Origin of the sequence: Faecalibacterium sp. 9 (genome assembly GCF_048320955.1) — a bacterium.
Lineage (GTDB): Bacteria > Bacillota > Clostridia > Oscillospirales > Ruminococcaceae > Faecalibacterium > Faecalibacterium wellingii.
Genome location: NZ_JBLWGB010000001.1, coordinates 1,133,499 through 1,247,348, shown reverse-complemented (window position 1 = coordinate 1,247,348; position 113,850 = coordinate 1,133,499). Strand labels below are relative to the sequence as shown.

The 113,850-nt window shown below is 58.6% G+C and carries 103 protein-coding genes, 2 tRNA genes, 2 riboswitches and 1 other annotated feature (2 of these 108 running past the window's edge); of the genes, 36 read left to right on the top strand and 69 right to left on the bottom strand.

The window, feature by feature from the left end; genetic code table 11:
* From ACKXF9_RS05920 to ACKXF9_RS05910, 3 genes are all read right to left on the bottom strand, one after another.
* Nucleotides 1–778 carry the 5' portion of a DUF6017 domain-containing protein gene (locus ACKXF9_RS05920; protein ID WP_120020528.1) on the bottom strand. Its footprint begins 101 nt before the window's first position, so 778 of the gene's 879 nt are visible here — the first part of the coding sequence; its start codon is at nt 776–778; its stop codon lies off the left edge, out of view.
* A 129-nt stretch (nt 779–907) separates the two neighbouring features.
* Nucleotides 908–1,141, bottom strand: a complete 234-nt coding sequence (locus tag ACKXF9_RS05915) for a helix-turn-helix domain-containing protein (RefSeq protein ID WP_418265573.1) — start codon at nt 1,139–1,141, stop codon at nt 908–910.
* A gap of 381 nt (nt 1,142–1,522) precedes the next feature.
* Nucleotides 1,523–2,368 carry a MurR/RpiR family transcriptional regulator gene (locus tag ACKXF9_RS05910; RefSeq protein WP_339395337.1) on the bottom strand — a complete coding sequence of 282 codons (846 nt, stop codon included), beginning with the start codon at nt 2,366–2,368 and terminating at the stop codon, nt 1,523–1,525.
* Between the two features lie 475 nt (nt 2,369–2,843).
* On the opposite strand from ACKXF9_RS05910, the gene ACKXF9_RS05905 reads away from it, so the two are divergent.
* The 10 genes from ACKXF9_RS05905 to ACKXF9_RS05860 all read left to right on the top strand — a co-directional run bounded on the left by ACKXF9_RS05905 (nt 2,844) and on the right by ACKXF9_RS05860 (nt 11,481).
* Complete coding sequence (locus ACKXF9_RS05905) at nt 2,844–4,193, top strand: ABC transporter substrate-binding protein (protein WP_339395338.1); 1,350 nt, start codon at nt 2,844–2,846, stop codon at nt 4,191–4,193.
* A 121-nt stretch (nt 4,194–4,314) separates the two neighbouring features.
* Nucleotides 4,315–5,238, top strand: coding sequence for a carbohydrate ABC transporter permease (locus tag ACKXF9_RS05900; RefSeq protein ID WP_005944588.1), 924 nt, complete (start codon nt 4,315–4,317; stop codon nt 5,236–5,238).
* Nucleotides 5,239–5,253: 15 nt separating this feature from the next.
* Nucleotides 5,254–6,228, top strand: a complete 975-nt coding sequence (locus ACKXF9_RS05895) for a carbohydrate ABC transporter permease (RefSeq protein WP_154256055.1) — start codon at nt 5,254–5,256, stop codon at nt 6,226–6,228.
* Between the two features lie 205 nt (nt 6,229–6,433).
* Nucleotides 6,434–7,363 (top strand): dihydrodipicolinate synthase family protein, encoded by a 930-nt coding sequence (locus ACKXF9_RS05890; RefSeq protein ID WP_418265572.1) that lies wholly within the window; start codon nt 6,434–6,436, stop codon nt 7,361–7,363.
* A gap of 71 nt (nt 7,364–7,434) precedes the next feature.
* Nucleotides 7,435–7,884, top strand: a complete 450-nt coding sequence (locus ACKXF9_RS05885) for a YhcH/YjgK/YiaL family protein (RefSeq protein WP_249238144.1) — start codon at nt 7,435–7,437, stop codon at nt 7,882–7,884.
* Nucleotides 7,885–7,887: 3 nt separating this feature from the next.
* Nucleotides 7,888–8,592, top strand: a complete 705-nt coding sequence (locus ACKXF9_RS05880) for an N-acetylmannosamine-6-phosphate 2-epimerase (protein WP_097776405.1) — start codon at nt 7,888–7,890, stop codon at nt 8,590–8,592.
* 15 nt (nt 8,593–8,607) lie between these two features.
* Complete coding sequence (locus ACKXF9_RS05875; protein ID WP_418265571.1) at nt 8,608–9,537, top strand: ROK family protein; 930 nt, start codon at nt 8,608–8,610, stop codon at nt 9,535–9,537.
* 6 nt (nt 9,538–9,543) lie between these two features.
* On the top strand, nt 9,544–10,182 hold the full coding sequence (locus ACKXF9_RS05870) for a GDSL-type esterase/lipase family protein (protein ID WP_249238142.1): 639 nt from the start codon (nt 9,544–9,546) through the stop codon (nt 10,180–10,182).
* A 203-nt stretch (nt 10,183–10,385) separates the two neighbouring features.
* A complete protein-coding gene (locus ACKXF9_RS05865) occupies nt 10,386–10,865 on the top strand; it encodes a hypothetical protein (RefSeq protein WP_418265570.1) in 480 nt (159 codons plus the stop codon).
* 298 nt (nt 10,866–11,163) lie between these two features.
* The gene (locus ACKXF9_RS05860) at nt 11,164–11,481 is read left to right on the top strand and encodes a DUF6465 family protein (protein ID WP_249238140.1); all 318 of its coding nucleotides are present in this window, start codon (nt 11,164–11,166) and stop codon (nt 11,479–11,481) included.
* A gap of 142 nt (nt 11,482–11,623) precedes the next feature.
* Here the strand turns inward: ACKXF9_RS05860 and ACKXF9_RS05855 are convergent, their stop codons facing one another.
* Both ACKXF9_RS05855 and ACKXF9_RS05850 read right to left on the bottom strand, forming a co-directional pair.
* Nucleotides 11,624–12,277, bottom strand: a complete 654-nt coding sequence (locus tag ACKXF9_RS05855) for a metallophosphoesterase family protein (RefSeq protein ID WP_418265569.1) — start codon at nt 12,275–12,277, stop codon at nt 11,624–11,626.
* 37 nt (nt 12,278–12,314) lie between these two features.
* Nucleotides 12,315–14,240, bottom strand: coding sequence for a BMP family ABC transporter substrate-binding protein (locus ACKXF9_RS05850; protein ID WP_418265568.1), 1,926 nt, complete (start codon nt 14,238–14,240; stop codon nt 12,315–12,317).
* A 172-nt stretch (nt 14,241–14,412) separates the two neighbouring features.
* On the opposite strand from ACKXF9_RS05850, the gene ACKXF9_RS05845 reads away from it, so the two are divergent.
* The 4 genes from ACKXF9_RS05845 (at nt 14,413) to ACKXF9_RS05830 (ending at nt 15,859) form a co-directional block, all read left to right on the top strand.
* Nucleotides 14,413–14,976 carry a DUF1643 domain-containing protein gene (locus ACKXF9_RS05845; RefSeq protein WP_249238137.1) on the top strand — a complete coding sequence of 188 codons (564 nt, stop codon included), beginning with the start codon at nt 14,413–14,415 and terminating at the stop codon, nt 14,974–14,976.
* A gap of 47 nt (nt 14,977–15,023) precedes the next feature.
* Entirely contained in the window at nt 15,024–15,554 is a 531-nt protein-coding gene (locus ACKXF9_RS05840) for a phosphatase PAP2 family protein (RefSeq protein WP_339395345.1), read from the top strand.
* Between the two features lie 146 nt (nt 15,555–15,700).
* Nucleotides 15,701–15,774 (top strand) — tRNA-Arg (locus ACKXF9_RS05835).
* A gap of 8 nt (nt 15,775–15,782) precedes the next feature.
* A tRNA-His gene (locus tag ACKXF9_RS05830) sits at nt 15,783–15,859 on the top strand.
* 331 nt (nt 15,860–16,190) lie between these two features.
* Here ACKXF9_RS05830 and ACKXF9_RS05825 read toward each other — a convergent pair.
* The 10 genes from ACKXF9_RS05825 to ACKXF9_RS05780 all read right to left on the bottom strand — a co-directional run bounded on the left by ACKXF9_RS05825 (nt 16,191) and on the right by ACKXF9_RS05780 (nt 25,873).
* Nucleotides 16,191–17,540: a cell envelope biogenesis protein TolA gene (locus ACKXF9_RS05825; RefSeq protein ID WP_418265567.1), complete on the bottom strand. Its 1,350-nt coding sequence runs from the start codon at nt 17,538–17,540 to the stop codon at nt 16,191–16,193.
* A 14-nt stretch (nt 17,541–17,554) separates the two neighbouring features.
* Nucleotides 17,555–17,740 carry a hypothetical protein gene (locus ACKXF9_RS05820; protein ID WP_249238134.1) on the bottom strand — a complete coding sequence of 62 codons (186 nt, stop codon included), beginning with the start codon at nt 17,738–17,740 and terminating at the stop codon, nt 17,555–17,557.
* Between the two features lie 3 nt (nt 17,741–17,743).
* Entirely contained in the window at nt 17,744–19,627 is a 1,884-nt protein-coding gene (locus tag ACKXF9_RS05815) for a hypothetical protein (RefSeq protein WP_418265566.1), read from the bottom strand.
* A gap of 13 nt (nt 19,628–19,640) precedes the next feature.
* Nucleotides 19,641–20,024 (bottom strand): hypothetical protein, encoded by a 384-nt coding sequence (locus ACKXF9_RS05810; protein WP_418265565.1) that lies wholly within the window; start codon nt 20,022–20,024, stop codon nt 19,641–19,643.
* 68 nt (nt 20,025–20,092) lie between these two features.
* Nucleotides 20,093–20,308, bottom strand: coding sequence for a hypothetical protein (locus ACKXF9_RS05805; RefSeq protein ID WP_097775085.1), 216 nt, complete (start codon nt 20,306–20,308; stop codon nt 20,093–20,095).
* A 13-nt stretch (nt 20,309–20,321) separates the two neighbouring features.
* A complete protein-coding gene (locus tag ACKXF9_RS05800) occupies nt 20,322–21,320 on the bottom strand; it encodes a N4-gp56 family major capsid protein (RefSeq protein ID WP_249238131.1) in 999 nt (332 codons plus the stop codon).
* Between the two features lie 28 nt (nt 21,321–21,348).
* Nucleotides 21,349–22,287, bottom strand: a complete 939-nt coding sequence (locus ACKXF9_RS05795; protein WP_418265564.1) for a ribosomal-processing cysteine protease Prp — start codon at nt 22,285–22,287, stop codon at nt 21,349–21,351.
* A gap of 17 nt (nt 22,288–22,304) precedes the next feature.
* Nucleotides 22,305–24,134: a portal protein gene (locus ACKXF9_RS05790; protein WP_418265563.1), complete on the bottom strand. Its 1,830-nt coding sequence runs from the start codon at nt 24,132–24,134 to the stop codon at nt 22,305–22,307.
* Nucleotides 24,135–24,146: 12 nt separating this feature from the next.
* Nucleotides 24,147–25,595: a phage terminase large subunit gene (locus tag ACKXF9_RS05785; protein WP_418265562.1), complete on the bottom strand. Its 1,449-nt coding sequence runs from the start codon at nt 25,593–25,595 to the stop codon at nt 24,147–24,149.
* Nucleotides 25,592–25,873 carry a chemotaxis protein gene (locus ACKXF9_RS05780; RefSeq protein ID WP_249238127.1) on the bottom strand — a complete coding sequence of 94 codons (282 nt, stop codon included), beginning with the start codon at nt 25,871–25,873 and terminating at the stop codon, nt 25,592–25,594. Before ACKXF9_RS05780 ends, ACKXF9_RS05785 begins: the two co-directional genes overlap by 4 nt.
* Before the next feature lie 468 nt (nt 25,874–26,341).
* Here ACKXF9_RS05780 and ACKXF9_RS05775 point away from each other — a divergent pair, with 468 nt between their 5' ends.
* Nucleotides 26,342–27,712, top strand: coding sequence for an NCS2 family permease (locus ACKXF9_RS05775; RefSeq protein WP_348584693.1), 1,371 nt, complete (start codon nt 26,342–26,344; stop codon nt 27,710–27,712).
* A gap of 137 nt (nt 27,713–27,849) precedes the next feature.
* Here ACKXF9_RS05775 and ACKXF9_RS05770 read toward each other — a convergent pair whose 3' ends face one another.
* The 14 genes from ACKXF9_RS05770 to ACKXF9_RS05705 all read right to left on the bottom strand — a co-directional run bounded on the left by ACKXF9_RS05770 (nt 27,850) and on the right by ACKXF9_RS05705 (nt 43,635).
* Nucleotides 27,850–28,053, bottom strand: coding sequence for a hypothetical protein (locus tag ACKXF9_RS05770; protein WP_097776394.1), 204 nt, complete (start codon nt 28,051–28,053; stop codon nt 27,850–27,852).
* 52 nt (nt 28,054–28,105) lie between these two features.
* Complete coding sequence (gene gltS / locus ACKXF9_RS05765; protein ID WP_418265561.1) at nt 28,106–29,293, bottom strand: sodium/glutamate symporter; 1,188 nt, start codon at nt 29,291–29,293, stop codon at nt 28,106–28,108.
* Nucleotides 29,294–29,307: 14 nt separating this feature from the next.
* Nucleotides 29,308–30,294, bottom strand: a complete 987-nt coding sequence (locus ACKXF9_RS05760) for a TAXI family TRAP transporter solute-binding subunit (protein WP_418265870.1) — start codon at nt 30,292–30,294, stop codon at nt 29,308–29,310.
* Between the two features lie 100 nt (nt 30,295–30,394).
* A complete protein-coding gene (locus tag ACKXF9_RS05755; protein ID WP_097781527.1) occupies nt 30,395–30,715 on the bottom strand; it encodes a hypothetical protein in 321 nt (106 codons plus the stop codon).
* Between the two features lie 101 nt (nt 30,716–30,816).
* Nucleotides 30,817–31,815: an ABC transporter permease subunit gene (locus ACKXF9_RS05750; RefSeq protein WP_120080912.1), complete on the bottom strand. Its 999-nt coding sequence runs from the start codon at nt 31,813–31,815 to the stop codon at nt 30,817–30,819.
* 18 nt (nt 31,816–31,833) lie between these two features.
* A complete protein-coding gene (locus ACKXF9_RS05745; protein ID WP_418265560.1) occupies nt 31,834–33,372 on the bottom strand; it encodes a sugar ABC transporter ATP-binding protein in 1,539 nt (512 codons plus the stop codon).
* Nucleotides 33,373–33,535: 163 nt separating this feature from the next.
* The gene (locus ACKXF9_RS05740; RefSeq protein ID WP_339395360.1) at nt 33,536–34,582 is read right to left on the bottom strand and encodes a substrate-binding domain-containing protein; all 1,047 of its coding nucleotides are present in this window, start codon (nt 34,580–34,582) and stop codon (nt 33,536–33,538) included.
* Between the two features lie 236 nt (nt 34,583–34,818).
* Nucleotides 34,819–35,016, bottom strand: coding sequence for a hypothetical protein (locus ACKXF9_RS05735; RefSeq protein WP_418265559.1), 198 nt, complete (start codon nt 35,014–35,016; stop codon nt 34,819–34,821).
* Nucleotides 35,017–35,076: 60 nt separating this feature from the next.
* On the bottom strand, nt 35,077–36,438 hold the full coding sequence (mgtE, locus tag ACKXF9_RS05730) for a magnesium transporter (protein WP_339395362.1): 1,362 nt from the start codon (nt 36,436–36,438) through the stop codon (nt 35,077–35,079).
* A gap of 344 nt (nt 36,439–36,782) precedes the next feature.
* Entirely contained in the window at nt 36,783–39,536 is a 2,754-nt protein-coding gene (locus ACKXF9_RS05725) for an insulinase family protein (RefSeq protein ID WP_418265558.1), read from the bottom strand.
* A 78-nt stretch (nt 39,537–39,614) separates the two neighbouring features.
* Nucleotides 39,615–39,800, bottom strand: a complete 186-nt coding sequence (locus ACKXF9_RS05720) for a hypothetical protein (RefSeq protein WP_418265557.1) — start codon at nt 39,798–39,800, stop codon at nt 39,615–39,617.
* A 124-nt stretch (nt 39,801–39,924) separates the two neighbouring features.
* Complete coding sequence (locus tag ACKXF9_RS05715; protein ID WP_418265556.1) at nt 39,925–41,181, bottom strand: MFS transporter; 1,257 nt, start codon at nt 41,179–41,181, stop codon at nt 39,925–39,927.
* 294 nt (nt 41,182–41,475) lie between these two features.
* Nucleotides 41,476–42,273: a zinc dependent phospholipase C family protein gene (locus ACKXF9_RS05710; RefSeq protein WP_418265555.1), complete on the bottom strand. Its 798-nt coding sequence runs from the start codon at nt 42,271–42,273 to the stop codon at nt 41,476–41,478.
* A 225-nt stretch (nt 42,274–42,498) separates the two neighbouring features.
* Nucleotides 42,499–43,635, bottom strand: coding sequence for an NAD(P)H-dependent glycerol-3-phosphate dehydrogenase (locus ACKXF9_RS05705; protein WP_339395366.1), 1,137 nt, complete (start codon nt 43,633–43,635; stop codon nt 42,499–42,501).
* Nucleotides 43,636–43,892: 257 nt separating this feature from the next.
* Between ACKXF9_RS05705 and ACKXF9_RS05700 the strand changes: the two genes are divergently transcribed.
* From ACKXF9_RS05700 to ACKXF9_RS05690, 3 genes are all read left to right on the top strand, one after another.
* Nucleotides 43,893–44,576, top strand: coding sequence for an amino acid ABC transporter permease (locus ACKXF9_RS05700; RefSeq protein WP_418265554.1), 684 nt, complete (start codon nt 43,893–43,895; stop codon nt 44,574–44,576).
* 18 nt (nt 44,577–44,594) lie between these two features.
* Nucleotides 44,595–45,407, top strand: a complete 813-nt coding sequence (locus ACKXF9_RS05695; protein WP_249238114.1) for an amino acid ABC transporter ATP-binding protein — start codon at nt 44,595–44,597, stop codon at nt 45,405–45,407.
* A gap of 181 nt (nt 45,408–45,588) precedes the next feature.
* Complete coding sequence (locus tag ACKXF9_RS05690; protein ID WP_418265553.1) at nt 45,589–46,437, top strand: transporter substrate-binding domain-containing protein; 849 nt, start codon at nt 45,589–45,591, stop codon at nt 46,435–46,437.
* A gap of 185 nt (nt 46,438–46,622) precedes the next feature.
* Here ACKXF9_RS05690 and uvrC read toward each other — a convergent pair whose 3' ends face one another.
* From uvrC to ACKXF9_RS05650, 8 genes are all read right to left on the bottom strand, one after another.
* Complete coding sequence (gene uvrC / locus ACKXF9_RS05685; RefSeq protein ID WP_418265552.1) at nt 46,623–48,470, bottom strand: excinuclease ABC subunit UvrC; 1,848 nt, start codon at nt 48,468–48,470, stop codon at nt 46,623–46,625.
* 67 nt (nt 48,471–48,537) lie between these two features.
* Nucleotides 48,538–48,801, bottom strand: a complete 264-nt coding sequence (locus ACKXF9_RS05680) for an HPr family phosphocarrier protein (RefSeq protein ID WP_005920365.1) — start codon at nt 48,799–48,801, stop codon at nt 48,538–48,540.
* 330 nt (nt 48,802–49,131) lie between these two features.
* Entirely contained in the window at nt 49,132–50,379 is a 1,248-nt protein-coding gene (gene trmD / locus ACKXF9_RS05675; protein ID WP_418265551.1) for a tRNA (guanosine(37)-N1)-methyltransferase TrmD, read from the bottom strand.
* Nucleotides 50,380–50,382: 3 nt separating this feature from the next.
* Nucleotides 50,383–50,919, bottom strand: a complete 537-nt coding sequence (rimM, locus tag ACKXF9_RS05670) for a ribosome maturation factor RimM (protein WP_249238110.1) — start codon at nt 50,917–50,919, stop codon at nt 50,383–50,385.
* Nucleotides 50,920–50,979: 60 nt separating this feature from the next.
* Entirely contained in the window at nt 50,980–51,213 is a 234-nt protein-coding gene (locus tag ACKXF9_RS05665) for a KH domain-containing protein (RefSeq protein WP_005920371.1), read from the bottom strand.
* 17 nt (nt 51,214–51,230) lie between these two features.
* A complete protein-coding gene (rpsP, locus tag ACKXF9_RS05660; RefSeq protein WP_249238109.1) occupies nt 51,231–51,473 on the bottom strand; it encodes a 30S ribosomal protein S16 in 243 nt (80 codons plus the stop codon).
* 92 nt (nt 51,474–51,565) lie between these two features.
* A complete protein-coding gene (gene ffh, locus ACKXF9_RS05655; protein ID WP_418265550.1) occupies nt 51,566–52,921 on the bottom strand; it encodes a signal recognition particle protein in 1,356 nt (451 codons plus the stop codon).
* Nucleotides 52,922–52,945: 24 nt separating this feature from the next.
* A complete protein-coding gene (locus ACKXF9_RS05650) occupies nt 52,946–53,326 on the bottom strand; it encodes a sigma factor-like helix-turn-helix DNA-binding protein (protein WP_249238107.1) in 381 nt (126 codons plus the stop codon).
* A gap of 309 nt (nt 53,327–53,635) precedes the next feature.
* Here ACKXF9_RS05650 and ACKXF9_RS05645 point away from each other — a divergent pair, with 309 nt between their 5' ends.
* Together ACKXF9_RS05645 and ACKXF9_RS05640 are read left to right on the top strand one after the other, a co-directional pair.
* Complete coding sequence (locus ACKXF9_RS05645) at nt 53,636–54,550, top strand: pyridoxal-phosphate dependent enzyme (protein WP_418265549.1); 915 nt, start codon at nt 53,636–53,638, stop codon at nt 54,548–54,550.
* Between the two features lie 83 nt (nt 54,551–54,633).
* Nucleotides 54,634–55,968 carry an MATE family efflux transporter gene (locus tag ACKXF9_RS05640; protein WP_418265548.1) on the top strand — a complete coding sequence of 445 codons (1,335 nt, stop codon included), beginning with the start codon at nt 54,634–54,636 and terminating at the stop codon, nt 55,966–55,968.
* Between the two features lie 70 nt (nt 55,969–56,038).
* Here ACKXF9_RS05640 and ACKXF9_RS05635 read toward each other — a convergent pair whose 3' ends face one another.
* The 11 genes from ACKXF9_RS05635 to hemW form a co-directional block, all read right to left on the bottom strand.
* Entirely contained in the window at nt 56,039–57,181 is a 1,143-nt protein-coding gene (locus ACKXF9_RS05635; RefSeq protein WP_418265547.1) for a ribose-phosphate pyrophosphokinase, read from the bottom strand.
* A 12-nt stretch (nt 57,182–57,193) separates the two neighbouring features.
* Nucleotides 57,194–57,436, bottom strand: a complete 243-nt coding sequence (locus tag ACKXF9_RS05630) for a hypothetical protein (RefSeq protein WP_249238104.1) — start codon at nt 57,434–57,436, stop codon at nt 57,194–57,196.
* Nucleotides 57,437–57,644: 208 nt separating this feature from the next.
* Entirely contained in the window at nt 57,645–58,799 is a 1,155-nt protein-coding gene (gene metK / locus ACKXF9_RS05625; protein ID WP_249238103.1) for a methionine adenosyltransferase, read from the bottom strand.
* Nucleotides 58,800–58,916: 117 nt separating this feature from the next.
* A riboswitch (SAM riboswitch) is annotated at nt 58,917–59,015 on the bottom strand.
* Nucleotides 59,016–59,181: 166 nt separating this feature from the next.
* On the bottom strand, nt 59,182–59,847 hold the full coding sequence (deoC, locus tag ACKXF9_RS05620; RefSeq protein WP_339395377.1) for a deoxyribose-phosphate aldolase: 666 nt from the start codon (nt 59,845–59,847) through the stop codon (nt 59,182–59,184).
* A gap of 15 nt (nt 59,848–59,862) precedes the next feature.
* The gene (locus tag ACKXF9_RS05615; RefSeq protein ID WP_005944717.1) at nt 59,863–59,997 is read right to left on the bottom strand and encodes a hypothetical protein; all 135 of its coding nucleotides are present in this window, start codon (nt 59,995–59,997) and stop codon (nt 59,863–59,865) included.
* Nucleotides 59,998–60,227: 230 nt separating this feature from the next.
* Nucleotides 60,228–60,845 (bottom strand): GtrA family protein, encoded by a 618-nt coding sequence (locus tag ACKXF9_RS05610; protein ID WP_348584671.1) that lies wholly within the window; start codon nt 60,843–60,845, stop codon nt 60,228–60,230.
* A 244-nt stretch (nt 60,846–61,089) separates the two neighbouring features.
* Nucleotides 61,090–62,997, bottom strand: coding sequence for a bifunctional 4-hydroxy-3-methylbut-2-enyl diphosphate reductase/30S ribosomal protein S1 (locus ACKXF9_RS05605; protein WP_339395380.1), 1,908 nt, complete (start codon nt 62,995–62,997; stop codon nt 61,090–61,092).
* Nucleotides 62,998–63,000: 3 nt separating this feature from the next.
* Nucleotides 63,001–63,612, bottom strand: coding sequence for a lysophospholipid acyltransferase family protein (locus tag ACKXF9_RS05600; protein WP_348584669.1), 612 nt, complete (start codon nt 63,610–63,612; stop codon nt 63,001–63,003).
* Between the two features lie 210 nt (nt 63,613–63,822).
* A complete protein-coding gene (cmk, locus tag ACKXF9_RS05595; RefSeq protein ID WP_418265546.1) occupies nt 63,823–64,488 on the bottom strand; it encodes a (d)CMP kinase in 666 nt (221 codons plus the stop codon).
* Between the two features lie 300 nt (nt 64,489–64,788).
* A complete protein-coding gene (locus ACKXF9_RS05590) occupies nt 64,789–66,117 on the bottom strand; it encodes an NAD(P)/FAD-dependent oxidoreductase (RefSeq protein ID WP_418265869.1) in 1,329 nt (442 codons plus the stop codon).
* Between the two features lie 51 nt (nt 66,118–66,168).
* Entirely contained in the window at nt 66,169–67,251 is a 1,083-nt protein-coding gene (gene hemW, locus ACKXF9_RS05585; protein WP_418265545.1) for a radical SAM family heme chaperone HemW, read from the bottom strand.
* Between the two features lie 110 nt (nt 67,252–67,361).
* Between hemW and ACKXF9_RS05580 the strand changes: the two genes are divergently transcribed.
* Nucleotides 67,362–68,072 carry a Bax inhibitor-1/YccA family protein gene (locus tag ACKXF9_RS05580; protein WP_418265544.1) on the top strand — a complete coding sequence of 237 codons (711 nt, stop codon included), beginning with the start codon at nt 67,362–67,364 and terminating at the stop codon, nt 68,070–68,072.
* A gap of 274 nt (nt 68,073–68,346) precedes the next feature.
* Nucleotides 68,347–69,114 carry a peptidoglycan DD-metalloendopeptidase family protein gene (locus ACKXF9_RS05575; protein ID WP_418265543.1) on the top strand — a complete coding sequence of 256 codons (768 nt, stop codon included), beginning with the start codon at nt 68,347–68,349 and terminating at the stop codon, nt 69,112–69,114.
* 101 nt (nt 69,115–69,215) lie between these two features.
* Here ACKXF9_RS05575 and ACKXF9_RS05570 read toward each other — a convergent pair whose 3' ends face one another.
* Nucleotides 69,216–69,791, bottom strand: coding sequence for an ATP-binding cassette domain-containing protein (locus tag ACKXF9_RS05570; RefSeq protein WP_418265542.1), 576 nt, complete (start codon nt 69,789–69,791; stop codon nt 69,216–69,218).
* Entirely contained in the window at nt 69,785–70,552 is a 768-nt protein-coding gene (locus tag ACKXF9_RS05565; protein ID WP_418265541.1) for an ABC transporter permease, read from the bottom strand. The genes ACKXF9_RS05570 and ACKXF9_RS05565 overlap by 7 nt, the downstream gene beginning before the upstream one ends.
* A gap of 239 nt (nt 70,553–70,791) precedes the next feature.
* Here ACKXF9_RS05565 and brnQ point away from each other — a divergent pair, with 239 nt between their 5' ends.
* Nucleotides 70,792–72,069 carry a branched-chain amino acid transport system II carrier protein gene (gene brnQ / locus ACKXF9_RS05560; protein ID WP_418265540.1) on the top strand — a complete coding sequence of 426 codons (1,278 nt, stop codon included), beginning with the start codon at nt 70,792–70,794 and terminating at the stop codon, nt 72,067–72,069.
* Between the two features lie 75 nt (nt 72,070–72,144).
* Here the strand turns inward: brnQ and ACKXF9_RS05555 are convergent, their stop codons facing one another.
* From ACKXF9_RS05555 to ACKXF9_RS05530, 6 genes are all read right to left on the bottom strand, one after another.
* Nucleotides 72,145–73,530: an alanine/glycine:cation symporter family protein gene (locus ACKXF9_RS05555; protein ID WP_418265539.1), complete on the bottom strand. Its 1,386-nt coding sequence runs from the start codon at nt 73,528–73,530 to the stop codon at nt 72,145–72,147.
* Between the two features lie 499 nt (nt 73,531–74,029).
* The gene (thiC, locus tag ACKXF9_RS05550) at nt 74,030–75,340 is read right to left on the bottom strand and encodes a phosphomethylpyrimidine synthase ThiC (RefSeq protein WP_044953845.1); all 1,311 of its coding nucleotides are present in this window, start codon (nt 75,338–75,340) and stop codon (nt 74,030–74,032) included.
* A gap of 341 nt (nt 75,341–75,681) precedes the next feature.
* Entirely contained in the window at nt 75,682–76,317 is a 636-nt protein-coding gene (thiE, locus tag ACKXF9_RS05545; RefSeq protein WP_249238087.1) for a thiamine phosphate synthase, read from the bottom strand.
* Nucleotides 76,304–77,125: a hydroxyethylthiazole kinase gene (gene thiM / locus ACKXF9_RS05540; RefSeq protein ID WP_339395391.1), complete on the bottom strand. Its 822-nt coding sequence runs from the start codon at nt 77,123–77,125 to the stop codon at nt 76,304–76,306. The genes thiE and thiM overlap by 14 nt, the downstream gene beginning before the upstream one ends.
* Nucleotides 77,126–77,140: 15 nt before the next feature.
* Entirely contained in the window at nt 77,141–77,656 is a 516-nt protein-coding gene (gene thiW / locus ACKXF9_RS05535; protein ID WP_418265538.1) for an energy coupling factor transporter S component ThiW, read from the bottom strand.
* Between the two features lie 285 nt (nt 77,657–77,941).
* Nucleotides 77,942–78,050: riboswitch (TPP riboswitch) on the bottom strand.
* 189 nt (nt 78,051–78,239) lie between these two features.
* Entirely contained in the window at nt 78,240–80,675 is a 2,436-nt protein-coding gene (locus ACKXF9_RS05530) for a GH36-type glycosyl hydrolase domain-containing protein (RefSeq protein ID WP_418265537.1), read from the bottom strand.
* Between the two features lie 505 nt (nt 80,676–81,180).
* Here ACKXF9_RS05530 and ACKXF9_RS05525 point away from each other — a divergent pair.
* From ACKXF9_RS05525 to ACKXF9_RS05510, 4 genes are all read left to right on the top strand, one after another.
* Entirely contained in the window at nt 81,181–82,188 is a 1,008-nt protein-coding gene (locus tag ACKXF9_RS05525) for a LacI family DNA-binding transcriptional regulator (protein ID WP_339395395.1), read from the top strand.
* A 90-nt stretch (nt 82,189–82,278) separates the two neighbouring features.
* Entirely contained in the window at nt 82,279–83,718 is a 1,440-nt protein-coding gene (locus tag ACKXF9_RS05520) for a carbohydrate ABC transporter substrate-binding protein (protein ID WP_418265536.1), read from the top strand.
* 105 nt (nt 83,719–83,823) lie between these two features.
* Nucleotides 83,824–84,798, top strand: a complete 975-nt coding sequence (locus ACKXF9_RS05515; RefSeq protein ID WP_249238080.1) for a carbohydrate ABC transporter permease — start codon at nt 83,824–83,826, stop codon at nt 84,796–84,798.
* A gap of 2 nt (nt 84,799–84,800) precedes the next feature.
* The gene (locus ACKXF9_RS05510) at nt 84,801–85,667 is read left to right on the top strand and encodes a carbohydrate ABC transporter permease (RefSeq protein ID WP_348584657.1); all 867 of its coding nucleotides are present in this window, start codon (nt 84,801–84,803) and stop codon (nt 85,665–85,667) included.
* Nucleotides 85,668–85,848: 181 nt separating this feature from the next.
* Here the strand turns inward: ACKXF9_RS05510 and ACKXF9_RS05505 are convergent, their stop codons facing one another.
* Nucleotides 85,849–87,138 (bottom strand): O-acetylhomoserine aminocarboxypropyltransferase/cysteine synthase family protein, encoded by a 1,290-nt coding sequence (locus ACKXF9_RS05505; protein ID WP_249238078.1) that lies wholly within the window; start codon nt 87,136–87,138, stop codon nt 85,849–85,851.
* 114 nt (nt 87,139–87,252) lie between these two features.
* Nucleotides 87,253–87,384, bottom strand: coding sequence for a hypothetical protein (locus ACKXF9_RS05500; protein WP_339395399.1), 132 nt, complete (start codon nt 87,382–87,384; stop codon nt 87,253–87,255).
* 355 nt (nt 87,385–87,739) lie between these two features.
* Between ACKXF9_RS05500 and ACKXF9_RS05495 the strand changes: the two genes are divergently transcribed.
* The gene (locus ACKXF9_RS05495) at nt 87,740–88,471 is read left to right on the top strand and encodes a biosynthetic peptidoglycan transglycosylase (protein WP_249238077.1); all 732 of its coding nucleotides are present in this window, start codon (nt 87,740–87,742) and stop codon (nt 88,469–88,471) included.
* A 247-nt stretch (nt 88,472–88,718) separates the two neighbouring features.
* Here the strand turns inward: ACKXF9_RS05495 and ACKXF9_RS05490 are convergent, their stop codons facing one another.
* The 5 genes from ACKXF9_RS05490 to ACKXF9_RS05470 form a co-directional block, all read right to left on the bottom strand.
* A complete protein-coding gene (locus tag ACKXF9_RS05490; protein ID WP_418265535.1) occupies nt 88,719–91,991 on the bottom strand; it encodes an FtsX-like permease family protein in 3,273 nt (1,090 codons plus the stop codon).
* Nucleotides 91,988–92,692: an ABC transporter ATP-binding protein gene (locus ACKXF9_RS05485; RefSeq protein ID WP_005942271.1), complete on the bottom strand. Its 705-nt coding sequence runs from the start codon at nt 92,690–92,692 to the stop codon at nt 91,988–91,990. Before ACKXF9_RS05485 ends, ACKXF9_RS05490 begins: the two co-directional genes overlap by 4 nt.
* 173 nt (nt 92,693–92,865) lie before the next feature.
* Nucleotides 92,866–93,501: a hypothetical protein gene (locus ACKXF9_RS05480; protein ID WP_044953740.1), complete on the bottom strand. Its 636-nt coding sequence runs from the start codon at nt 93,499–93,501 to the stop codon at nt 92,866–92,868.
* Nucleotides 93,502–93,673: 172 nt separating this feature from the next.
* Nucleotides 93,674–95,512, bottom strand: a complete 1,839-nt coding sequence (ftsH, locus tag ACKXF9_RS05475; protein WP_418265534.1) for an ATP-dependent zinc metalloprotease FtsH — start codon at nt 95,510–95,512, stop codon at nt 93,674–93,676.
* Nucleotides 95,513–95,678: 166 nt separating this feature from the next.
* Nucleotides 95,679–98,045 carry a hypothetical protein gene (locus tag ACKXF9_RS05470; protein WP_418265533.1) on the bottom strand — a complete coding sequence of 789 codons (2,367 nt, stop codon included), beginning with the start codon at nt 98,043–98,045 and terminating at the stop codon, nt 95,679–95,681.
* Nucleotides 98,046–98,268: 223 nt separating this feature from the next.
* Nucleotides 98,269–98,534: a binding site (T-box leader), on the top strand.
* Nucleotides 98,535–98,765: 231 nt separating this feature from the next.
* On the opposite strand from ACKXF9_RS05470, the gene ACKXF9_RS05465 reads away from it, so the two are divergent.
* Genes ACKXF9_RS05465 through leuB form a run of 4 tightly spaced genes read left to right on the top strand, consistent with a single transcriptional unit; the run spans nt 98,766 to nt 103,324 of the window.
* Complete coding sequence (locus ACKXF9_RS05465) at nt 98,766–100,418, top strand: 2-isopropylmalate synthase (RefSeq protein ID WP_418265532.1); 1,653 nt, start codon at nt 98,766–98,768, stop codon at nt 100,416–100,418.
* A 32-nt stretch (nt 100,419–100,450) separates the two neighbouring features.
* Nucleotides 100,451–101,710: a 3-isopropylmalate dehydratase large subunit gene (gene leuC, locus ACKXF9_RS05460; RefSeq protein WP_418265531.1), complete on the top strand. Its 1,260-nt coding sequence runs from the start codon at nt 100,451–100,453 to the stop codon at nt 101,708–101,710.
* Between the two features lie 18 nt (nt 101,711–101,728).
* Entirely contained in the window at nt 101,729–102,217 is a 489-nt protein-coding gene (leuD, locus tag ACKXF9_RS05455; protein WP_097774026.1) for a 3-isopropylmalate dehydratase small subunit, read from the top strand.
* 33 nt (nt 102,218–102,250) lie between these two features.
* Nucleotides 102,251–103,324: a 3-isopropylmalate dehydrogenase gene (gene leuB, locus ACKXF9_RS05450; protein ID WP_348584650.1), complete on the top strand. Its 1,074-nt coding sequence runs from the start codon at nt 102,251–102,253 to the stop codon at nt 103,322–103,324.
* A gap of 103 nt (nt 103,325–103,427) precedes the next feature.
* On the opposite strand, the gene upp is transcribed toward leuB, so the two are convergent.
* The 5 genes from upp to ACKXF9_RS05425 all read right to left on the bottom strand — a co-directional run bounded on the left by upp (nt 103,428) and on the right by ACKXF9_RS05425 (nt 107,728).
* On the bottom strand, nt 103,428–104,054 hold the full coding sequence (upp, locus tag ACKXF9_RS05445) for a uracil phosphoribosyltransferase (protein ID WP_339395406.1): 627 nt from the start codon (nt 104,052–104,054) through the stop codon (nt 103,428–103,430).
* A gap of 345 nt (nt 104,055–104,399) precedes the next feature.
* Nucleotides 104,400–104,846, bottom strand: coding sequence for a ribose 5-phosphate isomerase B (rpiB, locus tag ACKXF9_RS05440; RefSeq protein ID WP_348584649.1), 447 nt, complete (start codon nt 104,844–104,846; stop codon nt 104,400–104,402).
* Nucleotides 104,847–104,883: 37 nt separating this feature from the next.
* Nucleotides 104,884–105,600: a tRNA (adenosine(37)-N6)-threonylcarbamoyltransferase complex dimerization subunit type 1 TsaB gene (gene tsaB / locus ACKXF9_RS05435; RefSeq protein ID WP_249238069.1), complete on the bottom strand. Its 717-nt coding sequence runs from the start codon at nt 105,598–105,600 to the stop codon at nt 104,884–104,886.
* Nucleotides 105,597–106,022: a tRNA (adenosine(37)-N6)-threonylcarbamoyltransferase complex ATPase subunit type 1 TsaE gene (tsaE, locus tag ACKXF9_RS05430; protein WP_418265530.1), complete on the bottom strand. Its 426-nt coding sequence runs from the start codon at nt 106,020–106,022 to the stop codon at nt 105,597–105,599. The genes tsaB and tsaE overlap by 4 nt, the downstream gene beginning before the upstream one ends.
* 305 nt (nt 106,023–106,327) lie before the next feature.
* Nucleotides 106,328–107,728 carry a hypothetical protein gene (locus tag ACKXF9_RS05425; protein ID WP_418265529.1) on the bottom strand — a complete coding sequence of 467 codons (1,401 nt, stop codon included), beginning with the start codon at nt 107,726–107,728 and terminating at the stop codon, nt 106,328–106,330.
* A gap of 88 nt (nt 107,729–107,816) precedes the next feature.
* On the opposite strand from ACKXF9_RS05425, the gene ACKXF9_RS05420 reads away from it, so the two are divergent.
* The 4 genes from ACKXF9_RS05420 to ACKXF9_RS05405 all read left to right on the top strand — a co-directional run bounded on the left by ACKXF9_RS05420 (nt 107,817) and on the right by ACKXF9_RS05405 (nt 112,579).
* Entirely contained in the window at nt 107,817–109,034 is a 1,218-nt protein-coding gene (locus ACKXF9_RS05420; protein ID WP_418265528.1) for an FtsW/RodA/SpoVE family cell cycle protein, read from the top strand.
* A 36-nt stretch (nt 109,035–109,070) separates the two neighbouring features.
* Nucleotides 109,071–110,039 (top strand): glycosyltransferase family 2 protein, encoded by a 969-nt coding sequence (locus ACKXF9_RS05415; protein ID WP_418265527.1) that lies wholly within the window; start codon nt 109,071–109,073, stop codon nt 110,037–110,039.
* Between the two features lie 12 nt (nt 110,040–110,051).
* Entirely contained in the window at nt 110,052–111,602 is a 1,551-nt protein-coding gene (locus tag ACKXF9_RS05410; protein WP_418265526.1) for a hypothetical protein, read from the top strand.
* Nucleotides 111,603–111,898: 296 nt separating this feature from the next.
* Nucleotides 111,899–112,579, top strand: a complete 681-nt coding sequence (locus ACKXF9_RS05405) for a sugar transferase (RefSeq protein WP_249238692.1) — start codon at nt 111,899–111,901, stop codon at nt 112,577–112,579.
* 126 nt (nt 112,580–112,705) lie between these two features.
* Here ACKXF9_RS05405 and ilvD read toward each other — a convergent pair whose 3' ends face one another.
* Nucleotides 112,706–113,850: the 3' portion of a dihydroxy-acid dehydratase gene (ilvD, locus tag ACKXF9_RS05400; RefSeq protein ID WP_097774031.1), read on the bottom strand. It continues 514 nt past the right edge of the window; only the last 1,145 of its 1,659 coding nucleotides appear in the window; its start codon lies beyond the right edge, outside the window — the gene reads right to left on this strand; it ends in the stop codon at nt 112,706–112,708.

The following is a 113,850-nucleotide window of genomic DNA, read 5'->3' as shown; positions in this document are numbered from 1 at the left end:
GTTTCATGTTTCGGATCGGGCTGCTGTTCTCTGCAAGGCACTTCAACACAAATTGGATGTGGTCGGCGTTCAGCTTCATAAAGCGGCTGCGCACGACTTCGGCGGGCTTATCGTCCCCAGCAATGCGCAGCATCTTGCGATTGGTGGCGCAGGTGTCCACCAGCAAATCTACGATCTGATAGAGGGTGTCCTCATCGTCCGGGCAGAGCCGGAGCAGAGTGTCCACCTCCAAAGACTGTGAAAAATATTCTTCCAGTTGTTCGCGTTTGCTCATCCCATCCTCTTCTTCCGAATAGAAAGGATAAGTTTCACTCTTTTCAGTATTATTTTCATCAGTCTTATTACATCGTGATTTTGCAGGGTCTTGACTTGCGCTTTTGAAGCCTCCAGAATCGTGAAAATCACGATTCTGGAATATTGATTTTGACGATTCTGCCGAAAAGTTTTTCACATACACCAAACTTGGCTTGCCCAAACCTCTGCGTTTTCGTTCAATCAAACCAAATTCTTCAAGTTCCCGCAGCAGCTTGGTCGCTTTGTTGTCTGCGCAACACAACGCCCTCTTGACATCCTCAATCGTGAAGATGATGAACACCAGGCCCTGCTCGTCCAGCCAGCCATTTTTAGCAGACAGGCTCATGCGGTCGAGCAGAATACCGTACAGTGTTTTGGCATCGGTTGACAAGTTCTGGAATCGTGGTTCCTGAAACAGTGCTTTGGGGATGCGGTAGAATGAGAAAAGTTCTCCGGCCTGTCCATAGAAGTAATCAAGGGTCATGCTGATTTTTCAACGGTGTGTCCTTTTTAATGTTCAAAATAAGACCTCCTATCTTTTGGGAGTAAATAAAAACAGCACACTATTTTTGTTGAAAAAGTAGTGTGCTGTGCGGTACAATATTCGATATGATTAGTCATCCAAAAGATAATCGATGAGATATTCTTTAGGAATCATGAAAGATCGGCCAACTTTCAGGCAGCGAATCCTGTGCTGATGCACCCGCCGTATCACGGCAGTCTGGCTTTTGAAGCCTAATAATTTTGTTGCATCCTCCACGGTAAGAACATCGGGATAGTTTGCAAACATTTTCTCGTAAAGTTCTTTTGCTTGAATTTTATTCATCATCCTTGACTTTCCTTTCATTTTGTGCCTAAGCAGAGGGGCGTTTAGCTCTGCATCCCTCCTAAATATCCCTCCAATTTTCTTTTGGACGTTCCAAATTGAAAAACCGGGATAGAGGGAAAAACAATCGAAAAGTCGTAAGTTTGGGCGAAAACATAGCGCAGATGCGCTAAAAAACATTTTTTGCGCCGGGAACTAGATATCGCCAGATATCACTGGATGGCACCAGATGGAAGATGAGTATAAAAACTCAAAATCTATTGGTAGCAATACCGTGTGGGTTCGACCCCCACCATCGGCACTCGATAAACCAGAATGATCCGAACCAGATTCCCTTTATGGAGTAAACGGTTCGGATCATTTGTTTTTTCCGGGAGAGCTGCGGATCGGTCGGCCCTTCTCTTACAGCATCTTCACCGCCAGCGCTTCGCTGGTGCGGTCCTGTGCATCCATGACGTTCTGGGGGTCATCCATGGTGTAGCGCAGCACAAGCACTTCTGCCACGTACAGCAGTGCCACCTTGATGGGGATGTTGCCGGAGTCCAGCGGGCTTTCCTGTGCACCGCACAGCAGCACGACATCTGCCAGCTTTGCACCGGGCGAGTCCTCGTAATGGGTCAGCAGGATGATCTTTGCGCCTGCTGCCTTGGCTGTGCGCAGGGTCTCCAGCATATCCCGGGTAGCACCGGAATAGGAGACGAACAGCACCACATCCTCCGGCGTCATCAGGCTGGCCGTGACCAGCTGCAGATGGCTGTCGCCCGCCGTGCGGAACTTGGTGGAAATGCAGGCGAACCGTGCGCAGATATCGTTGGCGATCAGCATGCTTCCGCCCTGACCCAGACAGTACACCTGCCGCGCCTTGCGCAGCAGCTCCGAGGCCCTGTCCACCGCTTCCGGTGAGAGCGCATTCTGTGTGCCGTTGATGGTGGTCATCAGCAGGGCACTGGCGTGCTCACACAGGGTGGCCGTGTCGGCGTCCGGTTCCGGCACACGCTGGTTGACCAGCGCACCGGTGGCATTGGCCTGTGCCAGCGCAATGCGCATTTCGTGGTAGCCCTCAAACCCCAGCGCCCGGCAGAAACGGAATACGGTGGCCTCTGCCACGCAGCATTCCTTTGCCAATGAGGAAATGGACAGGTACTGCGCTTCCCCCGCATGCTGCAGGAGGTACTCTGCCACGGTGCGGCCCGATTTTGTCAGGTCGCCTTGATGCTGCTGCAGCAGCTCCCAAAAATTCGTTGCCATTTTTTCTTTTTCCTCTTTTCCGGCGCAACAGTCCACAGACCCGGAACCGTTGCCGACCGTTTCATTCACCTTCTATAAAAAGTATAAAAGAATCACCCCCGCTTCGCAAGAGACGCATTGCCCACATTTTGGCCTGCAGTTCTGTGCAGAGCACACAGTTTTGATGGAAAAACAGGCCATTTTGTGAAAAACCTTTTCAATTTTACATTTTTGTTTGGAAATTCTTTTTCACCACAGAAGTGATGGGTTTGTACCATTTTGTAATAAATTCAGGAGAGTAAAGGGAGTTTTTCTTTGCATTTTATCATATATCCCACATTTTTGTGCATCATGCATATTGCTGTTCTGAAAATTTATGAAACCCGTGAATGGACAAAATGAAAATATTTTTCTATAATGGAGCCATCAAGAGCGGCCGCTGGCACGGCAGGCCGCCATCAACGTGAAGCATCTTGAATGCGAAGGAGAAACTACTATGAAAAACTGCATTTCCCGCCGTTCGTTCCTGAAGGCCGCTGGCATTCTGGGAGCAGCCGGCGCTCTGGCCGCCTGCGGCGGTTCTTCCAGCTCTACCACCACTGCTTCTTCTGCACCCGCAAGCTCCGCTGCAGGCGCAGCCGCTTCCTCCACCAGCATCAAGCTGTGGACATACCCCATCGGCGGCTGGGGCAATGACGAGACCGTTCAGAACCTCGTTTCCAGCTTCAACGCCAAGTATCCTGACATCAAGGTCACTGTGGAGTATCTGGACTACACCAACGGCGACGATCAGGTGAACACCGCCATCGAGGGCGGCAGCGCACCCGACCTGATCATGGAAGGTCCCGAGCGTCTGGTTGCAAACTGGGGCGCAAAGGGCGTCATGGCTCCGCTGAACGACCTGTGGACCGACGATGCCAAGAAGGACATCTACGAGTCCGTTGAGTCTGCCTGCAAGGATACCGCCGGCAACTACTACGAGTACCCCCTGTGCATGACCGCACACTGCATGGCCGTGAACATGACCAAGGTCAAGGAAGTGGGCGCTGACCAGTACATCGATACCGACAAGCACACCTGGAGCACCGACGGCTTCCTGAAGACCGTTGACGCCCTGTACAACGGCGGTTATGAGAACGTTGCAGCCATCTACTGCGCAGGTCAGGGCGGCGACCAGGGCACCCGCGCCATCATCAACAACATGTACGGCGGCACCTTTACCGATGCAGCCCACACCAAGTACACTGCCGACTCCGCCGAGAACATCAAGGCTATCCAGACCCTGCACGACACCAAGGGCATCAACTTTGACGCTTCCATCGCAGGCGGCGACGAGATCACCCTGTTCCGCAACGGCACCCTGCAGATGGCTTTCTGCTGGAACATTGCACAGCAGGCCAACAGCGACAACAACGACGCCGGTCTGACCAACGATGGCGACGAGATCTTCCCCATGGCCTTCCCCACCGAAAGCGGCGACCCGAAGCTGTGCGGCGGCATCTGGGGCTTCGGCATCTTTGATAACGGCGACGAGGCCAAGATCGAAGCAGCCAAGACCTTCATCGACTTCATCGCGGCCGACCCCGATCAGGTCAAGGACAGCGTGCTGGCTTCCACCTACTTCCCGGTTCGTACCAGCGTGGGCGATATCTACGCCGACAACGAGATCATGAGCGAGTACAGCAAGTTCATGGCTTATCTGGGCGACTACTACCAGATCACTCCGGGCTGGGCAACTGCTCGTACCGAGTGGTGGAACATGCTGCAGCGCGTCGGTTCCGGTGAGGACGTTGAATCTGCCGTCAAGACCTTTGTTGATAACGCAAACGCAGCTGCTCAGGCATAAGCCCATCCACTCTGCCGGGGGCAGATAATTACTGATTCTTCGCCCCTTCCTCGAAGATCCCGACGAGGGAGGGGCTTTATTTGTAAAAAATGCAAAATAACATCTCGACCGGAAAGGAACGGTGATTCTTTTGGCTGCAAAAACGGCGATCAAAGAGCCCAAGCGCAGCAGTGCGCTGGTACGGCGCGAAACCTTTGCCTCCTACTGTTTCCTGCTGCCCAGCCTGATCTTCTTCCTGGGCTTCGTCATCTATCCCATGGTGCTGTGCGTGGTGACCAGTTTCTTCGATTCCACCATGAACCGCGCCGATATCTTTGTAGGGCTTGCAAACTATAAGGAACTGTTCACAGACCCCATCTTTCTGGGTGCCTTAAAGAACACCTTCATCATCGTGGTGGTGTCGGTGCCCGTCACCTGCGCCTTCTCGCTGTGGGTCTCCTCTGCCATCGTAGACCTGCCCGAGTGGGCCACCAGCCTCTTCCGCTGCGTGTTCTACCTGCCCGTCGTCACTGGCTCCGTGGCTGTTACCGTGGTGTGGAAGTGGATGTACAACAACTACTACGGCATCTTCAACTATCTGGGCAAGACGCTGGGCCTCATTGACAAGAACATCAACTGGCTGGGTGATGAGCGCTTTGCTCTGGGCTGCATCATCCTGATCCTGCTCACCACCTCTGTGGGCCAGCCCATCGTGCTGTACGTTTCCGCTCTGGGCAATGTGGACCAGTCCATCGTGGAAGCCGCAGAAGTGGATGGTGCCACCGATTTCCAGTGCTTCTGGAAGATCAAGTGGCCCGCCATCATGCCCACCACCCTGTACATTCTGGTCATTACTACCATCAACTCCTTCCAGTGCTTTGCGCTGATCCAGCTGCTGACTTCCGGCGGCCCCAACCACAGCACCGATACCATCATGTACTACATCTACTACACCGCCTTCAAGCTGTACCGCTACGGCTACGGCAACGCAATGGGTGTGGTGCTGGCAGTCATCATCGCCATTCTGTCGGCTGTTCAGTTCAAGCTGGGCAACCAGGATAATTAAAGGAGGTGCCGGACAATGAGTGCAAATGCCGCTGCAAAAAAGCAAAAACCGTTGAAGCGTCACCCCAGTAAGCTCAAGAAGATGAGCGCCTACATGATCCTGACGCTGATCCTCATCAGCATCGTTGCGGTGCTGTTCGCCTTCCCGCTGTACTGGATCATCACCGGTTCCTTCAAGACCGGTGCCGCCATCAACGCCACCACCCCCGAATGGTGGCCCAGCCAGTGGGTGCTGACCAACTATCAGAAGCTGTTCTCCGGCAAGAGCGCCCCGCTGTGGCAGCTGGCTGTGCCCTTTGGCTCCAAGTTCAGCGCTAACGGCGAGCCCATCTACTTCTCGGTAGGCCCCACCGCTCCCGCTGCCATCCGCTGGATGATCAACACCGTGTTCATGGCCGTCATGTCCATGATCCTCACCTGCATCACCGCCGCCATGGCCGGCTATGCACTGGCAAAAAAGCGCTTTGTAGGCCGCAAGCTGCTGTTCACCCTTATCGTGTGTGCAATGGCTCTGCCCAAGCAGGTCATCCTGATCCCCCTGCTGCGCGAAATGAGCTCTTTGAACCTGTACAACACCATCTGGGCCGTCATCTTCCCCATCGTGGGCTGGCCCTTTGGCGTGTTCCTGATGAAGCAGTTCAGTGAGGGCATCCCCACTGAGATGCTGGAAGCGGCCCGCATCGACGGCGCAAGCGAGGCCAAGACCTTTATCGACATCGTGCTGCCCATGGTCAAGCCGGGCATCGGTGCACTGGCCATCTTCACCTTCATCAACAGCTGGAACGACTACTTCATGCAGTTGATCATGCTGTCCAGCACCAGCAACCTGACCATTTCTCTGGGCATTGCAAAGCTGCAGGCAGAGAACAGCACCGACTTTGGCCTGATCATGGCAGGTGCCGCACTGGCTGCTGTGCCTATCATCATCATCTTCCTCATTTTCCAGAAGTACTTTACCAAAGGCATCGCAATGGGTGCTGTCAAAGGCTAAAATCCCGACCGCGGCCGGTGGCCGAAACAGGGAGAAATTTTTGGCGCAGCGGTCTGCAAGACGCAAGGCCCTCACCAAGGGCCGAAGCGGATGCAGGGCACCGCAAGAGAGCGCTGATGCCGCTGCCCGTAATCGAAAGCTCACGAGCTTGATGCAAAACCATTTCATCTGTATTTATTACTATTTGTAAAGAAGGGTTTGGAACATGAAAGATATCAAAAAATATCAGGGTGTCATCCCCGCCTTTTACGCCTGCTACGACGCAGAGGGCAATATTTCTACCGAGGGCGTCAAGGCCCTCACCCGCCATCTGATCGCCAAGGGCGTCAAGGGCGTGTATGTGGGCGGCTCCTCCGGCGAGTGCATCTACCAGCATGTGGATGAGCGCAAGGCCGTTCTGGAAGCCGTGATGAGCGAAGCCAAGGGCAAGCTGACCGTCATCGCCCATGTCGGCTGCAACAATACCGCCGACAGCGTGGAGCTGGCCCGCCATGCCGAGAGCGTGGGTGTGGACGCCATTGCATCCATTCCCCCCATCTACTTCCACCTGCCGGAGTACGCCATTGCAAAGTACTGGAACGATATGTCCGCTGCTGCTCCCAACACCGAGTTCGTCATCTACAACATCCCGCAGCTGGCAGGCACCGGCCTGACCATGAGCCTGCTGAAGGAAATGCTGAAGAACCCCAACGTGATCGCAGTGAAGAACAGCTCTATGCCCACCCAGGACATCCAGATGTTCAAGGATGCCGGTATCGCCGCCCGCGGCGAGGGGAATTTTGTGGTGTTCAACGGTCCCGATGAGCAGTTCGTTTCCGGCCGCGTCATCGGCGCAGACGGCGGCATCGGCGGCACCTACGCCGTCATGCCCGAGCTGTATCTGGCCATGAACGATCACATCAACAAGGGCGAGATCAAGCAGGCTCAGGAGATCCAGTACGAGGCCGACCGCATCATCTACAAAATGTGCGAAGCCCACGGCAACCTGTACGCCGTGCAGAAGGAGATCCTGCGCCGGATGTACGGTCTGGAGCTGGGCGGCGTGCGTGAGCCGATGCCCGGCCTGATCCCGGAAGATGAAGCCATCGTGGCCGAAGCACAGGCCATGATCGAAGCTGCCATCGCAAAACTGTAAAATTGAAGCAGCGCCCCTCTCCGTCTCTTTTCAGAGGGGAGAGCGGGCGCTTGTTTTTGGAGGGACGTTTTATGATCTGTGATACCCTGCAGCACCTGACGCGCTACAAGGGCCTTTGCAAAAATCTCGACACGGCCATTGATTACCTGCTGACCCACGATCCTGCCAGCCTGCCGCTGGGCCGCACCGAGGTGGATGGCGAGGAAGTTTTTATCAACACGATGGATGCCACGCTCCATTCGGACGATGGCTACCACCCGGAATATCACAAAAAGTATGCTGACCTGCAGCTCGACATCACCGGCAGCGAGGGCTGGGGCTTTACCACGAACCCCGGCAGGGAGATCGGCGATTTTACCGGCGACTGCGGTTTTCAGGACAGCGCCAGTGTCGTGACCGGTGCACTGGGTGAGGGACGCTTTGTGCTGTTCTTCCCCACAGAGCTGCACAAACCCGGCCTTGTACAGCACGGCTGTGTGGGCGTGCGCAAGGCTGTTGTAAAGATTCGGATGGAGGATTGAACGATGGATAAGGAAAAGCTGTTTGCTCAGATCAAGGGCGGTCTGATCGTCTCCTGTCAGGCACTGGAGACCGAGCCCCTGTACACGAAAGAGGGCGGCGTGATGCCGCTGATGGCAAAAGCCGCCGCCATGAGCGGCGCTGTGGGCATCCGCGCCAACACCGTGCGGGACATCACCCAAATCAAGCAGGTGGTGGACCTGCCTGTCATCGGCATCATCAAAAAGGACTACCCCGGCACGCCCATGTACATCACCGTCACCATGAAGGAAGTGGACGAGCTGGTGGCCTGCGGGGTGGACATTCTTGCCGTGCAGGGCACCGGTGCCCTGCGCCCGGACGGCTCCACCTCCGCTCAGTTCATCCGCGCCATCAAGGCAAAGTACCCCGACCAGCTGGTCATGGCCGACTGCGACAACTTTGAGAACGCCATGGCCTGCGCCGAAGCCGGTGCCGACTTTGTGGGCACCACCATGCGCGGCTACACCCCGGAGACCAAGGGCATTGACGATATCGACTTTGATTTTGTCCATAAGCTGGCCGCAGAGTGCCCGGCAAAGGTCATTGCCGAGGGCCACATCCACTACCCGGAGCAGGCGGTCAAGGCGCTGGAAGCCGGTGCATTCGCACTGGTGGTGGGCGGTGCCATCACCCGCCCGGCAGAGATCACGGCCCGCTTTACCGGTGCCATCAACGCTGCAAAAAAGTAAAATGGAGTGTGCCGGATGAAACAGTATTTTGGCATTGATATCGGCGGCACTGCCGTCAAGCTGGGCATCGTGGACGAGACCGGCAGGGTGCTGCTCAAGGGCGAAGAGAGCGTCAGTTTTGACGGCTACCAGACGCCTGTTCTCACCACCGTGCGCAGGGCCGCAAAGGAGTTTTTGACCGCAAATTCCATCCCGGTGGAAAGTCTTGCGGGCATCGGCGTTTCGGCCACCGGTCAGATCGACAGCCGCAAGGGCATCGTGGCCGGTACCTGCGGCAATTTTCCCAACTACATCGGCAGTCCTATCAAAGCTGCGCTGGAAGAGGACTTCGGCCTGCCCGTCACAGTGGCCAACGACGCCAACTGCATGACGCTGGGTGAAGTGTGGGTCGGCGCCGCACAGGGCTGTACGGACGTCATCGGCGTGACACTGGGCACCGGCGTGGGCGGCGGCATCCTGACCGGAGGCCGTCTGCTGGAGGGCGCGCGGGGCCTTGGCGGTGAGCTGGGCCACTACCGCACCCACGCGCTGGACGGTGTGGACTGCACCTGCGGCGCAAAGGGCTGCTGGGAACGCTACGCCGCCACCACCGCGCTGGTGCGCGCCGCACAGGAAAAAGACCCGGCATGGAAGGATGGCCGCGCCATCTTTGCTGCTGCAGAAGCAGGCGACGAAACAGTTCTTGCTCTGCTGGATGCATGGACGGACGAGATCGCACAGGGCCTTGCCGGCATGGTGCACATCTTCAACCCGCAGCTCATCCTGATCGGCGGCGGCGTGAGCGCGCAGCAGAAACTGCTGATCGACCCCATTGCCGCAAAGGTGAAAGCATCGGTCATGCCCGCCTTTGCAGAGGGGCTGGAAGTGCGTGCCGCTCAGCTGCACAACGACGCCGGTATGGTGGGCGCAGTGTACTACTTCCGACAGACCATGGAAAAGGAGTAATTGTATATGAAAACACATATCCTCTGTCTGGGTGATTCCAACACCCACGGCTACTGTGCCGACCCCAACGACTGCGCCGACCACGGCATCCGCTTCAATGAAGAGGAGCGCTGGACCTGCCGCCTGCAGAAGGCACTGGGCGAGGAATATCTTGTGACGGAAGAGGGCCTTTCCGGCCGCACCACCGTGTTTGTGGACCCCATCCACGAATCCATGGATGCCCTCAGCGTCATCTATGCCCTGCTCAAGAGCCATGAGGTCATCGACCTGCTTATCATCATGCTGGGCACGAATGACGTCAAGGAGCGCTTTGGTGCCAACGCCGCCTGCATCGCTGCGGGCATGGAGCGGCTGATCCTCAAAGCCAAGAGCGTGGACTGCTGGGGCACCAAGCAGCCCAACATTCTGGTGGTGGCACCTCCTCCCATCGGTGCAGGCTTCCACGATGCCGTGATGGGTGATGGCTGTGTGGAAAAATCCGCCGGTGTAGCCGGGCAGCTCCGCATCATCTGCGAGCGGCAGGGCGTGCACTTCCTGGACGCAAAGGACTGCGAGTTCAATCAGGTGGACTTCATGCATCTGACCCGCAAGGGTCACGCACAGCTGGCGGAGCTGCTGGCAAAAGAAGTGCCGGGCCTGATCTGAGCAGAGCATGATTTTAAAAGCTCCGCTCTGAGCATCTTTAGCGGAAATTATTAGAGCAATACCGGACAGACTGCGGTCTGTCCGGTATTGCATTTTTACGGAAAGGGTCGTAACCGCAAACAGCATCGGCTCAATTCATCTTGTAAATACCGTTAAAATCGGCTATACTTTCCGCAGAAAGAACCATTGAAAGGAACTGTGCCATGCCTGAACTTTTAAAAGCGCCTGTCACCCCTGCCCAGCAGGCAAGAGATGCCCTTCTCGGTGCCCTCGTGGGGCTTGCCCGGGCCACCACCAGCGAGCCAAAAACGGACGACACCGACGAGGTGCTGAACGCCGGTCTGCGTCTTGCCGCACAGCCGGATGCCCCGGAGGAAAAGCTGCACCGGATGCTGGAGGTCGTACGCACCGAAAAGCACCGCGTTGCCCCGGGCTGTGCCTCCTGCGCCATGCCCTGCGGCAACACGAACGATTACGACCTTGCCCGCCTGTGGGCTGCACCGGAAACGATCCGCACCCTCAAACTGCAAATGCTTTCCGCCGCATTCGCGCTGGCCCAAAAGCGCCCGCAAGGGCAGGCGCAGACCGCCGTTTATCAGCTGCTGTTCACCCTTGCAGAGGACTGGGATGCGGAGCTTCTTCTGCCCGTAGTGCAGCACGCGCAAAAGCTTTGCCGGGAGTAAATCAGCACCCGGAAACCGCGTTTTTAACCCGAAAGGTTTGTACTTTTCGGCTTTCTCGGAAGTGCTGTGAAAAGTCTGCCTTTTTCTGTGCTTTGGCGGCATTTGCACGGCACTGCGTCCGCAAAAAGCATTCCGGACAGTTTGTTTCCCGATTTCCTGCCTTTTTCCGAAAGTTTTTTGCAAAAAAGACTTTACAAACCATTTCCAAAAACATATTATATAAGTAATATATTTCATGGAGCCAATGCTGCGCAACCCATTGTGCAGCATCCAAATACGATCAAGGAGGGGTTCATCTATGCCCGAAAAGAAAAAGACCGCAGCGGCTGCTCCTGCTGTGGAAGCTCCTGCCGCTGAGGCCAAGGAGACGAAGGAGACCAAGACCCGCAAATCCGCCAAGGCCTCTGCACGCCGCGGCCGTCCCCCGCTTGCACCGGAGCTGTACGTGGAGTTCAGCGGCAAGCAGTACAACGTGACCGATATCATCGACCGCGCCAAGGCCGATTACCGTGCCACCCACAAGGTGGGCGTGCAGTCCTGCAAGGTCTATATCAAGCCTGAGGAAGGTGCCGCCTACTACGTCATCAATAAAGTTTCCGGCAAGCTGGAGCTATAATTTTCACCTTGCTTTTTCCGGCCTGCGGCGATGCACTCCGCACCTGTTCCGTTGCGGGCCTTCCGTTCCCACAAATGGCTCCATTTCAATTGCAAAAGCAGCCCTGCACCATCACGATGCAGGGCTGCTTTTTTGTGATGTATTACACCCCAAACCACTTTTTCCAGAACGGGCGATTCCGGATCTCAGGGTCCGGGTCCGGGATCTCAAACACATAGCGCTCCGTGGCATTGATGACCGTCGTCCCGCCGCGGGTGCACACGCGCGGCAGCTTGGCATCATAGTTCAGGTGCACATGCCCGTGCACGAACCACTGCGGCTCGTATTCGTCCATCAGATCGTTGAAGCATTCAAACCCCTTGTGGGCGCGGTCTGTATCATCATTCAGACCCGCTGCCGGCGAATGGGTCAGCAGCAGATCGATGCCGCCCACCTGATGAGCCCTGCGCGAGAGCTTGTGCGCACGGCGGCGCATTTCCCGTTCCGTATACTGAAAGCTGTCCTCCCGGTTGTTGTAGCGGATGCTGCCGCCCAGCCCCATGATGCGCAGGCCCTTCCACACATAAACGCTGTCGTCCACACAGATGCAGCCTCCGGGCTCATTTTCGCGGTAGCTGCCGTCGTGGTTGCCGTGGACATATAAAATAGGGGCTGCTGTAAAGTTTGTAAGGTATTCCAGATACTTCTGCGGCAGGTCTCCGCAGGAAAGGATCAGGTCGATCCCCTCCAGATGTTCCCGGGTACCGTAATCCCACAGCGCTTTAGAGGGCACATCCGAAATTGCAAGAATTTTCACTTCAGGTTTGCTCCATTCTCTCTCGGCCGCGGGCCGCTTATTTTACAAATCCTTTCAGGGTGTTGAGGCCGTTGATGGACATCAGCGTATGGGTTTTGACATCCAGCTCATCGTAGTGGGGCAGTCCGCCTTCCACGCATTCGTCCAGCCAGTCCATTTCCATCAGCTCCTTGGGGCTGTAGAGGGTGGCTTCCGGCGAGTGCAGCACATGCCCCTGCGCGAACAGATCTTCCGGGAAGATGCGCAGATCATCCTCGTGCAGCATCTTTTCCATCAGATCCAGCAGCTGCAGGGTGCCTGCGGGCAGGTCTTTGCTGTAATCGATCTCCTCTGCACCGCTGCGCATGCCCCACCAGTAATTCACCGCCCGGGCACCGGCAGCATCGCTGTCCCATGCACCGTCAAAAATGGAACGCACGATCTCGATATAAAACGTATCCCACCGCCACACGGGCAGGCCCAGCGGCTGCAAACTGCCGTCCGGCATCCGGCGCACAAGGCCGTAATCCCGGTGGGTGCCTTCCGGCTCGCGGTTATCACGGGCATAGAAGATCTCCACATCCTGCCGGTCGGAGAAATCCAGCGGGTGCGCCGGGTCCTGCAGGCAGGCCCAGCGCAGCACCACTTTTGCCTCCGGGCGCACGGTCTTCAGGCCCTGCGCAAAGGCATTTACCGCCGCCGGGATGCCATACACCGGGTTTGCCGCCACATAACCCACGCGGTCAGTCCTTGCCATCACGCCGGCCAGCATTCCCAGCAGATAGGTCACTTCATACGTGCGGGGATAGTAGGTGCGCACCAGCGGATGCGGCGCGTTGAGCGAGCAGTTCAGGATGCGGGTCTTGGGGTGCTGAGCCGCCACCTTCAGGCAGGCGGTATGCATCCGGGCACTCGAAGTGAACACCACATCGGCATTGTCGTGGGCCACATCCTCCAGCACCTGCTCCGCGTCCACCTCGGGCTCGATGTTCTCTTTGCGGGTGATGAATACCCGGTCCGGGAACGCCTGTTGCAGCGCTTCGATGCCCTTGTCGTGGGCGCGCACCCATGCGCTGTTTTCGGCGTTGTGCTCGTGCAGGAACACCACCTTCAGCTCGCTGGGCTTTGTAAAGATGTTCAGCTTTGCCAGCAGCGGTTCGCCGGGGCCCTGCTTCGGCTCCAGCGAAAGGGCCACGGCCTGCGGCTCGGTGAGCACCTTCACCTCATCCCACAGCTTTTCCAGATTCTGCTTCATCTGGCTGGGCGTGCTCTCGCAGGCGTCCGCGTAACGGTAGACCGACAGATACACCAGCATGGCATCGCCGGCAGTCAGATTCAGTCCGCCGCCGCCCAGAGCCAGAAACTGCTGGCGGAACATAGTATAGAAGGAGGAAAAGCTCAGCCGATCATCATCCGTCCAGCTTTCTCCGCTGGCCTTGCACACCAGCGTCTGCAGTTTTGCGTAACCCCCCAGACGGGAGAAATGCACATCGTTGACCTTGGAGAGCTTATAAAAATCCAAAAATTCGTAGTAGATACGGTTTTCCAGACTGTCGTTCCGTTCCGGGACGAGCCGCGTGACCGTGCCCGCGATCCTGACCGCATCAAAATACTTGAGCACCGATACCCGCTTGTTGCCTTCCTGGACATAGAATTTGTTCAGGAACTCGTAGGCGATGATGGGGGTGTGGATGCCCTCGTCCAAATGCGCATCACAGAGGTTCGACCACTTGCCTGCAAACTCGGTGTCCGGCTCCAGCAGGGGCATAAAGTTCGGTGCAAAGGCGGTGTGACGGCCGCTGGTCTTTGTGCCGACGATGCTTTCCGCCGGGATCTCCACAAGGCCCAGCGGCTCCTGCGCCACAATGTTCACATTGACCAGAATATCGTCCAGCACCGCCAGATACGGCGACTGGCCGCGCGCCACGCAGGCGCGGTAAGCACGCTGGCCGCTCTTCAGTGCGTTCTTGTAATCTTCCAGCATAGTTGCTCCTTTTTTTCAGCTGCAATGCGCTGCAGCCAGCTGCCGCAGCGTCCTGCTTCAGTATACCATGAAATTTGATTTTATGGGAGGATTTTCCGCACAAAAGAGTTGATTTATCCTGCACTTTCAGGTACGATAATAGAAAGTAATTGATGATAGGAGCAGCTCACCCATGCAGACCGAACAGATCCCCGTTCTCAAGGCCGACGAATATCCCGGCGGCATCTGGTATTACGAACCCCATACATACCAGCCCTACCGCTATGTGCTGGGCCGTGTGGGCCGGCACCCGCTGGTGTGCATCGGCATCAACCCCAGCACCGCACAGCCCGGCGCACTGGACCCTACCCTGAAAAGTGTGGAGCGTCTTGCCGCCGCCAACGGCTTTGACAGCTGGATCATGTTCAATGTATATCCCCAGCGCGCCACCGACCCAAATGATATGGATCGCGTGCCGGACCGTGCCCTGTGTGACGAAAATCTGCGCTGGCTCCGGGCAGTTCTGGCCCAGACCGAACCCACCATGTGGGCGGCATGGGGCACCCTGATCGAAAAGCGGGACTACCTGCCCGGCCTGATGCGGGAAATGGTCGCCCTGACCCGGGAAAGGGAGATCCCATGGGTCACCTTTGGCCGGCGCAGCAAAAAGGGACATCCCCATCATCCGCTGTATCTGCGCAAGGATTCCACCCCTGAACCCTTTGATGTGGAAAACTATCTGGATACCTGCTTTTGACCTGTTGCCTGTTGTAAAAATTCCGACCTGATGCGGAGGGATCTGTTTTGACTGCAGAACATTATCACGCCCTGCACAGCTGGATGGATGCCCACCCCGCTGTCAGCCGCTGTGTGGTGGCGCTGGACCGCTGGCTGCCGCTCATCCCTTTTGTATGCTACCCCGTGCTGCTCTGCCTGCTGAATATCCGGCTGTTCCATCTGCTGGGCAGTCAGGCTGCTCTGGACTTTATGGTGACCATTGCGCGCGCGGTGTTCGTACCGGGGTTCACCTTCTGGGGCGGCACCATCCTGCGCGATAAGCTCAATCTGCCCCGCCCCTATGAGCAGCCCGGCTTTGAGCCCTTGCGCCGCAAGGAAACAAAGGGACACTCCTTTCCCTCCCGTCATGCGCTGAGCGCCGCCGTGCTGGCCATGGTGTGGATGTACTTCTACCCGAAAGCCGGCTGGGCGATGGTGGGCATCACCGTGCTCATCTGCATCGGCCGGGTGCTGACCGGTGTGCATCACATCCGGGATGTCGTCGGCGGAGCCGTGCTGGGTTTTGCGTTGGGCTATGCGGGCATGTGGCTGCTGTAAAGGCCGGGTCTGGCAGGTTTTGAAAAAAGAAAAAAGAATTTTGCATTTTATGCTTGACAGAATGGGGGCCATATGGTATTATACTTCTCGCAGCGTGTGCCGACACACAGCTGCCACCATAAAGGAACCCAATGGGATAACAACGTGCGCCCGTAGCTCAGGTGGATAGAGCAACTGCCTTCTAAGCAGTGGGCCGGGGGTTCGAGTCCCTTCGGGCGCATCTATGTGGTGCCCATAGCGTAGTCGGTTAACGCGCCAGATTGTGGATCTGGAGACCGTGGGTTCGAGTCCCACTGGGCACCCCACCAAAAAGTCCGCTGTTTAACACAGCGGACTTTTTTTGTTGGTGGGGTACCCAGTGGGACTCGAACAGGGCGGCGGCGCGCAACGACGCAGTCAAAGCCATAGTATGGCTTTGACTAGCCCGCGGGTCCCAATCAGTAGGAATGTCTACCAAGACAAATGCTGTGCTGATGCTTTGCATCGGCGGATTTTTTATTTAGCGGGGTGCCCAGTGGGACTCAGCCCCGCGCCAATATTTTCTGCTAAAAAAAGCATGTGCAGGCCCTTTGGAAAACTGTGGTTTCCCGGGGTCTGCACATGCTTTTTTTGTTCAGCGCTTTTTCTTTATTGCAGTCAGCGCTTCATCTGCTGCAGGATCTGCGCGATCTCTGCACTGGAATAGCCATCCCTGCGCAGCGCACTGCTGATGCTGGTATCATTTTTGCCCTGACTGCGCATCAGCATCGCCATGTAGGGCACCGTCACGTTCCGAGAGGTGTCGCTGCCCAGACGGGTGGCGCTGCTCGTGCTGCGGTTGGCCGTACCGGAAGAGCTGCCGCTACCCGTGCTGCCGGATGCCGCACTGCCTGCCCGGCTGGCCTTCTGGGCCGCATTGTTCTTTTTCAGGTTCCACTCGCTCATTGCAATGTTCAGCTTCTGGCTGGTGATATCGTTGTTGAATTTCTGCTGATTGAGCTTGTCCTGATATTCCCGCTCGCTGGCCTCATTTTCATAGAGCTGCTGCTTCAGGCTGTCCTGATACTGCCGCTCCTGCAGCTGCTGGTTCCACTGGGTGTCGGCACGGTCTGCCTCGTACTGGCGGTTGCCGGAATAGATGTTGTAGCCGGTGTTCAGCAGTCCGCTGACCATGGAACCCAGACCCGTGGTGCCGCTGAGGGCGATCTGCACCGCATCGCCCAGTACGCCCAGTACAGTCACCACATTGTTGAACGCCTGCTGGCGCCGTGCTGCCTGCTGCTGTTCCTGTGCGCTGTAGTAGTCGTGCAGCGTGCCCAGCTGGTTCAGGTAGTCCTGATACTGTCCGTAGTCCTGCGCATATGCATTGTTGTAGGCTTCGCCCTTCTGCCGCAGCTGGGTGTAGTAGTCCGACAGCCGGTCGTTGTACAGCTGCTGCGCGTCCTGCTCACTGCTGTTCAGCTGATCCAGCTGGCTCACCAGCTCGTTGCCGCCGCTGGTATAGGTGTCCAGCGCCAGACTGTACAGCGTAGGGATGGCACTGCTCAGCGCGCCGATCTGCTGCTGGTATGCCTGCTGCGCCACACTTGCGGCATAGCTGGAGCCGTAGCCTCCGGTCAGTGCTGCCGCCTGTGCCGCAGCATCCGCACTGGCGTTATGGGCGTTCTGCAGATAGTTCTGCTCGTACTGACGGTAGAGCGGGTCTTTGGTGTAGCTGTACTGGAAGCTCCCGCGCTGCAGCAGCTGGCCCAGAAGCTGATCGATCTTGTCCTGATAGCGGCTCTCGTAGTCGTCGGGGCGGTTCGTCTGCCATTCCTTCAGGGCATTCTCTGCACTCGTCACCGTCTGACTGGGCTTATAGCTGGCATTTGCCAGTGCATTTTCCACCTCCGAGCGGCTGCCCAGTCCCGCAGCCGAATAACCGCTCTGCGCCGCCGACAGACCATTTTCCTCCGTCTGTGCCTGCACCGCAGCAAGCGCTTCGTCCTGTTTCTTTTTGTTTGCCATAAAAACTCCTTTTCTTACAGATCCTGCAGTCTGGTACGCAGTTCCTCTGACATGTTTTCGGTATCCAGATTGCTCAGCACATATTGCAGCTGTTCCTGCAGCTGGTACAGGTAGCTGCGCAGTGCGCGGGCGTCCTCCGGGTCCATGTTCTCACTGAGCTTGGGCAGACCGATCTTATTGATGCCCATTACGCTTGCCATTTTTCACACCTCCCCGCCTGTAATGCCGCCTTTGGCAGCGGCCACCGTTTTTGCAATGCTGCGCAGGGTGATCTGTCCCCTGCCCTTCAGGCGCAGCCGCAACGTACCGTGCCGCCGGGGAACGAACGGCATATCGTAGCTCCGGCGCACATTCTGCGCCGCCAGCTCTGCCACCGTTTCCCAGGGGCCTCCGTCATAGCTTGCCGCCACCGTCACCGTGCTGCCACATTCGGCATCCAGCCGCAGCGTCAGCCGGGAAAGATACCGGTCCTCTGCACCGTCCAGACCAATGTCTCCCGTGACCAGTTCAAAGTTCAGCTTTTCCTCCACGCCGTCCGTGCTCTGCCAGTCGGTCTCGCGGCTGGGGTCTGCGGCCCACAGGGCCTGGCCGTCCCACAGGTAAAGCTGTCCGCCGGTGCTGGTCATTTCGTAGGAGCAGACATCCTCCTCGCTCCAGAGCGCACGTTCCGTATCATAGACCAGCAGCCTTGCCACACCTTCCCCCGCTGCCGCGCGGGCAATGTGCAGGTAATATCGGCCATCCAACGCGCCACCCACTGCGCTCTGTACATTGGAAAGGCGTCCCGAATCCAGCACACCGGACACCTTGGTGGGGATGCTGCCGTCCCATGCCATCACACCGTCCGGCGAAAGATAATACAGCGTCTCATTCAGCACGCACAGGCTGCGGGCCGCGTTTTTAGCCACACCCCTGCAGCGCAGAGATGTGAGCTGAAAGTCCGAGGGCTTGGAGCCGTAGAGCTTGTGCAGGGTGTTTTCCTTAAAAAACAGCGCATAACCCATGCAGGTAGCCGCTCCGGTAAACGCCCCGTCGCTGCCCACCGTGACGGCATAGCTGTCCGCTGCAATGCCCCGGTAGGAGAACCAGTTGGTGGGGTCGCCCAGCTTACAGGCATAGATCACGTTTTCCTTGCTGCTGCAGCCCCACACCCGGTTGTCACACTCGGTGATGTAATCCAGATCCGGCACGCGGCGTTCCATCCGCACCGGCGTGCTCACCGCAAAGCTACGGGTCTCTTTGCCGTCCAGACTGGTCCACCGGGCACTGTCCGCGCCCTGCACCAGTGTGCCGTAAAAGCATTCTCCCTTCGGTGTCACCTTCACCCGCAGGCCGTTTTCCAGCAGATCATACACCACCAGATCGCCGTTCAGTTCTTCCCACATCCCGGCCTGCTGCGCCGCCGTGCCCGACACCGTCACGGTGTCCCACTGGGCAAACAGCTTCTGTGCGCCTGCTGCCGTGATGCGGCAATAGTCCAGCGGCACTGCCGTCCAGTTGCCGGAGGATGCGCTGTACACCTCCAGCGTGCCGGTGCTGCTCCACGGGTGCTCCTCATCCTCCACCTTTAAAAACAGCTGCCCATCCGCAGGCTTTTCCGGTTCCTCCCTGCCATAGCTGTCTGGCTGATAGGTCTTGCCTGCGGCATCACAGGGCGTAAACTGCACGCTCTGGCCCTCTGCCTTCCATACTGCGCCCAGAGCAGAAACGCTGCCGTCTGCCGTATCAAAGGCCAGCTTATCCGGAAAGATCAGGATCTTCGTGCCGATGCCTACCAGCGCCTTGCGGCTGTCGGATACTGCATTCGTGCAGCCCACCGTGTCGGCCCCGGCAGCGTCCGGGGTATAAATGATGTCCTTCCCGCAGATGGTCAGCAGACCGTTCAGGTGGTACATGCCGTTCAGGCCGGTCAGTGCGTGCAGCTTCCGGCGGGGCTTGCGGGTGCTCAGGGCGGGAAAATCCCTTGCCGAAAAATTCACACCCGCGCTGTACTCTGCTTCCGAGCAGGCGTAGGTCTCGTTCAGCCCGCCGAACACCCGCACGAGGCTGCGGCTGTTTGCAAGCTTTGTCCGGTTTGCAAGGACCATATCCACCACCTCCTTACCAGCGCCACTGAACGGCGGTCAGCGGCGGATAGGTGCGCCGCAGCCACGCCGCAAGGTCGGCCAGAATGCTGTTGTACTGCGCCTGTTCCCCGGCATAGCGGTCGGTCTCCCCAAGGGCCGCATCGGTCATGGCACACAGATAGTGGGGATACATTGCGTCAAAGGGTGCCGGAGCCAGCAGGACATCCTCATCCTGCAGGCTGTCGTCCCACGCAAGGTCTGCGCCCACATCGTCGTAGGCATCCGTGATGCTGTGTTTGAAAAAGCGTTCCCGCAGCATGGCATCTGCCTCCCGCAGCCACGCCTGCCGGGTGGACAGTGCAATGCGGCTGCCCGGGCGCAGCTCTTCGGCGCGCTCCAGCGCCTGTCCTACAGTCATAGATCTCACTCCTTTTCTGAAAAAGCCCGGCCGGGCAGCTGCTCCCAGCCGGGCTTCCTTTCTTCAGATTACTGTGCGGCGTTTTCCGCTGCCGCGATGCGGGCGGCGGTCAGCTCGTCCTGCATCTGACTGTGCTCCAAAACCTCAGCCACCTCGGGCGGCACTTCCACCTCCACGCCCCGGCGGATCTTATAGTTCACGCCGTTGACGCTGACGAACAGGTCGCCCTTGTAGCGGCTGTTGTCCTTGAACAGCCGGATACGCACATTTTTCTTTTCAGCCATGGTTCACACCTCCTCAGTTGGCAGCAGCCGAAGCGGAATAGCTGGACGCGCTCTCGATGCGCACCATGTACTGCTCCACCAGACGCTCTGCCGCACGCATGCCCTTCCAGCCCACGGAAGCACGCTGGTTCAGCGGGTCGTCGCCGTAGCCCAGCTGCTTGACGATGTGCTCCAGACCGCCGCCCTCCAGCTCGGTGACACCGTAGGCATGGGCACCCAGCACCAGCGTGCCGAACACAGCCAGACCGGTGGGGCAGGTGTCATCCTTCCAGATCTTGGCCTCGCTGGTCTCGATGAAGCGGATATTGCCCAGCTTGCCGATCTCGCCACGGAACATGGTGTCCGGGTCGGCGTACTTGTGCACCTCAATGAACTCCTTGCTGGTCTTGAGGTCGTAGGCGGCATAGGGGTGGATGATGGCGATGTAGCTGTCGCCGATGGGGTCCGCATTCATGGCACCCAGCTGTGCCGCCGCCTGGAAGAACAGCTTCGGGGTCAGGGTGCAGGTCTTGTCCAGCGCCTTGCGGCTGGTCACAGCAGTCTCGGCACCGTCTGCCGCCAGCTTGGGCGCATAGATGACGTTGGTGCCGCCTGCCAGCACATCGCGGGTGATGCTGTCCATGGTGCGGCCCGCCTGACTTGCCAGAACGCGGGTAGCCTGCACCACATTGTTGTCGATGGCAGTCATCTGCAGTACATCGGTCAGCGGGGTCCAGCCGCCGTACTGGTGCAGGTCGCTGGTGATGGTGGTCACGTTCAGGGTCTGGCCATTGGGGGTCACGCCCTCGGTCAGCGGAGTGGACGCCTTGGGCAGGCTGTCATACTTGCGGAACTCGATGGTCTTGCCGCCGTTCTGGGGCACCGGGTAGTAGTCCGCAAACTGGTCGTGCACCAGACGCGGCTCTGCCTGATCGATGAGACGCTTCTCATAGAAGGTCTTCATTTCCTGCGACATGGTCGCGGTGGTGTTCAGGTTCTCGGCAAACAGCTGGATGTTGAAAGTGTGGTTCATAGTCTGGTTCCTTTCTCTTGTCAAAACGTTACAGTTCGATCTGTGCTCCGTGGAGCACACGGCGTTCCAGTGCTTCGCGCTGGGCGCGGGTCATGCTGGCAACATCCGGGCGGACGGTGGCCGCACCGCCGGGACGGATGCCGTTTTCGGTGGGCCGTGCGGCGCGCTGCTGGATCCGCTCCACCACGCCCTGTTCCACCGCCTGTGCAGCGGTGCGCAGGTTTTCGTCGTAATGGGCCAGACGGTAAGCGTCCTGCACCCGCATCCCGGGCAGCTGCATCAGACGGCGCATTTCCGGGCTGCGCAGTTCCTTCTGCAAATTGAAGTCCGGCTGGCTGCGGCGTATGGCCGCTTCTTCTGCCGCCCAGCGGGCGTGCAGGCCCTGCACTGCCGTCCGGGTGCTGCAGGCAAGGCCGGACAGCGGTGGCAGTTCCGGGCGCTGAACGGGCGGCTCAGGCCGGGCTTCCGGTTCCGGCTGGGGCGCAGCGGACACGGCAGGGGCGGCTTCACCGGGCTTCATGGTGCCGGAAGCGACTGCCTGCCGGGTCTGTGCTTCGCTCAGGGCCGGGGGAGCAGGAGCGGCATCGCCGCCTTCATTTGCAAACAGCTGCAGATCCATCATGCTCTTCTCGCCCCGGCAGCTCACATCCGCAAAGCGGACATTCTCCGGGTAGCGCTCAGCCAGCAGTGCAAAGCAGGCCTTGGCCAGTTCAAAGGCACCCTGCACCCATTCTGCGCAGGGCGCGTCTGCCTGCACCGCCAGACGCGGGCCGTCCGGCTCGTCAAAGGCATCGCTGCGGGCACTCTCTTCGCCTGCCAGCAGACACACAAGCCCCTGCATCACGGTGCTGGCACCGGCGCACACGATGTCCTGCCCGGCAGGCGCATAGCCTGCGTGACCGGCAGCTTCCAACCGGCAGCTGATCCCGGCCGGGGTATCCATTTCGCTGTAAACAACCTTCATCATAAAAATTCACCTCCTTTTCAATGTAGATCCATGGCTCTTGCAGCAGCGGCCACCGGCAGTGCGCTGCCAAGGCCCGCCAGCTTTGTGGCTGCAGCCTGCCCGTTTTTCTGCGTGAACGCGCTGCTCACGCTGCGGGTCAGGCCATCGGCATCGCTCTGGCCGCTGCCCTGCATCTCGATCACCGCCGCCATCCGCACCATCTGGTCCTGCAGCTGTGCCAGCTGCTGGGCAAGGGTGCCGTTCTGCCGCACCCGCTGGCGCACCTTCTCGATGCCTTCAAAATCCATCATGTCCAGTGCCGCAAGGGCGGCATCGGAATTCTCCGGCTTGAAAAAGCCCAGCTGATAGCATTCTTTTGCGGTCTCGTTCTGGGAAAGGCGGCTGAAGGTGCTCTTCTTGGCGGCACTGACCACGATGTCAAAGACCGGTTCCCGGCTGCCCAGCTCCACGCCGCCCACGCTGCCGCCGGGCACAGCCCGCAGTGCCTGCGCCGAGAAGGGCACGAACCGGTTCTCGCCGCTCTCGCCCACGATGCGGAACACCCGCTGCTCGTCGTAGAACTGGCGCATCAGCTCGATGATCAGGTAGCACTGCTTGGCAAAAGCGCGGTAGGCACTCTTGAGCATATCGCGGGAAAGCTTTGAGCCTGCCTCCTGCAAGGCCGCAATGGCGCTGGCAGCGGTCACACCGCCGGCAGTTCCACCCTGCGTCATATCCCGGTTGCCGCTGATCTCCTTCAGCTCCTCAATGCGGCTCTGGCGGTAGCTCAGGCTGTTGCCCTGCAGGCCGGCCGTCTGCAGGGGACGGAAGCTGTCATCGTTCAGACGGCCCACCACATGCACGATGTCCCGGCTGAAATCGGCCAGCTCTTCCTCGTTGACCCCTGCCGTGTCGCTGAGCACGTACCGCTGCTTTGCGCTCAGCAGCACGTTCTCGTCCATGGCATGGTTCATCTTGTCAATGGCCGTCTGGCAGTCCTTCATCACATCGATGTACCCAAAGCCCGCCGGGCTGTCCTCCTCCACGAACAGCGGGTCAAATACAAAGGGGTACTGTCCGTGGTCGTACAGGCCCCTTTCTGCCAGCGCCGGGTCGTTCTGGCTGGCGTACAGCACCACGCCGTTGCAGAATTTGCAGTAGTGCAGCACCATGCGGCCGCTGGCATCCGGCCGCTTATAGTACCAGTCCACCACCACGCTCTTGGTGCTGGTGTCCTGTCCTTCATCGTGGATGTACCGGGGCACATCCAGCACACTGGCGGTGCGGCCCCGCAGCTGCGGATACCGGGCGCTCAGCTGGGCCGTATCCTCAAGGCTCAGGCTGAAAAAGTCCGGCGACGCCTGAATATCTGCTGCGCCCGGCTCCCAGTAGAGCATCAGCAGGTTCACGCTGCGCACCGCAATGTCGCCGATGCCGCCGCGCATTGCCGGGTCCCAGAAGATGCCGGTCACGCCGGTGCCTGTCTTGAGCTTGCGCCACCAGCAGTCGCTGTACACCTGCTCGTAGTCGGCCTGTTCCAGCACCACCGGCAATACGCTGGAAAGTGCCCGTGCGGTGTCCTCGTCATCTGCCGACCGGGGCAGCACGTTGGGCTCCGGGTAGTTGTCCATGGCGTCCGCATGCTTGTTGGCAATGCTGTTGAACAGCCATCCGCTGGAGGGCTGGGCCTTGCCGGGCATCATGGGGTTCTGGTAATTCTTCCAGTGGCCCATGCGGAACCACAGCTCGTTGTCCACAATGCGCTTGTCCAGCGCGGCCTTGCCCGCCTTGTAGCGCTGCAGCGTCTGCATGGCCTCAGCCACCTGTGCTTCGCCCACCGGCAGGCTCTCGTTCTCATAATCGTCCATCGCGTTTCTCCTTTAAATTCTGTAAAATCTTGCCTGTTTGTGCAGCTCCAGCGGGTCGTCCTGCAGGGGCGGCGCAGCGCAGCGGCAGGGCGGACTGATGGGGTTTTCCATCAGCACATAGCGGCACTCGTCATAGATGTGATCCTCCTGCCGGGTGTCGATGTCCTCCACATTGCTCTCATCGTACACAAGGTTCGGGATGGTGCGGATGAAGTGTTTGCAGGTGTTGAAGACCTGCAGCATCGGCCTGCCGTCCGTGTCAAAGTTCAGCCGGTAGTGGAACTGCATCTTTCCGGCCAGACGGGTGTGGTCGCCGGGGGCCCAGTGCAAAAAGCCGGGGGCCCGCTCCATCATGGCAGCAATGCTCTCGCCGCGGCTCTCATCAAAGATGGCCGGGTCGGCAATGCCGTGGATCACCCTGCCCCGCAGCAGAGGGTCGTTCTGCTCTGCCTCCCGGATGCGCCGGGCCTGTTCCACCGGGTCGATACGCAGGCCCTCGTTGGGGCGGCCCGTGCAGCCGTACAGCTCCCGGATACGGTAGAGCCGCCCGTCCTCATCCGCAGCGTACCACCCCACCGAGAAGGGCTTCGAGAAGCCAAAATCGAACCCGCGGTAGATGGTCCAATGCTTCGGGATGGTGAAGGGTGCGATGACATGCGTCCAGCGCTGATCCTGATAGTGGGCCGGGTCGTTGCGCCACTCGGTGAACACCTGACCGCTGAAGCTGTCCCAGCTGCCATAGAGCAGGGCCTGCTTTTCCGCTTCCGGCATGCTGGCAAGGCTTGCAAGGTAGCCGGGATCGTTGGCCAGCAGGGCGGGGTTATCAAAGATGCTGGACGGGATGAACACCCGCGAGCGCTGCAGCTTCTGCTCGGTGCCGTCCGGCAGCCTGACTGTGTGTTCCTCCACAATGGGCGTACCGGGCGGTGCCGGCGTGATGAACCTTGCCTTCACCCACCCGTGGCCGATGCCGCCGGGATTGGTGGTGGCCCGCATGTACACCCGGGTGCCCGGGCCGGTGGGACGGTTGCGGCTCATCATGTAACTGTACTCTTCCCATTCAAAGTGGGTCAGCTCGTCAAAGCCGATAAAATCAAAGGCCTTGCCCTGATAATTGGTGCGGTCCTTGGTGTACTGCATGGAGCCAAAATAGATCTTTGCCCCGCTGGGGAAGTTCCACACATGGGTGGTGGCGTTGTACTGCGCCTGCGGAAAAGCCCTGCGGTAGTACATCTGGCTTTTGTCCACCAGATCGGAAAGCTGCGGGTAGGTCTTGCGCAGGATCAGCGCCCGGTAGTGAGGGATATGCACCTGCCGCAGCGCTTCAATGATGAGCGCATCGCTTTTTCCGCCGCCTGCCGCACCGCCGTACAGCGCTTCCGGCTCCGGGCGGCGCATGAACTCGGCCTGTCTGGGTTGTGGCCGCCAGACCACCGGCGCTCTTGCTTCCTGTGTGCTCATGTTTCTTCCTCCACGGGCGGCAGGATCACCACGCCGCATCCTGTGCCCTCTGTCTGTGTGCCCTGATCGTTCAGGGTCTTGGCCACAGCGGCCAGATCCTTGAGCACCGCCGTGGCCTCCTTGAGGCCCTTGATGGTGCTGCCGTCTGCCGCGCCCGTTTTCTTTGCTGCCTTTTGGCGGGCATTCAGCTCCCGTACCTCCTGCGCCAGCAGGGTGCTCAGGGTGTCGGTGGCCCGGCTCAGGCTTTCCAGCCCTTTGGCCTGTTTTATCTGCCCCATGGTGTGGGTATCAGCTCCTTTCTGCCCCGATGTGCTGGGCTATGGCAAAAGGATACCACCGTCTGCCGAACTCCGACAGGGTGTACTTTTTCAGGGCCGAACGGTATATTTAATTTGCAAAAATCCTTACAGTATAATAAAGCCGTATTTTAAACAACGTTATCCTGTCATTTTTTGAAAGCAGTGTATTTTTCCACGCGAAACCTGTGGCAAATCTCCCGGAAACGTTTAAAGTCATACTCATTTGCAATTTTTGGACAAAAAATGAAAAAAATGTGTTTATTTTGTGGACAAACCCAGGCGGAACATGCTACAATAGCTTTTGTTCTTTCCCGCCGCACGCACCGGCGGGATGTTTTGGGAGCTGTGTTTATAAGCAGGGTGTGCCGAACGGATGCGGGCAACCCCCTTCAGGCGGTGTGCTGTGTTTATGAAAACGGCTTCTTATTTAAAATCAGGAGGTTCTTCATGTTAGAAAACATCTTTCATCTGAAAGAAAACCACACCGATGCCAAGACCGAGATCATGGCTGGTATCACCACCTTCATGACCATGGCCTACATCCTTGCGGTCAACCCCAATATCCTGTCCGCCTCGGGCATGGATTCCGAGGCTGTTCTGATTGCCACCGCGCTGGCATCCTTTGTTGGAACTGCGCTTATGGCTCTGCTTGCCAACTATCCGTTTGCACTGGCACCCGGCATGGGCCTGAACGCCTACTTCTCCTACACGGTCGTTCTCACCATGGGTTACAGCTGGCAGCTGGCCCTGATGGCCGTCTTTGTGGAGGGCATCATCTTCATCGTGCTGTCCCTCACCAATGTCCGTGAGGGCATCTTCAATGCCATTCCCATGACCCTGAAGAGTGCCGTCAGCGTGGGCATCGGCCTGTTCGTTGCTTTTGTCGGTCTGCAGAACGCAAAGCTGATCGTCAACAGCGATTCCACCCTCGTCACCTACCAGCACTTCAAGGGCGAGACCTTCTCCAGCGTGGGCATGGGCGCGATCCTTGCCCTGTTGGGTATCGTGATCACCGCCATCCTGCTGGTAAAGAAGGTCAAGGGCGGCATCCTGTACGGCATCCTTATCACATGGGTGCTGGGCATCCTCTGCGAGATCGCCGGCATCTATGTTCCCAACCCCGACGCAGGCATGTACTCCGTCATTCCCACCGCCTTCGTCAGCTTCGACTTCTCCGCGCTGGGCAAGACCTTTGGTCAGGTGTTCAAGACCGATTTCTCCGGCGTTGGCATCCTGAACTTCTTTGCCGTCATGTTCTCCTTCCTGTTCGTTGACCTGTTCGATACGCTGGGCACCCTGATCGGTGTTGCCTCCAAGGCCGACATGCTGGACGAGGACGGCAAACTGCCCCACATCAAGGGCGCACTGATGGCCGACTCCATCGCCACCTGCGCAGGCGCTGTGCTGGGCACTTCCACCACCACCACCTTCGTGGAGAGCGCTTCCGGCGTCACCGAGGGCGGCCGCACCGGTCTGACCGCTATGACCACCGGCATCCTGTTCCTGCTGGCCACCATTTTCAGCCCGCTGTTCCTCACCATCCCGTCCTTTGCAACGGCTCCGGCCCTGATCATCGTGGGCTTCTACATGATGGGCTCCGCCGTCAAGATCGACTTCAATGACCCCAGCGAGGGCATCCCCGCCTTTCTCACCATTCTGGCCATGCCCACTGCCTACAGCATCTCTGAGGGCATCGCCATCGGCGTCATTTCCTGGACCATCATCAACGTCGTCTCCGGCAAGGCCAAGGAAAAGAAGATCAGCCCGCTGATGTACGTGCTGACCGTGCTGTTCATCCTCAAGTACGTGTTCCTCTAAGCCGCTGATCTTACCGCAAACAAAAAGCTCCCGTCCTGATGATGGACGGGAGCTTTTCTGCTTCCTGTGATCCGGAACAGCCTGTGCATTCGCTCCGGGCTGTCCGGCGTGGAACTATTCTTTTTTAGCAATCGGGGTTATTTGCGCCGCGGGTGGATATGCACTTCCGGGATAGCCACGTTATCATAGTGGATCGGCTTATCTGCCGCCGGAGTGCCGTCCGCATCCGTATGATGTGCCACCTTGCCGGTATGGATTTCCGGCACGGCCACGGTTTCTTCCTCATGGGGATGCTCCCGCTTTTTTCCGAGCCACGTTTTCAGATGGTGATAAAGCGACATTGCACGTCTCCTTTCCCGGTGCGGAAGCCCGCCCGAACTGTAAAGATCAGCTTCAGATAAAATTGATGAACACCGTAATGACCAGACTGTTCAAAAAGTCCGCAAACAGACTGCCCACCAGCGGGATCAGCAGATACGCCTTGACCGAGGGCGAATATTTATCGCAGATGGCCTGCATGTTGGCCATGGCGTTGGGCGTTGCACCCATGCCAAAGCCGCAGGTGCCGGATACGATGACCGCCGCATCGTAATCGCGGCCCATGATGTTGAACACCACCAGCACCACATACAGGATCATGAACAGGGTCTGCCCGGCCAGCAGTACGATCAGCGGCAGGGCCAGCTCTGCCAGCTGCCACAGCTTCAGGGTGATCATCGCCATGCCCAGGAACAGCGAAAGGCAGATGCCGCCAATATCGTTGATCTCGCCCATATACACGGTGTACTGGCCGCTGTATTCGCCCACATTGCGGATGATCGCCGCCGCGATCATGGCACCGATATAGACGGGGAAGGTCATGCCCGTCATGCTCAGAAGTCTGGACAGCACCGTGCCGATGCCCATGGCGACGATCAGCTGAAAGCTTGCCGCCGGGTACATGGTAGTGTGGCGCTCGTGCTTCATTTCTTCTTCCACCAGCAGGCTGTCATCCTCCGGTACCACCGTGGCCAGCAGGTTGTGCCGCTCAATGAGCATCTTGCCGATGGGGCCGCCCATCATGCTGCCTGCGATCAGGCCATAGGTGGCCGCTGCCGTGCACAGGGTGGTGGCCCCCTGAATGCCAAAGTCCTCCAGCACCGGGCCAAAGGCACCGGCGGTGCCGTGGCCGCCCACCATAGGGATGGAGCCGGTGCAAAGGCCCACCAGCGCATCCACGCCCAGCAGCTTTGCCAGCCCCACGGCCATAAAGTTCTGGCTGACGATCAGCACGATGACCACGCCCAGAAACACGATCATCGCTCTTCCGCCGCTTTTCAGCACCTTGAGGTTCGCCTGAAAGCCCACTGAGGTGAAGAACATCACCATGCAGACTTCCTTTAGAATATCATCAAATGCAAACTCGGCAACGCCGGTCACATAGCACACGCAGGTAAAAATGGCGAACAGCACGCCGCCAATGACCGGGGCCGGAATGCAGAAGCGTTCCAGCACCTGCACCCTTTCCCGCAAAAACTTACCCAGCATCAGCACCAGCACGGCAACGGCCAGTGTCTGATACATATCCAATTCGATCTTCATTGCTCTACTTTCCCTCAGTTCCCAGCCGTTTGATTGACCGTAATTCCTGCCGCCTTATAGTATGCGGCCGCGCCCGCATGGAACGGGATGCCAACGCCCTCTACTGCGTTTTCCTCCGGGTCCAGCGGGATGCCCAGCTGCTCTTCCAGCCCTTCCCGGCTGGAGAACAGAAGCTGTGTCAGCTGCTGCACCTGCTTTGCAGGCAGCGCGTTGCTGGCCAGCAGAACGGCTTTCACGCCCACCGTCTGCACCTCCTCCGTCTGTCCGGGATAGGTGCCTGCCGGCAGCGTGACCGTGTTGTAGGCGCTGTAAGCGCTCATCAGGCGCTGTGCCGCCGCACCGTCCACCTTCAGCAGTCGGATGCCGCACTCACCTGCCAGAGCGGTCAGCACTGGGCTGGGCGCGCCCACCGTCATAAAGATGGCATCCACCCTGCCCGCCTTCAGCTGGGCAGCGGCATCCTCATAGTTCAGGTTCACCATGCTCACCATCTTGTCGTTCAGACCATAGGCAGATAAGATCTGCAGCGCGTTCTGCTCCGAGCCGGATTCTTCCGCGCCAATGCTCACCGTCCTGCCGTGCAGGTCCTCAATGGACCGGATGTCGGAATCTGCCCGCACCACCACCTGACAGGTCTCGGTGTACAGCGCCGCCACGGCACCAAAGCCGCGGTCCTCCTCCTCGTCGGCAAAGATGCCGGTCTGGTCATAGGCATCCTGCACAAGGTCTGCCTGTGCAATGGCCAGCTGCAGGTATTCGCCGGTCAGCAGGCGCAGGTTCGCTGCGGAACCGGCGGTAGCCTTCAGCTCCACCTGCCCGTTGTCCGTCTCGTTTTCCAATGCTGCGAACCGCTCACCGAACTCCCGGTAGATGCCGCCCTCGCCAGCCACACCGAAGCGCAGCCGTTTGGCCTTTTCTGTCGATGCACATCCGCTCAGAACCGCAGCTGCCAGCAGAATGCCTGCCAGTGCCGCCGCGAGCCATTTCTTTTTCAAGATCACCACTCCTCTTCCTGCCGCCGCAGTGCGGCAGAGCTTTTATCCTAAATTATACGCATATTGCGGATGAAATGCAATCACCTTCTGTAGAAAAGGAATGCACTTACCCTCCGAACAGCCCGAAGAAGCTGGTGTGGGTCACGCCCAGCACAAGGAACAGTGCGATCAGTGCAAACAGCACTCCGATGATAATATCCATCTGGTGCACGGTCAGCGGAAAATGGTCGTACATTTTTTCTTTCGCATTCACAAAGTTTTTGTCGCCGTTGTTCAGCAGGCTCTTTTTGCCCTCCTCAAAATCCGCCTTCTGCGCGGCCAACTCTGCCTGCTCCTGTGCAAGCTGTTCTTCCCGGGCCGCAAGGGCAGCTTCCCGCCGGGCAAGCTCCTCTGTGAACTGCTCCCTTGTTCGGTTTTCCTGTGCCATAAGCACACCTCCTGATGTTGTTTTTCTTTATAATACCACACAAATGCAGATAAAAAAAGCGGGCCGCCTGCCCAAAAGCAGACGACCCACAGAAAAAGCTCTTACTTCTTTGCCAGATACTTGCGGATATCGATGGCCACAGCCACAATGATGACCAGGCCCTGAACGATGTAGGTGTAGGAGGAGTTCACGTTCATGAACTGCAGAGCCACCTTCATCAGCTCAAAGACCAGAACGCCGACCAGAACGCCGGGAACAGTACCAACGCCGCCGGTGGTGGAAACACCGCCGATGGTGCAGGCTGCGATGGCGTCCAGCTCATAGCCCATTGCAGTGTTGACGGATGCGCCGCCGGACTTTGCAGCCAGCAGGCAGCCTGCCAGACCGAACATGCAGGAGGCCAGGATGTAGATGCGGATCTTGGTAGCGTGCACGTTGACACCGGCCACCTCAGCAGCAGCTTCGTTGCCGCCGATGGCGTACATGTACTTGCCGTGGCGGGTCTTGTTGTACAGGAACCAGAAGCATGCGGCCACCACCAGTGCGATCCAGATCAGCACAGGCACACCGATGATGGTGTTGGAGGCCAGAGAGGTGAAGTTTTTGTTCAAAGAGCCGATGGGGGTACCGCCGGTGTACACCAGACAGATACCGTAGACTACCTGCTGCATGCCCAGAGTTGCAATAAAGGGCTGCACCTTCAGGTAGCTGACCACCAAACCATTGCACAGACCCACGATGGCGCAGATAGCAATGACCAGAATGAACACCACGGGGGTGGACAGGGTGGGCATATTGGGGTAGAACTTGCCGGAAGCGCCTTCGGTCTGCGCAAAAATGCAGGCCAGACATGCGGCAAAACCAGCCAGACGGCCAGCGGACAGGTCGTTACCGGTGGTGATCAGACAGCCGGAAATGCCCAGAGCGATGATGTAGCGGATGGACACGTTCTTGAACAGGTTGATCATGTTGGTGCCGGAGAAGAAGTTGGGGTGCATGATGCCAACGATCAGAGTGATGGCCAGCATCATCATAATAATGGCGTTGTTGCTGAGCCACTTGCCCACAGCCTTGCCATTCAATTTTTTGGTAGCTTCCACGATAGACAGCCTCCTTATTTACTGATTTGCCGCAGCGGTGGGTGCGGTCTCGAACTGGGTAGCCAGTGCCATGATGTTTTCCTGCGTAGCGTCCTTGCCGTCGATAAAGCCGGTGATACGGCCATCGCACATGACCATGACACGGTTGGACATACCGATGATCTCGCTCATTTCGGAGGAGATCATGATAATGCTCTTGCCCTGCTTGGCCAGATCGGCGATGATGCAGTAAATTTCATACTTTGCACCGACGTCGATGCCGCGGGTAGGCTCGTCCAGAATGAGAACATCGGGGTTGTTGGCAAGCCAGCGGGCGATCAGCACCTTCTGCTGGTTGCCGCCGGAAAGGCTCTTGATCTGGGTCTTGGGGCTGGGCACCTTGATGGCCATCTTTTCCTTGTTGGTAGCCACCAGATCCAGGATCTTCTTGTTGTCCAGCATGATGGGGCCCTTGCGCAGGGCATCCAGCGATGCAATGGAGATGTTATCCGCAACACTCAGCACACCCATGATGCCGGTGGCACGGCGGTCCTCGGTCAGCAGAGCCACGCTCTTCTGGATGGCGTCGCGGGGCTGCTTGATGTTGACCTCTTCGCCCTTGATCCACACCTTACCAGAGGTATGGGCACGCAGGCCGAAGATGCCTTCCATCAGCTCGGTGCGCTGTGCGCCCACCAGACCGGCCACGCCCAGGATCTCGCCTTTTTTGACCTCGAAGCTGCAGTGGCGGAAGGAACGCGGATGGATGGAGGTAAAGTCCTCCACCTTCATCATGACCTCGTCCGAGGGATGGTTCTCCAGCGGGGGATACAGGTTCGACAGCTCACGGCCGACCATCTTTGCAATGATCTCTTCCTTGGTCATGTTGGCAACGTCCCACTTACCGATGTACTGGCCATCGCGCATGATGGTGACTTCGTCCGCGATCACCTTGATCTCGTCCATCTTGTGGCTGATATAGACCAGTGCCACGCCCAGAGCCTTCAGCTCGCGCATGATGCGGAACAGCGACTCAACTTCGTTTGCGGTCAGCGAGGAAGTGGGCTCGTCCAGAATCAGCACCTTGCAGTTTGCGGAAACAGCCTTTGCAATTTCCACCATCTGCATCTGTGCGATGCTCAGAGAGCCAAGCTTTGCATGGGGATTGATCTCCAGCTTCAGCTTTTTCAGCAGTTCATCGGTATCTTTGTACATTTTGGCATGGTCCACAACAGTGACGATGCCGTATTTCTTGGTGGGGTAGCGGCCCAGCCAGATGTTCTCGGCCACAGTACGTGCCGGAATCGGCTGCAGTTCCTGATGCACCATGGCAATGCCGCGGTTCAGTGCATCCAGAGGGGTGGTGATGGTAACTTTTTCGCCCTCGTATTCAATTTCGCCCTCGTCCATCTTGTAAATGCCAAACATGCATTTCATCAGTGTGGACTTACCGGCGCCGTTTTCACCCATCAGCGCCATGACCTTACCGGGGCGAAGCTCCAACTGGGCGTGATCCAGCGCTTTGACGCCGGGGAAGGTCTTGACCACGCCTTTCATTACCAGACGGTATTCTGACATTCCGCAGAGCCTCCTTGTCGTTTATTATAAGGCCGCAGAAAAACCTTTTTTCAAAACAAGGCGCGTGCGCGGAGAATATTTCTCGCACGCACGCGCTTTATAGCTTTGTTCAAGCCGTCAAGGTCCACTGCGCACCTTGCATTGTTTCAGGAAAACTTTGGTCTTACTTCACGTACTCGGAAGCGTTGTCCTTGGTCACCTTGACATAGTCGACCCAGTAGTACTGCTCGACCTTGGAGCCCTCGACGTACAGCTTGGTAGCCTCAGCAGCTGCAGTAGCCTGACCCACGTCATCGTTCAGAACGGTACCGGTCATGTTGCCATCCAGAACATCCTGAACAGCCTCTGCCAGAGCATCGACGCCGACCAGATAGATGTCCTTGCCGACGGTGCGGTTAGCCTGCTGGATGGACTGCAGAGCGCCCAGTGCCATTGCGTCGTTGTTGCAGAAGACGACTTCGATCTTGTCGCCGTACTGAGACAGAGCGTTTGCAACGTCCTGCTGAGCGGTGGTCTGATCCCAGTTGTCCAGATACTCGTACAGGCACTCAACTTCCTTGCCTGCATCGGTCAGAGCCTTGATGGAGTACTCGGTGCGGTACTGAGCATCGATGTTCTCGGGGTCGCCCTTGCACATAATGTAGGTGACCTTGCCGTCGCCGTTGATATCGCCCTGAGTCTCGGTCTCCAGGATCAGCTCGCCCTGATAAGTACCGGACTGACGTGCGTCAGCACCAACGTAGCAGCACTTGTCTGCGTAGGAGTCCAGAACGCTCTTGTCGGGCTCACGGTTGATGAAGACGATAGGAGTCTCAGAGGGCTTGACGGTATCAACAATGGTCTGTGCGGAAGTGGTCTGCACGGGGTTGATGACCAGCACGTCCACGCCCTGCTGCAGGAAGGTGTTGATCTGCTCGGTCTGGGTGTTCTGGTCGTTCTTGCCGTCCATGATGGTGACGGAGTAGCCCATGTCCTTCAGGTACTCTTCCAGATCGGAGCGGTACAGGGTCATGAAGTTATCAGCAAACTGATAGATGCAAACGCCGATGTTGGCAGAGCCGTTGGTAGCAGCGGCAGAAGCAGCGGTGGAAGAAGCAACGCTGGAAGCAGCGGTGCTGGTGGAGGAAGAGCCGCCGCAGGCGGTCATAGCAGCAGTTGCGCCAACAACAGCAGATGCCTTCAGGAAGTCACGACGCGAAATCATTTTCATAATAGTGTTCTCCTTCAATTCGTATCTCAGCATTTTCACAGGAGCATTCTTGCACGTTCCTGTAATTCCTGTTCGTATTATACCCTTGCAGAGCCCCCTGTGCAAGAGAACAAGTTCACAAGATTGAAGGAGTTCTTTTGTGCCATTTCAACAAATGCTTTTTGGGCTCGCCAATTTCTTTTCTCGAAACATCACAATTTTTCATACATTTGCAACCTTCCTACAAAAGCAAAAAATTATGTCATTTTTCTCTCAAAAAGATTACAAAATGTTGCATGAGCTCTTTTGGGGACGCCGTGTATTTCTTGTATATCTTGAAAAATATTTTCAGGGACAGTTCTGCCGTCATTTTTTGCGGTTTTGAGCGCTTTTCCCGCAAATTTCTGCAAATGTCTGCTGTTCCCGGCAATGCCGCGCATCATATTTTGGCTCAAAAAAGCTCCCGGAAGGTCATACGGCCTTTTCCAGGAGCTCAGACAGCAGTTCTTTCAGTTTTACAGATGCAGCAGTGCCTTTGCAATGTTGAAGTATACCAGCAGCGTGGTGGTATCCACGATGGTGGTGATCAGGGGCGAAGCCATCACAGCGGGGTCTACGTGCAGCTTTTCTGCTGCCACGGGCAGGATGCCGCCGATGATCTGCGAGAGCAGGATGGTGCAGATCAGGGTCAGGCACACCACCAGTGCCACCGGAGCCGCAATGCGGTCGAACAGCAGCATCTTTGCAAAGTTGCACACCGCCAGCGTGCCGCCGCACAGCAGGGCCACACGGCTCTCGCGCCACAGGATGCGGGGCAGATCGTGGGGCTGGATATCGCCCACCGCCATGCCGCGGATGATGGTGGAGGTGCTCTGGCTGCCCGCGTTGCCGCCTGCATCGGTCAGCATGGGGATGTATGCAGTCAGCACGGTCACAGCGGCCAGTGCGTCCTCGTAGCCGCGAATGACCAGACTGGAGAAGGTGGCGCTGATCATCAGGAACAGCAGCCACGGCGCACGGCTCTTGTACAGGTCCCACATGCTCTGCTTGAAGTAGGGCTTGTCGGATGGGCCGATGGCGTTCATTTTTGCGATATCCTCGCTGGCCTCATCCTGCAGGATGCTGATGGCATCGTCAATGGTCACGATGCCCACCAGCCGGTTCTCGGCGTCCACTACCGGGATGGCCAGAAAGCCGTATTTCTCGAACAGCTTGGAGACGTCCTCCTGATCCGTGGTGGTGCTCACGCTGACCACATTGGAATCCATCAGGTCCTTGATAGGCTCCTCCGTGTTCTTTGCCAGCACCAGCGCCCGCAGGGAGACCACACCCACCAGTCTGCGGCTGCTGTCGGTCACATAGCAGTTGTTGATGGTCTCCTTATCAAAGCCGTTTTCCCGGATCGTGTCCATGGCCTGTGCCACGGTCATATCCGGCCGCAGCGCCATCAGCTCGGTGGTCATCACGCCGCCGGCCGAGTCCTCCGGATACTTGAGCAGCTCGTTGATCATGCGGCGGGTAGCGGGATCTGCCTGAGCCAGAATGCGCTTGACCACATTCGCAGGCATCTCCTCCACAAGGTCGGTGGCATCGTCCACGAACAGTTCATCCACCACCGCCTTCAGCTCGGTATCGGTCAGGCCGTCGATGAGCTGCTGCTGGGTCGCGGGCGTCAGCTCGGCGAACACATCTGCCGCAAGGTCTTTGGGGCACAGGCGGAACAGCACCGGGAGCTTTTCCGCAGGCAGATCCTCGAACACTGCGGCCAGATCGGGTGCAGGCAGGGTCTCCATCACGTCCCGCAGGCTCTGGTACTTTTTGGCATCATCCAGATTTGCCAGCATGGTCTTGAGGGTATCGATCGAAATTTCAGACATAAAAAAGCTGCCTCCTTTTCAGTGGCAGCTCTCGTTTCTTCTTTTCAGGGAACACAAACACGCACCGTGTGCATTCACACACAGCAGGGTCTGCGCAAAGCAGAAACGGCGGCTGCCATCATATAAAGTAATCGGGGAGAAAGACTGCTGCTACTGCCAGCAGGTTCCATGACAACCACCTCGTTTTCCTGTTGTAAAAAGACACTTTTTGCCTTTTCCGCCCATTACTTTACCACTGCTTTTTTGCCGCGTCAACCCTGCTTTTAAAATTTTTCCGTTTCTTTACAAAAAGTAAAAGTGCCCGATGACATTTTTCGTATCATCAGGCACTTTTTAAAATTCATTTACAATGTTTCCACCGTATCAAACAATTCTTTTGCGGCTTCCACAGCATCCTTGCTGCCAAACACCACCCGCACGCCGTTTGCCATGGCGGCACCCAGCTCTGCGGCCTGCTCCTTCAGCAGGACAGCATCCACAGCGCACAGGGCTCTGCGGTCGGCCGACACCATCTCGTCCGTGATGCCGCAGAAGTACCGGCGGTCGATCTCCCGGGCCTCGGCGCGGGGCTTACGGGGAGTGTCCAGCTTGGCTGCGGCACCCACGATAAAATCGTTCAGGTCTTTTTCGGTATACTCCCGGGCTGCCAGCTCTGCCGGGCCTTTTGCAAAGGTGTCGTAGCTTTCCTTTACATGGGGGTCGCGGTAGGTGTACAGGTACTCCACGCCGTCCGAGGAGAGCATTCCGGTGCCGTAAGCGCCGCCCACCTCGCGGATGCTGTGCCACAGGTATTCGTAGCTCATCACGCGGGCCAGCACCTTGCGGTCGCTGCGGCGCTCCATGGGCCACACCAGCACATCGTAGTTCACGCCGCCATCGATCACGAAGGCTTCATTCACCGGCGGGGTCAGCGGCTCGGTGTAGGGTCTTGCCGCAGCACGGCCCTCGGCGGCAAAGCGGCTTTCCGGCAGCAGGGTGCGCAGTCTGGCAAGGGCATCCTCGCTGCCGTGCAGGCTGACGGTGAGCTGCGCGTGCTGCAGCACCTCGGTGCGCAGAGCATCCAGCTTTTCGCCCAAAGCGGCCCAGTTGCCCCGCTCCTGCACGCCGCACAGGAACTTATAGTAGCTCACGCCGCTGCAGCGCTCGCTCACCGCACCGTCCACCGTGTAGTGGGCACCGGCGCGGGTGGCTGCGTATACATTGCCCTGCTGAATGAACTGCTGTTCCATGTTCAGTTTCTGCTGGCTCAGCACCCGGGCAAAGGCTGCTTCTGCCGCTGGGCCGGTGAGGATGGTGTCATACAGCCACTCGCCGCCCAGCTCCACCGCCTTATCCAGACTGCGTTCCAGAAGGCTCAGGCACAGGCTCAGTTTTGCGTGGCAGGGTGCGCCCTCCTGACGGCCGGTCCAGATGTCCAGCTGCACGCGGCTGTCGCCCAGCCATGTGCTGCGCAGGGTGTTCAGCTGCCGGGCGGTGTGCTTGCTGCTGTCCAGTTCGTCCAGCACATCGGTCAGCAGATCAAGATACTGCATGTCCTCGGGCTTCACATTGCCAAGGTCATAGTAGAAATTCAGATACAGGCTGCCCGCCGAGGGGTGATGCAGCAGCTGTGCCCCGGCCAGCAGTTCCCGCGTTTCGGGTGCAGTCTTTGCGCCGTCGCCAAGGTCGGCGGCGGTCAGCGGGTGTTCCAGCACCAGCTTGCCGTCGGTGCGGACAGGCGCGTTCTCCTCGTCCTTTCCGGGCAGGGTGGGCACCTGCACCACCTGCACCGGGGCTGGTGCAAACAGCTCACGCAGCAGCTCATCGAACCAGCCGTCGGCCATCTTTTCCCGCAGGGAAGCAAACAGCCTGTCCGTGTGCAGCAGCAGAGCCGGGTCGCCGGTGTGCAGCCAGCCGGTGGAAGCGTTGATGGCATCCAGCACGCCGTCCGGCAGGCTGCCCGGGCGCTCAAGGGATGCGAACTCCGCCGCGTTCAGCGAGGCCAGCAGCAGCTCCTGCGGGATGCCCTCGGTCAGGATGCCGTCCACAGCCTTGCGCACAGCGGCAGAAAACCGGCCTGCAGTCTCTTTGGTAGCACCGCGCAGCACCAGCTCTAGCACCGGCTGCAGGGTGCTGTCATCAAAGCCGATGTCGATATCCGCACCCAGCTTTTCGGCCAGCAGTGCGGCTTTCAGCGGTGAGTTGTTGGTGCCAAGCAAGGCGTCCAGCAGGACCTCCACGCCCAGCTGACGCTCCCGGTCCGCAAAGGCACCGGTGTACCATGCCAGTGCACACTGCACCTCGTCCGGCTCCGGGTTCTCCGTGTAATAGGGCAGCTCCACGCAGGCTCCGGCCTGCTCATCCTGCGCAGTCAGCCGCGGACGGCTGGTGCCCTTGGGCATTTTAGAGAGATAATCTCTGTCCAGCAGTTCCAGCTTTTCAGCCATATCCATCCTGCCGTAAAGGGTGATGCAGCAATTGTCTGCACTGTAATGGCGGCGGTACACCCGCTTATATTTTTCGTAGGTCAGTGCCGGGATGCTGGCCGGGTCACCGCCGGAAACAAAGCCGTAGGCTGTATCCGGGAACATGGCCCGTTCCAGTGCATTTTCCAGCTGTGCATCCGGTGCGGCCAGCGCGCCCTGCATCTCGTTGTACACCACTCCGCTCACGGTGCCGTCGGCACTGCGGTGCCAGCCCTCCTGCTCGAACACTGCCTTGTCCACCATAGCCAGCGGGCAGAACACTGCGTTCAGGTAGACGTCCATCAGGTTCTTGAAGTCGGTCTCGTTGGGGGTAGCAAAGGGATACACGGTCTTGTCCGGGAAGGTCATGGCATTGAGGAAGGACGCCATGCTGCTTTTGAGCAGCTGCAGAAACGGCGAAGTGACCGGGTATTTCTCGCTGCCCGCCAGCACCGAGTGTTCCAGAATGTGGAACACACCGGTGTCATCGGACGGGAAGGTACCGAATCCGATGCCGAATGCCTTATTGATATCTTCATTTTCCACCAGCAGCACGGTGGCACCGCTCACATCATGGGTGAGCACGGTCAGGGTCCCGTGCTGTTCCGGGCAAGGCTCGGTGCGCAGGGTGGTATAACCGGGAAATCGTTCCATTTCGTTTTCTCCTTTGCGGTTTTGAAGTCATTGCCTCTATTGTATCATTCGAGGGCGAAAAACACAATTACAGGTTTGTTAATTATAACCAGCAGAACGGTTTAAAATGGCCTCCGTTACACTCTGGCCATATTCAGCGGAAATTTTATTTTTATTTCGCGTTTGTCGCGGCCTGCGGGCCGCTCCAAACGCACTTTCACGAATAGAGTCGCTGCCGAAAGCTGCATCTTTACTGCGCAATGGCAGCAAAATGCCGTTTGCCATTGCGCCCTTCCCGTGAAAAAGCAAACAAGCCAGCCCCGCAGGACTGGCTTGTTTGCAAAATTATAAAACAATCTTTCCTCTGATATTGCCAGAGCGAACGCGTCGGCAATTTTAAACCGTGTTATTACACCTGTTTTGCGTCCTCGGTCCCGCAGGAGACCCGGAACAGCACAAAGCCCACCGCAAACAGCACCGCCAGCATTCCGATGCCCACATTGGCGCTGCCGGTCAGCTGGCTGCCCACGCTCACGATCATGGTGCCAAGGAAGGATGCGCCCTTACCGCAGATATCGAACAGGCCGAAGTATTCGCCGGATTTCTCCACCGGGATGATCTTGGCAAAGTGGCTGCGGCTGAGTGCCTGCACGCCGCCCTGGAACATGCCCACCAGCACGGCCAGCACCCAGAACTGCCACTGGCTGGTCAGGAAAAAGGCGAACACCGCAATGCCGGTATAGGCTGCGATGCAGACCGGGATAAGCTGGCTGGACGGATATTTTGCGCTCAGACGTCCAAAGATCAGCGCCGACGGGAAGGCCACGATTTGCGTCACCAGCAGGGCCAGCAAAAGGCCTGTGGTCTCCAGCCCCAGTGCCGTGCCGTAGGCGGTGGCCATATCGATGATGGTATACACGCCGTCGATGTAGCAGAAGAAAGCCAGCAGGAACCAGAACACCTGCTTATCCTCGTACAGGTGCTTGAGGGTGTGGCCGATGCGCACAAAGCTCTGCTGGATGGCGTGCTGCTCCACCTCCACATAGTTGATCTGCTTATACTTCCGCAGCAGCGGCAGGGTGGTGCCCAGCCACCACACGGCGGTGACGAGCAGTGCCACGGAAAGGGCGGTCATCTGGCTCAGGCCGATGGCCCCGCTGCCCAGCACCAGCGCCAAGCACACCACAAAGGGCACGCAGCTGCCAATGTAGCCCCATGCATAGCCCTGCGAGGACACAACATCCATGCGTTCCGGGGTGGTCACATCGCCCAGCATGGAATCGTAGAACACCAGACTGCCCGAAAAGCCGATCTTTGCAAGGATGAAGATGAGCAGGAACGGCAGCCATGTGGTAGCAAGGCCCATGGCACAGCAGCCTGCCACGCCCACGAACAGGCAGAGCATGAAGATGGGCTTCTTGAAGCCTCTGGTGTCGGCCAGCGTGCCCAGAATGGGCCCCAGCACGGCGGTGATCACCGTGACCACCGAGCTTGCGTAGCCCCAGTAGGCCAGATAGTCCACCGAGCTCAGCCCGCCGGCCTCAGCCAGCGCGTTGAAGAAGATGGGCACCAGCGTTGCGATCATCAGCACAAAGGCCGAGTTGCCCACATCGTACAGGATCCACGCGCGTTCCAGCGGTGTCACCTTGAATTTTTCATGTTTCATCTTGTTTCCTCTCACACCGCCGGGCGGTGCCCCCTCTTTTTAGATTTCATCATTTACAATGGCCGCCGCTCACGTTCTGGCCATATTCAGCGGAAATTTTATTTTCGTGTTTGTCGTGCTCTGCGGAACTTGTCGGGGCAAAGCCCCTCCATCTGCTAACGCAGACCGCTCGCCGCTTAAAAGCCCCACTGGGGCTTTCATTGCTGTGCAAACGCGGAGCGCTCCAAACACATTTTCACCAAAAGGGTCGTAGCGGGAAGCAGCATCTTTCCCTGCTGGCCTGCATCGACTTACTCAGAACTCCCCAAAGGTATGGTCGTAGGCCTTATCCAGCGGTTCGTCAGTATCCAGCTTTGCCATAAACTCCAGGATCAGCGTTTCTGCCAGCGGCAGTGCCTTGGCGTACAGCGCTTCCAGCTGCTTGCCGCTTTTCACGCACTTCGGGTTCGGCTGCGGATTTGCCACAAGGCCGTGCAGCATATCATATTTGCCCACCACCTTCATGCCGGTCAGCACCACCCAGCGCTTGACCGGGTTGGACGCCTGCAGGAGTCTGTGCACCGAGATCATGCCCTTGAGTGCTTCCAGCGCGGTCTGCTCCGAGATGCCCTCGTAGAACGGCGCAATGATCCCCGCGTTCTTCTCCGACGGGTGGATATGGCTGGCCGTGAAAAACTTCAGCGGGTCGTGTCCGTCCCGGCGCAGCAGCATGTTGTCGAACTCGGTCTCGATCTCGCAGTGGGTCACACCGCTTTCCCGGGTGAACTGCTCCACATAGGGATGACAGGTGCTGTCCAGCGCAAAATGGCAGACAAAGCCCAGCGCATAGGCCAGCGCAGCATCCCGGTCCACCTCGCAGTGCACCACCCTGCGCGCCCGGTCAAAAAATACCCGCCCCGGCTCCTCGTGCATGGCGTTGCCCAGTGCACCCACCGGGTTGGACTTGGCAGCATGGTAATAAAACAGCAGATCCGGCCCGTGCAGGCCGATATCATAAAGCTCACGGTTCTGTTCCAGCTGAGCACGCAGTTCATCCGGCAGATGTTCCAGCACATTGGCGCCAAAGCGGCGGTGCGCATAGGTTGACGGCATGGCAGATTCCTCTCTTTCTCTCCGGCAGGGTGCACAAAACGTCCCCCGGTTTTTGCGTTCTGTTTCAGTATAGCAGAAAGTTTCCCGACCTTCTACCCTTTTACGTCTGATTTTGGTAAAAAATTTGAATTATTTTGTGTTTTCGGTGTCTGCAGGGCAGCCGGGCTGCCCATAAAAAGGACAAAAGGCAGCCGACCCTGCGGTCAGCTGCCTTTTCACTGGTTTTTACCCGTTGTTTTCGTAGCCCTGCGGCATCTCGTTCTTCCGGTTGCGGTCCATCAGGGTGCGCAGCGCGTCGCTGGCGCTCATGCCCTCCTTCACGATGGCGTTCACCGTCTGCACAATGGGCATTTCCACATTGTACTTTGCAGCCAGCTCCATAGCGGCAGGCAGTGCATTGATGCCCTCCACCACCATGCCGACTTCCTTGACGGCCTGCTCCGGGCTTTCGCCCTTGCCGATCAGGATGCCGGCGCGGTTGTTGCGGCTGTGCATACTGGTGGCCGTCACGATCAGGTCGCCGATGCCGGCCAGACCCGCAAAGGTGTGGATGTTGCAGCCCATGGCCACGCCCAGCCGGGCGATCTCGGCAATGCCGCGGGTGATGAGGGCCGCGCGGGCGTTGTCACCGTAGCCAAGGCCGGTGGAGATGCCCACGCCCAGCGCGATCACATTTTTCAGCGCGCCGCTCAGCTCCACGCCTTTGATATCGGGGTTGGTGTACACCCGCATACAGGTGTTGCTGAACACGTCCTGCACAAATTCTGCAGCCTGTTCATCCGGGCAGGCCGAAACGATGGTGGTGGGCATGTCCAGCGCCACCTCTTCGGCATGGGTGGGGCCGGAGAGCGCTACCAGCTTTACCCCTTTGGGGCCGCCCTCACGGTTCAGCTCGTCGGCGATGACCTCGGTCATGGTATATAAGGTATCCGGCTCCATGCCCTTGGCAACGTCCACAAGGATCTGTCCGTCCGGGATATAGGGCCGGGCCTTGGCGGTGGTGGAGCGCACAAACACCGACGGCACTGCAAACAGCAGCACATCCTTGCCGGTGCACACCTCCTCGATGCTCTTGGTGAACTGCAGCTCTGCCGGGATCTTCATGCCCGGCAGGTTGGGGTGCACCCGGGCAGCAGAAAGGCTGTCCACCTCGGCCGGCAGTGCCGACCACACCTGCACCTCATTGCCGCTGACGCACAGCATCCGTGCCAGCGCCATGCCCCAGGTGCCTGCGCCCAAAACGCCGATTTTTTTCTTTGTCACGTTCGTGTCCTCCGTGTCTGCACCGCACAGGGCAGCTGTGCCCGGCGGTAAATTTGCGCCCATGCCGGTGCTTTGCCCGGTGCGCGTTGTCACGTCCATTGTACACGAAAGCAGGTGCGCCGTCAACCGCTTGCCGCATTGCACAAAGTTTTCCAGATGGGTCGTCCGTTTTTGTACACATCACGCGTTTTGCACAAACCGTTTGCACTCCATCCGAATTCATGCTATAGTATTCTGGTAGGTTTTGTAGGGATTTGGCAAAAAGCCTTGACTTCAAGTATGCTTCAAGGCTTATAATACCTTTATTCCGGACAACACAGAGAGTATCTGAACACCGTTCTGAGGGAACATTTTTCATGTTAGAAGCATTTTTTGCAAACCGCACGGTCAGCGTGCTGGTGGAGGCCCTGCCGCGTATCCTGACAGCCGGCCTGACCATGACCATCCCGCTGACCCTTGTCTCCTTCTTTTTTGCCATGATCATTGCCGTGGCCGTCGCGCTGGTGCAGTACGCCAATGTGCCGGTGCTGCGGCAGATCGCACGGTTCTACATCTGGGTCATCCGCGGCACGCCGCTGCTGGTGCAGCTGTTCATCATCTTTTATGGTCTGCCCAGCGTGGGCATCATGCTGGACGCTTTCCCGGCTGCGGTCATCGCCTTTGCCTTCAACGAGGGTGCCTACTGCGCCGAGACCATGCGCGGTGCGCTGGAAAGCGTGCCCCAGGGCCAGCTGGAAGCCGGTTACTGCGTGGGCATGAGCTGGTGGCAGATCATGCGCCGCATCGTGCTGCCGCAGGCCCTGCGCACGGCAGTGCCCGCCCTCTCCAACTCGCTCATCGGCATGATCAAGGACACCTCGCTGGCGTCCAATATCACGGTGGCCGAGCTGTTCATGGCGGGCCAGCGGGTGGCCGCCCGCACCTACATCTTCCTGCCCATCTACTGCGAGGTGGCTGTGGTGTACCTGCTGTTCTGCACGGTCATCACCAAGCTGCAGGCTTTGCTGGAGCGTCGGCTGAATGCCCACGGCTTCCAGTGAGAAAGGAGTGTGGGTTTTATGGCAATGTTAGAGATCCGCAATGTGCAGAAAACATTCCGCACCGATGCAAAGCCCGGCCTGCATGCGGGCATCTTCCACCGTCCCGGTGCGCGGAAGGCAGCCCAAGAGCTGCAGGTGCTGCGCGGGGTGGACCTGACCGTTGAAAAGGGCGATGTGGTGGCCATTCTCGGTCCCTCCGGCTCCGGCAAGACCACCCTGCTGCGGTGTCTGAACTTTCTTGAGACTGCCGACGCTGGCCAGCTGATCCTTGACGGCGAGAGCTTTGATCTGGCCCATGCAAACCGGGCCGACATCGCCCGCCTGCGCAAAAAGACAGCCTTTGTGTTCCAGAACTACAACCTCTTCCGGAACAAGACCGCCTTGCAGAACGTGACCGAGGGACTGATCGTGGCCCGCAGGATGCCCAGAGAGCAGGCGGACGCCGTGGGTATGAAAATGCTGGCAAAGGTGGGCCTTGCCGACCGGGCAGACTCCTACCCCCGTCAGCTTTCCGGCGGCCAGCAGCAGCGCGTGGCCATTGCCCGGGCACTGGCCTCCGACCCGGAGATCATCTATTTTGACGAGCCCACCAGCGCACTGGACCCGGAATTGACCGGTGAGGTGCTCTCGGTCATGCGGCAGCTGGCCGAAGAGGGCATGACCATGCTGGTGGTCACCCACGAGATGGGCTTTGCCCGCAATGTTTCCTCCAAGACCGTTTTCATGGAGAACGGTGTGGTGGTGGAGCAGGCTCCCTCCCGCCAGTTCTTTGCAGACCCGAAAGAGGAGCGCACCCGCGAATTTTTGCGCAAGATTGCTCACACCGAGTAAGGTTTAACCAACTCCCCCAGTCTGCTTCGCAGACAGCCCCCTCTGGGATGGGGCCTTTGTCAAAACCAGAAAGTCTCCCTCTTTGCCAAGGGCTCCCTCTTTGAGGGAGCTGGCGCAGCGTCAGCTGTGCCTGAAGGAGTTTATTTCACAAATATTTTTATAGAGGAAAGGGAATCCAACTATGAAACGCAGAACCTTTATTTCTCTTATGAGCGTTATGGCCGCTGCCGGCGTACTGACTCTGTCCGGCTGCTCCAATTCTTCCAGTTCCACCGCTGCTTCCGGCACGGCCGCCTCTGTGGCTCCTGCTGCCGGCGACCAGCTTTCCAGCATCCAGTCCAGCGGCAAGCTGATCGTTGCGCTGGAAGGCGCATGGCAGCCCTGGAGCTTCCATGACGAGAGCGACACCCTTGTGGGCTACGACGTGGAGGTGTCCCGCGCCATTGCCGAAAAGCTGGGCGTGGAGCCGGAATACGTGGAAAGCGACTGGGACAGCCTGTTTGCCGGTCTGGACGCAGGCCGCTACGACATCGTGTGCAACGGCGTGGAAGTGACCGACGAGCGCGCCAAGACCTACGATTTCACCGAGCCCTACGGCTACATCCACACCGCCCTCGCCGTCCGCAAGGACAACGAGGACATCACCAGCTTTGAAGACCTGAAGGGCAAGACCACCGCCAACAGTCTGGCTTCCACCTACATGGAGCTGGCCGAAAGCTATGGCGCCACCGTGCAGGGCATCGACACGCTGGAAGAGACCATCCAGCTGCTCACCGCAGGCCGCATCGATGCCACCCTGAACGCCGATGTTTCCTTCTACGATTACCTGAACGTCCACCCGGACGCAGATTTCAAGCTGGTGGCCCAGACTGAGGACGCTTCTCACGTTGCCATCCCCCTGCGCAAGGGTGATGCCAGCGCCACCCTGCTGGAAGCCATCAACACCGCCATTGAGGAGCTGCGTGCCGACGGCACCCTGAAAGAGCTGAGCGAGAAGTATTTCGGTCAGGATATTTCTGCGGAGAACTGAATCATTTGGATGCCCTCCGCTTTGCTCTGGGCATTTTCAGCGGAAAATTCATTTTAATATTACAAAACCCGGCAGACTGCGGTCTGCCGGGTTTTGCCTTTTCACGGGAAGGGCCATAACCGGCAAATGCAAAAAGCTCTCCCTTTCGAGAGAGCTGGCATCGCGCAGCGATGACTGAGAGGGTTTTATGCGTGAAAATACTCGTAGATGGTCTGTGCCGTCTGTTTTCCCACGCCGGGGGTGTTTTCCAGCTGGTCAGGCGTGGCTTCCTTCACCGCGCCCACGCTTTTGAACTGGGCCATCAGCGCCTTGGCTGTCTTGGGGCCGATGCCGGGGATCTCGGTCAGGGTGGAGGAATAACTCTTCTGCTTCATCTGCTGCTTGCGGTAGGCATTGGCAAAACGATGGGTCTCGTCCTGAATGGCCGTGATAAAGGTAAAGGTGCCCCGGTTCATGTTGATGGCGATCTCCCGCCCCTCGCTGTCCACGATGGCACGGGTACGGTGGTGGTCGTCCTTCACCATGCCGTAGAGCGGCACATCCGCAAGGGCAGTCCCGGCCAGTGCTTCCTTTGCCGCGCTCACCTGCCCCCTGCCGCCGTCCATCAAAAGCAGATCCGGCTTCTGTCCGAACCAGTTGCTGCAGGGTTCTCCCTTTTTTGCAAGCTCTGCGTACTTTTCATACTCTGCCGCCCGCCGGGAGACAGTCTCTGCCAGTGATGCATAGTCGTCAGTGCCCGCCACCGTCTTCATTTTGAATCTGCGGTAGCCCGCCTTATAGGGCTTGCCATCCCTGAAGGTGACCATGCCGCAGACGCTGGAGCCATCGCCCCAGTTGGAGATATCGTAACTCTCAATAGCCCGGGGCGGCTTTGCAAGGCCCAGCACCTGCGCCAGCTCATCCAGCAGTTTTTCCTCCCGGGCGTAACGACCGCTCTCCCGGGCAAGACGCTCCACCGCGTTGGTGTGGGCCATCTCCACCAGATGGGCCTTATCGCCCCGCTGGGGCACATACAGCTGCACCTCACTGCCGCGCTTTTCGTTCAGCGCCTGCTGCAAAGCGTCGCTGTCCGGCGGCAGCTCGTCCACCGCAATGATCTTGGGGATCTGCTCGTCATCCAGATAATACCGGGGCAGAAATTCCTCCCGCACGGCGGCGATGTCCGAGGTATCGTGGAACAAAAACTCCCGCTTGTCGGTCAGCCGTCCGTCCCGGAAGCGCAGCACCGCCGCACACACGCTGTCCGGCGTGCCTGCCAGCGCCACCACGTCCATCTCCACATCCGGGTCCACAATGACCTTCTGCCCGGCGCTCACCTTGGTGATGGCTGCGATCTGGTCCCGCAGCAGGGCCGCCGTCTCAAATTCCAGCCGGTCCGAGGCCTCCTGCATCCGCTCGTTAAGGATCTTCAGGATGTCCTTTTTGCCGTAGCGGATCAGGTGCACAGCATTCTTGACCGCCTCGTTGTAGGTCTCGCAGCGGATCTTTCCGCTGCACACTGCCATGCACTTACCGATGTGCGCATTCAGGCAGGGGCGTCCCCTGCCGATCTCCTGCGGGAAGCGTTTATTGCAGCGCGGCAGCTGAAAGGCATCCATGGCCGTTTCCGCCATCTGCCGGGCCGCAAAACTGGAGGTATAGGGGCCGATATACTCGGCATCGTCCTCCTCCTTTTGCAGCACGAAGGAGAGCCGGGGCCATGGCTCCTTTGTCACCTTGATATAGCTGTAGCCCTTGTCGTCCTTCAGCAGGATGTTGTACTTGGGAGTGTGGGCCTTGATCTGGCTTGCTTCCAGCACCAGTGCTTCGAACTCGCTCTGACACACGATCACATCAAAGGCGTAGGCGTGGGCGATCATCTGGCTGACCTTGTTGTCGTGGGGCACGCCTTCGCGGAAATACTGGCTCACCCGGATGCGCAGCCGCTTTGCCTTGCCGATATAAATGATGGTGTCGCTTTTATCCCGGATGATATACACCCCGGGCAGCAGCGGCAGCATACAGGCCTTCTGGTAGAGTTCCGCTTTGGTCATGGCATCTCCTTAAGCAAAAAACAAAAAAGCGGCAGGTTCCCCCGCCGCTCCATTTTATTGGTACAGATTACTCCGCAAAGCCGGACTCCACCAGCTTGATCAGGCCGTCCACTGCAGCCTGCTCATCAGCGCCGTCAGCGATGATGCGGATGGTGGTGCCGCCCACGATGCCCAGAGACAGAACGCCCAGCAGGCTCTTTGCGTTCACGCGGCGTTCTTCCTTCTCGACCCAGATGGAAGACTTGAACTCGTTAGCCTTCTGGATGAAGAAGGTAGCCGGACGAGCGTGCAGACCAACCTGATTTTCAACGGTAACTTCTTTCACGTACATAGTAAAGCGCTCCTATCTAATATCGTTTTGGGTATAGAATCTGTATAGTGTGCCTGTTGCGTTACGATTATTTTAGCGCAAGTCGAAACGGTTGTACAGCCCTCCGGCGTATTTTTGGCGGTTTCTCCAATGAAAAGGGGCCCATTTTTCATTATTTGTACAAAGATAATAAAATTATTCCCCGAAGGTTAGAGGGTAGATACAAAAGTTTTCAACATTTTTTCGACCATCGGCCCATAACTCTGTCATTTTTGTACGTTTTTGGCACTTGCAGCCATGCTTTGCGCACCCGTTTTCCCGCTTTTGTGCGCCCCTGACCGGGGCCGGGGATCACTTCTGTGCGCCGCCCTCGTACCGCATCCAGACCAGCGCGCACTTTTTCACCACAGCCGGATACTGCTCCGGCGTGAATTCCAGCTCGGTGCCGCTGGTCATTTCCCAGCCCATGCGGGTGTAAAGCGCAATGGCCCGGGTGTTGGTGTTCAGCACGCTCAGCACCGGGTGCTCGTGCTCGCTGAGCTTTTTGCGGGCAAAGTCCAGCATCTTCATGCCGATGCCCCTGCCGCGCGCCTCCTCGGTGACGAACAGATGTTCAATGTGCCCCACCTTGTGGTTGATGCTCACGATGCCGTCCGGCACCTCCTTGGTGGTGTGCAGATAGCATGCCCAGCCGGCGGCCTTTTCCTGCCGCAGCTGCAGCAGGTACTCTTCCTCGTTGAGGCTGGCGCAGTATTCCGGGGTCCAGTTCTCGGCACAGGTCGCACGCCGTCCCTCCACAAAGATGCGGGCAGCGGCGGCAAACTGCTCATCGGTCTTGACAAGGCGCATGTTCTCGCCGCGCTTCCACTTGGGCAGCTCCTCCACAGGGTGGCTCCTGCACCACTGCTCATACAGCTCCGGGCGGCGCAGGCGGGTGCGCTCCCGGCTCTGCTCACTGCGCCATGCATCGATCTTCTGGTGGTCGCCGCCCAGCAGCACCTGCGGCACTGCGCGGCCCTCCCACACCTCGGGGCGGGTGTACTGGGGATACTCCAGCAGGCCGTCCCAGTAGCTTTCTTCCTCGTAGCCCTTCTGCTCTGCCAGCACGCCGGGCTTCAGGCGCAGCACACTGTCTGCCACCACAAGGCTGGCCAGCTCGCCGCCGGTGAGGATGTAGTCACCAATGGAGATCTCCTCGTCCGCAAATGCCTCGATCACGCGCTCGTCGATGCCCTCATAGTGGCCGCATACCAGTGTCAGGTTATCGTACTGGGCCAGCCGCTTTGCGTGCTCCTCGGTATAGCGCTGGCCGCCTGCCGTCAGGAATACGATATGCGGGGCCGGACGGCCCTGTGCAGCCACTTCCTGCTGCACGGCACGCAGGCAGTCTGCGATGGGCTGGGCATACAGCACCATGCCGCAGCCGCCGCCGTAGGGGTAATCGTCGGTCTGCTTCTGTTTGTTCAGGGTGTAGTCCCGGATCTGGTGGCAGTGGGTCTCAATAAAGCCCTTCTTTGCCGCGCGCCCGATGATGCTGGCATCCAGCACCTGCTGGCACATTTCCGGAAACAGGGTCACGATGTCCACGCGCATCCCCATAGCTCACTCTTCCTCCCGTTCGCTGTCAAAGTCGTCATCCAGCAGGCCCGGGATGGGGGTAACAAGGAGATAACCCTCCGGCGGGTTGCGCTCTTTCAAAAAGGCGTCCACGCCCGGGAACATATATTCCTTGCCGCTGGGGGCTTTGACGGTGTAGATATCCTGTGCACCGGGATGGTCCACGCTGGTCACAACGCCGTACACCCTGCCGGTGTCGGCATCCCGCACTTCACACCCGATGAGGTCGGCCACATACCAACGGCCTGCGGGCAGGGTGGCGTCGTTGCGGTCAAAGTAAAACACCTGCCCGCGCAGTGCACGGGCGGCGTCCATATCGTTGACTCCCTCCAGCTGCAGCAGCGCCATCTGGCCCTGCGCACGGATGGAGACGATTTTCCATGCCCTGCCGCCCTGGGCCGATGCGTACAGTCTGCCCACCTTTTTCAGAAAGTTGACGCCGTCGCACCAAAGCTCCAGCTTCATTTCGCCGCGCACGCCGTGGGTGGTCACGACCTTGCCCGCTTCCAGATATTGCTGCATATATTTGCTCCTATAATCAAAAAGGCCCCTTGCCGCAAGGGCAAAGGGCCTGTAGGGTGCTCAGTCGATCTCAACAAGGACCTTTTCATCGACCCGCACAGCAGCCGCGCGCATCACCACACGAATGGCTTTTGCGATCCGGCCCTGCTTGCCGATGACACGGCCCATATCTCCCTCTGCCACGCTCAGGTGGTAGACGATGGTGCCGTCCTCGCGGGGCTCGTCCACCGTGACCTTGACGGCGTCTTTGTCCTCCACGAGACCGCGGGCAACTGCCAGCAACAGCTCCTGCATGAGTCAGCCCTCCCTACTTACAGAACGTTGGACTTCTTCAGCAGGACGCGAACGGTATCAGTGGGCTGTGCGCCGTTGGCGATCCACTGCTTTGCCTTCTCAGCGTCGATCTTGATCACAGAGGGCTCCTGGTTGGGATCGTAGGTGCCGATCTCCTCGATGAAACGGCCGTCGCGGGGGAAGCGGCTGTCAGCAACAACAACACGATAGAAGGGAGCCTTCTTGGCGCCGACGCGGCGCAGACGAATCTTAACTGCCATGGTAAATATCCTCCAAAAATTGTTTTGTGCGGCCCTTGCGGGCGCGTTGTTTATATTGTACAAACCCGCAAGGGGGTTGTATCACAAAAAAATCATTTCAGCCCGCGGAAGGCACCGGGATTTCCCATCATGCCGCCCAAGCGGCGGGCAAAGCCCTTGGGGCTCTTTTTGAACTGCTTCATCATCTTCTGCATCATCTCAAACTGCTTGAGCAGCTTGTTCACGTCGGCCACGGTGGTACCGCTGCCGGCCGCGATGCGGCGCTTGCGCTTGGGATTGATGATGGAGGGCTTCTCGCGTTCTTCTTTGGTCATGGAATAGATCATGGCCTCAATGCGGTCGAACGCCTTTTCATCGACCTGACTGGGATCGATGCCGCTGCCGCCGGGCAGCATGCTCAGCATCGCGCCTGCACCGCCCATCTTGCGGATCTGTGCGAACTGGTCCAGCATGTCGTTCATGTCGAACTTGTTCTCCATCATCCGCCGGGCGGTCTCCTCGGCAGCCTTTTCGTCTGCTGTCTCCTGTGCGCGTTCGATCAGGCTCAACACATCGCCCATGCCCAGAATGCGGCTTGCCATGCGGTCGGGATGGAACACATCCAGATCGTCCAGCTTTTCGCCGGTGCCCTGGAACTTGATGGGCTTCCCGGTAACGGCCAGCACCGAAAGTGCCGCACCGCCGCGGGTATCGCCGTCGGTCTTGGTGAGGATGATGCCGTCGATGCTCACCTTCTCGTTGAAGGTCTTGGCAACGTTCACGGCGTCCTGACCGGCCATGGCGTCCACCACCAGCAGGGTCTCGTCCACAGGAACGGCTTCCTTGATATCCACCAGCTCCTGCATGAGCACATCGTCGATCTGCAGACGGCCGGCGGTATCCAGGATCACGATGTCATTGCCGTAATCCCTGGCGTGCGCCAGCGCCTTCTTTGCAATTTCCGGCGGCTTTGCACCCGGCAGCGTGAACACCGGTGCGCCCGCCTGTTTGCCCACCACCTGCAGCTGATCGATGGCCGCAGGGCGGTAAATATCGCAGGCCACCAGCATGGGGCGGCGGCCCTGTTTGATAAAGTATTTTGCCAGCTTTGCGGCATGGGTGGTCTTACCATTGCCCTGCAGGCCGCAGAGCATGATGACGGTCTGGCCCTTGTTCTTGATGTTCAAACGGGCCGCTTCGCTGCCGCCCATCAGGGCAACCAGCTCTTCGTTGACGATCTTGACCACCTGCTGGGCCGGGGTCAGGCTCTCCATGACCTCCTGACCCATGGCGCGCTCGGACACCTTCGTGCAGAAGTCCTTGGCGACCTTGTAGTTGACATCCGCTTCCAGCAGTGCCATGCGCACCTCGCGCATGGCGGCCTTGATATCTGCCTCGGTCAGCTTGCCGTGACCGCGCAGCTTTTTGAACACACCGGCAAGGCGGTCGGTAAGGGATTCAAATGCCATTGTGCGGTGCTCCTTTCACAAGTTTCAGCTCTCGTTCGCTTCGTCGATGGAACGGATCAGCTTCAGCATCCCGGTCAGCTGGTGTTCATACTCGGTGGTGGTCAGGCCATTTGGGCCGGTGCACTCGAACCGTGCATCAATGACCATCTGCTCCAGCTCCTCCAGCTTCTGCTGCACCCGGCGGTAGCGGGCCGCAAACCCGACCTTTTCCTCCAGCTCCTTCAGCGCGTTCTCGCCATGCTTGATGGCGTCCCGCGCACCCTGACGGGTGATGCCGAAGTTTTCGCCGATCTCGCTCAGCGAAAGGTCGTCGTTGTAATACTGGCGCAGCATCTCGCGCTGCTTTTCGGTGAGCACCTCGCCGTAGAAGTCCAGCAGATAGCCCATTTCCAGATCTTTTGCCATCCTCTGACCCCCGGTTTTGTGCCTGTGCTTTCGAGAAGTGATGTAAAGTTCATCTGCTTTACGGATGAATTATAGCAGATACCCTGTCTGCTGTCAAGGGCATTCCGGGATTTTTTCCAGAAAATCCGGCAAAAATTCGCTGTTTTTGCCAAAATACCGCTTGACGCACCGGGGTCTTTTGCGTTAGGATAAGATTGTTGTATCCAAACAAACCCTCTCAGTCTTGCTGCGTTCGGCAGCCTTCCCGAAGGGCTGGCCGCTGCCAAACGACGTCTGAGCAGGATGCATCCTCTTGAAAGGAGTTTTCCCGTGCCGATCTACCCCAATTTTTACCAGACGCTCAGCGCCTGCCCCATCGTGGAGCTGCGGGGCTATGCCGCCGCCTGCGGGCTGAAAGGGCGTTTGTATGCCTATCTGGACTTTGCAGGCCCCACCGGCACCGCCCGGGACGGCCTTGCCGAAGGGATGCTCGCCCTCGCCATCGAGAAAAAGAAGCTGAACACCGGCCAGCCCATCATCGAAGCTGCCTCCGGCCCCTTTGCCGCCGCGCTGACGCTGGCGGGCCTTACTGCCGGGCATCCGGTGGTGCTGGTGATGCCGGAGGACGCCCCCGCCCTGCGGCAGGAGACCCTGCTGCGGCTGGGTGCCCAGATCCGCCACAGCCCGGCCCGCAGCGGTGTGAACGGTGCCCGCCGTCTGGCGGCACAGACCGCTGCCGCCAACGGCTGGTACTACATGGACTGGCTTGCCAACGATGACAACCCCGAATACCACCGCCGCGTCACCGGCCCGGCCATCGTGCAGAACATCGCCCGTGAGGGCAGGAGCGCCGTGGATGCCATCGTGATCGGCGTGGGCAGCGGCGGCACTGTAACGGGCGTGGGTGAGACCATCAAGGCCTGGACCAACGATGTGCGCATCGCCGCCGTGGAGCCCTACGAATCGCAGGCGCTGGGCGGCGGTCTCACCGGCCCCCACGGCATCAGCGATCTGGGCTATGGCTTTGTGCCGGAAAACTTCAACGCCTATGTGGTGGACAACGTGGTAGCGGTGAACACCACCGACGCGCAGCGGGCCGCGCAAAAGGTGCTGCACACCGATGCCATCCCGGCTTCGGTGGCGTCCGGTGCTGTTCTGCAGGCGGCCGCACAGCTCATCCATGTGGGGGCCAGCCGCTCTGCCCTTGCCATCCTGCCCGGGCGGCAGCTGATCAACACATTATAATATTACAGCAGGCCGGTCGCATCCGCTCCGTCCTGCTGTATCTTCCCTATCTTACTTATAAGAAAGGACCTTCCCAAATTCCAATGACGAACGATATGACAAAGGGAGCCATTACTCCGCTCCTGATCCGCTTTACGATCCCGTTGGTGCTGGGCAATCTGTTCCAGCTCACCTACAACGCCGCCGACAGCATCATCGTGGGCAAGTTCGTGGGCGAGGAAGCTCTTGCTGCTGTAGGCACCTCCAACCCGCTCATGACTCTGGCCATCCTGTTCATCAACGGCATGTGTCTGGGCGCCGGCATTCTGGTCAGCACCGCCTTTGGTGCAGGCGACACCCGGCTGGTGGAACGTCAGGTGTCCACCACCGCCATCGCGGGCACCGTGTTCTCGCTGGCATTCTCGGCGCTGTGCGTCATTCTGGCCACGCCCCTGCTGCAGCTGATGCAGGTGCCCGCCGATATTCTGCCCATTGCGGTGAACTACCTGCGCATCGTGTTTGCGGGCCTGATCTTCACCTTTTTCTATAACTTCCTTGCCGCCACCATGCGTGCGCTGGGCGACAGCAAAAGCGCGCTGTACTTTCTGATGATCAGCTCGGTGCTGAACATCGGCGGTGACCTGTTTTTTGTGGAGGTTCTGAACTGGGGCAGCAACGGCTGCGCCCTTTCCACCGTGATCAGCGAGGCACTGTGCTGCGTGCTGTGCGTGCTGTACATCCGCTGGAAGGTGCCCATCCTGCAGTTGGGCAGGCGCTGGCTGGTATTTGACGGCAGTCTGCTGCGCAAAACAGTCAGTTATGGCTGGGCCAGCGCCATGCAGCAGGCCACCGTGCAGCTGGGCAAGATCGCGGTGCAGGCCATCGTGAACACCATGGGCGTGAGCACCATGGCCGCATTTACCGCTGCTTCCCGCATCGACGACTTTGCCTACACCCCGCAGCAGAACATCGGCCACGCCATGACCACCCTGATGGCACAGAACCGGGGCGCCGGCAAGCATGACCGCGTGAAGCAGGGCTTCCTCTGCGGCATGCGCATCGAAGGTGTTTACGGTGTGCTGATCGCCGTGGTGTGCTTCGGCGGTGCGCCCTTCATCATGAAGCTGTTCGTCACCGACCCGGAGGTCATCCATCTGGGCGTGCGTTTCCTGCGCACCGTGTCCCTGTTCTATCTGATGCCCGCTTTCACCAACGGCATTCAGGGCTTCTTCCGCGGCGTCGGCGACCTGAAGGTCACGCTGGTGTCCAGCACCATCAACATGCTGTTCCGTGCAGCCGCAGCAGCCGTGTTCGTACTGATGTGGAAGCTGGAGATCGAAGCGCTGCCCTACAGTTATGTCGTCGGCTGGGTCGTCATGCTGGTCTACGAGCTGCCCCTGCTGGTGCGGTATCTGCGCAGCCATGAGGACGAGTTATGATCGTTTTATTTGATTTGTGATACGAAAAAGGCTCTGCATCGCAGGATGCAGAGCCTTTTTCGTATTAAACTTACTTGCGGCTTGCCAGCAGGTTCTCGATCTTCTTCAGCGGGTCGATGATGCTGGAAACAGACATATCGTGGTTCAGCGCCACCACGAAGTATGCGGCGTACTTGGAAACGTCCACATCCACATACCAGTCGCGGGTGAGCAGCTCAGGCATACGGTAGGTCAGGTTGGTGCCCACAACGTAGGTCAGCTTGCCCTCAGCCACAGCCTTGTCGAACTTCTCCAGACCGCTGGTGAACAGGGGGAAGGTCGCGTTGGCGATGATGCGGCCTGCGCCGCGCTCCTTCAGGTTGCCGGCAACCTCCAGCATGCTCTCGCCGGATGCGATGATATCGTCAGCGATGAAGACGGTCTTGCCCTCCACGCTCTCGCCCAGATACTCGTGGGCAACGATGGGGTTGCGGCCGTTCACCACGCGGGTGTAATCGCGGCGCTTGTAGAACATGCCCAGATTGCAGCCCAGCACGCTGGAGAAGTACATGTTGCGGTTCATAGCACCCTCGTCCGGGCTGACCACGGTGAACTTGCTCTTATCAAAGGAGATGTCCGGGTCCTTCTTCAGCAGGCTCTTCAGCACCTGATAGGTGGGCATTGCGTTATCGAAGCTCATCAGCGGCACAGCGTTCTGCACGCGGGGGTCATGAGCATCAAAGGTGATGATGTTGCGCACACCCATGGTCTGCAGCTCCTGCAGGGCCACAGCGCAGTCCAGACTTTCGCGCACCACACGGCGATGCTGACGGCCGCCGTACAGGCTGGGCATAATGACTGACACACGGTGTGCCTTGCCGGCCACTGCCTGGATCAGGCGCTTCAGGTTGGCGAAGTGATCGTCCGGAGACATGTGGTTCTCGTAGTTGAACAGCTTGTAGGTCACACTGTAGTTGCCGGGATCGACCACGATGAAGATATCGTCGCCGCGCACCGACTCCTTCACCAGACCCTTGGCGTCGCCGCTCTGGAAGCGGGGGCAGTCGCAGGGGATGATAAAGGTCTCCTTATCGATGCCGGCTTCTTTGGCCCAGCGGGTCAGGTGCTTGTCGATCAGGCCGGTAAGCTCCTCCGCACCGGGGCAGGCGATGAGACGCATATCGGCCACGCTGGGCTGCTCAAAGAACGACTTCGGGGAAATTTCAATGGACATAATCACAACTCCTTATTGCTGCTGTACAATCCGAATGATCGTCACACGAAAGTGCATATCTATCTTTATTTTATCACAATTTGACATTTGTGCCATATCAATTTGTTTCAGCTGACGATTTTCTGCGCCTTGCACATCTGTTTTACCTTTTTCAAACAGAGACTGTGTGTTTTCGACAAAAAGACAGTCAATTCCCTGCCATTTCGCAAATTTCGGCTGATTTTCACGGAAAAGTAGGACTTTTTCTTTGTCCAAATCACCTCCCGGGAGAGCCCTTCCCGGAGAGGAAACTGCCGTGTGTCGGGCAGCAGAGATGCTTCTGTTTTTGCTCGTTCACCCTCCCCGGCAGAGCCGCAAAAACAAAGGCATCTGCAACAAGTTCGCTGATCTTCTGAAACTCAGAAGCGATTGTTGCAGATGCCTTCTTATCTTATATGATAGCGATAGGTATTTTGTGTTCCGCTTACAGGGCAGCGACCGCAGCCTTCAGGGCATCCACGCGGTCGGTGTTTTCCCACTTCACGCCCAGATCCTCGCGGCCCATGTGGCCGTATGCAGCCAGCTTGCGGTAGATGGGCTTGCGCAGGTCGAGTTCGCGGATGATGGCGGCGGGGGTCAGGTCAAACACCTTCTCCACAGCCTTCTCGATCGTTTCATCGGCAACAGTGCCGGTGCCGAAGGTATCCACCATGATGGACACGGGCTTTGCCACGCCGATGGCATACGCCACCTGCACTTCGCACTGCTTGGCAAGACCTGCAGCCACGATGTTCTTTGCCACCCAGCGGGTCGCATAGGCAGCGCTGCGGTCCACCTTGCTGGGGTCCTTGCCGGAGAAGGCACCGCCGCCGTGACGGGCATAGCCGCCGTAGGTGTCCACGATGATCTTGCGGCCGGTCAGGCCGGTGTCACCCTGCGGGCCGCCCACAACGAAGCGGCCGGTGGGGTTGATATAGTACTTGGTGTTCTCGTCCAGCAGCTCAGCGGGGATGGTGGCCTTGATGACCTTTTCCATCACATCGGCGCGCAGCTGTTCCATGCTGACGCTCTCGCTGTGCTGGCTGGAGATGACCACAGCATCCACACGCACGGGCTTGTTGTTCTCATCGTACTCCACAGTGACCTGACTCTTGCCGTCCGGACGCAGATAGTCCATCTCGCCGTTCTTGCGCACCTCGGTCAGGCGCTTTGCCAGCTTGTGAGCCAGACTGATGGGCATGGGCATCAGCTCCGGGGTCTCATCGCAGGCATAGCCGAACATCATGCCCTGATCGCCTGCACCGCCCACCTGATCGTTGGTGCCCAGTGCGATGTCGGGGCTCTGGCCGTCGATGTTGGAGATGACGGCACAGGTATCGGCGTCAAAGCCGAACTTTGCGCGGGTGTAGCCAATATCTGCCACCACCTCGCGGACGATCTTCTGGAAATCGACATAGCAGTTGGTGGTGATCTCGCCCATGATGTGGACAAGGCCGGTGGATGCGCAGGTCTCGCAGGCCACGCGGGCATTGGGGTCGTGGGTCAGGATCTCGTCCAGAATGGCATCCGAGATCTGGTCGCAGATCTTATCGGGATGTCCTTCGGTGACGGACTCAGAAGTAAACAGGTGTCTTGCCATTTGTTTTGCCTCCTAATTTTTTACAGCAGGGTGTGTATTTCTTGCTCCAACATTCCGTTCAAGCTTTTTTGCGCGAAAAATAAAAGCGCCCAGAGCCCGAAAGCTCTGAGCGTTGCACTCTTATCTCTCGGTTTCCCGCAGGATTTGGCACCTTACGCTCACGCGCAGGTTGTCGGGCTTCACAGGGCCTGTCCCCTCAGCCGCTCTTGATAAGTCGGTATTCAGTTGGTACGTTGAATATTCTATCATTGCTTCGTCAGATTGTCAAGAAGAGTATCACTCTTTTTATACATTCTTCCAATTTTGATGAAGCTTTTGCGGCTTTTGGGGTCCCAAAAAAGAAAAAGCACAGCCTCAGCCGTGCCTTTTCCATAAAGTTTGCTCAGTAGCCCTTTGCCTGTTCGCCGTTCAGGATCTTGACGGCACGGGAGGTGCCCAGACGGTCGGCACCCAGCGCAAGGAAGGTCTCCATATCCTCCACGGTGGAGATGCCGCCGGCAGCCTTGACCTTGCAGCGGCCATGCACGCCCTTGACCATCAGCTCCACATCGTGGAAGTTTGCACCGGCAGTGGAGAAGCCGGTGCTGGTCTTGATGTAGTCAGCGCCTGCCTCGCAGACGATATCGCACATCTTTTCTTTTTCTTCATCGGTCAGCAGGCAGGTCTCGATGATGACCTTCAGGATCTTATCGCCCACCGCCTGCTTCACAGCGCGGATATCCTCGCGCACGGCATCGTACTCCTTGTTCTTCAGGCGGCCGATGTTAATGACCATATCCACCTCGGCGGCGCCGTTCTCGATGGCAGTCTTTGCCTCAAAGGCCTTGCTGGCAGTATCCATGGCACCCAGAGGGAAGCCCACCACGCAGCACACCGGGATACGGCCCGCCATATACTCCACCGCCTGCTTCACATAGCAGGTGTTGATGCAGACGGATGCGGTATGGTTTGCAATGGCTTCGTCGCACAGGGTCTGGATCTGGGGCCAGGTAGCCTCCGGCTTCAGCAGAGTATGATCGACATGGGAGAGAATTTCTTCACGATTCATCTTGTTTCCTCCGTTTTACTTGCTGGCACGGCGCACCTTTGCCATGCCGACAGCACTCAGGGCAATTGCAGTTGCAGAGACCGTTGCACCAATGATGCCCAGTACCAGACCGGAGACCAGAAATGCAAAACCTTTCAGACCACGCTTCATAAAACCGTACCTCCTAAAGTGTTGATGATTTGTAAAACCCTCTCAGTCATCTCGCATACGCTCGATGCCAGCTCCCCCGAATGGGGGAGCTTTATGCTCGGAGGAGAAGTTTTTCTTCTCCTGCAAAAAAGCTCGCCCTTCGAGGAAAGACTTCCCCCGTCCGGGGGAAGATGCCGCGCAGACGGCAAAAAGGGGAATCTATCGCCGTCAGGCGACTGAGAGGGTTCTGCTTACTTTTTCTTAAAAATGATCAGCTTGCTGAACACATAGTTCAGCACGATCACCAGTACATTGGAAAACACCTTCACGGCAAGGCCCCACAGTGCCTGCGCATTGTAGCGGCTGGTAACAAAGATCGCCGTGGGGCCGTCTGCACCGCCGATGACGGCAATAGCGGCAGAGCCATCCATGACCCCCGCCGGTGTGCCTGCATAGGATGCTGCCATCTGGATGGCCGTATCCGGGCCAAACCAGTGGGACACCACGCTCAGTGCCCCCTGCATTAAGTTGTCCATCAGCGCTGCACCCTGCGCAGCCAGCAGATTGCCCAGCACCAGCATGATCGCCGTGTCCAGCAGCATCGTACCCAGACGGCAGGTAACAAAGGTGCCAAACTCTTTTGCCATGGCTTTGCCGGTAGTCTTGCTGCGGAACACAAAGGCGCGGTTGGTGGCGTAGGCGAACAGGATGCACAGGATGTTATCCAGCACATTGCCCCAGCTGTTGGCGGCAGTGTAGCCGAACAGCTTGTTGAACAGCGCATACAGCACAATGTTCAGCAGGGTGCACAGCACGCCGAAAACCAGATAGCTCAGCACTTCCCAGTGCTTTTTGAAAAAATTTATCATAGTTCGTCAAACCCTCTCCGTCCGCTCGCGCTGCTCGCGTCCACCTCTCCCGAAGGGCGAGGTTTTATTGCGGGCGCGGCGAGCCTGCCCTCTTTTGCCAAAAGCCCTCCCCTTCGGGGGAGCTGTCACCGCAGGTGACTGAGAGGGTTCTCTCCTTAACAAAAACAGCCCCGCCGCCGTTTTCCCGGCAACGGGGCTGTTGATCGCATTGTGTCAGAAGCTTTTCTTCCGAACGAGGGGCTGATTACTCAGCGTCGTTCAGCAGAGCCTTCATGGACAGGCTGATGCGCTTCTTGTCGAAGTCAACATCCAGCAGCTTCACATCGACCATATCGCCGACCTTCAGTACGTCGGAGACCTTCTCAACGCGGTCATTGCTGATCTCGCTGATGTGGACCAGACCGTCGATACCCGGCAGGATACGGACGAATGCACCGAACTTGGTCAGGGACACGACCGGAGCATGGAAGGTGCTGCCGATGGGGTAGTTGTTCTTCAGCTGCTCCCAGGGGTTGTCCTCAGCCTTCTTGTAGCCCAGAGAGACCTTGTGGTTCTCGGTGTCGATGTCCTTCACATACACCTCGATGGTGTCGCCAACGGAGACGACCTCAGAGGGATGCTTGATGCGGTTCCAGCTCAGCTCGCTGATGTGGCACAGGCCGTCCACACCGCCGATATCGACGAATGCACCGTAAGAAGTCAGGCTCTTGACAACGCCGGTGTAGGTCTTGCCCACCTCAACGTTTGCCCAGAACTCTTCACGCTTTGCCTTGTTCTGCTCAGCGGTCACCTTATTGATGCTGCCGACGATCTTGCGGCCGGAGCACTCGGTGACAACCAGCTGAACGTGCTGGCCAACCAGAGCGGTGTAGTCCTCATCACGGCGCATAGTAGCCTGAGAACGGGGAACGAACACCTTGACGCCCTTGACGTTGACCACAACGCCGCCCTTGTTGAACTCGGTGACGTCGCCCTCGACGACCTCGCCGGACTCAGCGGCCTTAGCGATCTCTTCCATGCCCTTGCGAGATGCGAGCTTCTTGCGGGAGAGCTGGATGACGCCATCCTGATCCATAACCTTCTCGACGATGAGGTCCAGCTCATCGCCAACCTTCACCAGGTCTTCGACCTTGGCGGAGGAATCATCGGTCAGCTCGCTCAGCTTGACAAAGCCGGTCTGCTTCGCTCCGATATCCACCTGGATCTCGTTGGCAGAGATGCTGGTCACGATTCCTTTCACAATACTGCCTGCATGAACACGCTTTTCCTCGGATGCATTCAGCATCTCCTCAAAGCTCATGCTGTCATTGATTTCTGCGCTCATACTGTTAAGTACCTCCTCAATAATAGACGATGGCGTTGAAGCCCCGGCTGTCACGCCCGCCACTTTAACATCTGCAAACCATTCCGGCCGAAGTTCGCTCGCTGTCTCGACCGTTACGGCACGCGTGTGTTTTGCGGCGACCTGCACCAGCTTTTGGGTATTGGAAGAATGATGACCGCCAATGACAACAATGATATCGCATTTTTGGCTGAGGTCTTCCGCTTCCTGTTGCCTCGCCCACGTCGCATTACATATTGTATCAAAAATCCGGGCGTTTGTATAGGCTTTTTTGAGAAACTCCGAACTTTCTTGCCATTTTGTAACCTGAAATGTGGTCTGTGCAACTGCAAACAGGGGTTTTTGCGGGTCAGAGGGGCCTTTCCACGCCTTCAATTCGGCCAGATCGGCAAAAACGAACACCTCTCCGCGGGTGTGACCCACGATCCCCTGCACCTCCGGGTGGGTCTTATCGCCCGCCACCAGCAGCACTGCCCCGGCCTTTTCGGCCTCGGCGGCAATGCGCTGGATCTTCTGCACAAAGGGACAGGTGGCGTCATGGTAGCGGATGCCGCGGGCCGTCAGCTCGTCATAAACGCTGCGGGGCACGCCGTGGCTGCGGATGACTACCTCGTACCCGGCAGGCACATCCTGCACGGTGTCCACCACCTGTGCGCCCTTGCGCTGCATATCCTCCACCGCCTGCGGGTTGTGGATCAGCGGGCCCAGCGTAGCGACCCTGTGCCCCTCTGCCAGAAGTCCATAGGTCAGCTCCACGGCGCGGTTGACGCCAAAGCAGAACCCCGCCGTTTTGGCAACTCGGATCTCCATCTTTTACGCTCCCATCTTTTCCCACGCATCCAGCAAAGCCTGTTTGTTGGCACGCAGCTTTTTGGTATCCCGCCGGCCTTCCATGGCAAACTGGGCGGCAGGCATGGGCTCGCCGTAGATCACCCGCACTCTGCAGAACAGATGCATTTTTCCGTCCGGCGTATCGTACAGGATGCGGCAGGGCACCACATCCACCCCGGCTCCCGCCGCAATGACGAACAGGCCGCTCTTGGGCGGCAGAAGCTTTCCTTCCTTCTCGCGGGTCCCCTCCGGGAAGATGAGCAGGGTCTTGCCGTTTTTGCAGGCTTCAACGGTCTGCTCGATGGCAGCCATCTCATCCTTTGTGCCGCGCACGCACACCGCGCCGCAGCACCGGAAGAACCATGTCAGGAAGCCGTTGATCTCGAACAGTTCCTTCTTGGCAAATACGACCATCCGCCTGCTCCACCGGGTGACCACGATAAACACCGGGTCGATGGCGGAGACATGGGTCGGCGCAAGGATGCAGCCTTTGGTCTGCACCTTTTTCAGATTCTCGCGGCCCTCTACACGGATGCGGAAACCGATGTGCCACAGGATCCATGCAAAGGGTACCAAGATGTAATATAATATCATAGTGTCGTTTTATTCCTTAAATTTATACGATTCTCGGTTTCGCAAGCGGGCCGAAACCGGACAATGCAGCAGTTTTTGAAAATGTCGTTTTTTCGATACGACTTTTCTGGTGAAAGCGTGTTCTGGAAACGACCGCAGTCGTTTCCAAAGCACAAGAAATAAACTTCCGATCAATATGCCCAGAGCGAAGCGGAGGGCATTTTAAATCGTTCAGCCGGCCTTCTCCGCAATGATCTTCTTCATGGCGGCAAGGCTCTGCTCGAAGTCCAGCTCCGAAGTATCCAGCAGCACGGCATCCTCCGCCTGCTTCAGGGGTGCAGCAGCACGGTGGGTGTCCTGATAGTCCCGCTGCTTCACATCGGCCAACACCTCTTCATAGGGAGTATCGATGCCCTTGGCCTGATACTCCTTCCAGCGCCGGGTGGCACGTGCTTCCGGCGTGGCGGTGAGGAAGATCTTCACCGTAGCGTCCGGCAGCACCACCGTGCCGATGTCGCGGCCGTCCATCAGCACATCCTGCTTTTTGGCCATCTCCCGCTGCAGCTCCAGCAGAAAGGCGCGCACAGCCGGGTTTGCGCCCACAGCAGAAGCAGCCATGCCTGCGGCCTCGGTGCGGATGGCGGTGCTGACGTCCTCTTCCCTTAAATAAATGTGCTGCTCCCCCTCAATGGAGGCCAGCCGCAGCTTGATCTGGGGCAGCAGTGTGTTGACCGCTGCGTTGTCCTTGGGGTCCTTGCCCGCACGCAGGGCATACAGGCCGATGGCGCGGTACATGGCACCGGTATCCACATAAATATAGCCCATTTCAGCCGCCAGACGGCGTGCCAGCGTAGATTTGCCTGCACCTGCAGGCCCGTCGATTGCAACAGATACCATTTTATATCTTCTCCTTTTTAAGCGGAAAATTATTTTAAATATTTACAAATCTGGAAAATCTGCGGATTTTCCAGATTTGATTTTTCACAAGCGGGGCCGCAGCGGCCAACTGAATCTGCTGCTCGTTCCCTTCGGGAACAGTTGCGCAGCGGTCTGTGAGACTATCCCGGCAACAACCCTTTTTGTGAAAACGTATTTTGAAAACGACCGCAGTCGTTTTCAAAATACAAATCAAAAAATCTATTCCTATAAATATGCCCAGAGCAGCGCGGAGGGCATTTAAAATTGTTTTATCTGTAATTACAGATTATTTGCAAAGCTCTGTGCGGTGCAGAAGGCGATCTGCAGATTGTAGCCGCCGGTATAGGCATCCACATCCAGCACCTCGCCCGCAAAATACAGGCCCAGCGCCTTTTTGCTCTGCATGGTTTTGGGATCCACCTCCCGCACCGACACGCCGCCGCTGGTGATCACGGCGTGGGCAAGGTCGCCCCGGGCATCAATGGACACCCGCCAGTGCTTCATCAGGTGCACCAGCTCCCGCTTCTGTTCCCGGGTGATCTGGTTGGCCCTTGTGGCCGGGTCGATGCCCCAGCGTGCCACCATCACCGGCTGCATGCTGGAGGGCAAAAGCTTGACCAGTGCGCCCTGCGCCGCGTGGTTTGCCAGCAGGGCAAAGTCCCGGGTGATGCGGTCGTACAGCTGCTCCTCGCTGAGGGCCGGCTTGAGGTTGATCTCCGCATGATACCGGTGTTTTTTCATGTCCCCCAGATGGCTGGATGCGCTCAGGGTCAGCGGGCCGCTGATGCCAAAGTGGGTGAACAGCATCTCGCCCTGCTCGTCAAAGATGGCCTTGTCGTCCTCGAACAGGGTCAGGGTGACGTTTTTCAGGGCCAGCCCCATCATTTTTTTGCAGTCGGCGTCATGGCTCACAAGGCTGACCAGACTGGGCACCGGCTCCACAAGGGTGTGCCCGGCCTGCTGCGCCAGCCTGTAGCCATCGCCGGTGGATCCGGTGGTGGGGTAGCTCACGCCGCCGGTGGCCACCAGCACCGCGTCTGCCCGGTACTCCCTGCCAGAGGTGCCCCGCACACCGATGCACCGCAGGGCCGGGCCTGCCTTTTTCTTTTTGGGGTGGCGCGGGTTTTCCGGTGCAGCGGGAGCTGCTTCCGGCTCCGGCACCACCTCTTCCAGCAGCAGCTTTTTTGCGCCGTCATGGACGATGTCGGCGTCCCGCGCGTAGCGCAGAAGGGCCTGCCGGATCTCCTCTGCCTTGTCGGATACCGGGAACACCCGGCGTCCGCGCTCCACCTTCAGCTCCACGCCCAGACCCTCGAACAGCTCCATGGTCTTTGCGGGCGGGAAAGCCCCCAGCGACGAATACAAAAAGCGCGGGTTGGTGCGCACATGGCGCAGAAACTCCTCTGCCGGGCAGTCGTTGGTCACATTGCAGCGGCCCTTGCCGGTGACAAGGATCTTCTGGCCGGGCTTGTCCATGTGTTCCAGCACCGTCACCTGATGCCCCTGACGCACAGCGGCACCCGCTGCCATCAGGCCCGCCGCGCCTGCACCTACGATCAACACCTTCGCCATCTGTTTTCCTCCAAATTTCCCTACTGTATCGAGTATATCATACCAGAACCGGCACGCAAAAGCAATGTTCTGCCGTATTTCTGCCAATTACAATAACTGGGCAAGGATGCTGTTCTGCACGATGAGACCCGCCGGGGTCAGGGCAAGGGTGTGGCCGTCAAAGCTTGCATAGCCTGCCCGGACGCAGTTTTGCACAAAGGCCAGCTGTGCGGTGGAAAATTCTTTGCCGTAAAGCTGCTTATAGGCGTCCAGCGAAAGCCCCTTGCGCAGGCGCAGCTGTAAAATAAGGTAATCCTCTGCGCCGCAGCTGCCGTCCATCACCGGGGCAGCGGCATCGTTCAGGAACGCAGCGGTATCCGGCGGATAATAGAACCGCCTGCCGCCCATGCAGGAGTGCGCTGCCGGGCCAAGGCCCAGATAGTCGCCGCAGTCCCAGTAGATGAGGTTGTGCCGCCCCTCATAGCCGGGCTTTGCAAAGTTGGAGATCTCATACTGCCGGTAGCCGTGGTGTTCCAGCTGTTCCACCGCGTAGAGGTAAAAATCAGCCGCCTCGTCGCCGGTAGGCAGACCCTCGGGCGGGTGCTTTCCAAAGGCCGAATCCGGCTCGATCTTCAGCAGATACGCGGAAATGTGGGTGGCTCCGCCGTCCTCGATCAGTTCCAGCGTTTCGTCAAACTCAGCTTCGGTGTAGTGGGGCAGTGCCAGCATGATGTCGCCGCTGATGTTCGCAAAGCCTGCCCGCCGGGCGGCGGCAAAGGCAGCCCGCGCCTGCTTTGCCGTGTGCGGCCTGCCCAGTGTGCGCAGCTGGGTGTCCCGGGCAGACTGCACCCCGAAGGAGATGCGGTTCACTCCCGCCTCCCGGAAGCCCGCAAGGCTCTGTTCGGTCACCGTCTCCGGGTTTGCTTCCAGCGTGATCTCTGCCCCGGGCAGGGGACGGGCCGCATCGATGAGCCGTTTTGCCTGCTCCGGGCGCAGCAGACTGGGGGTGCCGCCGCCAAAATAAAGGGTGTCCGGCTGCAGGGGCCTCTCCGGTGCAAAGCGGTCAAGCTCCCGCACAAGAGCCTCCACATAGGCATCCGGCACGCCGCGCTCACCGGGGTGGGAATAGAAATCACAGTACCTGCATTTGGAAAAACAGTAGGGTATGTGTAAATAAAGTCCAAGGGACATACAATATCACAGCCTTTTTCATGAAACGTTCATTTCTATGCAGTATACTATATTCCGTAGACCGGAGCAAGAAAAAAGTATTCCGGCAGAAAGAGACTGGAGGAGTCCCTATGGATTACAATTACAATGGTTACGATCGGGGCTATACAGAGCCTGCTATGACCTCGGCTGACTATATGAACCGCACCTACCGCTGGATGGCGGTGGGCCTGCTGATCACCTTTGCAGCCGCTTTTGTCACAGCTGCCACCCCGCTGCTGTACGTGGTCAATTCGCTGTATCTGGTGTTCACCATCGCCGAGCTGGTTCTGGTATACGTGCTGAGCTCCCGGGTGCAGAGCATGTCGGTGGGCGGCGCAAGAGCCACCTTCTTTGCCTATGCACTGCTCAACGGCATGGTGCTGAGCTATTATTTCCTGGTGTTCAATCTGAGCACTCTGGTGCTGGCCTTTCTTGCCACCTCGCTGTACTTTGGCCTGATGGCCGTCTACGGTACCACAACCCACCGGGATCTGTCCGGCTGGGGCCCCAAGCTGATGATTGGCCTGTTCGCGCTCATCATCACCGGCTTTGTGGGCATGCTGTTCGGCATGAGCTTCCTTACCACGGTGCTGTACAGCGCTGTCGGTCTGGTAGTGTTCATGCTGCTGACCGCCTACGACACCCAGAAGCTGAGCCAGATGTTCTCCTACTACGCCTATGACGGCGAGCTGGCCGAGAAGGCTTCCATCTACGGCGCACTGACCCTGTATCTGGACTTCATCAACATCTTCCTGTATGTTGTGCGTCTGCTGGGCATGAACAGCCGCCGCCGCAACTGATTTTTGATCTGCAAGGGCTCTCCCGAAAAGGGAGGGCCTTTTTGTTTGGTAATATTATTTAGAATATCCTCCCCTTCGCTCCGGGTATCAACACAGAAGGCCACAGAGGGAAGATGCATTTTCCGGCTGCTATATTACAAAATATCATTTTCTCTAAATATGCCCAGAGCAACGCGGAGGGCATTAAATAAAAGAATGCATAAAACCTGCCCTACTGTCCAACACTAAGCCCAGAAGCAATGCGTACACAATGCAGCAGATGGGAGTAACAACAATGGAGCAGATCAAAAAGTTTTTGCGCAGCAGGGGCTTTGCACTGGCACTGCTGGCCTGTCTCGTCGCAGCCGCAGCGGCGGGAGTGTGGGCAGTGCGCACCGTGCGGGATGAACTGAAAAAGAGCTACGACGACCTGACGACCCCGCAGGAAGAACCTGCCCCGGAGCCGCAGCTCACCCTTGACCCACAGGAGGACGATGTATGGCAGCAGCCCGTGACCGACGCCGCAGAATCTGCGGCAAACGTACCCAAGCCCGAACCGCCCGCACCCTCTGCGTCCTCTTCTGGGGCGCGGTCTGGCTCTGGTTCGGTGCACGAACCCTCCGCACTGCAGGGCGCATCCTCGCCTGCCAGCAGTTCAGCTGCGCCTGCCTCCACGCAGCCCGTCTCGGGCAGGGTCTTGAACGCCTACAGCGGCGATGAGCTGGTGTACAGCAGCACCCTTGGCGACTGGCGCACCCACAACGGCGTGGACTACGCCTGCGCACAGGACGCACAGGTGTGCGCCCCTGCCGCCGGCAAAGTGACTGCCGTGGACACCGATGGCCGCTGGGGCAGTGTGGTGTGCATCGAGGACAGTGCCGGGCGCATCTGGCGGGTGTGCGGCACCGCCGACCCTGCCGTGCACACTGGCGATGAGGTGAGCGTGGGGCAGGCTCTGGGCCGCGCAGGCAGCATCCCCAACGAATGCGCCGAGGAGACGCACATCCATCTGGAAGTGATGCAGGGCGACACCTACCTTGACCCGGCAAAGCTGCTGGGCTGACCTTTTTTGCATCCTCTGCGTATTTTTCTGTAAAACATTTTCAAATAGTAAAGGGCCGCTGCACATCATCCGGTGCAGCAGCCCTTTTTATTTAAAGCCTTTTACAGCGCTTCCAACTCGATCACCGGCCAGCCCAGCAGCCGGATGGCCTCCCGGTCGTGGGTGGCAAGCAGCACCGGCTCCGTCCCACAGCGGGTGCGCAGCAGCGCCGCAGCGGCGGCAAGGGTGTCCGGATCCATGCCGGTAAAGGGTTCGTCCAGCAACAGGGTGTCGCTGGGTGCCCACAGGGCCCGCAGCAGGGCGGTGCGCCGCTTCTGCCCGCCGGAAAGCCGTGCTGCAGGCAGGGCCAGCGCCGCAGCATCCATGCCAAACTGTTGAAAATCCGCTCTGATTTGCTCTTTGTATTGTTTTTCACTGCCGGGCAGCACCAGCGTCACGTTCTGGAGCGCCGTCAGCTGCGGGCAGAGCCTGTCCTCCTGAAACACTGCCGCGGCCCGGCCCACGCCCCGCACCCGGCCTGCAGTGGGCGTGTCCAGCCCCATGAGGATGCGCAGCAGGGTGGTCTTGCCCCAGCCGCTGGGGGCCCACAGCACCGCCGGGCCGTCCACCGTGAGGCAGAGATCCCGGAAGAGCGTTTTCTCCCCGAATTGTTTTGTCAGATGCTCGATGGTCAGCATTGCGGCACCTCCCCGGTCACAGCGCGGGTCATACGGTCCAGAAGCAGCAGGAACAGCTTTTCAAACCCGGCGCTGAGCAGGATGATCACAAACGTCCATGCGAACAGCTCCCCGGTGGAAAGGGTGATCTTGGCCCGGTAGAGTGCATCGCCGATGCTGCCATTGGGCAGACCGATCACCTCAGCGGCTACGCCGCTCTTCCAGCAGATGCCAAGGGCCACGCTGCACCCCTGCCGGAAAGCCGGCAGCACCGCAGGCAGCCACACAGCCCGCAGACGGCGGGCAAACGGCAGGCGGAACACTTTTGCCATTTCCAGCAGCTGTGGATCTGCGCTCCGGATGCCGGTGCGCACCGCGCCGTACAGCACTGGCAGCACCATCAGAAAGCTGATGAGCACCGAAAGCGATGCTCCCCGCACCCACACCAGCGCCAGGATGATGAAGCTTGCCACCGGCGTGGCCTTGACCAGCTGCAGCACCGGTGCCAGCAGCACCTCTGCCGCGTGCCACGCCTGCGCCGCCGCAGCCAGAAACACGCTGACTACCACGCCCAGCCCGAAGCCCAGCAGGATGCGTCCGGAGCTGAAGCCCACCCGCTGCCAGAACTCTGCCTGCGGCAGAAGCTGCAAAAGGGTGCGCAGCGCCTGCACCGGCGAGACCAGAAACACCTCCTGTCCCACGGCCATGGCAGCGCACTGCCACACCGCCAGCCAGAAGGCTGCGGCAGCCAGCCGCTCAAAAAGTTGTTTGTGTTGGTTCATGGTTCTTTCCTGCTCCTGACAGTCTGAAATGGCTTCCGCTCTGCGGATCGTATAAGTATCATACCACATCTTTTTCCAAACGCCAATGACCGGTGCACCGCAATGCATCCAACATTGTCATGCCAGACGTTACATTTCTTCACGTTTTTAGTTCTTGACATGAAATGCATAAAACGATAAACTGAACTGTATGAATCTCTGTCATCTTTGATGCAGGAAAGAAACGAGGTGTCTGTCCTATGCAGAAGCTCTCCGGCAAAAGCCTGCTTTTGGTCAGCTTTACGCTATTTTCCATGTTTTTCGGAGCCGGGAACCTGATTTTCCCGCCGCATCTGGGCGCACAGGCCGGTACCAGCCTCTGGCCTGCCTTTGCGGGCCTTGCTGTCAGCGCCGTCGGCCTGCCCATCGCAGGAGTCACGGCGGTGGCCCGGGCGGGCGGTCTGGACAGGCTTGCCGGCCGCGTCCATCCGGTGTTCGCCACAGTGTTCACCATTCTGGTGTATCTTTCCATCGGGCCCTGCCTTGCCATCCCCCGCACCGCCAGTACCTCCTTCCAGATGCTGGTGCCGCTGATAGGCGGCGGTACCGGGCTGCAGCTGGCCTACTCGGTGCTGTTTTTTGCAGCGGCCTTTCTGGTGGCACTGCGGCCGGAAAAGCTCACCAACTGGCTGGGCCGCATCCTCTGCCCCAGCCTGATTTTGCTCATTGTGGTGCTGTTTGCCGGGTGTCTGGCCCACCCGCTGGCTGCGTACTACGGCGCGCCCAGTGCAGAATACGCCGCGCTGCCCACCGTGCAGGGCATCCTGTACGGCTACCAGACCATGGACACTCTGGCCGGGCTGAACTTTGGCGCGGTCATCGCGCTGAACATCCGAGACCGGGGCGTCACAGAGAGCCGCGCCGTGGAGAGCGGCACCATCCGGGCCGGACTGCTGTCGGGCGGGCTGCTGCTGGCCGTTTATGCCATGCTGAGCCATGCCGGTGCCCAGACCGGGGCGGTATACCCGGGCCTTGCCACCGGTGCCGAGGTGCTCACCGCTCTGGCACAGCAGCTGTTCGGCCGGGCGGGCCTTGTGCTCATTGCGGCCATCTTTGTCATTGCCTGCTTCAACACCTGCGTGGGCCTTATCGCCTGCGTGGGACAGTATTTCCACCAGCTGCTGCCCCGCATCCCCTACCCTGCCCTTGCCGCCTTTTTTGCTGCGGCCAGTATGCTGGTGTCCAACCTCGGCCTTGCCGCCATCATCCGGCTGTCCATCCCGGTGCTCAACGCCATCTATCCCGCCGCCATCGTGCTGATCCTGCTCTCCTTCCTGCCGGGCCTTGAGCAGCGCCGGGCCGTGTACCCGCTGTGCGTGGGCCTGACCGCCCTGCAGAGCATCACGGCTGCCCTGCCGCTGGGGGCCCTGTCTGCCGCCGCCAATGCTCTGCCGCTGGGCAGCATTGGCTTTGGCTGGGTGCTGCCCGCACTGGCCGGGCTTGCAGGCGGGCTGCTCCTCAGCCGTTTTTCCCACTGAGCCCTGCCGCCCACATCCTGAATACAGACCAAAAGGGGCTGGTGCACATCTTCCGGTGCACCAGCCCCTTTGCCGTTACTGCAGCTTTTTGCGTTTTTCGTAGTCGTTCAGGGCGTCCAGTGCCTCATGCGCCATGGGCACCAGCGCCAGCATATTGAAAATGGTCATCAGGCCGATGCCCACGTCACCCAGATCCCACACCACCGTGTAGGCCTGCATTCCGCCGATCACCAGCATGACCAGCGCGATCAGCTTATATGCGGTCTGGCTCCACCAGTTGTCGCCGCACAGGTAGGCCACATTGCCCCGGGCGTAGTACAGAACGCCCAGAAAGGTGGAAAAGCTGAACAGCGCCAGCGTGACCGCAATGAACACGATGCCAAAGCTGCCCAGATGGTACTGCATCGCCTTCTGCAGAAGGTCCATGCCCGCCATCCCGGCGGTACGCTCCTGCGGCACCAGCAGCATCAGGAACGCCGTGCAGCTGCAGATCACCACCGTATCGATCAGCACGCCCAGCGCCTGCACAAAGCCCATCTTGACCGGGTCGTCGCACTCTGCGGCGGCAGCCGCACAGGGGGCCGAGCCGCTGCCCGCCTCGTTAGAAAACAGGCCGCGCTTGACGCCGTTCATCAGCACGGCACCAAAGCCGCCCGCCACGGCCTGCCGCAGGCCAAAGGCCTCGGTAAAAATGCGTCCGAGCACCGCCGGAAGCTTGGGCAGGTTGAACAGCACGATGCCCACGGTGATGACAAAATAGCACACCGCCATGATAGGCACCATCACGTCCAGACTTTTCACGGTGGCGTTCCGGCGCAGCACGATGACCGCTGCAATGGCCGTGAGCACCAGCGTTGTAGCCAGCGGCGGGATGTGGAAGGCATTTTCAAAGGCAGAGCTCACCGAGTTGGAGATGACCTGACTGATGCCGCACCAGCAGATGAGGCCGGACGCCGCGAACAGGGCCGCAGTCACAGAGCGCTTGAGCTTTTTGCCGCGCTTGCGCTCAGCCAGCACATGCAGGTAATAGGCAGGGCCGCCGCGCCAGCCGCCATACAGCGGATCGGGCTGGCGGTACTTCTGGGCAAGGGTGGACTCGATAAAGGAGGTGGATGCGCCCAGCAGGGCCGTGACCCACATCCAGAACACAGCGCCCGCACCGCCTGCGGAAACAGCGGCCACCACGCCCACCAGATTGCCCATGCCCACGCGGGTGGCGGTGGAAATGATCAGGGTCTGGAGGGAGGAAAGGCCGTCCCTGCCCTGCTTTTTTTCACACACAGCAGCGATCATATCCCGGAACAGCCGCACCGGCAGAAGACGGGTGCGGCTGGTGAACCAGATGCCCGCCGCAAGCAGCAGCACCACCATGAACGAGATGCCGATGCCGCCGCCCAGCGGAAGGATGAACAGATCGCCCCACAAAAGGCGATAGACGGATTCGATAAGATTTACCAGCAAGGCAGATTCCTCCTGTAGATCAATGGAATGAAGGCGATGACTTCATTATAGTACAGTACAGAAGAATTGTAAAATCTAAAATATTGATAGCATGGATTGACCAAACCGAACGCTTTGTTGCAAATGTAGTTTTCCTTCACGACCCTTCCCGTGAAAATGTGGTTCAGGAAAGTCCGCAGACTTTCCTGAACCACGAAATTAAAATAAATTTTCCGCTGAATATGCCCAGAGCGCAACAACGACGACCGCCGCCAGTGAGCAAAGACTTCCCCCGCGCCGGGGGAAGATGTCACCGCAGGTGGCAAAAGGGGGAATACAGGGAGAAGTTGTTGGGGCAGCGGCCAGCAAGACGCAAGTGCCGCCCAAGGCACGATGCGGATGCTGGGTGCCGCAACCCGATAGCGGAGGGCATTTTAAATCGTCCCACAAAAAAAGGGACTGCCGCACGGCTTGTGCAACAGTCCCGGAGGAAGAAGCGCCTTTCAGCGCGGGGAAACGCTTACAGAATGTCGATGTACTCACCGGCCAGCGCCTTGTTCATGCTGCGCACAGCACAGAACTTGCCGCACATGCTGCAGGTGTCACTGTGGTCGTCCTCGGGCAGACGGGCGTCGCGGATGGCCTTGGCGGTCTCCGGGTCCAGTGCGCAGGCGAACTGCGCATCCCAGTCCAGCACGCGGCGGGCATCGCCCATCTTGTCGTCGATGTCCCGGGCGTGGGGGATGCCCTTGGCGATATCGGCAGCGTGGGCAGCGATCTTGGAGGCCACGATGCCCTGCTTCACATCGTCCACGTTGGGCAGAGCCAGATGCTCGGCGGGGGTCACATAGCACAGGAAGGCTGCACCGCTGGCGGCTGCCACGGCACCGCCGATGGCAGCGGTGATGTGGTCGTAACCGGGGGCGATATCGGTGACCAGGGGTCCCAGCACATAGAAGGGTGCGCCCATGCAGATGCTCTTCTGCACCTCCATGTTGGCCGCCACCTGATTCAGGGGCACATGGCCGGGGCCTTCCACCATCACCTGCACGTTGTGTGCCCATGCGCGCTTGGTCAGCTCGCCCAGACGCACCAGCTCCTCGATCTGGCACACGTCGGTGGCGTCAGCCAGACAGCCGGGACGGCAGGCATCGCCCAGCGAGATGGTCACATCGTGCTCGGCGCAGATCTCGCAGATCTCGTCAAAGTGCTCGTAGAAGGGGTTCTCGTTGCCGGTCATGCTCATCCATGCAAACACCAGAGAGCCGCCGCGGCTGACAATGTTCATCTTGCGCTTGTGCTTGCGGATCTGCTCGATGGTCTTGCGGGTGATGCCGCAGTGCAGGGTGACAAAGTCCACGCCGTCCTCTGCGTGCAGACGCACCACATCGATGAAATCCTGTGCAGTCAGCTCTGCCAGATCGCGCTGGTAGTGGATGACCGAATCGTACACCGGCACGGTGCCGATCATCACCGGGCACTCGTGGGTCAGCTTCTGGCGGAAGGGCTGGGTGTTGCCGTGGCTGGACAGGTCCATGATGGCTTCGGCACCCATGTTGACGGCGCTCATCACCTTCTGCATTTCCACATTGTAGTCCTTGCAGTCGCGGGAAACGCCGAGGTTCACGTTGATCTTGGTGCGCAGCATGGAGCCGACGCCCTCGGGGTTCAGGCACTCGTGGTGCTTGTTGGCGGGGATGGCTACCTTGCCCTCAGCGACCCACTGGCGGATCTCCTCGGTGGTGCGGTATTCCTTTTTTGCCACGATCTCCATCTGCGGCGTGATGATGCCCTTGCGGGCGGCATCCATCTGGGTAGTATAAGTCTGCATACGCTCTGTTCCTCCAAATGACAGTTTATCTCTGAACAGCAGGGTGCTGGTCATACATTGATGCGGGGGAGTCTGCGTGCCGGGAGCTTTCTCCTCGGACACGAATCGGGCCATTCCATCGCCCGCCCTACTGCCTGCGGCAGCAGGGTCCCACCCCAGCGGACGGTCCTCGGAGAAACTCCCGACCCGCAGGCAAGGGTGGCAGGCAAGTAGCCGTCATTCAGAAAAAGCAGAACATTCTGGATGCCGGCACCTGCGCAAAATACGCTTTTCATGTTGGTTTTCTCCATGAATTTTATAACGCGGCCCAAGGTGGTGCCCCCGGTTTGCCGCGGGATCGGTCAGATGATCTGCTCGGAAAGCGCCTTCAGCTCCCGGCACTCGGTCTCGATGTCATCTGCTGCAAAGATGGCGCTCACAAGGGCCACACCGTCCACGCCGGTGCCCTTGAGCTGCAGGATGTTCTCCTTGTGGATGCCGCCGATGGCCACCACCGGGATGTCCACGGCGTCACAGATTGCCTTCAGGGTCTCGTGGGGCAGAACGTCCACATCGGTCTTGGTATGAGTGGCAAAGGCCGCACCCACACCAAGGCAGTCTGCGCCATGCTTCACAGCTTCCTGCGCTTCCTCCACGCTGTGGACGGAAACGCCGATCATCATTCCCTCGCCCACACGGGCGCGCACCTGCGCTGCGGCCATATCCTCCTGCCCCACATGCACGCCCTCGGCGTGGCAGCGGATGGCAATGTCCACGTTGTCGTTCACAAAGAACGGCACGCCGTAGCGCTGGCACAGAGCATGGATCTCCACAGCCTCTTTCAGAAAAGCTTCGTCGTCCAGCTCTTTTTCACGCAGCTGCACACAGGTGACACCGCCCTTCAGGGCGCTTTCCACCTGCTCATAGAGGGACTGTTTTCCCACCCATGCGCGGTCGGTGACGGCATACAGAAGCATGTTCTGCTTATCGCACTTCATAGTTTGCTCCTTCTTCCAGCTGTTCCGGGGTCATATTATAAATGGCATCGATGATGTAGCTGCGGTAGGTGGCGTTGCCGTCCTGCGGGGTGAGCCGCTTGTGGGCGATCTCGCCCGCAAGGCCCATGGCGCACACTGCGGCTGCAGCAGCTTCCAGCGGATGGCCGGGGTTGGCGGTAACAAAAGCCGCCGTGAGGGCCGAGAGCTGGCATCCGGTGCCGGTGATGCTGCTCATCATGGGATTGCCGTTGCGGATGACATAGGCTTTTTGCGCATCGGCCACGATGTCGATGGCACCGGTGATGGCAATGACGGCACCGGTCTGAGCCGCAAACTTTTTGGCAAAGGCCACGGCAGAATCCAGATTTTCCTCAGTGACTTTATCAGCCACATCGGCGTCCACGCCCTTGGTTGTGCCCGCGCCGGAGGCCAGCGTTTTGATCTCCGAGATATTGCCGCGGATCACCGCGAACTTCACATCCCGGAGCAGACGGTAGGCCGTATCTGTACGCAGGCGGGATGCACCCGCACCCACCGGGTCCAGCACCACAGGATGGCCCAGCGCGTTAGCCTTTTTGCCCGCCAGCAGCATGCTGGTGATGGTGCGGCTGTTCAGGGTGCCGATGTTGATGTTCAGTCCGCCGCAGATGGTGGTGATGTCCTCCACCTCGGCAGCATCGTCAGCCATGATGGGCGAAGCACCGCAGGCCAGCACCATGTTGGCGCAGTCGTTCACGGTGACGTAGTTGGTAATGTTATGGATGAGCGGGCAGGTGCGGCGCAGGTTCTCGAATTCTGTTTTGAACATTCGGGTGCCCCTCCGTCAGGAAAGACTGTTCTGCATGGAGTGCAGTACGCCGGAGCGCTGCAGGCTGTACACCAGCACGCCCGCAATGATGGAACCCACAGCAGTGGAGATGAGGAAGGGCACGATGTAGGCATAGAACGCGATATCACCGGCGCTCTTGCCCATCAGGAAGATGGCCACCGGGTAGGCGCACAGACCGCCCAGAATGCTGGTACCGAACACCTCGCCCACCATGGTGGCAAAGATGTTCTTGGTCTTAGCGTACACAAGGCCGCACAGCAGGGCACCGAACATGCTGCCGGGGAAGGCCATCAGGCTGCCCAGACCCAGCAGGTTGCGCAGCAGGGAGGCCACAAAGGCCACGCCCACGCCCCACCACGGGCCAAGCAGCACGGCGCAGGTCACGTTGACCATGTGCTGGATGGGTGCGCATTTGCTGCCAAACATGGGGAAGCTGAACACGCTGCCCACCACGCACAAAGCACACAGCATACCGGCCAGCGCCAGCTTTTTCACAGAGAGATTTTTCATAAGGTAAGGCTCCTTTCTCCTGCGGGAGCAGCAAAACCGTACAGCGCCCCCGCAAACAGCCCGTACCGGACGGCACAGGCAAGATCTACAAGCGGTCGAGACTTTCTGGTCTCCTCTCACGCCGGAACACGGCTTCCCATCGCTGACGATTCACGGCACTCAGGGCGCTCCCCCTCAGTCCGCTGCGGCAGTCCCCCCGCAGAAAGGTACAAGGCATCCTCCTCAGAACAGTAAAATAAGCTACAACAAAAAACAGGAGACCCCCTTCTGCGGGGCCTCCTGCAAAAAATCATATGGATGACTTCCTACGGCGGCATTATCCGCATCAGGTAAAAGGGTCGAAGTTCGGATACTTCCTCTCAGCCCGCTGTCACGAGCTCCCCTGTATTTGATTGTGACTGTATTCTACACCCTTTGCACCAAAATTGCAAGAGGGAGGGGAATGATCGTGAATGCGGAGCGCATTTTTGATCGTTATGCCGCCGGATAGTTCACGCCTTTACAGACCAAACCCGCCGTGCAGGGGTCTGCGCAGCGGGTCTGGCTATGAGGAGAATATTATGAAAAAGCAGAGAAAGTCGGTTTAACCCATGGTCACCCGCACCTGCACTGTAGTCCCGGCAGCAGCCAGCGGCAGCACATTGCCCGCGAGGGCTTTGCCGTCCACCGTGATGCTCTGCACACCGTGCTGCACGGCGGCGGTGTTGTCCACTGCAATGTGATACACTGCGCCCCGGTAGCGGCGGGTGACGGTGTAGCCGGTCAGGGTGTGGGGGATGCAGGGGTCTACCCGCAGGCCGTCCAGCGTGGGCTGGATGCCCAAAATGTACTGGCTCACATTGACGAAAGTCCATGCGGCCGTGCCGGTCAGCCAGCTGTTTTTCGCCTCGCCGAAGGTGGGTGCATCCCTGCCCGCCACCATCTGGCTGTAGACGTAGGGTTCGGTGCGGTGGATCTCGGAAATATCCTCGATGTAGGCCGGGCAGGTCTTGCGATACACCTCAAAGGCCCGGTCGCCGTGGCCCAGCACGGTTTCAGCGCAGCTGATCCACGGATTGTTGTGGCAGAAGATGCCTGCGTTCTCCTTGTATCCCGGCGGATAGCTGGAAATTTCGCCCAGATTCAGCTGGTAGCTGGTGTAGGCGGGCTGGTGCAGCACCACGCCGTATGGGGTGTCCAGCCGCTCCTCCACGCTCCGGAGCGCCTGCGCGGCCTGCCCGGTCTCCCTGCCGATGCCTGCCATGACGCACATGCCCTGCGGCTCAATGAAGATCTGTCCCTCGGTGCACTCCCTGCTGCCCACAGGGTTGCCGAAAGCATCGTAGGCACGCCGGAACCATGCGCCGTCCCAGCCTGCGGTCAGGGCCGCCTGCTCCACGGCGTCGATGCTCCGGCGGGCAGCTGCGGCCTCATCGGCAAGCTGCAGGCGGTCGCACAGCTCTGCATACTCGCGCCCGTACTTGACGAACATGCCCGCAATGAACACGCTCTCGGCCACCGGGCCCTCGCTGGGACCGGTGATCTGGAAGCTCTCGCCCGGGTGCTCCGAGAAGCAGTTCAGGTTCAGGCAGTCGTTCCAGTCCGCACGGCCAATAAGCGGCAGGCCGTGGGGGCCAAGATGGGTGCAGGTAAAGCGAAAGCTGCGGCGCAGGTGCTCCATAAGCGGCTGTGCCTTGCGCTCGTCGTTCTCAAAGGGCACCTGTTCTTCCAGAATGGACCAGTCGCCTGTCTCCCGCAGATAGGCGGCGGTGGCGGCAATGAGCCACAGCGGGTCATCGTTGAAGCCGGTGCCCACATCCCGGTTGCCCTTTTTGGTCAGGGGCTGATACTGATGGTAGGCGCTGCCGTCCTCGAACTGGGTGGCGGCAATGTCCAGAATGCGCTCCCGCGCCCGGGCGGGGACGATGTGCACAAAGCCAAGCAGGTCCTGACAGCTGTCCCGGAAGCCCATGCCGCGGCCGGTGCCGCTCTCGTAGTAGCTGGCAGAGCGGCTCATGTTGAAGGTGACCATGCACTGGTACTGATGCCAGAGGTTCACCATGCGGTCCAGCTTTTCCTCGCCGGACTGCAGCCGGTAGCCGGACAGCAGGCTCTCCCAGTGGTCGGCCAGCGCGGCGCGGGCAGCATCCACCTGTGCATCGTCGGCGTAACGGGCCATCATGGCGTGGGCGCGGGTCTTATTGATGACGCCGGGGGCGGTGAATTTTTCCTCCTGCGGATTCTCGATGTAGCCCAGACCGAAGAGGATCTTCTTTTCCTCCCCGGGGGCAAGGGTGACATGGATGTGCAATGCACCCACCGGTGCCCAGCCGTGGGCGATGCTGCCGCTGCAGTGCCCGGCACGGACGGCCTGCGGGTCTGCCGGGCCGCCATACACACCGCAAAAAGCATCCCGGGCGGTGTCAAAGCTGGTGACGGGGGTGTTGGACCAGAACACCGCATAGTGGTCGCGGCGCTCCCGGTACTCGGTCTTGTGGTAGATGGCACACGGCTCCACCTCCACCTCGCCGGTGGAGAAGTTGCGCTGGAAGTTGGTGCTGTCGTCTACAGCGTCCCACAGGCAGAACTCCACATAGCTGAACACGTCCAGCTCCCGGGAACGATCGCTGCGGTTGGTCAGGGTCAGGCGGTCCAGCTCACAGGCATCGCCCTTGGGCACGAACAGCTCCTGCGCGGCGCAGATGCCGTCCTTTTCGCCCTCCAGAATGGTGTAGCCCAACCCGTGGCGGCAGCTGTAGCGGTCCAGCGGCGTCTTGGTGGGCTGCCAGCCGGGGTTCCAGACCGTGCCGCCATCCTTGATGTAGATGTGGTGGCCGTCCATGTCCAGCGGAGAGCTGTTGTAGCGGTAGCGGGTCAGGCGGCGCAGCCGGGCGTCCCGGTAAAAGCTGTAGCCGCCCGCCGTGTTGGAGACCAGACTGAAAAAGTCTTCACTGCCAAGGTAGTTGATCCACGGCAGCGGGGTCTGCGGGGTGGTGATGACATATTCCCTGCGTGCGTCATCAAAATGGCCGAATCTCATAAATGCTTCCTCCTTATCAGCGGCCGGGACAGCCGGCTGCATCGTTTTTGCGAAAACGATTAAGAGCTCAGGCAGAAGCATTCTCTTCGCCTTTAGCATAGCCGAAGCCGTGCAAAAAAGCAAGGGGTCCCGCAAAAAAATTTCGGAAACAGCGTTCACAAACCCGCGTATCTTCATCTTTCTTGCGCAGTTCTGCTGCCGTTCTTCCCGGTGCCGGCGGGAAACGAAACCGTCCGGACCCCATTTAGAGGTAATAATATCGGCAGCGAAACTCGCAGCGAAAATGTTTTCAATTTTCATCGAAATGTAACGAAATCCATCCGGAATGCACAATTCCGCTTCTCCGAAAACGGACAGAACGCCAAACTTTCATGAAAAGCAATGAAAGTTTTTCTCATGTGCTTGATTTTTGATGCACAATGCGCTATCATGAAATTGCGAAAACGATTAAGCAATCGACAGAGAACATCCCCGCACAATATTTCCTGAAGGAGGCAGCAAAGTGATGCCGTCCCTGAAAGATCTGGCCAAGGAATGCGGTGTATCGGTGGCAACGGTCAGCAAGGCGCTGAACAACCAGCCGGACATCTCGGCCGCCACCCGGGAGCGGGTGCGGGCCGCTGCGCACCGCATGGGCTACCTGCCCAACGCCGCCGCCCGTTCCCTCAAGACCAACCGCACCTACAATCTGGGCGTTTTGTTTGTGGACGAACGGCAGAGCGGCCTGACCCACGAATATTTTTCTGCCGTGCTGGACAGCTTCAAGGTGGAAGCGGAAAAGCACGGCTACGACATCACCTTCATCAACCACAACATCAGCGGCCGGAGCATGAGCTATCTGGAGCACTGCCGCTACCGCAATGTGGACGGCGTGGTGATCGCCTGCGTGAACTTCTACGACCCGCAGGTGGTGGAGCTGGTGAACAGCGAGGTGCCCGTCGTCACCATCGACCATGTGTTCAACAACCGCATGGCCATCCTTTCGGACAATGTTTCCGGCCTGAAGGCTCTGGTGCGGCAGGCATGGGCCTGCGGCCACCGCCGCATCGCCTTTATCCACGGCGAAAAGACCGCCGTCACCGAGAACCGTCTGGCGGGCTTCTATCAGGCCAGCGAAGAGCTGGGCCTGAAGGTTCCGGAGGAATATGTGCGGGAGGGCATCTACCACGATGCTGACCGCTGTGCCGCCGAGACCATGGCCCTGCTGGCACTGCCGCAGCGGCCCACCTGCATCATCTTCCCGGACGATTTCTCCGCGCTGGGCGGCTACAACGCCATCAGCGAAGCGGGCCTTTCGATCCCCGAGGACATCTCAGTGATGGGCTACGACGGCATCTACCTTTCCCGGGTGGTCAAGCCCCAGCTGGTGACCTACCGGCAGAACACCACCGCGCTGGGCCGCACCGCCGCCGACAAGCTCATCGAGTTCATCGAGCACCCCCGTGTGACCCTGCCGGAACAGATCCGCGTTTCCGGCAAGCTGCTGGACGGCGGGTCGGTCCGCAGTCTCTGATCCGTCTCCCAAGGTTCTGGTTCGTGGAGCCTTTTTTTAAGAAGAAAGCTTTTTGCAGATAATGGAAAACCATGAAGGAGGTTTACCCTTATGAAAAAGATCTCTCGTCGTAATTTCCTGCTCGCATCCGGCGCAGCGACCATTGGTGCAGCTCTGGCTGCCTGCGGCGGTTCCTCCGCTTCCACCAGCACCGCTTCTTCCGCTCCCGCATCCAGCGCAGCCGCTTCCGGCACCTCTGCCGCCGGCAAGGTGCTGAACATCTGGTGCTGGAACGACGAGTTCCAGAGCCGCTTCAACGACTACTATCCGGAAGTTTCCGAGATCGCAGCGGACAAGTCCACCACCACCCTGAAGGACGGCACCACCGTCAAGTGGACCATCAACGCCAACGAGAACAACAACTATCAGAACAAGCTGGACGAAGCCCTGCTGAGTCAGGACAGCGCCGCCGACGATGACAAGATCGATATTTTCCTGATCGAGGCCGACTACGCGCTGAAGTATGTAGATTCCGACTACGTTCTGGATGTGAAGGCCGACATCGGCCTGACCGACGACGATCTGGCCGGTCAGTACCAGTATACCAAGGACATCGTCACGGTGGACGGCAGCCAGCGCGGCACCACATGGCAGGCAACGCCCGGCCTGTTTGCATACCGCCGCAGCATTGCCAAGGATGTTCTGGGCACCGACGACCCCACCGAGGTGCAGGCACACCTGTCCGACTGGGATAAGTTCAACGATGTGGCGGCACAGGCCTCTGCCAAGGGCTACAAGATGCTGTCCGGCTTTGACGATGCATACCGCACCTTCTCCAACAATGTGGCCGCTCCGTGGGTGGACGGCACCACCGTCACCGTGGACGAGAACATCATGAAGTGGGTGGAACAGACCAAGGAATACACCGACAAGGGCTACAACAACAAGTCCAGCCTGTGGGACAGCCAGTGGGCGGCCGATCAGGGCCCCACCGGCAAGGTGTTCGGCTTCTTCTACTCCACATGGGGCATCAACTTCACCCTACTGGGCAACTCGCTGGAGACCCCTGTGGCCGAGGGCGGCAAGGAGGAAGTGGGCAACGGCATCTACGGCGACTACGCTGTGTGCGAAGGCCCTCAGCCCTACTACTGGGGCGGCACCTGGATCTGCGGCGCAGCCGGCAGCGACAACATCGAGACCATTAAGGATGTTATGCAGAAGCTGACCTGCGATGAAGCCATCATGAAGCAGATCACCATGGATACGCAGGACTACACCAACAACGAGAAGGCCATGGAAGAGATCGCAGGCAGCGATTACAAGTCCGACTTCCTTGGCGGCCAGAACCACATTGCCCTGTTTGCCGAGGCTGCAAAGAAGATCGATATGTCCAACGCAGGCCCCTACGATCAGGGCCTGAACGAGAGCTTCCAGAATGCGTTCAAGGATTACTTCACCGGCAACGTGGACGAGGATACCGCAAAGGCAAACTTCGAGACCGCCATCAAGGAGAAGTACCCTGAGCTGACCGATGTGGTCTGGCCCGCATGATTGCGGCATGACCCAATTCGCTGACACGGAAAAGTAAATACAGAGGGCGGGCGGCATATCTCGCCCGCCCTCTTTGCTTTTCTACAGATAACAGGAGGCGATCCTATGGGAGAAAAGAAAAAGAAAGGGTCGATCAGCTACGCGAAATGGGGCTACATCTTCATTGCGCCGTTCTTTATCATCTTCGCGGTCTTCCAGCTGATCCCTCTGGCATCCACCATCTACTACAGCTTTTTTGAATATTACCGCAGCGGCCTGAAGATCATCGGCCCCAGCTTTGTGGGCCTGAAAAACTACATCACCCTGTTCGCCACCGACCTGCCCAAGTATTTCAGCAACACGCTGATCCTGTGGATCATCGGCTTTATCCCGCAGATCGCCGTTTCGCTGCTGCTGGCGGCATGGTTCACCGACCTGCGCCTGAAGCTGAAGGGCCAGACCTTCTTCAAAACGGTCATCTACATGCCCAACCTGATCATGGCTTCGGCCTTTGCCATGCTGTTCTTTGCGCTGTTCTCGGACAACGGCCCGGTAAACGCCGTGCTGCTGAGCATGGGCTGGATCAAGGCTCCCATCAGCTTTTTGAACACCGTGTGGGGCAACCGGGGACTCATCGGCCTGATGAATTTCCTCATGTGGTTCGGCAACACCACCATCATGCTCATGGCAGCCATCATGGGCGTGGACCCCACCCTGTACGAGGCTGCGGAGCTGGACGGCTGCACCCCGAACCAGATGTTCTGGAAGATCACCATCCCGCTCATCCGGCCCATTCTGGTCTACGTGATGATCACCTCCATGATCGGCGGTCTGCAGATGTTCGATGTGCCGCAGATCCTCACCAACGGCAAGGGCGGGCCGGACCGCACCTCCACCACCATGATCATGTACCTGAACAACCACCTGTTCAGCAAGAACTACGGCATGGCCGGTGCTGTCTCGGTGGTGCTGTTCCTCGTTTGTGCGGTGCTGTGCGTGGTGGTCTACTTCTCCCTCACCCGGGAGGATGACGGCCTGACCAAAGCCCAGCGCAGGGAATTGAAAGCTGCCCGGAAGGCAGCAGCTAAAGGGGGCAAGTGAATATGGCACGCACTCCGAAAACGCAGTCTGAAAAAGCAACACTGGCGGCACGCCGCGCCTGGTGCTATCTGGTGCTGGTGCTCATCAGCTTTCTGTGTCTGTTCTTCTTCTATGTGCTGGTGATCAACTCCACCCGCACCCATTTTGAGATCCAGAAGGGCTTCTCGCTGCTACCGGGCAAGTCCCTCGTCACCAACTTCCGGAACGTGCTGGCAGACGCCAACATCCCGGTGGGCACCGGCATCCGCAACAGCCTGATCATCTCCGCCTGCTCGGCAGCCCTCAGCGTGTATTTCTCGGCCCTGACGGCTTACGGCATCTACGCCTACAATTTCCGGTTCAAAAAAGCCGCCTTTGCCATCATCCTGCTCATCATGACCATGCCCACGCAGGTGTCGGCTCTGGGCTTTTTGCAGCTCATCACCAAAATGGGCCTGAAAAACAGCTTTGTTCCGCTGATCCTTCCCAGCATCGCAGCGCCCACGGTGTTCTTCTTCATGAAGCAGTATCTGGACGCTTCCCTGCCCATGGAGATCGTGGAGGCCGCCCGCATCGACGGTGCAGGCGAGTTCTATACCTTTAATAAGATCGTGCTGCCCATCATGAAGCCGGCCCTTGCCGTGCAGGCCATCTTCTCCTTCGTGGCCAGCTGGAACAACTACTTCATTCCCGCTCTGGTGCTGGACAGCGCCGACAAAAAGACCCTGCCCATCCTCATTGCACAGCTGCGCAGCGCAGACTTCCTCAAGTTCGATATGGGCAAGGTGTACATGATGGTGGCCATCGCCATCCTGCCGGTGATCATCGTCTATCTGCTGCTCTCCAAGTTCATCGTCCGCGGTGTGGCGCTGGGCGGTGTCAAAGGTTAAAGCACATCTGACCGCAAAAGGGCCCCCGCCGGTTGGCAGGGGCCCTTTTGCGGTGTTCAGGAACTGTTCAAGGTGTCAGATACGCCCCAGGATACAGGGAATGGTTCCATCAGACAAGGAGAGAAAAGAAGAAAAGACAAGGCACATACACACTCTGTCGGAGGCGCTCAGGGGGAGTGGCTTACTCACCGCGGACAGCTGCGAAGCCTGCCTCCAGATCGGCAATGATATCATCGATGTGCTCGGTGCCGATGGACAGGCGGATGGTGTTCTGGTAGATCTGCTGCTCGGCCAGCTCCTGATCGTTCAGCTGGCTGTGGGTGGTGGAAGCGGGGTGGATGACAAGGCTCTTCACATCCGCAACGTTTGCCAGCAGAGAGAAGATCTTCAGGTTATCGATGAACTTGAATGCTTCCTCGCGGCCGCCCTTGATATTGAAGGTAAAGATGGAAGCACCGCCGTTGGGGAAGTACTTCTCGTACAGGGCGTGATCCGGGTGATCCGGCAGGGAGGGGTGGTTGACCTTCTCCACCTGCGGATGGTTTGCCAGAAACTCGACCACCTTCTTGGTGTTCTCCACATGGCGCTCGATGCGCAGGCTCAGGGTCTCGGTGCCCTGCAGCAGCAGGAAGGCGTTGAACGGAGAAATGGTGGCACCGGTATCACGCAGCAGGATCGCACGGATGTAGGTGACAAAGGCTGCGGGGCCTGCTGCATCGGCAAAGGAGACGCCGTGGTAGCTGGGATTGGGATCGGCGATGTTGCCGAACTTGCCGCTTGCCTTCCAGTCGAACTTGCCGCTGTCCACGATGATGCCGCCCAGCGTGGTGCCGTGACCGCCGATGAACTTGGTGGCGGAATGAACAACGATATCTGCGCCGTGCTCAATGGGACGGATCAGGTACGGGGTGCCGAAGGTGTTATCGATGACCAGCGGCAGGCCGTGCTTGTGCGCGATGGCAGAAATGGCGTCGATATCGGGGATATCACTGTTGGGGTTGCCCAGAGTTTCCAGATAGATTGCCTTGGTGTTGGGCTGGATAGCGTTCTCCACCTCGGCCAGATCGTGTGCGTTCACAAAGGTGGTGGTGACGCCGAACTGGGTCAGGGTGTGCTCCAGCAGGTTGTAGCTGCCGCCGTAGATGGTCTTCTGAGCCACGATGTGGTCACCGGCCTGTGCCAGTGCCTCGATGGTGTAGGTGATGGCAGCGGCACCGGAGGCGGTTGCCAGAGCAGCCACGCCGCCCTCCAGAGCAGCGATGCGCTTCTCGAACACGTCCTGCGTGGAGTTGGTCAGGCGGCCATAGATGTTGCCGGCATCTGCCAGACCAAAGCGGTCTGCTGCGTGCTGGCTGTTGCGGAACACATAGGAAGTGGTCTGGTAGATAGGCACTGCGCGGGAATCGGTTGCGGGATCGGCCTGCTCCTGGCCAACGTGAAGCTGCAGGGTCTCAAATTTATAGTTAGACATTGTATTTTACCTCTCTATTTATACTTTTAGTATAATTTCCTGATACAAAAAATCCCGATGCGTGATACAAAAGCGCACCGGGCAATCACAATTCAGCTGTAAAACTGTCCCATGTCACATTCGGGCACACATTCGTGCACAACAAGAGGGCATCGTACAGTTCACAGCCAGATGTTCTGCCCGGTCACCGCACATTCGCCCACAGCGGAAGTTTGCATGCAGCAGGTCGTTCCAAATCAGCTTCATATCCGTGCCCTCCTTTCCCGTAAAACTCTTTCCCACTCCTCTACAAGCCGGTCTATCAATTTCCCATCAGCCTTGTGGATTTGTTGTCTGCATTATATTCCTTCTTACCTAGTTTGTCAATGGGTTAATTTCAGTTTTTTGCAAATTGAGTTTTCTGCACGATGCGCAGCCCGCATTTGCGGCAGGGCCTTGTGCAGTTGCAACAGGAGTCATACTTTTCCGTTCCTTCGGAGAACTTTTTCCATTCCTTGATAAAACCTTAAAAATTTGCTGCTATACTGGAACCGTTCTTGCAAAAGTCCGGCAAATCGTTTATTATGGTAGCGTTCTTTTTTATCATCAAAGGAGTTTTTCGATGCTTCATCGTTTCTTTCGTTTTGTAACACAGAGTCTGCTCACCTTCCTGTGCATTCTGCTGCTCGGCGGACTGCTGGCGGGCGGCTGGTTCTTTTATCAGGGCAGGCAGCTGTACCGCAGTGCCGCCAGCAGTTACCCGGTGGCTTCCATGTACGACACCATCCGTGCCCGCGGGAGCTATACTTCCTACGATGCGCTGCCGCAGACCTACATCAATGCGGTCATCTGCACCGAGGACGAGCACTTTATGACCCACAAGGGCATCGACCCGGGGGCCATTGCCCGCGCTCTGCTGGCCGACCTGCGTACCCACTCTCTGGCCGAGGGCGGCAGCACCCTGACCCAGCAGCTGGCCAAGAACGAGCTGTTCACGCAGGACAAGCATCTGGCCCGCAAGGCCGCCGAAATGCTGGCCGCGTTCGATCTGGAAAAGGCCTACTCCAAGCAGCAGATCTTTGAGATGTACGCCAACACCATCTATTTTGGAAACGGCTGCTACGGCATCACGCAGGCCGCCGAGGGATACTTTGGCAAGGAACCCGCCCAACTGACCGATGCCGAAGCCGTGTTTCTGGCGGGCCTGCCCAACGCGCCCTCGCTCTACGCCAGCAGCCCGGAGCTGGCCCTCAAGCGCACCCAGACCGTGCTCAAGCGGATGGTCAAGTGCCGGGTGCTCACCCAGATGCAGGCAGATGCCATCGCGGAAGAGGCTGCAGGGCTGACGGTCTGAGCAGCAGCCCGCGCTGTACTTTTCGTCCATAACAAAACGCCGCGCCCTGTCTGCTGCGGAACAGACGGGGCGCGGTATTTTTTGCGGTATTTGGCTTGTAAAGGAGGAATCATGTTACCCATTCAGGCAGTTGCGGCTCTGCCTGTCCGGTGATATCAGGATACCAGATAATTTCAGCGAAAACATGTTGTTTATATGAAGTTTTTATGAATTTACCGGTTCTTTGCCGCGCTGCAGGAGTGAACAATTACTCCGGTGCCTTCATGCTTTCCACCATGCTGATATGGCGCACATGCCGCCGCATGGCAAAGCAGACCACAACGGTGAACAGCATGGTCAGCGCCACTGCCAGCAGATAGCTGCGGGGTGCAATGGTGCGAATGAACATCAGCTGATCCATTTCCACGGTCAGGATGATGAACCGGTGCAGCGGCACGCCCAGCAGCAGGCCCACGCCGGAGCCGATGAGAGACAAAAGCTCGATCTCGCGGAAGATGTAGCGGTACACTTCTTTGTCATAGAAGCCCAGCACCTTGATGGTGGCAAGCTCCTTTTTGCGCTCGGCAAGGTTGACGCTGATCAGGTTGTACAGCACCACCGCCGCCAGCGCCGCCGCGCACACGATGACCAGCACCACCACGTAGTTCAGGCTGCCGATCAGGCTGCCGAACATGGAGGTGGTGTCCTCGGTGAAGCTGACGCTGCTGACGTAGTTGCAGCCCAGCAGCTTTGTGCGCAGGGCGTTGTACTCTGCCTCGGTGGCACAGCCGGTCAGGCCGTACACGGTATTCCACTCCGGTGTGCCGCCCAGCAGGCTCTCCAGCTGTGCACCAGACAGATACAGCCGGGTGAACATGTAGTTCTCGGCAATGCCGGTCAGGGTCAGCGGCACACGGCTCCCGTCTGCAGCCTCCACGTAGAACGTATCGCCCACGCTCAGCCCCAGATTCAGGGCCGTTTTTTCGGTCAGGATCACGCTGTCCTCTTCAAAGGGAATGGGGTCGTGGCCCACCCGGGTGCGGAAGGTGAAGTATTCGGTCATCCGGGCATCGTCCTCCGCGCCCACGATGCTGACGTCGGCGCTCCCGCCCTCTTCATTATAAAGGGTGGTGGACTTTGTGTAGAACGCGCCCCAGCTGCGGACCGCACTGCTGCTGTCCAGCGTGCTGGCAAGGCCCTGCTCCATGGTCAGCGCCTTTTCGTCGCTGAGGACGATGGTCATATCGTTGTGGGTCAGCTGCTCAGACTGCTTGTCCACGATGGGCAGGATGGAATCCTGAATGCCAAAGCCGATGAGCAGCAGTGCTGTGCAGCCCGCCACGCCCAGCACGGTCATGAAAAAGCGCTTTTTGTAGCGGAACAGGTTGCGGGCAGTGGTCTTTTGGGAGAAGCTCATGTGCTGCCACAGCGGGGTGATGTACTCCAAAAAGATGCGCTTGCCCGCCACAGGTGCCCGGGGCAGCAGCAGGGCTGCGGTCTTTTCCTTCAGGCTGGCGCGGCAGGCGCTCCATGTGGCAAAACCGATGACGGCCGCACTGATGGCCACGCTGGCTGCCGCCATGCCGGGGTAAAAGTGCAGCGTGAAGGTGGACATGCTGAAGATCATCTGGTAGGCGTACCAGATGATGAGCGGGAACACCACAAAGCCGATGACCATGCCCACGATGCTGCCCAGCACACTGGCGCTGAGGGCATAGAACAGGTACTTGCCTGCGATCTTTGCGTTGGAGTAGCCCAGCGCTTTCAGGGTGCCCAGCTGCAGACGGTTCTCGTCCACCATGCGGGTCATGGTAGTAGTGGCCACCAGTGCCGCCACCAGGAAGAAGAACACCGGGAACACCCGTGCAATGGCGTCCATGCGGTCGGCATACTGCTCAAAGGTGACAAAGCTCATGGTGGAGCCGCGGTCCAGCACATACCACTCGCCGCTCTTGATCTGGCTCACCTGCTCCTCGGCGTCGTTCAGCTGGGCAAGGCCGTCGGCCAGCTGCTGTTCGGCTTCGGCCTTCCGGCTCTCGTACTCCGCACGGGAATCGGCCAGCTGCTGCTCGCCGTCCCTGTATTCCTGCCAGCCCTCGTCCAGCCGGGTGCGCGCCGCATCGAACTGGGTGTAGGCTGTGGCCGTGCCGGTGGTCAGCTGCAGCTGCCCCTGCAGAAGCTTTACCTTCATCTGGCGCAGTGCGGCTTTGGCTTCGGTCACCAACTGCTCGTTGGAAAGGCTGGGCGAAGAGATCAGCCCCTGTGCATACATCTGGCGCTTGCCCTCGTCCAGCTGGGCCTGATAGCCGTTCAGCTGGCCGCTGATGTTGTCGTAAGCATCCTGCGCCTTCTGCAGGGCATCCCGCAGGTCGGTGTATTCCTCATCGGCGGGCTCGGCCTCGTCCAGCGCCTTCTGCGCGTTGTGCAGAGCCGTTTCTGCATAGCCCAGCAGCGGGTCGGCCACCTTTTTCAGGTTCACCAGCATCTCGATCTGCTGCAGCTGATCCTCAAATTCCAGCAACTGCTGCTCGCCGCTCACCAGCTCGTCCGCACCGCCCTGCATGGTATCCGGCAGGGCCTTTTTGCTGGCGGCAAGCTCCGCTTCGCCCGCGTCCAGCTGGGCTTTGGCGCTGTCCAGCTGCGCCTGTGCATCGGCCAACTGCTGCTCTGCCTCCGCAAACTGACGGTCTGCTTCGGCTTTTTTGTCGTTGTACTCGGCCCGGGCGTCGGCCAGCTCTGCACTGGCGTCCTCGATCAGCTCCGCCCGCCGGGCCGTGCACCGTGCCCCGCTGATGGCCTTTACCCTTGCGGCTGTGTCATCCACTGTCGCCTGATACTCGTCCGAGTAATTATCATACAGGCCGGCATTTTTCACCTTGAGATAGCACGCCGTATAATAATCCATGGTCAGGCTGCCTTCCGGCAGGAATACGATATCATCCAGCTGGCCGTCACCGGCGGTGCTGCTCTCCTTGTCCGTGGAAAAATGCTGCGGGTCCTGCACGGTGCCCACTACCGTGAACTGCTTCCGGCTCACATGTTCGGTGTCCTCCGGCAGGGTGAGCACAGTGCCCGGCTCCACCGGGTCGCCGTAGCCCATCACATGCACCACGCACTCGTCCGGGGTCTCAGGCATCCGGCCCGAGAGCAGCACCAGACGGTCCATATTTTCTGCCGTGTCGGCCCCGGGGTCAGCGGGCAGCTGCTGCAGGCGCACCACCGCCGTCTCGCTCTGGCCCTGCCATTGGGCCTCCACGTCCTGATATTTCACCGGCTGCACAGCCTCCACGCCGTCCACGGCGGCAATGGCGGTGATATCCTCCTCCGAAAGGCCCAGCGTGGACAGCACCCGCAGGTCGAACACGTTCTGCTGCACGTAGTATTTCTGCCCGGCGATGCGCATGCTGGGCGCAAAACTCATCAGGCCGGTCAGCATCATGACGCCCAGCGCCACGATGCCGAACAGCGAGACCATGCGGCTCAGATTGTCCTTCATTTCCCGCAGGATGTTTTTACGATAACTTTTCAGCACAGCTCTCACCACTCAATCTCCTGCACCGGCACAGGGTGCTCGTTGACCTGATTGGAGACGATCTTACCGCTGCGCACCTGAATGATGCGGTCTGCCATCGCCGTCAGGGCGGTGTTGTGGGTAATAACGATCACCGTGCGGCCAGTGCGGCGGCAGGTATCCTGCAAAAGGGCCAGCACCTGCTTGCCGGTCTTGTAGTCCAGTGCACCGGTGGGCTCGTCGCAGAGCAGCAGCTTGGGGTTTTTGGCCAGTGCGCGGGCAATGGACACCCGCTGCTGCTCGCCGCCGGAAAGCTGGGCCGGGAAGTTGTTCAGCCGCTCTCCCAGACCCACGCTGCGCAGGGTCTCTTTGGGGTCCAGCGGGTCGCGGCAGATCTCGCTGGCCAGCTCCACGTTTTCCAGTGCGGTCAGGTTCTGCACAAGGTTGTAGAACTGGAACACAAAGCCCACATCGTACCGGCGGTAGGTCGTCAGCTCTCTGGCGGTAAAATGGCTCACGTTCTGGCCGTCCAGCCAGACGTTGCCCTCGTCGCAGCTGTCCATACCGCCAAGGATGTTCAGCAGGGTGGTCTTGCCTGCGCCGGAGGGCCCCACGATGATACAGAACTCGCCCTTATCCACATAGAAATTCAGGTGGTCTGCGGCAGCGATCTTCACACTGCCGGTCTGGTAGTATTTGCAAACGTCCTCAAACTCCACAAAGTGTTCCATGGCGTCTTTTCCTTTCTATCGGGGATGCATACTGTTTCAATTTAACTATAACATCTCCCGGCAGACTTTGCAAAGACATCTGCGCAAATTTTCAAAAACTTAACAGAAAAGCGCAAAAAGGGCCGCTGCACATCCCTGCGTGCAGCAGCCCTTTCATCATTTGATCTCAGCGGTCAGCGCCCCACGATCAAATCGCGGCGGCAGCGCAGACCCACGGTGAGGAAGGTGTTTTCGCCCAGTCGGCGCAGCACCACGCGGTCGGTGCCCTTCTGGCCCTCCACCAGCAGAGACAGGTTCAGGGTGGTGGAGCCCTTCTCAGTCTGGACCACCAGCGTGCTCACACCCTCGTTCAGCAGGGTCTGCATGTCCTGCACGGTGGTGCGGAAGGTAGCAGAACCGGCGGGCACATCCAGCGTCAGTACGCTGTCCTTCTGGCGGGCAGTGTACAGCACTTCTCTGCCGAACAGGCCCTTGACGGTGTAACGGGCCTCGCTCTTTTTCGCCGCTGCATCTGCGGACGGGGCGGCCAGCTCATCGCCGGAGATCAGCATGATATTGCCCTGAATGGGGTTTCCCTCCGGTGCGCCGTAGCCGCCGTAGGTGGGGTCCTTTTCGCCGATCGCCACATCGGCGCTGTGCAGGGCGATATCCCCCTGCACCATCTGCTCCTGCGGGGGCAGATAGCCTGCGGCAGCAGGGTCGTTGATGTCTGCCTCTGCGGCAAATGCGCCCACGCTCAGCATAGCGGCAGCACCCAGCACTGCAGCGGTGGTGGTGACGGTACGGACAAATTTATGGTTCAGTTTCATTTGGAATACCTCCGTTGACGGCGGTTTTGCACCGCACATTTTTGTTTTGTGGAAAACCATGGTCTGCCATGCGGTGTAATACAAAACCGCCGCATCTGTCTTATAAACGGATGCGGCGGCGGGATTATTGCAGCGGGCTATAAAATTTTTTGGGGAAGCTCTGCCGCCGGGGTCACTGGGCCTGTGCCGGTTCCCGGTTCAGGATCTCCATGAACTCCTCGCCGGTGATGGTCTCCTTCTGGTACAGATACTGTGCCAGCTCGTCCAGCTTGGCGCGGTTGTCGGTCAGGATGCGGATGGCCTTTTCGTGCTGGGCCTTGACCAGCTCCACCACCTTCTGGTCGATCTCGCGCTGGGTCTGCGCCGAGCAGGCCAGCGAGGTGTCGCCGCCCAGATACTGGTTGTTCACGGTCTCCAGCGCCACCATGTCAAAGTCCTTGCTCATGCCGTAGCGGGTGAGCATGGCGCGGGCAAGCTTGGTGGCCTGCTCGATATCGTTGGAGGCACCGGTGGTGATGGATCGGAACACCACTTCCTCGGCGGCGCGTCCGCCGGTAAGGGTGGCGATCTTGTTTTCCAGCTCTTCCCTGCTCATCAGGTAGTGGTTGCCCTCGTCCACCTGCATGGTGTAGCCCAGTGCGCCGGAGGTGCGGGGGATAATGGTGATCTTCTGCACAGGGGCAGAGTTGGATTGCTTGGCCGCCACCAGTGCATGGCCGATCTCGTGGTAGGCCACGATGCACTTTTCCTTGTCGGTCAGGATGGAGTTCTTCTTCTGGTAGCCTGCAATGACCACCTCGATGCTCTCCTCCAGATCGGACTGGGTCACGCTCTTGCGGCCTGCACGCACGGCGCGCAGGGCTGCTTCGTTGACGATGTTGGCCAGCTCGGCACCGGAGGCGCCGGAGGCCATGCGGGCCACGGTGTTGAAGTCGATGCCCGGGGCCAGCGCCACCTTTTTGGCGTGCACTTTCAAAATCTCTTCGCGGCCCTTGAGGTCGGGCAGTTCCACCGGCACGCGACGGTCAAAACGTCCGGGACGGGTCAGGGCCGGGTCCAGCGAATCCGGGCGGTTGGTGGCCGCCAGAATGATGACGCCGGTGTTGCCCTCAAAGCCGTCCATCTCGGTGAGCAGCTGGTTCAAAGTCTGCTCACGCTCGTCGTTGCCGCCGAGGTTGCCGCTGTTGCGCTTCTGGCCGATGGCATCGATCTCATCGATGAACACGATACAGGGGGCCTTTTCCTTGGCCTGCCGGAACAGGTCGCGCACCTTGGACGCGCCCATGCCCACGAACATCTCCACAAATTCAGAACCGGAAATGGAGAAGAAGGGCACATTGGATTCGCCTGCTACGGCCTTGGCCAGCATGGTCTTGCCGGTGCCCGGAGGGCCCACCAGCAGGATGCCCTTGGGCATGGATGCGCCAATGCTCTCGTACTTGCCGGGGTCGTGCAGGTAATCCACGATCTCCTGCAGGTTTTCCTTAGCTTCATCCTCACCGGCAACATCCGCAAAGCGGATGCCGTGGGTGGACTGCACATAGACCTTGGCGTTGGACTTGCCCACGCCGCCGAACATCATAGCCCCCGGGCCGCCGCCGGCCTTTTCCATCAGCTTTTTGTTCATCTGGTTGCCGATGAAGCTGAACAGCAGGATGGGCAGCAGGAACCAGATCAGGAAATTGAGTATCGGCGACCCCTGCTCCACGATCTCGCTGGAAAACTGTGCTCCGGCATCATACAGGCGCTGGGTAAGCTCCGGGTCGTTCATCAGGCCGGTCTTGTAGACCTGCTTTTCCTCTTTATCGGTAAAAATGATCTGGTTGGATTCGATATCCACACGGCCGATGTTCTTTTCCTCGGTCATGGTCATAAAGGTACCGTAGTCCACTTCCTCCACCTGACGCTCGCTCATCCACGGCACCAGCACAAGGTTGAGCAGCAGCAGGACCGCCAGCACGATGGCGTAATAGATCGCCAGCGGCTTTTTGGAAGGTTTGACTTCTTTCATGACGCTTCCTCCTTTGGTTCTTGATGCAAGTAGTATAGCACAGTAAAACCGGGCGCAACAGCAATTCGAGCACAACTTTCCAAAAACTTAGCAGTTTGTTAACAAAGGTCCCCTCTGCATACAAAAAGAGAGCAGCCGAAGCTGCTCTCTTTGGTTTAGCATGGGTTTACTGCTTAGGGAACGCCTTGTTCCAGGTCTCAATGACCTTGATCTTGGGCATCCAGCCTTCCGGCTTGAAGGTTTCTGCGGTCTTGGCGTCCATGATGCCCTGTTCCACGCACCACTGTGCGGCCTTTGCCATGTCGGCGTCGGCCACATCCGCAAACGCGGGCTGTGCGGCGGGTTCGGGCCTGCCTGCATTGTTCCAGACGAGCAGTGCCAGCTGGCCGCGGTTTGCGGGGATGGCTGCGCCCTCGGGCAGAATGTTGTGCAGGATCACCCGGGTAGCGATCTCGTAGCCGCCCCAGACTGCTGCGCCGCCCACCAGAACGGCTGCAACCGCGCCGCCTGCGTCAGAGCCGGAGTCCACCGTACCGGTATCGTCGAGGGTGGTGCCACCGCTGCTTGCCGGGGCAATGCTGATGTACGGATCATTAAAAGCACCCGTGTATCCTGTGCCGCTTTCGCCCGTGTAGAAAGTCTCCGCACTTGCGGCAGCCGCACCGGTCTTGATCTCGTACTTCTGTGTATGAGTCGGGGTGTATTTCAGCTCACCTCTGACAGCCTTGCCGCTGCCCTTGTTTTCCAGCGTTACAGTGCCAGAACAGCTAATGTCAGCAGCGCCGCCAATGGTTGCTCCACTGTCTTGATTACCAGAAATGGTCACATTCTGTGCTCCATTAACAGTCAGATCCGTTTTCACTGCTACAAATGTGTCAGATGTGATCTCCGCATTTCCTGTACAATCAATTTCTGCGCTGCCAAAAATCGTATAAGTTGCCTTTGTGGATTCGTTTGCATTGCATACGCCACGGATCGTCACATCATGTGCTTTTACTACCTTTAATGTTCTGGAAGCGCTACTTCCACCAATCACATCGCCTGTGCCCTCATTTTCCAGCAGGATATTGCCGGTACAGTTGATTGTAACATCACCACAGACAACAGTTCCGAACGAATCACTATCCGCAGCGTTTTTGCTGACTACGGTCACATTCTGCGCTCCATCAACAGTCAGACTTCCATCTACCACGATGCCGCCTGCGTCGTTGCTCAGCTTCACATCCACACTGTCCGCAGCTGTAATATTGATTTTCAACTTGCCAAAGGTGCCGGTACCGGTCAGGGTGTGGCTCTCCGGGTCATAGGTGAGCTTGCCGTTGGTGTAGGTGTCACCGAGAATGTTCCCGCAGTTATTGCTGGTCACTCCAATGGCTTCACCATGGTTCATCGTAACCGTGATGCCGTAGTTGGTTACTTTATCATCCGAGTCAGTGGTTTCCGGGGTACCAGGCTGGATGTTCAGATACTTCGCATTCACCGTTGCAGAGTAAGTCGTATCCGTCAGCGCAGTCTGCGTATTGCTACTTTCACTTTCACCAACTGCCACACGGTAAGCACTCGTGGTATCAGTGCGGGTGAACTTAACAGTTCCGTCAATCACGCCACTGCCATCATTACCAACCGTCAAACTGGGTGCGGTAACATCAATGTACGCTTTTTCACCAGAGAGGAAGCTGTTGCTCGAATGGCTCTTGAGGGTTACAGCATCGGCTGCGGTTACAATGAGGGACATATCCTTCAACGCGTTTGCACTGGATGCATTGGCATCAAACGTTACTTTACCGCCGCTGATAATGTCCGATTTCGTAGATTCCCGGCTGGTTTTAGCAATGCCGCCTTTAATATCAACATTGCCGTCAGCTTTTACGCGTACTCTGCCACCTGCAACAAGGCCATCTTCCTCATTATTAACAATGCTTACATTTCCAGAAGCGTCCTCGACCCAGATTAAAACACCAGCGGTGGGAACAGTACTGCTGCCACCAACGATACTGACACTCCGCGCTTTACAGTCTGACGCAGCCTGCTCCGCTACTTGTCCACCACCGGTATTGAAAAGTTTTACATCACCAGTTGCTCTAATAACCGCCTGTTCTTTGACAGTGGCTTCACTATTGCTGCTTGTGATCGTAACATTTTTTATAGGAGATTCCTCCGTCCCGATGTAAACAGTGCCATTTACAGCTTTTTGGTCGCTGCCATCAATGTAGATGCTGTCCTCCGCGGAATCCGTTTTTATGGTCATATAACCATTTTTCGGTGGGGTCAGCATGCCCTCGAATTTGTAAGTCTTGCTTGTAGCATCATACTCGATTTGAACACTTTCAAATGGATTATAGCCATTTTCCCAGTTCAGAGTACCATCTGCTTCGGGGTTCGCGGTAGCAAGTAGTTCGTTGCTCCACCAAATGGTCAACGCACCACTCTGTGTGTTGCCGTCTGCCGCCAGTGCACTGAGGGGACTTGCCGCCTGCAGCAGCATACCAAAGCTCAGCAGACCGGCAAGGAGTTTTCGGGTCCATCGTTTCATAAAATGAGTGCCTCCTCTCTTTCTTTGTCTGTATCATATCATGCTTGCCCCTCCCCCGGACGATCTCCGGCACGAATCGACTGTAAAATGCATCGAATCGACCCGTGCACAATTTTGGAAAATTCTGCCCCTTCTTTTGTGAAATTGTTTCATTTTGAGAATGAGCCAGACTGCTTGACACTGCCTGCGAATCATGCTAAACTTAGTCCACTTTGAAAAAAGCACAAATGCGTTGACGGGGAAAAAACGAATTTCTTCTGCGTACAGAGAGCCGCCGGGTGGTGCAAGGCGGGTGCAGAGGGTTTCGGTTACTGGCCCCTGAGCGGCAGAGCTGAACATGCAAGTAGGCTCTGACGGACGCCCACCGTTACCCGGGCAGCGATTCGCCGCAAAAGCCGATCGTGCAAAGCGGCTGTGCCCAAAGGCGCAGCAAAGAGAGTGGTACCACGGGTGCCCTGTAGTTTGAATTTACAGGCTCTCGTCTCTCAAGGTTTTCGCCTTGAAAGACGAGAGCCTTTTCGTATGTAAACCCTCTCAGTCGCCTGACGGCGACAGCTCCCCCGAGGGGGGAGCTTTAAGAAAAGGGAAGAGATCTTTCTTCGAAGAAGGACCGACTTGCCCGTCAGAAGCCGAAAAGCTCCCCCTTTGGGGGAGCTGGCAGCCCCGCAGGGGCTGACTTGAGAGGGTTCGTCTCACCACAACATCAGGAGGACGCACATTATGATGGACGCAACCAAGTACGCTCCGGGTTACTACCCGGTACCCGCAGGCTATAACAGCTGGGTAAAGAAGGATCACATTGAAAAGGCCCCCGCATGGTGCAGTGTGGACCTGCGCGACGGCAATCAGGCCCTGATCGTGCCCATGAGCCTTGAGGAAAAGCTGGAGTTCTTCCAGATGCTGGTAAAGATCGGCTTCAAGGAGATCGAGGTGGGCTTCCCTGCCGCCAGCGACACCGAGTACGAGTTCCTGCGCACCCTGATCGAAAAGAACATGATCCCCGAGGATGTTACCGTGCAGGTGCTGACCCAGTGCCGCGACCACATCATTCGCAAGACCTTTGAGGCCGTCAAGGGCGCTCCCCGGGCGGTGATCCACTTCTACAATTCCACCTCTGTGGCCCAGCGCGAGCAGGTGTTCCACAAGAGCAAGGAGGAGATCAAGAAGATCGCCACCGACGGCGCAAAGCTGGTCAAGCAGCTCAGTCAGGAGTACGAGGGCAACTTCCTGTTCGAGTACAGCCCCGAGAGCTTCACCGGCACCGAAGTGGACTACGCCGTGGATGTGTGCAATGCCGTGTTGGACATCATGCAGCCCACCCCGGACCGTCCCATGATCATCAACCTGCCCGTCACCGTGGAAATGAGCATGCCGCATGTCTACGCCAACCAGATCGAGTACTGCGACAAGCACCTGAAATACCGCGACAGCGTCATCATCTCCACCCACCCCCACAACGACCGCGGCACCGGCGTAGCCTGCGCAGAGCTGGCCGTGCTGGCGGGTGCACAGCGGGTGGAGTGCTGCCTGTTTGGCAACGGCGAGCGCACCGGCAACGTGGACGCGGTGACGCTGGCCATGAACATGTACAGCCACGGCGTAGACCCCAAGCTGGACTTCTCTGATATGCCGGACATCTGCGCCACCTACGAGCGGGTGACCCGGATGCACATTTACGAGCGCACCCCCTACGCCGGTCAGCTGGTGTTCGCCGCCTTCTCCGGCAGCCATCAGGACGCCATTGCAAAGGGCATGGCCTACCGCAAGGAGCATGGCGAGCACCGCTGGACCTGCCCCTACATCCCGGTGGACCCCCACGACATCGGCCGCACCTACGACGCCGACGTCATCCGCATCAACAGCCAGAGCGGCAAGGGCGGCATCGGCTTTGTGCTGGAGCAGAACTTCGGCTACAACCTGCCGCCCAAGATGCGTGAGGCGCTGGGCTACAAGGTCAAGAGCGTTTCCGACCACAGCCACAAGGAGCTGAGCGCAAACGAGGTGCTGCACATCTTCGAGGATGCCTTCCTCAACCGCTGCAAGCCGCTCAACGTTTTGGAAGCCCACTTTGCACAGGTGGGCGGCATCACCGCCACCGTCACGCTGGAGCTGAACGGTCAGCGCAAGGTGGTCACCTCGGTGGGCAATGGCCGTCTGGACGCTGTGGCAAACGCCATCCAGAGTGCCACCGGCATGGAGTTCCACCTCGAGACCTACTCCGAGCACAGTCTGGACGAAGGCTCTACCTCCCGTGCTGCCTCCTACGTCGGCCTTGTCTGGGGCGATAACACCGTCACATGGGGTGCCGGCACCGACACCGATATCATCGTGGCCGGCATCAAGGCACTGGTGAGCGCGATCAATAATAAATAAAAGCATTTTTTCGATAAAAGGAGAGTACCATCATGGGAATGACCCTGACGCAGAAAATTCTTGCCGCACATGCTGGTCTTGCCGAGGTCAAGGCAGGCCAGCTCATCAATGCAAAGCTGGACATCGTGCTGGGCAACGACATCACCACCCCGGTTGCCATCAACGAGTTCGAGCGTGCTGGTTTCAACTCCGTGTTCGACAAGCAGCACATCGCCATCGTGCTGGATCACTTTGTGCCCAACAAGGACATCAAGAGCGCCACCCAGTCCAAGCAGTGCCGCGAGTTCGCCAGCAAGTACGACATCCTCAACTTCTACGATGTGGGCCAGATGGGCATTGAGCACGCCCTGCTGCCGGAAAAAGGCATCGTGACCGCAGGCGACTGCGTGATCGGTGCGGACAGCCACACCTGCACCTATGGTGCACTGGGTGCCTTCTCCACCGGCGTCGGCTCCACCGACATGGCCGCCGGCATGGCCACCGGCATGGCATGGTTCAAGGTTCCCTCTGCCATCAAGTTCGTGCTCAAGGGCAAGTTCGGCCCCCGGGTGTCCGGCAAAGATCTCATCCTGCACATCATCGGCATGATCGGTGTGGACGGCGCACTGTACAAATCCATGGAGTTCACCGGCCCGGGCGTTGCCGGTCTTACCATGGACGACCGCCTGTGCATCTGCAACATGGCCATCGAGGCCGGTGCCAAGAACGGCATCTTCCCGGTGGACGATGTGACCCGCAGCTACCTCAAGGGCCGCAGCCAGCGTGAGCCGGTGTTCTTTGAGGCCGACCCGGATGCCGAGTACGAAAAGACCATTGAGATCAATCTGGACAAGCTGGAGCCCACCGTCAGCTACCCCCACCTGCCCGAGAACACCCACCTTGCCAGCGAGGGCAGGGACATCAAGATCGATCAGGTAGTGATCGGCAGCTGCACCAATGGCCGTCTGGAGGACATGGAAGCCGCCTACAACGTGCTCAAGGGCAAGCACATTGCCAAGGGCGTGCGCGGCATCATCATCCCCGCCACCATGGCCGTTTACAAGGAATGCATCCTGCGCGGCTGGACCACCGCCTTCATCGATGCAGGCTGCATCGTGTCCACCCCCACCTGCGGCCCGTGCCTCGGCGGCTACATGGGCATTCTGGCCGAGGGCGAGCGCTGCGTTTCCACCACCAACCGCAACTTTGTGGGCCGCATGGGCCATGTGAAGAGCGAGGTCTACCTTGCTTCTCCCGCCACTGCCGCCGCCAGCGCACTGACCGGCTACATCACCGACCCCCGCACGGTCTGATCGGAAAGGAGCACAACAATGAACGCTAAAGGTTCTGTTTTCAAATACCCGGACAACGTGGATACCGATGTCATCATCCCGGCCCGCCACCTGAACACGCAGGACGCCAAAGAGCTGGCCAGCCACTGCATGGAGGACATCGACAAGGACTTCGTCAAGAAGGTGAAGGACGGCGACATCATGGTGGGCGGCTGGAACTTTGGCTGCGGCTCCTCCCGTGAGCACGCACCGCTGTGCATCAAGACCGCCGGTATCTCGGTGGTCATTGCCAAGAGCTTTGCCCGCATCTTCTACCGCAACAGCATCAACATCGGTCTGCCCATCATGGAGTGCCCGGAGGCCGTGGACGCCATCAACGCAGGCGACACCGTGAGCGTGGACTTTGACACCGGCGTCATCACCGACGAGACCAACGGCAAGGTGTTCCACGCCGAGCCCTTCCCGCCGTTCATTCAGGAGATCATCTCTGCCGGTGGACTGATGAAGTCCATCAAGGCGAAGCAGTAAGGCAAGCCTGCTGACAATAAGGAGAACAAACCAATGGAAAAAAACATTGCTGTCATCTGGGGCGACTGCTCCAGCCCGGAGATCGTCAAGCAGACCATCCGTGTGCTTGACAAGGTGGCCGAAAAGTACGGCCACACCTTCCACTACACCGACGCTGCCATGGGCGGCGAAGCCATTGACAAGTACGGCGACCCGCTGCCCCAGCACGAGCTGGACAAGTGCCTTGCTGCGGACAGCGTCCTGCTGGGTGCCGTGGGCGGCCCCAAGTGGGAGGGTCTGCCCGGTGAGCAGCGCCCGGAGAAGGGCCTGCTGCGCCTGCGTGCAGGCATGGGCCTGTACTCCAACAACCGCCCGGCCAAGATCTGGCCCCAGCTGGCTCCTGCCAGCCCCCTGAAGCCCGAGATCGTGGCACAGGGCATCGATTTCATCATCGTGCGTGAGCTGATCGGCGGCGTATACTTCGGCAGTCACGAGACCCACACCCTCGCCAGCGGCGAGAAGCAGGCCATCGACTCCATGCCCTACTCGGAGCACGAGATCGAGCGCATCGGCCGCATCGGCTTCGAGACCGCACGCAAGCGCCGCAAAAAGCTGTGCTGCGTGGACAAGGCCAACGTGCTGGACACCAGCCGCCTGTGGCGCAGCGTGATGCACCGCCTGCAGGCCGAGTACCCGGATGTGGAATACAGCGAGATGTTCGTGGACAACTGCGCCATGCAGATCGTCAAGAATCCCGCCCAGTTCGACGTCATCGTCACCGAGAACATGTTCGGCGACATCCTGTCGGACGAGGCTTCCATGATCACCGGCTCCATCGGCATGATCCCGTCCTCTTCTCTGGGCGACGGCACCCGCGGCCTGTACGAGCCCATCCACGGCTCGGCCCCGGACATTGCGGGCAAGGACATCGTGAACCCCACCGCCTGCATCCTGTCTGCCGCCATGATGCTGCGCTACTCCTTCGGCCTGACCGAGGAAGCCGACGCCATCGAGAACGCCGTGAACAAGGTGCTGGACAAGGGCCTGCGCACCGCCGACAACATGAGCGAGGGCTGCACCTGCCTTGGCTGCACCGCCATGGGCGACGCCATTCTGGCCGAGATCTGAGTTTTTCCATAACGCACAAAGGGGAACGACAGCCGTCGTTCCCCTTTTCGTCTGCACAAAAAAAGAGCAGCTGTTTCCAGCTGCCCTTCTGCGATACAGTTTTTTACTTGGTGCCGTAGATACGGTCGCCGGCGTCGCCCAGACCGGGAACGATGTAGCCGTTCTCGTTCAGGTGGTCGTCCTGTGCGCCGAGGTAGATATCCACATCAGGGTGTGCCTCGTGCAGGGCCTTGATGCCTTCCGGAGCAGCGATCAGGCCGATGAACTTGATGCGCTTTGCGCCATGCTTCTTGATCTGGGTGATGGCATCGATGGCGCTGCCGCCGGTAGCCAGCATCGGGTCCAGAACCAGAACGTCACGCTCTGCAATGTCCTGCGGCAGCTTGCAGAAGTACTCCACGGGCTGCAGGGTCTCCTCGTTGCGGTACAGGCCGATGAAGCCCACCTTTGCAGCGGGCAGCAGGGTCAGCATACCGTCCAGCATACCCATGCCTGCGCGCAGGATGGGCACCAGAGCCAGCTTGCGGCCAGCCAGCACCTTGGTCTTTGCCATGGTGATGGGCGTCTCGATCTCCACCTCTTCCAGAGGCAGGTCACGGGTCGCTTCGTAGCACAGCAGGGTCGCGATCTCGCCAACGAGGTCACGGAACTCCTTGGTACCGGTCTGCTTGTTGCGCAGAATGCTCAGCTTGTGCTGCAGCAGCGGATGCTCAACGATCATCGGGGTCATAAAAACACGCTCCTTATTTTAAATAGATAACTCTATCGGGTACGGGATCACGCTCTGAAACAGCTCCGCATACGCTTCGCCATGATCAGAAGGGTCGTAACGAAAAACGGCATCTGCACTGCAGTATTTCTATGCAGCTGCCCATGCGTTTGGAGCGGCCCTGCGGTTGCGCAGCAATGAAAGCCCCAGTGGGTCTTTCAAGCAGGCGAGCGATCTGCGATAGCAGATGGAAGGGCTTTGCCCTGACAAGCGTCGGGGCCGCGACAAACGCGAAATCAAAAAAATTTTTTCCTTGATTCATGGCCAGAGTAAAACGGAGGCCATTCCAATCGTCAAGCCTGAGAATCAGCGATTCTCCAATGCGGTCAGCTTGTCGATGCGGCGCTGATGGCGGCCGCCTTCAAACTCGGTATTCAGGAAAATATCCACCAGCTGGCAGGCCAAGCCTGCACCCACCACGCGGCCGCCCATGCACAGGGCGTTGGCGTCGTTGTGACGGCGGGTATACTCGCAGCTGAAGCTGTCGGAGCAGCAGCAGGCACGAATGCCCTTGATCTTGTTTGCCGCCATGCTGATGCCCACGCCGGTGCCGCAGAACAGCAGTGCCTTTTCACACTGGCCGTTCACCACGGCGTCGCAGGCAGGCACTGCCATGTCGGGGTAATCCACGCTGTCGGTGCTGTGGGTGCCAAAATCGATGTATTCCAGCCCCAGCTCCTTCAGATGTGCCTTGACAGCTTCCTTCAGTTCAAATCCGCCGTGGTCAGCGGCCAGTGCAATGGGTTTTGCCATGGAAAAACGTCCTTTCTCTTGTAACGTAAACTATAACTCAAGCTTTTTCTTTTTTTGCCGCAGCTTCGGCCGCAAGGCGCTCTGCGCGCTCCCGCTCCGCCTGGCTCAGGCGGTGATAATCCGGCAGCAGTGCCTCCGGCAGCACAGCCTGTCCGGCTGCGGCCATCTGCTTTGCCACAAGGGCTACCGCTGCAGCCCGTCCGCCGCGCAGCGCCGGGGGCGTTTGCAGCACGCCCGGCACACTGCTGTATTTATTATAGCACAGAGAAGCGCCATCACCAACAAAAAACAGGGGCTTTTTGCAATTTTCTACAAATTCTGCAAGATCAGCCACAGCCCGGGCATCGTCCTCCAGCAGGCGCCGGTGGGTGGAAAGCTCGAATGCGGCGCTGTACACCTGTGCGCGGCGGGCATCCAGTGCGCACAGCACGGTGCCCTCGCCGGTGTGTGCTGCGGCCAGTGCTTCCAGCGTAGACACCGGTGCGCACAGCGTCTCCCGCGGGAAGGCAAGGCCCTTGACCGCTGCCAGACCGATGCGCAGGCCGGTAAAGCTGCCGGGACCAGCGTTGACGCCATACAGGTCGATGTCCGCGCAGGTCATGCCGCACATCTTCAGGCAGGTGTCGATCATGGGCATCAGGGTCTCGCTGTGGGTCATGCCCGCGTCCAGATAGACCTCGTACAGCAGGCGGTCGTCCTGCAAAAGGGCCACACCGGCCGTCTTGCCCGCCGTATCCACGGCTAAGATGTTCATAGCGTTACCCCCTCAATGGTGATCCTGCGGGTGTTCTCGTCCACGCGCTGGATGTCCACCCGGATGGGGTCTTCCAGCGCCAGCAGGTCGGCGAAATTCTCGCTCCACTCTGCCGCCACAACGGCCCCCTGATCCAGATAATCGTAAAAGCCTGCCGCACACAGATCATTCTCGGTGGAAATGCGGTACAGGTCAAAGTGTGCCAGCGGTCTCGGGCCGCGGTAATAGTTCACGATGGCAAAGGTGGGGCTGGACACCGGGTCGGTGCAGCCAAGCCCCTGCGCAAGGCCCTCGGTGAAAGCGGTCTTGCCCGCGCCAAGCCCGCCGGTAAAGGCCACCAGAGAGCCCGGTGCCAGAGCGCTGGCCATGCGTGCGCCCAGCGCCACGGTCTCGGCACGGGAGTGGGTGATATATTCAGACATGAAGCTTACCTCATTTTATAAAGCAAAAGGGACGGCAGAGCTCTGCCATCCCTTAGTATAATATACTTTGCACAAAAGCGCAATGCCAAGAAACCGCTGCGCAAGGAAATCAACTTTTGCAGCTTGGCCCGGAGCTAAAGCCTTCACCCCTTGGGGGGAAGGTGGCGCGTAGCGCCGGATGAGGGGTATTTAGGGTAAAATGCTGCTGTCCTGCGCCCTCATCAGTCACCTGCGGTGACAGCTTCCCCCGGCCGGGGGAAGCCTTCATGCGGAAAATTGATTTCCGTGACCGCTGCGGAGTCTGCTCAGGCCGCAGTTGCAGCTTCTTCTGCCGTGTAGGGGTTGGGCAGCACGGCACTCCGGCTTCCGCTCAGCATCGCATAGGATGCCGCCGCATGGGGCCGTCTGCCGCCCTGCTCGTTGTACCAGATGATATCATCGGTGCCGTAGATGCTCTTGGCATAGTCCACGGCCTGCTCCAGCGTTTCGCCTTCGATCATCCGGTTCACGGTGGCCCACAGCATGCTGCGGGAGTACACCGAGTACACATTGTTCACATAGCCCATCACGGCTTTGGCACCGCCTGCCAGCAGGCCGTCTGCCATAGCGGTGTCCACATGGCCGTTCTTGCCATAGAACTCACAGGTCTCGCTGAGCACGATGCCATTGCCCCGGTATGCACTGCGGAAGAAATCGCCGTTGACGGCATACATGCCGTTCACCTTGACCACACGGTGGGCCAGCAGGTCAAAGCCATAGCGCAGGTCGCTCCAGAATTCTGATTTTTCGCTCAGCAGGATCAGCGGCTCGGTGGCGGTCCTTTTCCACAGCCAGCCGTATTCATAGGTATAGTAGGCACCATGGGTGCTCAGGATGCACAGGTCATAATCACCCATCCTGCGCAGGTCGGACACGGTAACGGTGGTGTCCAGTCTGGTCTGCAGCCCCACCGAATCCCAATAGGTCTGCATATAGGCATAGTACGGGTAGCGGGCGCTGTTGATGGTGTTGTCAAAGGCGTAATAGATGGCCGCCGTGCCCACCCGCTTGTTCTCGGCCAGCTGCTGCAGCTGTTCTTTCTCCAGCTGCGGCAGAGCGGCAGCGTTCTCCTCCTCCGGGTCTGCCACCAGAATGCCACCCAGCGCACCGCAGCTGTAGGTAAAGCTCACCATGCCGTTTTCGGCATCGGTGTACACAGAGCCCTGCTTCACAAGGCCCTGCCGGGTCAGTTCTTCCAGCTGCTGCAGGGCTGCATCGATGCGCTCGTCCTCGCTCATCCGGGTGTAATCCTCGCTGTCGGTCAGCTCCGTGACTGCAGCATCTGCCCGCTGCATCCCGCGCACATCCGCAGCCGTCAGGCTCTGCTGCACAGCGGCGGTTTCCTCCGGCTGCTGTGCAAAAGCCGCCATGGGCAGAGCTGTCAGTGCAAAAGCCAGCGCACACAGCACACACACAAGGCGGCAGGGTCTATTCTGTTTCATTCCCATTCCCTCCGGGCCTGCCGTGCGCCCATGCAGCACGGGGCCCTTTTCCGGCAGGCAGGATGCCTGCCCGGCCAATGACCGGCCGTTCCATCTTCTTCCCGCGGCAAAAACTTCATCCGTGTTTGTCGTGCCTTCATTGTAGATGCTGCCGTCCGCTTTGTCAAGCACCCACGCAGATTTTACAAGGCTGTTCCACACGGCAGATTGAAAACGCTGTGCCATCTGTGTATAATAAGGGTAAACTGGGTTTGTGTTGCCTATGTGTGCAGCCGGGCCCGGTGTGCATCTGGAAACGAAAGGTGGTGCTTTCTTGGAAAGCATTCGACAATATCTGAAGCGGACGGATAAGCTCTACCTGCTGCTGTGCATCTTCAGCAGCACCATGGCTGTGGTGGCTCTGGCCTCCTGGGCCGCAAAGCAGGGCAGCGGCTTTGCTACCGATGAGCTCACCGGTGCCATTATCGGCATCGGCGATTACCGCCGTGCGCTGGTGCAGGCCGGTGCGGCGGTGTTGGGCATCATCCTTGCGCTGCTGCTCTCCTGCATCGACTACCGCAGCCTCGTCAAGGTGTGGCCGGTGCATGTGGCCCTGACATGGGGCCTTGTGCTGCCCACCCTGTTCATCCGCAACGTGACCATCGGCCCGCTGACCATCGGCTTCAACGCCGGTGATACCGATAACTACTCCTGGTACAAGCTGGGCGGCTTTACCTTCCAGCCCACTGAGCTGGCAAAGATCAGTTTCATCCTCACCTTTGCCATGCATCTGAACAATGTGCGCAGCCGCATCAATGAGCCCAAGGAGCTGGCCAAGCTGCTGCTGCACCTGCTGGTGCCCATCGCCATCATCCATGTTCAGGGCGATGACGGCACCGCCATCATCTACGGCATCATCGGCTGCAGCATGATGTTTGCGGCGGGCCTGAGCTGGAAGTATATCATCGGAGCCATTGCAGCCGCCGCTGCCGCAGTGGCCGCAGCCTTCGCCTTTTTCAGTGATAAGATCGGCAAGGGCTACCAGTGGTACCGCATTCTGGCCGTCATCGACCCGGAGAACACCACCGGCTGGGCACCCAACGAGACCACCTGGAAAAACATCATCTACCAGCAGCAGCGCGGCGAGATCGCCATCGGCTCCGGCGGCATCTTCGGCAACGGCCTGTTCAGCGGCCGGTACTACGGCGTACCCAACGCCCACAACGACTTTATCCTCAGTTGGATAGGCAACACCATGGGCTTTGTGGGCCTGTGCATCGTGCTGGGCGCCCTGCTGGCGCTGGTGATCAAGACCTTTGCCACCGGTGCCCGCAGCGAGGATCTGCTGGGCAGCTATATCTGCGCCGGCATCGGCGGTGCCCTGATGGCTCAGATCGCCGTGAACGTGGGCATGAACCTGCGGGTGCTGCCGGTCATCGGCGTCACCCTGCCCTTTTATTCTGCGGGCGGCAGCTCGGTGCTGATGCTGTATATCTGCGTGGGGCTTGTGCTGTCGGTCTATATGCACAACACAAAGAGCCTGTTCGGGTAAGGCTCCGGATTTTAAAAATATCAAAGGAGAAGCTTCATGGATAAAATTGCGGTTTTGGTCCCCTGTTATAACGAGGCAAGAACGATCCGCAAGGTCGTTGCAGACTGGAAAAAGGCACTGCCTGATGCGGTGATCTACGTCTACGACAACAACTCCACCGATGATACCGCTGCCATTGCGCAGGCTGCCGGTGCTGTGGTGCGGCACGAATACCAGCAGGGCAAGGGCAATGTGATCCGCCGGATGTTCCGCGAGATCGACGCCCAAGCCTACATTATGGTGGACGGCGACGACACCTACCCGGCCGAGTACGGCCCCCAGATGGTGGAATTGGTGCTGGAACATCAGGCTGATATGGTGGTGGGTGACCGACTTTCCTCCACCTATTTTACCGAGAACAAGCGTCCCTTCCACAACTTCGGCAACTCGCTGGTGCGGTTTTCCATCAACTACCTGTTCCACACCAGCATCAAGGACATCATGACCGGCTACCGGGCTTTCAGCTACCTGTTTGTCAAGTCCTTCCCGGTGCTTTCGCGCGGGTTTGAGATTGAAACCGAAATGACCATCCACGCCGCTGATAAGAACATGCAGGTAGATAATCTTGTCATTGACTACCGTGACCGTCCGGAGGGCAGCGTCTCCAAACTGAACACTTATTCGGATGGATTTAAGGTACTGCGCACTATCCTGTGCCTGTTCCGCAATTACCGTCCCATGGCCTTCTTTGGTGCCATTGCCTTCGTTCTGGCCGCACTGTCTGCCATCTTTATGGTGCCGGTGTTGCACACCTATTTTGCCACCGGCCTTGTACCGAATTTTCCCACCTTGATCGTCTGCGGCTTTACCATGCTGGCAGCCATCCATTCACTGTTCGCCGGGCTGCAGCTGCAGAACTCTGTGCAAAAGAACCGGCAGGACTTTGAAATGAACTTGGTCCGCCTGCAGAATACTTATGAGCAGAAACTCCCTACCCCCCATTTGGATCCTGCCCAGAGCCATTAAGGAGAGACTAAAATGCTGGAAAACATTATCACGCTCCTTCTGCTTCTGGTACTCTGCCATGGGAATTATGGCACCATCTCCAACTTTTTGAGCAGCTTCTTCACCAGCATGGACATCACCGTACTGCACGCTTTCTCAGCTGCGCTGACCATTCTGCTGTTCGGACTGTTGTTTGTCCTATCCCGGTTTTTCATTGGCAAAGCAGCATCTGTATTGCGGCAGTTCAATCTGCCCGATGTTTGGCATTGCTTCCGGCAAAGCATCTGTCTGCGCACAGTGCTGCACCTGATCTTTGGTGTGGCAGGCTCGGCAGCTGCAGGCACTCTGCTGCTGATGGCTGTCTACCGGCTGCCCGTTGCCCCCATCCAGCAGCATTTAGCTGAGGACATTCCCTACACTGGTGCCGATCCCGATCATACCTACCCCTCTTTGTCGCCTTTCAGCAACAGTATGATAGACGGATTCACCGATTCGCTCATTCTGCTGGAATCCGGCAGCGATATCAGTGATACTCTGCTCCACAAAGCTCTTTTGATCCCGCACAGTGAGCTTTCCTCCCAGAACGATTCTGATATAACTCCTGCCCAGACTCTTTATGCTCATTATATAAAAGGTGTTCCGTTTACAGCAGTTGCTACCTACGCCCGCTACTGGCACGGCTACTTAGTCTTAACAAAGCCGCTGCTGTCGGTGTTCAACTTCCGGCAGATCCAGATCCTGAACGGCATCGTGCAGCTCGGGCTAGTGGCGCTGGTATGCTGGCTTTTGAAGCGGCGCGCCCTTGGGGCCTACATCCCGGCCTTTCTGCTGGTCTGGCTGATGCTGATTCCCCCAGCATTGTTTTTGTGTATGCAGTACACGCCCTGCTGGCTCATTGCGCTGGTATGTACCCTGCTTCTGCTGTGGATGGATGATGCACACCTTGCTTCCCACGGGTGGCTGGTTTTCCTTTACAGCGGCATCGCAGTGGCCTACTTCGATCTTCTCACCTACCCACTGATGGCCTTTGGCATCCCGGCGGTATTTTATGTGCTGCTGATGCGGCAGCAGCGCAGTGAGTACACGCTGGCCTGCCTTATACAGTCCGGCATCGTCTGGGGCTGGGGCTATGCTGCCATGTGGGCATCCAAGTGGATACTGGCTACCCTTTTTACCAGCGAAAATGTTCTGCGCGATGCCTTCTCGCAGGCAGCGCTGCGTTCCTCGTCTTCAACCGCCGTGAGCGGCATTGCCTGTTCGGCCATCTCTACTCTGTATGCGAACCTAAGTTTGTTTTTCTTCACACCTGCCTCACTGGCCGTTCTTGCGTTCATCTTTTATACAGCGTATAAGATGTACCGCGCCGGGCACCTGCCTTGGACGCAGCTGCAGGAACAACTGCTATTCTATGGTTTGTTGGGCGCACTTCCCATGCTATGGTATACCTTGCTTCGTAATCACTCGTATATCCACTCCTGGTTCACGAAGAATGCGCTTAGTGTATTTGTTCTGTGCGTCCTCTTTTCCTGCACGGCGATCCTTGAGCTTGTCTGTCAGCAGATATCTTCAGCCCCAAAGCGTTGATCTTTCCACAGCCCACATTGCTGTGTCTGATCCTGCCCGATTCACCGTTTCCTTCCTGCGATCCGGCTTTTTCTGACATACCAGACAAAAAAATGGTTCAGCTCTCTTGCAATCTGCCTGTGCACATGGTAAAATTGTACAGAAGTTTGCAGTTTTATTGTGCAATAGGTGCAATAACTGTGTGGGAGAGTTTGGGGCTCTCCTTATTTTCTGTTATGGACTAAGAGGGAGTGAATCTGAATATGACAACTGTAACCACTGCGCCAGAAGCGGAATACTGGCTGCAGACCGGTCGGATGGAGGAGCCCGGCGCAGAGCTTGGCATCCGCAAGCCGGTCACGGTCGATCGTAAGACGAATCTTCACGAGCACCGCGCTTACTGGTGTGTGCGCCGCGCACAGGATATCTTCTTTTCTCTGCTGGCGCTGATCGCGCTTTCCCCGCTGATGCTCCTTACCTGCATTGCAGTCTGGATCGACAGCCCGGGTGCAAGCCCGGTGTTCAGCCAGCTGCGGGTGGGCCGCAACGGCAAGCTGTTCCGGCTGTACAAGTTCCGTTCCATGTGCCCGAACGCTGAGAGCAAGCTCAACGATCTGCTGCAGGACAACGAGATGGACGGCCCTGTGTTCAAGATGAAGGACGATCCCCGCATCACCCGGGTGGGCCATTTCATCCGCAAGACCAGCATCGACGAGCTGCCTCAGCTGGTGAATATCCTCAAGGGCGATATGAGCATTGTGGGCCCACGCCCGGCTCTGCCCCGCGAGGTGGCCCAGTACACCCCCTATGAATGGCAGCGGCTGTATGTGACGCCGGGCCTGAGCTGCTACTGGCAGATTGCCCCGCACCGCAACCAGCTGAGCTTTGAGGAGTGGATGGCGCTGGATGTGAAGTATGTCAAGGAGCGCAGTTTCCTGGTGGACTGGAAGATCATCTTTGCAACCTTCCGTGCGGTGCTGTTCGGCCACGGAGAATAAATTTTTGCCTGAGAAGTGACAAAGCCTGTCCGCTTTGTCGCTTTCTTTTTTATCTATGGGCCTGCAGAAAAAAAAAACAGAGGGACGACGCGGGGTCGTCCCTCTGTTTTTGCTTAGATCATCAAATTACTTCAGCACGGCGCCCAGATTTGCACTGGTGACCATGCGTGCATAGCGGCTGAGCCAGCCGGTCTTGATGTTGGGTTCGGGTGCAACATACTTTGCCTTGCGCTGGGCCAGAACTTCGTCGCTGACCTCCAGCGTGATGGAGGCATTGGGGATATCAATGTTGATGGTATCTCCCTCCTCGATCAGGCCGATGGGGCCGCCGGAAGCAGCCTCCGGGCTCACATGGCCAATGGCTGCACCGCGGCTTGCGCCGGAGAAGCGGCCATCGGTGATGAGGGCCACTGTCTTGTCCAGCTTCATGCCGGCCAGTGCGGAGGTGGGGTTCAGCATCTCACGCATGCCGGGGCCGCCCTTGGGGCCTTCGTAGCGGATGACCACCACATCGCCCGGGACGATCTTACCTGCATAGATGGCGGCAATGGCCTCATCCTCGCTGTTGAACACACGGGCCGGGCCGGAATGCTGCTGCATCTCGGGAGCCACGGCGCTGCGCTTGACCACACAGCCGTCCGGTGCAATGTTGCCCCACAGGATCTGCAGGCCGCCGGTCTGAGAGTAGGGGTTGTCGATGGGTCGGATGGCCTTGTCGTTCAGGATGTGTGCGCCCTTGATGTTCTCGCCCAGCGTCTTGCCGGTAACGGTAGGCACATCCAGATCCAGCAGGCCCTTCTTGGCCAGCTCTGCCTGCACGGCAGGAATTCCGCCTGCGGCGTACAGATCCGGCATGTGGGTGGGGCCGGCCGGTGCCAGATGGCACAGGTTGGGGGTCTTGGCGCTGATCTCATTGAACAGCTTCAGGTCGATGGGCACACCGGCCTCATAGGCGATGGCCAGCAGGTGCAGCACGGTGTTGGTGGAGCAGCCCAACGCCATATCACAGGTCAGAGCGTTGCGGATGGAGCGCTCGTTGATGATCTGGCGTGCAGTGATGCCCTTCTTGACCATATCCATAATGGCCATACCGGCGTGCTTTGCCAGCTGCAGACGCTTGGAGTAGACGGCAGGAATGGTGCCGTTGCCGGGCAGTGCGATGCCGATGGCCTCGCACAGGCAGTTCATGCTGTTGGCGGTGTACATGCCGGAGCAGCTGCCGCAGCTGGGGCAGCAGTTGCAGGTGCAGTCCTCCAGCTGATCCTCGGTGA

What these genes read in the sequence shown, in the direction of transcription:
- ACKXF9_RS05800 (WP_249238131.1), bottom strand. Translation starts at nt 21,320, where the DNA reads ATGAACCACACTTTCAACATCCAGCTGTTTGCCGAGAACCTGAACACC.
- ACKXF9_RS05570 (WP_418265542.1), bottom strand. Translation starts at nt 69,791, where the DNA reads ATGCTGACCATCGAGCATCTGACAAAACAATTCGGGGAGAAAACGCTC.
- ACKXF9_RS05710 (WP_418265555.1), bottom strand. Translation starts at nt 42,273, where the DNA reads ATGCCGTCAACCTATGCGCACCGCCGCTTTGGCGCCAATGTGCTGGAA.
- ACKXF9_RS05915 (WP_418265573.1), bottom strand. Translation starts at nt 1,141, where the DNA reads ATGAAAGGAAAGTCAAGGATGATGAATAAAATTCAAGCAAAAGAACTT.
- ACKXF9_RS05415 (WP_418265527.1), top strand. Translation starts at nt 109,071, where the DNA reads ATGGATAAAATTGCGGTTTTGGTCCCCTGTTATAACGAGGCAAGAACG.
- ACKXF9_RS05785 (WP_418265562.1), bottom strand. Translation starts at nt 25,595, where the DNA reads ATGAGCACACAGGAAGCAAGAGCGCCGGTGGTCTGGCGGCCACAACCC.
- rpiB (WP_348584649.1), bottom strand. Translation starts at nt 104,846, where the DNA reads ATGGCAAAACCCATTGCACTGGCCGCTGACCACGGCGGATTTGAACTG.
- ACKXF9_RS05880 (WP_097776405.1), top strand. Translation starts at nt 7,888, where the DNA reads ATGGATAAGGAAAAGCTGTTTGCTCAGATCAAGGGCGGTCTGATCGTC.
- ACKXF9_RS05795 (WP_418265564.1), bottom strand. Translation starts at nt 22,287, where the DNA reads ATGATGAAGGTTGTTTACAGCGAAATGGATACCCCGGCCGGGATCAGC.
- ACKXF9_RS05405 (WP_249238692.1), top strand. Translation starts at nt 111,899, where the DNA reads ATGGAGGAGCCCGGCGCAGAGCTTGGCATCCGCAAGCCGGTCACGGTC.
- ACKXF9_RS05850 (WP_418265568.1), bottom strand. Translation starts at nt 14,240, where the DNA reads ATGCTGGAAGATTACAAGAACGCACTGAAGAGCGGCCAGCGTGCTTAC.
- ACKXF9_RS05640 (WP_418265548.1), top strand. Translation starts at nt 54,634, where the DNA reads ATGACGAACGATATGACAAAGGGAGCCATTACTCCGCTCCTGATCCGC.
- ACKXF9_RS05615 (WP_005944717.1), bottom strand. Translation starts at nt 59,997, where the DNA reads ATGAAGCGTGGTCTGAAAGGTTTTGCATTTCTGGTCTCCGGTCTGGTA.
- ACKXF9_RS05770 (WP_097776394.1), bottom strand. Translation starts at nt 28,053, where the DNA reads ATGTCGCTTTATCACCATCTGAAAACGTGGCTCGGAAAAAAGCGGGAG.
- ACKXF9_RS05720 (WP_418265557.1), bottom strand. Translation starts at nt 39,800, where the DNA reads ATGGCAAACGGCATTTTGCTGCCATTGCGCAGTAAAGATGCAGCTTTC.
- ACKXF9_RS05845 (WP_249238137.1), top strand. Translation starts at nt 14,413, where the DNA reads ATGCAGACCGAACAGATCCCCGTTCTCAAGGCCGACGAATATCCCGGC.
- ACKXF9_RS05825 (WP_418265567.1), bottom strand. Translation starts at nt 17,540, where the DNA reads ATGGCAAACAAAAAGAAACAGGACGAAGCGCTTGCTGCGGTGCAGGCA.
- thiM (WP_339395391.1), bottom strand. Translation starts at nt 77,125, where the DNA reads ATGTTCAAAACAGAATTCGAGAACCTGCGCCGCACCTGCCCGCTCATC.
- thiC (WP_044953845.1), bottom strand. Translation starts at nt 75,340, where the DNA reads ATGCAGACTTATACTACCCAGATGGATGCCGCCCGCAAGGGCATCATC.
- ACKXF9_RS05705 (WP_339395366.1), bottom strand. Translation starts at nt 43,635, where the DNA reads ATGGACGTGACAACGCGCACCGGGCAAAGCACCGGCATGGGCGCAAAT.
- deoC (WP_339395377.1), bottom strand. Translation starts at nt 59,847, where the DNA reads ATGAATCGTGAAGAAATTCTCTCCCATGTCGATCATACTCTGCTGAAG.
- ACKXF9_RS05680 (WP_005920365.1), bottom strand. Translation starts at nt 48,801, where the DNA reads ATGTACGTGAAAGAAGTTACCGTTGAAAATCAGGTTGGTCTGCACGCT.
- mgtE (WP_339395362.1), bottom strand. Translation starts at nt 36,438, where the DNA reads ATGTCTGAAATTTCGATCGATACCCTCAAGACCATGCTGGCAAATCTG.
- ACKXF9_RS05425 (WP_418265529.1), bottom strand. Translation starts at nt 107,728, where the DNA reads ATGGCACAGCGTTTTCAATCTGCCGTGTGGAACAGCCTTGTAAAATCT.
- ACKXF9_RS05520 (WP_418265536.1), top strand. Translation starts at nt 82,279, where the DNA reads ATGAAAAAGATCTCTCGTCGTAATTTCCTGCTCGCATCCGGCGCAGCG.
- ACKXF9_RS05505 (WP_249238078.1), bottom strand. Translation starts at nt 87,138, where the DNA reads ATGTCTAACTATAAATTTGAGACCCTGCAGCTTCACGTTGGCCAGGAG.
- rpsP (WP_249238109.1), bottom strand. Translation starts at nt 51,473, where the DNA reads ATGGCAGTTAAGATTCGTCTGCGCCGCGTCGGCGCCAAGAAGGCTCCC.
- ACKXF9_RS05480 (WP_044953740.1), bottom strand. Translation starts at nt 93,501, where the DNA reads ATGAAACTGAACCATAAATTTGTCCGTACCGTCACCACCACCGCTGCA.
- ACKXF9_RS05530 (WP_418265537.1), bottom strand. Translation starts at nt 80,675, where the DNA reads ATGAGATTCGGCCATTTTGATGACGCACGCAGGGAATATGTCATCACC.
- leuC (WP_418265531.1), top strand. Translation starts at nt 100,451, where the DNA reads ATGGGAATGACCCTGACGCAGAAAATTCTTGCCGCACATGCTGGTCTT.
- tsaE (WP_418265530.1), bottom strand. Translation starts at nt 106,022, where the DNA reads ATGTCTGAATATATCACCCACTCCCGTGCCGAGACCGTGGCGCTGGGC.
- trmD (WP_418265551.1), bottom strand. Translation starts at nt 50,379, where the DNA reads ATGGGGATGCGCGTGGACATCGTGACCCTGTTTCCGGAAATGTGCCAG.
- thiE (WP_249238087.1), bottom strand. Translation starts at nt 76,317, where the DNA reads ATGAAGTGCGATAAGCAGAACATGCTTCTGTATGCCGTCACCGACCGC.
- ACKXF9_RS05580 (WP_418265544.1), top strand. Translation starts at nt 67,362, where the DNA reads ATGGATTACAATTACAATGGTTACGATCGGGGCTATACAGAGCCTGCT.
- hemW (WP_418265545.1), bottom strand. Translation starts at nt 67,251, where the DNA reads ATGTCCCTTGGACTTTATTTACACATACCCTACTGTTTTTCCAAATGC.
- thiW (WP_418265538.1), bottom strand. Translation starts at nt 77,656, where the DNA reads ATGAAAAATCTCTCTGTGAAAAAGCTGGCGCTGGCCGGTATGCTGTGT.
- ACKXF9_RS05810 (WP_418265565.1), bottom strand. Translation starts at nt 20,024, where the DNA reads ATGACTGTAGGACAGGCGCTGGAGCGCGCCGAAGAGCTGCGCCCGGGC.
- ACKXF9_RS05600 (WP_348584669.1), bottom strand. Translation starts at nt 63,612, where the DNA reads ATGATATTATATTACATCTTGGTACCCTTTGCATGGATCCTGTGGCAC.
- ACKXF9_RS05875 (WP_418265571.1), top strand. Translation starts at nt 8,608, where the DNA reads ATGAAACAGTATTTTGGCATTGATATCGGCGGCACTGCCGTCAAGCTG.
- ACKXF9_RS05740 (WP_339395360.1), bottom strand. Translation starts at nt 34,582, where the DNA reads ATGAAAATGATTTCGCGTCGTGACTTCCTGAAGGCATCTGCTGTTGTT.
- ACKXF9_RS05790 (WP_418265563.1), bottom strand. Translation starts at nt 24,134, where the DNA reads ATGGACGATTATGAGAACGAGAGCCTGCCGGTGGGCGAAGCACAGGTG.
- metK (WP_249238103.1), bottom strand. Translation starts at nt 58,799, where the DNA reads ATGGCAAGACACCTGTTTACTTCTGAGTCCGTCACCGAAGGACATCCC.
- ACKXF9_RS05605 (WP_339395380.1), bottom strand. Translation starts at nt 62,997, where the DNA reads ATGGAGATCCGAGTTGCCAAAACGGCGGGGTTCTGCTTTGGCGTCAAC.
- ACKXF9_RS05860 (WP_249238140.1), top strand. Translation starts at nt 11,164, where the DNA reads ATGCCCGAAAAGAAAAAGACCGCAGCGGCTGCTCCTGCTGTGGAAGCT.
- ACKXF9_RS05515 (WP_249238080.1), top strand. Translation starts at nt 83,824, where the DNA reads ATGGGAGAAAAGAAAAAGAAAGGGTCGATCAGCTACGCGAAATGGGGC.
- ACKXF9_RS05715 (WP_418265556.1), bottom strand. Translation starts at nt 41,181, where the DNA reads ATGAAACATGAAAAATTCAAGGTGACACCGCTGGAACGCGCGTGGATC.
- ACKXF9_RS05820 (WP_249238134.1), bottom strand. Translation starts at nt 17,740, where the DNA reads ATGGCAAGCGTAATGGGCATCAATAAGATCGGTCTGCCCAAGCTCAGT.
- ACKXF9_RS05775 (WP_348584693.1), top strand. Translation starts at nt 26,342, where the DNA reads ATGTTAGAAAACATCTTTCATCTGAAAGAAAACCACACCGATGCCAAG.
- ACKXF9_RS05635 (WP_418265547.1), bottom strand. Translation starts at nt 57,181, where the DNA reads ATGTCCATTGAAATTTCCCCGAAGTCGTTCTTTGAGCAGCCCAGCGTG.
- ACKXF9_RS05500 (WP_339395399.1), bottom strand. Translation starts at nt 87,384, where the DNA reads ATGAAGCTGATTTGGAACGACCTGCTGCATGCAAACTTCCGCTGTGGG.
- ACKXF9_RS05510 (WP_348584657.1), top strand. Translation starts at nt 84,801, where the DNA reads ATGGCACGCACTCCGAAAACGCAGTCTGAAAAAGCAACACTGGCGGCA.
- ftsH (WP_418265534.1), bottom strand. Translation starts at nt 95,512, where the DNA reads ATGAAAGAAGTCAAACCTTCCAAAAAGCCGCTGGCGATCTATTACGCC.
- ACKXF9_RS05905 (WP_339395338.1), top strand. Translation starts at nt 2,844, where the DNA reads ATGAAAAACTGCATTTCCCGCCGTTCGTTCCTGAAGGCCGCTGGCATT.
- gltS (WP_418265561.1), bottom strand. Translation starts at nt 29,293, where the DNA reads ATGAAGATCGAATTGGATATGTATCAGACACTGGCCGTTGCCGTGCTG.
- ACKXF9_RS05565 (WP_418265541.1), bottom strand. Translation starts at nt 70,552, where the DNA reads ATGAACCAACACAAACAACTTTTTGAGCGGCTGGCTGCCGCAGCCTTC.
- ACKXF9_RS05865 (WP_418265570.1), top strand. Translation starts at nt 10,386, where the DNA reads ATGCCTGAACTTTTAAAAGCGCCTGTCACCCCTGCCCAGCAGGCAAGA.
- ACKXF9_RS05895 (WP_154256055.1), top strand. Translation starts at nt 5,254, where the DNA reads ATGAGTGCAAATGCCGCTGCAAAAAAGCAAAAACCGTTGAAGCGTCAC.
- ACKXF9_RS05700 (WP_418265554.1), top strand. Translation starts at nt 43,893, where the DNA reads ATGTTAGAAGCATTTTTTGCAAACCGCACGGTCAGCGTGCTGGTGGAG.
- ACKXF9_RS05780 (WP_249238127.1), bottom strand. Translation starts at nt 25,873, where the DNA reads ATGGGGCAGATAAAACAGGCCAAAGGGCTGGAAAGCCTGAGCCGGGCC.
- ACKXF9_RS05695 (WP_249238114.1), top strand. Translation starts at nt 44,595, where the DNA reads ATGGCAATGTTAGAGATCCGCAATGTGCAGAAAACATTCCGCACCGAT.
- ACKXF9_RS05465 (WP_418265532.1), top strand. Translation starts at nt 98,766, where the DNA reads ATGATGGACGCAACCAAGTACGCTCCGGGTTACTACCCGGTACCCGCA.
- ACKXF9_RS05745 (WP_418265560.1), bottom strand. Translation starts at nt 33,372, where the DNA reads ATGTCAGAATACCGTCTGGTAATGAAAGGCGTGGTCAAGACCTTCCCC.
- ACKXF9_RS05910 (WP_339395337.1), bottom strand. Translation starts at nt 2,368, where the DNA reads ATGGCAACGAATTTTTGGGAGCTGCTGCAGCAGCATCAAGGCGACCTG.
- uvrC (WP_418265552.1), bottom strand. Translation starts at nt 48,470, where the DNA reads ATGACCAAAGCGGAACTCTACCAGAAGGCCTGTATGCTGCCGCTGCTG.
- ACKXF9_RS05725 (WP_418265558.1), bottom strand. Translation starts at nt 39,536, where the DNA reads ATGGAACGATTTCCCGGTTATACCACCCTGCGCACCGAGCCTTGCCCG.
- ACKXF9_RS05755 (WP_097781527.1), bottom strand. Translation starts at nt 30,715, where the DNA reads ATGGCACAGGAAAACCGAACAAGGGAGCAGTTCACAGAGGAGCTTGCC.
- ACKXF9_RS05485 (WP_005942271.1), bottom strand. Translation starts at nt 92,692, where the DNA reads ATGGAACACTTTGTGGAGTTTGAGGACGTTTGCAAATACTACCAGACC.
- ACKXF9_RS05805 (WP_097775085.1), bottom strand. Translation starts at nt 20,308, where the DNA reads ATGGCTGAAAAGAAAAATGTGCGTATCCGGCTGTTCAAGGACAACAGC.
- ACKXF9_RS05410 (WP_418265526.1), top strand. Translation starts at nt 110,052, where the DNA reads ATGCTGGAAAACATTATCACGCTCCTTCTGCTTCTGGTACTCTGCCAT.
- cmk (WP_418265546.1), bottom strand. Translation starts at nt 64,488, where the DNA reads ATGGTATCTGTTGCAATCGACGGGCCTGCAGGTGCAGGCAAATCTACG.
- ACKXF9_RS05610 (WP_348584671.1), bottom strand. Translation starts at nt 60,845, where the DNA reads ATGATAAATTTTTTCAAAAAGCACTGGGAAGTGCTGAGCTATCTGGTT.
- ACKXF9_RS05650 (WP_249238107.1), bottom strand. Translation starts at nt 53,326, where the DNA reads ATGGCAAAAGATCTGGAAATGGGCTATCTGCTGGACTTCTACGGCGAG.
- rimM (WP_249238110.1), bottom strand. Translation starts at nt 50,919, where the DNA reads ATGCAGCAATATCTGGAAGCGGGCAAGGTCGTGACCACCCACGGCGTG.
- ACKXF9_RS05575 (WP_418265543.1), top strand. Translation starts at nt 68,347, where the DNA reads ATGGAGCAGATCAAAAAGTTTTTGCGCAGCAGGGGCTTTGCACTGGCA.
- ffh (WP_418265550.1), bottom strand. Translation starts at nt 52,921, where the DNA reads ATGGCATTTGAATCCCTTACCGACCGCCTTGCCGGTGTGTTCAAAAAG.
- ACKXF9_RS05885 (WP_249238144.1), top strand. Translation starts at nt 7,435, where the DNA reads ATGATCTGTGATACCCTGCAGCACCTGACGCGCTACAAGGGCCTTTGC.
- tsaB (WP_249238069.1), bottom strand. Translation starts at nt 105,600, where the DNA reads ATGAACATCTTAGCCGTGGATACGGCGGGCAAGACGGCCGGTGTGGCC.
- ACKXF9_RS05815 (WP_418265566.1), bottom strand. Translation starts at nt 19,627, where the DNA reads ATGGTCCTTGCAAACCGGACAAAGCTTGCAAACAGCCGCAGCCTCGTG.
- ACKXF9_RS05690 (WP_418265553.1), top strand. Translation starts at nt 45,589, where the DNA reads ATGAAACGCAGAACCTTTATTTCTCTTATGAGCGTTATGGCCGCTGCC.
- leuD (WP_097774026.1), top strand. Translation starts at nt 101,729, where the DNA reads ATGAACGCTAAAGGTTCTGTTTTCAAATACCCGGACAACGTGGATACC.
- upp (WP_339395406.1), bottom strand. Translation starts at nt 104,054, where the DNA reads ATGACCCCGATGATCGTTGAGCATCCGCTGCTGCAGCACAAGCTGAGC.
- ACKXF9_RS05890 (WP_418265572.1), top strand. Translation starts at nt 6,434, where the DNA reads ATGAAAGATATCAAAAAATATCAGGGTGTCATCCCCGCCTTTTACGCC.
- leuB (WP_348584650.1), top strand. Translation starts at nt 102,251, where the DNA reads ATGGAAAAAAACATTGCTGTCATCTGGGGCGACTGCTCCAGCCCGGAG.
- ACKXF9_RS05525 (WP_339395395.1), top strand. Translation starts at nt 81,181, where the DNA reads ATGCCGTCCCTGAAAGATCTGGCCAAGGAATGCGGTGTATCGGTGGCA.
- brnQ (WP_418265540.1), top strand. Translation starts at nt 70,792, where the DNA reads ATGCAGAAGCTCTCCGGCAAAAGCCTGCTTTTGGTCAGCTTTACGCTA.
- ACKXF9_RS05870 (WP_249238142.1), top strand. Translation starts at nt 9,544, where the DNA reads ATGAAAACACATATCCTCTGTCTGGGTGATTCCAACACCCACGGCTAC.
- ACKXF9_RS05665 (WP_005920371.1), bottom strand. Translation starts at nt 51,213, where the DNA reads ATGCAGGAGCTGTTGCTGGCAGTTGCCCGCGGTCTCGTGGAGGACAAA.
- ACKXF9_RS05470 (WP_418265533.1), bottom strand. Translation starts at nt 98,045, where the DNA reads ATGAAACGATGGACCCGAAAACTCCTTGCCGGTCTGCTGAGCTTTGGT.
- ACKXF9_RS05495 (WP_249238077.1), top strand. Translation starts at nt 87,740, where the DNA reads ATGCTTCATCGTTTCTTTCGTTTTGTAACACAGAGTCTGCTCACCTTC.